This is a genomic window from Bradyrhizobium sp. AZCC 2230 (assembly GCF_036924495.1).
Lineage (GTDB): Bacteria > Pseudomonadota > Alphaproteobacteria > Rhizobiales > Xanthobacteraceae > Bradyrhizobium > Bradyrhizobium rifense.
In genome coordinates this window covers 6,255,401-6,367,431 of the sequence record NZ_JAZHRS010000001.1, presented here as the reverse complement: position 1 = coordinate 6,367,431, position 112,031 = coordinate 6,255,401, and the positions used below count along the sequence as shown (strand labels likewise).

Here is a 112,031-nt window from a genome sequence, read left to right as displayed (position 1 = left end):
CCGAGGTCGCGCCCTCGCGCTGCGCAATCAATCCACGCCACCGAATAGGTCGCGGAATCGCCGGTGTCTAGCGCGCGCATCGCAGCGTCGAGATCGGATGCGGAGATCACGCGCTCGCGGATCCAGCCGGTCTCGATCGCGCGCAGCCGCATCGTGGCCTCGAGGATCACGCCGGTGAGACCCATGCCGCCGACGGTTGCGAAGAAGGCATCGGAATTTTGTTCGCGCGAGACCTCGATGGTCTCGCCCGCGCCGGTGCGCAGCAAGATGCTGTCGACATAGCGGCCAAAGCCGCCCTCGCCATGATGGTTCTTGCCATGCACATCGGCCGCGATGGCGCCACCGACCGAGACGAACCGCGTGCCGGGAACCACGAACGGCAGGAAGCCGCGCCGGCCGAAGGTGTCGATCAGGTCGGACAGCAGCACGCCGGCTTCGAGCCGGATGCGGCCAGTTGCCGGGTCGAACGACCTGACCCGGTCGAACCCGATCATCCCGATCGTCCTGACCGCGCCGATCGCGGCATCGCCATAGGCGCGGCCGTTGCCCCGGGCGACAGAGCCGGTCACGGCAGCGACAGCCGCACCCACGGCCTCGAACGACCGCGGCCGCAGCACTTCGCTATCGACGACCGGGAAGCGCCCCCAGCCGCTGACGAGGGTCATCGTTCAGCTCCGCCAGCGGGCCACCCCGCTCCGGACACTGCCTACCGGTCAAAAGCTTATTTTACGTTGAGGGGCGTTTGCGAGTGCGCGGCAGTTGGCGCCGGTGTCCACCTCTCCCCAGCGGGGAGAGGTCGGATTGCTTTGGCGCGCAATTGCGCGCCTGAGCAATCCGGGTGAGGGGCCGCGGCACCCAGTGAGACCAGAACCCCTCACCCGGATCGCATCTTCGATGCAATCCGACCTCTCCCTACGGGAGAGGTAAGTCGAGCGCATCGGCCGGCACTGATCTCAGTCAGAAATTGTCAGAAGTTAATGGCCGAGCGCCAGCGCGATCAGGCCGAGCGTGCCGACGATGACGCGCCACCAGGCGAACACCACGAAGCCGTGGCGGGTGACGTATCCGAGGAACGCCTTCACCACGATGATCGCGGTGATGAACGACACCACGAAGCCGATCGCGACGATGCCCATGTGGTCCATCGTCATCTCGGAGCGGTTCTTGTAGAAATCATAGGCGAACGCACCGATCATGGTGGGGATGGCGAGGAAGAACGAGAACTCCGCCGCCGCGCGCTTGTCGGCGCCCAAAAACATCGCGGCGACGATGCTGGCACCGGAACGCGACACACCCGGGATCATCGCGATGCACTGGGCGATGCCGATATAGAGATACATCATCAGCGGGAACTTGGTGGCGTCGTGCTCGCGCGCCTTGAGATCGAGCCGATCGACCCACAACAGGATGGCGCCGCCCACGATCAGCGAGAAGCACACGACCCAGGGATTGAACAGCATGCTCTTGATATATTTGCCGGCGACGAGACCGACGATGACAGCCGGCAGGAACGCCACCAGCACGCCGATCACGAAGCGGCGCGCATAGGCATCGCCGGTGAACATGCCGATCGCGACGTCCCACAATTTCTTGAAGTACAGCACGACGATCGCGAGGATCGCGCCGAGCTGGATCAGAACCGTAAACGAATCCCAGAAAGCGCCTTCGCCGAGACCGAAGAAACGCTCCGCTAGCAGCAGGTGGCCGGTCGAGGAGACCGGAAGGAACTCGGTCACACCCTCGATGATGCCGAGGATTACTGCCCGTATTGCATCTGACATATTTACGGTCCATTTCCGCTGGAAAAGCGGGGCTCTTCTCGCCCATTCGCCTCTTTCCCGCAATCGCAAAATGCGGCATCGCACCCTTGCTTCGCGGTTTTGAATGACTAGTGTGGCGCCGCACAAACATTGATGGATTCTTAAGCACCATCAAATAGTCAAAGGGTTCATGTTTACGCTGTTTCATCATCCGTTCTGTCCGCATTCGCGTTTCATCCGCCTGATCGCGGGCGAATACGGGCTCGAACTGAAGCTGGCCGAGGAGCGCAGCTGGGAACGGCGCGAGGCATTTCTGCTGCTCAATGCGGCCGGCACGACGCCGGTGCTGGTGGACGACGAACAGCCGCCGATCCCCGGCGCGGCCATCATTGCCGAGTATCTCGATGAGGCCTATGGCGCCGAGATGGGCCCGAAGCGCCTGATGCCGGAGACGATCGCCGAGCGGGTCGAGGTGCGCCGGCTGATGGCCTGGTTCAACGAAAAATTCTTCGAGGAAGTCTCCCACCCGCTCGTCACCGAGCGCATCTACAAGCGCTTCATGAGCGAGGAGAATGGCGGCGGGCCGCCCTCACCCGACGTGATGCGCGCCGCCAAGGCCAACGTGCGCTATCATCTCGCCTATATCGGCTGGCTGGCGCAGACCCGTAACTTCCTCGCCGGCGACCGGCCCACCTACGCGGATTTCGCCGCCGCGGCGCATCTCTCGGCGATCGACTATCTGGGCGACGTGCCATGGAGCGAGGACGACGCAGCAAAGGCGTGGTACGCGCGGGTGAAATCCCGCCCGTCGTTCCGTCCGCTGCTGAGCGAATGGCTGGCGGGCGTGCCGGCGTCGCGGACCTACGTGGACCTGGATTTCTGAACTCCGATCCGACTGAACTGAAGGCGGCGCTCGCGCGCGAGGCGCGCGCGCTCGGCTTCGATTGCATCGGGATCACCGAGCCGGGTACGATCGAAAACGCCGGACAGCATTTCCTCGAATTCATCGCCTCCGGCGGCCATGGCGACATGGACTGGCTCGCGAACCAGCCGGAGCGCCGCGTCGATCCGCGCGGGCTATGGGCTGACGTGCGCTCGGTGATCATGCTCGGCGTCAATTATGGCCCCGACCAGGATCCGCTCGCGATCCTGCGAGAGCGCACGCGCGCGGCGATCTCGGTCTATGCGCAGGGCGACGACTATCACGACCTCATCAAGAAGCGGCTGAAGGCGCTGGCGCGCTGGCTGGTCGCGACCGCGCCGTCGGAAGTGAAGGTGTTCGTCGACACCGCGGCGGTGATGGAGAAGCCGCTCGCGCAGGCGGCCCATTTGGGCTGGCAGGGCAAGCACACCAATCTGGTCTCGCGCGAATTTGGCTCGTGGCTGTTTCTCGGCGCGATCTACACCACGCTCGACTTGCCGCGCGACGGCGCCGAGATCGATCATTGCGGCTCGTGCCAGGCGTGTCTCGACATCTGCCCGACCGCGGCGTTCCCCGCGCCCTACAAGCTCGATGCGCGGCGCTGCATCTCCTATCTCACCATCGAGACCAAGGGGCCGATCCCGCAGGAATTTCGCAAAGCCATCGGCAACCGCATCTATGGCTGCGATGACTGCCTCGCGGCGTGCCCCTGGAACAAATTTGCGCAAGAGGGCCGCGAGGCCAAGCTCGCCGCGCGCGATGAATTGCGTGCGCCGGGTCTTGCTGAACTGTCACGGCTCGACGACGCCGCATTCCGCGCGCTGTTCACGAAGTCACCGGTGAAGCGGATCGGTCGCGATCGCTTCTTGCGGAACGTGCTGATTGCGATTGGTAACTCGGGTGACGCAGCTTTGGCGGACGAGGCGCGGCGATTGCTCGATGATACCAGCCCGCTTGTGCGGGGAGCCGCGGTGTGGGCGTTGGGGCAGTTGGTCGGGCGGGAAGAGTTTGAAGCGGCCAAGGCTGCAGCGCTTGGCGGCGAGTGCGACGAGAGCGTTTGCGAGGAATGGCGGGCTGTTTCCCAGACTTGATTTCCCTGAGCGTTCCCGCAAAGTCGCGCGTCATGACAAACATGCCTTTCTTCACCCGCGACGGCGACACATTCCATCCGACGGAAGTGGCCAATGGCCCGTGGGATCCGAAATCGCTGCACGGACGCGTCATCATCGGCCTGCTCGGCTTCGCCATCGAGGAGCGCCATTCCGGGCCTGAATTCGTGCCGGCGCGGTTGACTGTCGACATGTTTCGGCTGCCGACCATCGACAAGCCGATCGAGGTGACGACGCGTCTGGTGCGCGACGGCCTGCGCATCCGCGTGATCGAGGCGGAGTTTGTCTCCGGCGGCGTCAGCATGGCGCGCGCCTCGTGCCAGCTGTTGCGGCGGACACAAAATCCTGATGGCAATGTCTGGTCGCCGCCGAACTGGGACGTGCCGAAGCCGGACGACATCCCGAAGCCGACCGATCCGCGGCTCGGCATGAACGGCAAATGGACGACACGGCCGATCATCGGCCACATGGGTTCGCTGGGTGCGCGCCGACTCTGGATGAGCGAAGTCCGTGAGCTCGTTGCGGGCGTGCCGATGACGCCGTTCGTCCACGTCGCCACTGGCGCCGATTTCGCAAGCCCGTTTGCCAATGCTGGCGACAAAGGGCTCGGCTACATCAACAGCGACGTGACGATCTATCTGCACCGCCTGCCGGTGACGAACTGGATCGGTTTTGATGTTGTCAATCACCAGGCCACCGACGGCGTCGCGATCGGCGAATGCTGGCTCTACGACGAGCAGGGCCCGATCGGCACCGCGACGGTGGCAGCACTTGCGCAACGCAAGCCGATGGCGAAGCCGTCGCCGCCGCCGTAGTCCTCCGTCGTCACGCCAGATGCCGCTTCATCTCCGCCCGCGCCTTCAGCTCCGCGCCCTGCTTGCCGACGATCTTCGCGATCCGCTCCGGCGCGAACTTCAGATCGACGAACGCCGGCGCGGTGTTGGCGACTTCGTGGTAGCTGACGATCTTGCCGTCGCGCAGCGTCATGATCGCAACGCCCTCGAACATCGCCCGCGCGCCGTTCGCTTCCGGCAGGGTCGACTTGTAGCTGAAGGTGTAGCGCGCATAGAGCGTGGTGCCGTTGCTGACGGGATCATGCATGTCCCAGCGGAAATCCGTCGCCGTGCGATAAAAGAAGTCGTCGACCATCGCGGCGATCTTGTCGCGGCCCGTAAACGCGCCATAGAACACGTCGTGATAGACGCCGTCCTCGGTGAAGAGATCGGCGAAGGCACGGCCGTTGCGCTGTTCGACGGCGTCGCAGAACGCGCGCAGCATGGCGGTGGTGGTTGTCATTGGCGTTTCTCCTTCCTCTCCTCCGTCATGCCCCGCGAAGGCGGGGCATCCAATACGCCGAGACTTCTCGGCTGAAGCACGACCGTCTCTGGAATACTGGATCGCCCGATCAAGTCGGGCGATGACACCGAGTGCTTAGCGACACTTCACCCGATCTCCGCCACCGCGGCAAGAATGCGCGCGATGTCTTGCGGGCGCGACAGGCGGTGATCGCCGTCCTGGATCATGGTCAGCACGACATCGTCGGCCGGCAGGCGATGCGTCAGCGCAAACGCGTGCTGCCACGGCACGTCGGGATCCTGGGCGCCTTGCAGAATTCGGACGGGGCAGCCGAGATCGATGGCGCTGCCGAGCACGAGATGGTTGCGTCCCTCCTCGATCAGCTTGCGCGTGATCGGATAGGGCGTGCCGTCACCATATTCGGACGGCCGCAGCCAAAACCCCTTGGTCTCGATCTCTTGCTTCACCTCGGGCGAAAAGTTCTTCCACATCAGCTCTTCAGTGAAATCGGGCGCGGGCGCGATCAGCACCAGGCCTGCGAGCGACGCCGTTCCCGAACGCTTCCTGATCTCGCGTGCGAGCAGCAGCGCCATCCAGCCGCCCATGGAGGAACCGATCAGGATCTGCGGACCGGTGCAGAACCGCTCGAACACCGCGACGCTGTCCTCGAGCCAGCTTCCGATGGTTCCGTCGGCGAAATCGCCGCTGGATTCGCCATGGCCGGAATAGTCGAACCGGACCGCGGCGCGGCCATGCTCGCCGGCCCAGCCGTCGAGCGCCGCCGCCTTGCCGCCCTGCATGTCCGACTTGAAGCCGCCGAGCCAGACCAGACCGGGCCCTTGTCCGGCGCGGCTGCGCACCGCGATCCGGCGCATTGACGGACCCTCGCCCAATTCGACAAAGTTGAGCACGGCATCGGGAATTGCTGGGGTCATGGAACGTTTACTCTGGCTGTGGGGTTTGAGCTGTCCGGGCGCATTCCCGCGAAGCAACCCTATATTGGTATCGACCCTTTGGGACGCTTGCGGAACAGGTGCAAGGTGTCTATGTCGAGCACCGTGCCGATGGGCGTGACCAAAATGCCTCGCATTTGAGGGTTTTTCGCTCCCCGCAGGAGCGAGTTGCTTGCCGGCAAACGCATCTTCCTGCAAAGTAGCCGCTTCCTTCCACAACTTTGGAGAACCACCCATTCGCCGTCCCAATAGAGCCCCGCCCGTTGCCAGCAAAGACGGGCCGCGCATCAATGATGATATTCGCAATGCGCAGATCCAGCTGATCGATCAGACGGGTGACAACAAAGGCACCGTCGAGACGATGCTTGCCATCAAGATGGCCCAGGAAGCCGGCATGGATCTGGTCGAGATTTCGCCAAATGTCAGCCCTCCCGTCTGCAAGATCATGGACTACGGGAAGTATAAGTATTCCGCCCAGAAGAAAGCCGCCGAGGCCCGCAAGCGTCAGAAGACCGTCGAGATCAAGGAGATCAAGCTCCGTCCGATGATCGACGATCACGACTATGACGTGAAGATGCGCGCGATGCTGCGGTTCTTCGAAGAGGGCGACAAGGTCAAGATCACCCTGCGCTATCGCGGCCGCGAAATGGCGCACCAGGAGATCGGCACCAAGCTGCTGGACAAGATCAAAACCGATGTCGCCGAGCTCGCCAAGGTCGAGCAGGACGCCCGGTTCGAGGGCCGTCAGGTCGTCATGGTCCTGGCGCCGCGCTGAGCGCAGCTCTTCGGGACTGAAAGTTCAACGGCCCGTCCGGATCTCCGGCGGGCCGTTTTGTTTATTCTAGGTGTAGCCCCGAGCTCCACTGCACCTCTCCCGCTTGCGGGAGAGGTCGTGTCGCGCAGCGACGCGGGTGAGGGCTTTCTCCTCTTGGGGGTTCTCGCCCGCGGAGAAACCCTCTCCCCGACCCTCCCCCGCAGGCGGGGGAGGGAGCGCACCTAGCGCTTGGCGCCTAGACTAAGTCCGCGATGCCTGCCAGGTGCCGCTGCACTGGTCTCCGGAAATGATGCCCCGCCAGGAGCCTGCACCGGCCGCGCCGCCGAGCCGGCCGCCGCCGCTGGCATGCGAAGCACCGACCGAGACCTGGACCGCGACGGCACCGCCACGATTGACCGTGCCGGACACCCGGCCGCCGCCGGCGGACGACACCCGGCTGCCGGTGACGGTGAAGGGGACGCTGTAGCCCGAGCTGCAATTGCCGCGGGTGGTGGCGAAGATGACATTCCAGACCCCGTCATAGCCGCCGATGCGGGCATCGGCCATCGACGGAACGGCGGTGGCAGCAAGCACGGCGAACAGCGCCAGAGTGCGCGGACGGGCGACGACAGACAAAATCGATTGGGAAAAATGGGCCATTTTGGTCCTGCTCCGGACGGGACAGCGTGAACGATGGGGCGGCAACCCCCAATAGTCGGCGGGCAGGTTCTGGCGGTTCATCGTTGCCAATTGGCTCGTCCTCTGTCATAAGGCCGACCTTCATCGCCCGGCTGATTAAGGGCTGCCGTGGCGGTGTTTCGTGCGGGTTTTCGCGCTTGTTCGCAAAAACCTGAGCACAATCAACGCTCTAACGAGCATTTTAGACGGCCAGCCGCCTTCGCAGGCGGCATTCTGTTGTGGCCATAGGAGAGCAAAATGCCCAAGCTGAAGACCAAATCGGGCGCTAAAAAGCGCTTCAAGGTGACTGCCACCGGCAAAGTGATGTTCGCTCATCGCAGCAAGCGTCACGGCATGATCAAGCGGACGAAGAAGCAGATCCGTCAGCTTCGCGGCACCGCTGTGCTGTTCAAGACCGACGGCGACAACGTCAAGAAGTACTTCTTGCCGAACGCCTGATCGCGTCCACGATCATTGCCACCTCTGCCGCGCCTTGCGCGGCAAACCGAAAACCAAGTCATCTCTGAAGGATATTTGTCATGGCTCGCGTCAAACGCGGTGTGACCGCCCACGCCAAGCACAAGAAAGTCTACAAGGCCGCCAAGGGCTTCTACGGCCGCCGCAAGAACACCATCCGCGCCGCCAAGCCGGCCGTGGAGAAGGCCCAGCAGTACGCATTCCGCGACCGCAAGCGCAAGAAGCGCACCTTCCGCGCGCTCTGGATCCAGCGTCTCAACGCTGCCGTTCGTCCGTTCGGCCTGACCTACAGCCGATTTATCGACGGTCTCGCCAAGTCGGGCATCACCGTGGACCGCAAGGTGCTGTCGGATCTCGCGATCCACGAGCCCGCGTCGTTCCAGGCGATCGCCGAGAAGGCCAAAGCCGCGCTCGCCGCCTGAGGCTTGCGCTAGCGGGCTGTCTTGCCCGCAGCCTTCAGCGCGCGTTGCGAGTAACGCTGGGCGACCTCCGCGCAGCAGAATGCCGTGAACGAGAGATACATGGTGCCGGACTTGTTCCGGTACTTGCGGTCGCATACGCGCATCTCGCGTTTGTAGGCCTGTGTCTGCGCGGCACTAAGGCCGGGCTTGAAGTCCGCCTCGCATTTCTTCTCCACGGCGGCACCGAGCGCGACGTCGCCGCTCGCGGTCAGTTCGCAATCCCTGAAGACCTTCATCGCGCTTTCGCAGCTCTTCTGGGCGCTGATGGTGTCGGCGACCTCGTCCAGCGTCATGGATTTGTCCATGCAGACCATGGCGCGCGCCGGGTGGCCTGCGAGCGACAGAACAATGGCCACTGCGGCCAGGCAGCATTTCGAAAGCATCGCAAAGGTCTCCTCGTATCCCCCTTGGTGCCCGGCCCCCGCGCGAGGTTCAACCCAGCTGGTCCTATGCCCGAAATGACCGGCTTTTTGCTTGACGTTACGGCCTTCGGGCGGCGACAACCCAGCCGAATTTGGCAGCAAGGATTTGACTGTGTCCGACCTCGCAACGCTCGAAACTTCCATCCTCGACCAGATCGCCGCCGCCGGCGATGAAGCCGCGCTCGAAGCGGTGCGCGTCGCAGCCCTCGGCAAGAAGGGCTCGATCTCGGCGCTGCTTGCCACGCTCGGCAAGATGTCGCCCGACGAGCGCAAGTCGCGAGGCGCGGCAATCAACCAGGCCAAGGACAAGGTCACCGAAGCGCTCGCCGCACGCCGCGATTTGCTGAAATCCGCGGCGCTCGATGCGCGGCTCGCATCCGAGACCGTCGACGTGACCTTGCCGCTGCGCGATGCGCCCGCTGAAGCCGGCCGCATCCATCCGCTGAGCCAGGTCTGGGACGAGCTGACCACGATCTTCGCCGACATGGGTTTCTCGGTCGCCGAAGGCCCTGACATCGAGACCGACGACTACAACTTCACCAAGCTGAATTTTCCGGAAGGCCATCCGGCGCGCGAGATGCACGACACGTTCTTCTTCCATCCGAAGGAAGACGGCTCGCGCATGCTGTTGCGCACCCACACCTCGCCGGTGCAGGTGCGCACCATGCTCACGCAGAAGCCGCCGATCCGCGTGATCTGCCCGGGCCGCACCTACCGCATCGATTCGGATGCGACCCACACGCCGCAATTCCACCAGGTCGAAGGGCTCGTCATCGACAAGCACTCGCATCTCGGCCACCTCAAATGGATCCTGCACGAGTTCTGCAAGGCGTTCTTCGAGGTCGACCACATCAACATGCGCTTCCGTCCCTCGTTCTTCCCGTTCACCGAGCCGTCGCTGGAAGTCGATATCCAGTGCCGCCGCGACAAGGGCGAGATCCGCTTCGGCGAGGGCGAGGACTGGCTCGAGATTCTCGGCTGCGGCATGGTGCACCCGAACGTGCTGCGCGCCTGCGGCATCGATCCCGACGAGTACCAGGGCTTCGCCTGGGGCATGGGCATCGACCGCATCGCCATGCTGAAATACGGCATCGCCGATCTGCGCCAGCTGTTCGACAGCGACGTCCGCTGGCTCAACCATTACGGCTTCAAGCCGCTCGAAGTCCCGACACTCGCCGGAGGGCTGAGCTCGTGAGGCTCGCTCTCAATGAAGGGCTTGCGAATGCTCTCTCCGTTCCCTCCGCGGAGACAGCCCTCTCCCTCTCCCTACCCCGCAAGCGGGGGAGGGAATGGATAGAGCGAGCGCGCGGCGTTTGTCTCATGGATACTTGTGCTCAGTCCGCCCGACAGGTCGGACTCCCTCCCCCGCTTGCGGGGGAGGGTTGGGGTGAGGGTGTCTCCACAATGGGGTTACCAATGGTCGATCCTGAACATCCGAGCTGGAAAGTACCGGCGAAGCTGCGAGCCAACGCGCGCGCGCTTAGACGCAATTCGACTGATGCCGAGCGTATCCTCTGGTCGGAGCCGCGCGGCAACCGGCTGAATGGCGCGAGCTTCCGCCGCCAAGTGCCGATCGAGCGCTACGTCGCCGATTTCATCTGCCACGCGGCAAAGCTCGTCATCGAACTCGATGGCGGCCAACACTTCTCGGACGATGGCGAGCGCGCCGACGCGCGTCGCTCTGCCGCAATCGAAGCGAAGGGCTTCAAGGTGCTCCGCTTCAGCAATCTTGATGTCATGACCAATCGTGCGGGCGTTCTCGAAACAATCGCGACTACCATCGCGGAGAGAGCCCCCACCCCAGCCCTCCCGCGCAAGCGGGAGAGGGGGCAGACCGTCTCCGTGGAGAAAAAGCAGCCATGAAATTCACCCTCTCCTGGCTGAAGGATCATCTCGACACTGACGAGTCCCTGGAAAAGCTTGCCGACAAGCTCACCATGATCGGGCTCGAGGTCGAGAACATCGAGGACAAGGCGAAGGCGCTGAAGCCTTTCACCATTGCGAAGGTGATTTCGGCCGAGCAGCATCCCAATGCGGATCGCTTACGCGTCTGCATGGTCGACACCGGCGACGGTGGCGCGCCGGTGCAGGTCGTGTGCGGTGCGCCGAATGCGCGCGCCGGGCTCGTCAGCGTGTTCTCGCCGCCCGGTACCTATATTCCCGGCAAGGACATCACGCTCGGTATCGGCACCATCCGCGGCGTCGAGAGCCGCGGCATGCTGTGCTCGGCGGCCGAATTACAGATCTCCAACGACCATGACGGCATCATGGAATTGCCGGCGGATGCGCCGATCGGCGCCGGCTACGCCGAATGGGCAGCCCTCGGCGATCCCGTGATCGAGATCAACCTGACGCCGAACCGGCAGGACTGCACCGGCGTGCACGGCATCGCGCGCGATCTCGCCGCCGCCGACATGGGCAAGTTCAAGGATCCCTCGATCAAGCCGATCAAGGGTGAATTCCCCTGTCCGGTGAAGGTCACGGTCGAGGACGCCGCGCTGTGCCCGGGCTTTGCGTTGCGCCTCGTGCGCGGCGTGAAGAATGGTCCGTCGCCGGAATGGCTGCAGAAGCGGCTGACCGCGATCGGCCTGCGTCCGATCAATGCACTGGTCGACATCACCAACTTCATGACCTACGACCGCGCGCGTCCGCTGCACGTGTTCGACGCCAAGAAGGTGGTGGGCAACCTCGTGGTCCGCCGCGCCCGCAACGGCGAAGCGCTGCTCGCGCTCGACGGCCGCGCCTACAATCTCGATCCTTCGATCTGCGTGATCTCGGACCAGCACGGCGTCGAATCGCTCGCCGGCATCATGGGCGGCGAGGCCTCGGGCTGCGATGAGAACACCAACGACGTGCTGATCGAATCGGCGCTGTGGAACGAGATCAACGTCGCCCAGACCGGCCGCAAGCTCGGCATCAATTCCGATGCGCGCTACCGCTTCGAGCGCGGCGTCGACCCGGCCTTCATGGTACCGGGGCTGGAGCTCGCCACCAAGATGGTGCTGGAGCTGTGCGGCGGCACGCCGTCGGAGAACGTCGTGGTCGGCAAGACCTTCGGCGACGATCGCGTGATCGATTTCCCGCTCACCGAGGTCAAGCGTCTCTCCGGCATCGAGGTGCCGCAGGTCGAGATGAAGCGCATCCTGTCCCATCTCGGCTTCATGATGGCGGGCCCGGGTCCGGTCGTGAAGGTCGCAGTGCCGTCATGGCGCTCCGATGTGCATGGCAAGGCCGACATCGTCGAGGAGGTCGTCCGCATCTACGGCGTCGACAAGGTGCCGATGACGCCGTTCGGGCGCGGCGAGGACGCGCGCAAATCCGTGCTAACGCCGCTGCAGCTTCGCACCCGCCGTGCGCGGCGCGCGCTCGCGAGCCGCGGCATGACCGAAGCCGTGACGTGGTCGTTCATCACCAAGCCTGCGGCACAACTGTTCGGAGGCGGCCAGCGCGAGCTCGAGGTCGCCAACCCGATCGCCGCCGATCTTTCCGACATGCGGCCGAGCCTGCTGCCGGGCCTGGTCGCAGCCGCACAGGCCAATGCCGATCGCGGTTTTGGCGACGTCGTGCTGTTCGAGGTCGGTCAGGTGTTTAGGGGCGATCGCCCGCAGGATCAGTTCATGGCCGCGAGCGGCGTGCGCCGCGGCCTTGCGTCGTCGGACGGATTGGGACGGCACTGGTCGGGCTCGGCGCAGGCCGATGTGTTCGACGCCAAGGCCGACGCGCTCGCGGTGCTGGCAGCCGCCGGTGCGCCGATGCAGGCGCTGCAGATTGTCGCCGGCGGCCCCGCCTGGCTGCATCCGGGCCGCTCCGGCACGATCCAGATTGGCCCGCAGAACGTGCTCGGCACTTTCGGCGAGATGCATCCGCGCGCGCTGGAAGCCCTCGGCGCCGACGGCCCGCTTGTCGTGTTCGAGGTGATCCTCGACCGCATTCCCGAGGCCAAGAGGAAGCCGACCCGCGCCAAGCCGCTGATCGAGCTCTCGGCATTCCAGCCGGTGTCGCGCGACTTCGCCTTCATCGTCGACCGCACCGTCAAGGCCGGCGACATCGTGCGCGCCGCGCAAGGGGTCGACAAGAAGCTGATCACCGGTGTCAACGTGTTCGACGTCTATGAAGGCAAGGGCATCGACGAAGGCAAGAAGTCGATCGGCATCGCGGTGACGATCCAGCCGCGCGAGAAGACGCTGACCGACCAGGAGATCGAGGCGGTTGCCGCGAAGATCGTGGCGGAGGTCACGAAGAAGACCGGCGGCACGTTGAGAGCATGACGCCGAAAAGTGTGAAGCGGTTTTCGGACAACGTCATGCTCAAGAGTCATAGAGCATGACCCTCGCCGACTTCCTTCCCAAGGACGTCAGTCTCACCATCGCGATGGCGCTCTGCGCCATCGCTTTCGTTTCGGGCACCGCGCGCGGCTTCTCCGGCTTCGGCTCCGCGCTGATCTTCATGCCCTTGGCGAGCAGTGTGGCAGCGCCGCGGCTGGTCGCGGCATTACTCCTCGTCATCGATTTTGTTGCTGCCGCGCCGCTGCTGCCCGACGCGTGGCGAAAGGCCGACCGCAAGGCGACCGCCGTGATCGTGCTCGGTGCGCTGGTCGGCGTGCCCGTCGGCACCTATTTCCTCAGCGTGCTCGAGCCCGTCACCACGCGCTGGATCATCTCCTGCTTCGTCGCCGCGCTGCTTCTGCTGTTGCTGTCAGGCTGGCGCTATCGCGGCAAGGACCACGCCTGGCTCTCGGTCGGAATCGGCGGGCTCTCCGGCTTCTGCAGCGGACTGGCGCAGACCGGCGGGCCGCCGATCGTCGGCTACTGGCTCGGCCGCCCCATTGCCCCGATCGTCGCGCGCGCCAACATCGTGCTGTTCTTCGGCGCCTCGGATCTCTTCTCGATGATCAGCTATGCCACCACGGGACTGATCAGCCGCGAGTCGCTCGTGCTGTCGCTGATCGTCGGCCCGGTCTACGCGATCGGCGTCGCCTTCGGCGCATCGTTGTTCGGCCGCGCCAGCGAAACGATCTTCCGCAGGATTTGCTACGGGCTGATCGCGATCGCGGTGATCACCGGGTTGCCGGTGCTGGACGGGGTATTGCGGTAGCTTTCACTGCTGTCGTCCTGGCGAAAGCCAGGACCCATTACCCCGGTCAGCTATTTTGGCGCGAGCCGGTCACCACGAATCTTCGCCAAACCGCTCCCTGGGGTAATGGGTCCTGGATCTGCGCTGCGCTTGTCCAGGACGACAGCGGACCCTACTGCCGCGGCGCGCGACGCTTTCTCGTCGATTGCGTGGGCACCTCGGCGGGCCCGTCCTTCAGCGCGCCGATCTTGCGGAGGGCGGCGTCCGCGGCGCGCTCGCCGCTGTCCCAGGCGCCGTCGACGGTGCCCCAGAGCGTCTCGTGCGTGGCCTCGCCGGCGAGGAACATGTTGCCGATCGGCTCGGTCAAAACTTTTCGCGAGAACTGGCCGCCGGGCGAGGCCGCCGACATCGCGCCCATGACATAGGGCGAGGCGTTCCAGCGCGTCACGGCGGTCTTCTGTATGTTGGCGGCCACTTCGCTGCCGAACAGCTTTGTGATCCACTCCTTCGCGAAGGCCGCCATCGCCTTCTCGCCCTGCTCGGAGAGATCGCGGCCGAATGAACCGCCGACGTCGATCGAACACAGCGAGGAGCCGCCGATATTGGCGAACATCAGCGCGGTGCGCGTCGAGTTGCTCTGCTCGATCAGGATATCGTCACGCGAGAGCCCGAGCGGATTTCCCGGCAACTGCAGCACGATATGATCGTAGCTGCCGAGCGTGAGCTTTGACGCCGCATCGAGCGTGCGCTTCGGGATATCAGGCGCGAACTTGATCGCGCCGCTCGTGAGCACGTTGGTCGAGACCGTGAGGATGGCCGCGCGCGCGGCGATCTTGCCTCCTTGCGTCTCCACGCTGACGTCACGATTGCTCCAGACGATCCGGCTTGCCGGTGTCGCAAGCGCAACCGGCGCCTGCTCGCCGAGCTTGGCGATCAGCGTGCCCAGACCCTGCCGGCAGGCGATCGGGGCGTTGCGATCCTGCGCACGCGCCTTGTCGATCGCCGACAGCTCTTTCAGGTCCTTGCCGGCAAAGCTTGCGCCGAGCACGAACTCGGCGGCGCCCGCCCAATCGCCGAGATCTTTTGGCAGGACCGATGCGCAGGACGTATCGAGCTTGCCGCGCGAGGCCTCATCGATGGAGCGGTTGGCGCGCACCAGCGCCGCCAAAAACTCCTCGGTCTCGCCCGCGCGCGCATTGCGGCGGCCGATGCGCATCTTCTGGCCCGACGGTGCCGGGGAGACATCGAGCCCGGCACTGCGCGCCAGCCGGATCATCGGGTTGGTGTCGGGATTGTGCATCCAGCGCGCGCCACGATCGAACGGCACATCGAAGGTGGTGCTGTCGGTTATGCAGCGCCCGCCGATTTGCGACGCCGCCTCCACCACGACGACCTTGCGATTGGCCGCCATGATGCGCCGCGCTGCAGCGATTCCGGCCGCACCCGCGCCGATCACGACAATGTCAGCTTCGCGCGACAAGGGCGCAGCGGTCGCGCGCAGGACCGGCGCTGCGGCCAAGGCTGCCGACGCCGATAGGAAGCTGCGGCGCGTGATTGTCATGTCATGGTTTCCGGGGACTTGCGGCGAACGGGAACAGCCAGCGAACCTTGCCGTATCTGATGTTGCGCAGCAACCATCATGGTGAATCAATCGTACTTGAAGTCACAGAGCCATGAACTGAATTGCAACAGGTTTGGACCATGGTACAGATTGAAAAAAGATGGCCAGAAAGGCCCGGGGGAGTTCATGGGGACGGTTCTGGATTCAGTCGGCAAGTTGATAGCCGCGTACCTCTCGAAGGAGGTGCCGGGCTACGAGCCGTTCACGCCGAGCGACCCGGAGCACCTGCGCGGCGTCATCGAGCCCGGCGACGTGCTGCTGGTCGAGGGCAACAACCGCATCTCCGGCATCATCAAATATCTGACGCAGTCGACCTGGTCGCACGCCGCGCTCTATGTCGGCCCCGTCGAGGGCGCCGTTGAACCCAACGGCGAGCCGCATGTGCTGATCGAGGCGAATATCGGCGAGGGTGTCACCTCCGCGCCGCTGTCGAAATATTTCCCCTACCACACCCGTGTCTGCCGTCCGGTCGGGCTGTCCTACGAGGACCGCACCACGGTGTGCCGCTATGCGATCAACCGCATCGGCTTCGGTTACGACACCAAGAACATCATCGATCTGATGCGCTTCCTGTTTCCGCTGCCGATCCCGCAGCGCTGGCGGCGGCGCATGATCGCGATCGGGTCGGGCGATCCGACCAAGATCATCTGCTCGGCGCTGATCGCGCAGGCGTTCGACGCGGTGCGCTATCCGATCCTGCCGAAGATCACCAAGGCCGGCAGCCGCGCCGCCCGCCGCGAGATCCTGCACATCCGCGATTCCTCGCTCTACATGCCCCGCGACTTCGACATCTCGCCCTATTTCGAAGTGGTCAAACCCACCATCGTGCACGGCTTCGACTACACAGCCTTGCACTGGGCCGACAAGCAAAAGCCGCTCGAGGAGGTAGCGGGCTCATTCGGTGTGTTTCCAGAAACGCTCCGTGCGCCGCCGCTCGTTCCTGAAGCGGCTGACGAAGAAGCGCCGGCTGAGGCTGAGCAAGTGAGCGCACAGCCTGCGGAGATGGGTGTCGCCTTCTCCGAGCACTTTGTGATGCTGAAAGAGCTCGCGACGTATCGCGCGCGGGGGCCGAGGCAGGAGATGGCGGCTTAATCCGCTGTCGTCCCTGCGAACGCAGGGACCCATACCGCGGAATCTATCGCGTGTCGGCGATAGAAGTACCCAGTCTTCGCCAAACCTCACTCTGGGGTTATGGGTCCCTGCTTTCGCGCTAGTGGATGCACATATCTTTTCGAGCCGAAAAATCGACTCGTAATCAATGACTTGGTCGCTACTCAATGACGAAAATTCGCGAAGGCAGCTTCGCAAGAATTCGCCATTTTGCTGCGTTGATGAGCCAAGTCGTTGATAAGACTCTGGAAGATATGTGCATCCACTAGTGCTTTCGCAGGGACGACACCTGAGGGTGAGGTGCGATCTCGCCCAACAGTCGTCATTGCGAGAAGCGAAGCGACGAAGCGATGACGACGACAGCGAGCCCTACCGCTCCGCCCGCCCGATCACCGCCATCAACTCCGCGATCTTCTCGCGCTGATCCGCCTTATCCCCGCTCGAGATCGCGTGCTCGACGCAATGGGCGACGTGGTCCTTCAAGACCTCTTCCTCGACCCGGCGCAGCGCGGCGCGCACCGCCGAGATCTGCGTGACGATGTCGATGCAGTAGCGGTCCTCCTCGACCATTTTCGAGAGGCCGCGAACCTGGCCCTCGATCCGGCCGAGGCGTTTTCCGACGGATGCCTTGATGTCCTTGCGCATGGCGTCTATATACCCCTACCGGGTATAGGTTACAAGGCCGGAGTGCAGGAATGAACAACGCGGACCACAAGCATCATCACGACGGGGACACGCATTCCGGATGCGGCTGCCCCGCGAAGATCGCGGCGCCCGCTCCCAAGCCCGAGGCCTCGTCCTGCTGCGGCGGCCATGCCGGCCGTGCGCATCACCACGCCCATGACCACAGCGCAGCCGTGACAAAGGTGCTCGATCCCGTTTGCGGCATGACGGTCGATCCTGCGACCTCAAAGCACCGCTTTGATCATCACGGCGAGACCTTCCATTTCTGCTCGGCCGGCTGCCGCACCAAATTCGCGGCCGATCCCGAAAAATATCTTGCAAAGGAGAAGGCGCCCGAGCCGGAAATGCCGGCGGGCGCGATCTACACCTGCCCGATGCATCCGGAGATCCGCCAGGTCGGACCCGGCAGCTGCCCGATCTGCGGCATGGCGCTGGAGCCGGAGGTCGCGAGCCTGGAGACCGGGCCAAATCCGGAGCTCGCCGACATGACGCGGCGGTTCTGGATTGGCGGCGCGCTGGCCCTGCCGCCTGTGGTGCTGGAGATGGGCGGACACCTTGCGGGTCCGCACAACTGGATCGAGCCGACGCTCTCGAACTGGATCCAGCTCGTCTTTGCGACGCCTGTGGTGGTCTGGGCCGGCTGGCCGTTCTTCGTCCGCGGCTGGCAGTCGCTGCTGACGCGCAACCTCAACATGTTCACGCTGATCGCGATGGGCACCGGCGTTGCCTATGTCTACAGCCTGATCGGCACCGTCGCGCCGCAGATCTTCCCCGCCACCTTCCGCGGCCATGAAGGCGCGGTCGCCGTCTATTTCGAAGCCGCCGCGGTCATCACCGTCCTGGTTTTGCTCGGCCAGGTTCTGGAGCTGCGCGCCCGCGATGCCACGTCGGGCGCGATCAAGGCGCTGTTGCAGCTCGCGCCGAAGACCGCACGACGCGTCGATGCGGACGGCGGCGAGCATGAGGTCGAAATCGACTCGCTGCACGCCGGCGATTCCTTGCGCGTACGTCCCGGCGAAAAAGTGCCGGTCGACGGCGTCATTCTCGAAGGCCGGTCCTCGCTCGATGAATCGCTCGTCACCGGCGAATCCATGCCGGTCACCAAGGAGGTCGGCGCAAAAGTCATCGCCGGCACGCTCAACCAGTCCGGCAGCTTCATCATGCGCGCCGACAAGGTCGGGCGCGAGACGCTGCTGTCGCAGATCGTGCAGATGGTCGCGGATGCGCAGCGCTCGCGCGCGCCGATCCAGCGGCTGGCCGACCGGGTCGCGGGCTGGTTCGTGCCGACCGTCATCGCTGTCGCTATCATCGCCTTCGCCGCCTGGACCTGGTTCGGGCCGGAGCCGAGGCTCGCCTTCGGCCTCGTCGCCGCCGTCAGCGTGTTGATCATCGCCTGCCCCTGCGCGTTGGGCCTGGCGACCCCGATGTCCATCATGGTCGGCGTCGGCCGCGGCGCGCAAGCCGGCGTTCTGATCAAGAACGCCGAGGCGCTGGAGCGGATGGAGAAAATCGACACGCTGATGGTCGACAAGACCGGCACGCTGACCGAAGGCACGCCGAAAGTGGTCGCGATCCTGCCCGCGTCCGGCTTTGCCGAGGATGATATTCTTCGGCTTGCAGCCAGCGTCGAGCGCGCCAGCGAGCATCCGTTGGCTGACGCGGTTGTACGTGCAGCCAATGAGAAGCAGCTTGCGTTGAGCCAGGTCGAACAGTTCGATTCACCGACGGGCAAGGGCGCGACCGGCAAGGTCGATGGCAAGACCGTCGTCCTCGGCAACGCAAAGTACCTGACATCGATCGGAATCGACACCAACGCACTTGACGCGGAGGCTGAGCGCCTGCGGGGCGACGGCGCCACCGTGATCAACATGGCGATCGACGGCAGGCTCGCCGGACTGTTCGCCATCGCCGATCCGGTCAAGGCTTCAACCCCGGAGGCGCTGAAGGCACTCGCCGCCGAAGGCATCAAGGTGATCATGCTGACGGGCGACAACCGCACCACGGCCGAAGCCGTCGCGCGCAGGCTCGGCATCGCCGATGTCGAGGCCGAGGTGCTGCCGGACCAGAAGAGCGCGGTGGTGACAAAGCTGCAAAAAGCCGGCCGCAGCGTCGCGATGGCCGGCGACGGTGTCAACGACGCACCGGCGCTGGCGGCGGCCGATGTCGGCATCGCCATGGGCACCGGCACGGATGTTGCGATGGAAAGCGCGGGCATCACCCTGCTCAAGGGCGACCTCACCGGCATCGTGCGTGCGCGAAAACTGTCGCAGGCGACGATGAGCAACATCCGGCAAAACCTGTTCTTCGCCTTCATCTACAACGCCGCCGGGATTCCGATTGCCGCCGGCATCCTCTATCCCGCCTTCGGCGTGCTGCTGTCGCCGATCATCGCAGCCGCCGCGATGGCGCTGTCCTCGGTGAGCGTGGTCGGCAATGCGCTGCGGCTGCGCGCGACGCGGTTATAAGGGTCTTCGTAGCCCGGATGGAGCGGAGCGAAATCCCGGGGTCTGCTAACGGATCCGGCACTGCCCCGGATTGCGCTTCGCTCCATCCGGGCTACGGTTCAACGGACACAGGCGAGGCGCACAGAGAGGACCTGATGCAGCGAATAACGATCACGATCGAGGACGATTTGCTGGCGGAGATCGATGCCGCGGCCGAGGCACGCGGCTACCAGAACCGCTCGGAGATCATCCGCGACCTCGCGCGCGCCGGGCTGCAGCAATCGAGCGAGGACACGGCCCAGAGCGGCCCCTGCGTCGCCGGCCTCGTCTATGTCTACGACCACGCCGCGCGCGATCTCTCAAAGCGGCTGGTGCAGGAATTCCACGGCCATCACGACCTCGCGCTCGCGACGCTGCACGTCCATCTCGACGACAACAATTGCATGGAGATGACGGCGCTGAAGGGCGATGCTGCCGAGGTTAAGCATTTTGCGGATCACATCATCGCAGAGCGTGGCGTCCGTTATGGGCGTGTGGTGATGATCCCGATGGGAGAAGGCAAGCCTGCCAAGGCGCGGAAGCACGGGCATCGGCATGAGTAGGCTTTGAGCGACGCGGACGGCGAGACGGATGAGGGTATCTCTCCGCGAGTCGGGAATCGTAGGGTGGGCAAAGGCGCACTTGCGCCGTGCCCACGATTAAGTCGTGGGCATCTTCGCTTTGCCCACCCTACGATACTGTGGTCGCCGAGAGAGAAACTTCACGCTGCCTTCCCCGCACTCCCACCCGGCAACCCTGCCCGCGCGAGGCCGCCGTAGAGCTGCTCGTTCGGCATTTCCTCGCGCAGGATCTTGCGGACCGCGATCAGCCGGTCAAGATCGATCCCCGTGACAAAACCCTTGCTCTCGCAGAGGAACACGAGGTCTTCGAACACGACATTGCCGGTCGCGCCGGGCGCAAAGGGGCAGCCGCCGAGGCCGCCGAGCGAGCCGTCGAGGATACGCGCGCCTTCATCCAACGCAGCGGACGCATTGGCGATGCCCATGCCGCGGGTGTCGTGGAGATGGATGCAGATCGGCTTTGCGCCGGCGAGCTTGACCGCGGCGCGCGATAATTCACCCACCTGCTTCGGTCCGGCATAGCCGACAGTGTCGGCGATCGCGACGAAATCGACGCCGGCCTCGAGGCATTTGTCGACCAGCCGCAGCACCTCCTTGGGATCGACCGCACCGGTGATCGAGCAGCCCAGTGCCATCGAGATCGCGGCATTCACCAGCGGCTTGTGCGCGCTGGCGTCGCGCATCTCGCAGAGACGCTTCACATTGGCGATTGCGGACTCGCGCGAACGATGCGCGTTGGCCTGGCTATGCTCTTCGGTGGCCGAGACCACCGAGGCGATCTCGCCGACGCCGGATTCCAGAGCTTCATTGACCCCGCGCTCATTGAGCGCAAGCGCGACGCCGTGGGCACCGGGCAGGCTCGCCACCGTCGCGATGACATCGCCGACATCGACGAATTGCGGGAAGGTCTTTGCCGGCAGGAATGAGCCGACCTCGAAATGCCGGACGCCAGCGGCGTATTCCTCGCGCACCCAGCGTTGCTTGGCCTCGGTTGATGGAATCTTCTTCACGAGCTGCAGCCCGTCGCGCAAGCCGACCTCGCGCAGGCTGACGCGGTCAGCGGGGTAGATGGTCTCGATCCGGCTCATGCGCGCCTCCCAGCGGCTTTTGACGTAACGTCGTTGTTGTCGATCTCGGCGCGAACGGCGGATGTGTCGGCGCCCAGCGGCGCGACCTTCAGGCCTTCGCCAAAATGACTGCCGTTCCATTCGAGCGGCAGCGTCGGCACGTGGAACGGCTTGCCGTCGGCGGTGATGTTGGTGACGAGGCCACCCGGCCGCAGCACATGCGGGTCGCTGAGGAGGTCCTCGGGCCGGTTGATCGGCGAGAAGCAGATGTTGAGCGCGTCGAGCCTTTGCGACAGCTCCGCCACGTCCCGCTGCCGGATGATCTCGGCCACGCGCGGAAGGATCCGCGGCCGCGCCAGGATGCGATCGGTCGTGGTGCGCAAGGTGGGATCGTCGAGAAACTCGGTCAGGCCGAACTCCCGGCAGAACGCCTGCCAGTGGCCCTCGGTCACGACGCCGATGAAAATGCGGCCGTCGCCGGCGGCATCGAAAATATCGTAGATCGGCCAGGCATGCTCGCGCTCCGGCATCGAGCGCGGCTTGTTGCCGGTCATCTCGTATTCGACCATGTGCTGGGCGACCAGGAACAGGCAGTTCTCGAACAGGCCGATGCGAATGTCGGCGCCGTCGCGCTCGCCGCCGCGCTTCTGATAGAGTGCGGCGAGAATCGCGATCACCCCGAACATGCCGCCCATGATGTCGTTGGCGGAGGAGCCGACGCGCTGCGGCTTCTCTTTCGTGCCGGTCATGGCGGCAAGGCCAGACATCATCTGCACCACCTCGTCGAGCGCGGGACGGTGCTCATAGGGGCCGGACAGAAACCCCTTGTGGCCCGCGATGATCAGATGCGGATGGCGGCGGCGCAGTTCCTCGGCACCTAAGCCCTGCTTCTCGAGCTGGCCGTCGCGAAAATTTTCGAGGAACACGTCGGCCGTTTCCAGCAGGCGATGCATGGTCTCGCGATCCTCGGCCTTTTCGAAGTCCAGCACCACACTGCGCTTGCCGCGGTTGAACAGCGGGAAAAACGCAGTGCCCATGCCGCCGAGACTCCGCGTCTTGTCGCCGGCGGGCGGCTCGACCTTGATCACCTCCGCGCCGAGTTGGGCGAGGATCATGCCGCAGGTCGGGCCCATGACCATGTGGGTCATCTCGACGACCCGCACGCCTTCAAGCGGCAATCCGGTCTCAGCCATACCTCACTCCCTGTCCGTTCGCTTGCAAGACTAGGCCTTCACAAGCCTTCTTAAAAATATAATCTGTCGAAGATTGCCTTCGCAGTTTTAGAACGCTTGATCGCCCATGGATTCACGCCAGCTCCGCTATTTCATCGCCGTCTACGAGCAGCGGAACCTGTCGCGCGCGGCCGACCAGGTGAATGTCGCCCAATCCGCGCTCAGCCATCATATCTCGAATCTGGAAGCTGAGTTCGCAACGCCGCTGTTCGAGCGCAAGTCGCGCGGCATGGACCCGACCGCGGCCGGCGAGCGACTCTACGAGCACGCCCGCATCATCCTGCGCGCGATGGCGGAAGCCGAGACCGAGGTGCGCGAGGGCGCCCGCGTCATTGCCGGCGAGATCTCGATCGGCATGGCCAATTCCGGCGTCAAGGCGATCGGCGTCGAGCTGATGCGTACGGTGCTGACCAAATATCCCAAGCTCAAGCTGTCGCTGACCGAGAGCCTGTCGGGCGCGACGCTGATGCATCTGATGATCTCCAATGTCGATCTCGCGCTGGTCTACAATCCGCCGTCGGAGAAGGAGCTGATCACGGAAGCCGTGCTCGAAGAGGAGATGTTCCTCGTCGGCATTCCAAAACTGGTCGGCAAGAGCAAAACCCCGATCCGCTTCGAGGAACTGAGCCGGCTGCCGCTGATCCTGCTGCGTTACGGCCTCGGCCTGTCCTCGCGCGCGCTGCTCGACGATCCCGTGCTGCTCAAGCGGCTGGAGGGCAGCGCGATCCTGCACGCCAACTCGATCACGGGCATGACCGGCGCACTGGTGGAGGGGCTCGGCTGCACCATCGCGACAAAGCTGTTCGCACGCGAGGAACTCGCCGCCGGCCGCCTCGTCGCGCGCGAAGTGATCGCCCCGAAGCTTACCCGCACGCTCTATCTCTGCCGCCTGCGCAATCGCCCGATGACTTACGCGATGGAAGAGATGCGCCGGCTGATGCTGTCGCTGATCGCCGAGCAGGTGCGCGAAGGGGCCTGGCAGGCGGAGCTGATGGGGTAAAGCCCGCTCTTACGGGGCGAAAAAACCCGAGTTCGAAAATCTCGAACGTTCCCATCGATATGTTCGTCTGGATTTCCGCCCTTGACCCGCCAACATGGCGCGGTCCGGCAGAGCTTGCGAAAACCACAGAGATGAGCCGCCGGGAAACGCGCGCGATCCGCGCGCCACGGGGAGGACATCATGAGCGTTGTCGGCATCGACACAGGCTTTGAGCTCGGCGCTGCACCATCCGGACCGGACGAGATCTCGCGACGGCTCGAGGCGATGCCGGCGACGGGCTATGTCTGGAGGCTCGTCATCCTGCTCTCGCTCGGCGGCTGTTTCGAGATCTACGATCTGTTCCTGACCGGCTACATCGCGCCGGGGCTAAGCCGCAGCGGATTGCTCTCCACGACGACAACGGCTTTTTTCGGCTTCTCCGGCATCGGCGCCTTTGTCGCGGCGACCTTTGCCGGCCTGTTCGTCGGCACCTTCTTCCTCGGCTTCCTCGCCGACCGTTTTGGTCGGCGCGCGATCTTCACCTATGCGCTGCTGGGCTATACCGCGGCATCCGTGATCATGGCCTGCCAAACCTCCTCGGAAGGTCTGTTGCTCTGGCGCTTCCTCGCCGGGATCGGCATTGGCGTCGAGGTCATCACCATCGATGCCTACATCACCGAGCTGGTGCCGAGCCGGATGCGCGGACGCGCCTTTGCGGTGAACCAGTCGATCATGTTCATCGCCGTGCCCGTGGTCGCCTTTCTCGCCTGGTGGCTGGTGCCGCTCGCGCCTTATGGCGTCGAGGGCTGGCGCTGGGTGGTGCTGATCGGCGCCGCCGCCAGCATGATCATCTGGGTGCTCAGGCTGTTCCTGCCCGAGAGCCCGCTCTGGCTGGCACGTCATCGTCGCACCGAGGAGGCCTTTCGCATCCTTGCGACGCTGGAAGCCCGAGGCGGAGCGGCCGCGCCAAGCCCTTCATCTTCGCTCGCGCGACCAGCGGCGCAAACAGCCGCCCGCATCAACTTCGCCGATCTGTTCCGGCCGCCTTATCTGCCGCTCGTGGTTCTCTTCATGGTGTTCAACCTCTGCCAGGCCTTCGGCTTCTATGGCTTCGCCAATTGGGTGCCGACGCTGCTGGTCGAGAAGGGCGTCAATGTCACCAAGAGCCTGCAATATTCCTTCATCGTCGCCTTCGCCTATCCGATCGCGCCGCTGCTGGCCGCAAGCTTCGCCGACAAATTCGAGCGCCGCTGGATCATCGCCGGCGCCTGCATCGCCATCATCGCCTTCGGCATGGCGTTCGCGCAATTGACCGAGCCCGGACTGCTGATCGTCTGCGGCGTGCTGCTGACGGCCTGCAACACGACGATGTCCTACGCCTATCACGCCTACCAGACAGAGATGTTTCCGACCCAGATCCGCGCACAGGCGTCCGGCCTCGTCTATTCGATGAGCCGGCTCTCCGCGACGTTCTCCGGATTCATCGTCGCCTACATGCTGAAGGAGGCCGGCGTCACCGGCGTGTTCGGCCTGATCACCGTGGCCATGCTGATCGTGGTGATCGCGATGGCGCTGTTCGGCCCCAACGTGCGCGGCAAGGCGCTGGATACGATGTAGCCCCGTCGTCATTGCGAGCGCAGCGAAGCAATCCAGAATCTTTCCGCGGAGACAGTCTGGATTGCTTCGCTACGCTCGCAATGACGGAAGAGAGAGCCTCTCCCCGCAACGACGGGGAGAGGGAGAGGAGAGAGCGTCTACACGCTCACGCTGCGAGCAGATTCTGCAACGCCGCTCCGTTGGGGACGCCAAGACCTGAGCAGGCGTCCCAGCCGGGACCGGCCTTGTACATGCCGTGGAGATCGCCGGTGATGTCGTTATTGCCGACCGTGATGTCGCGGAACACACCTTGCGCATGCGAGGCGTAGATCAGCGGGTTGATGAAGCCGACCGTCTTGCCGAATTTCTTGGTCGTGGCCTCGTTGATGCGGGCGATCAGTCCGGCCATCAGCGGCGCCACCGCACTGGTGCCGCCGATCGTCGTCATGACGCCATTGAGGAAGATCTGGTAGCCGGTCGCAGGATCCGCATCGCCGGAAACGTCGGGCACGCCGCGCCCGACCGAATGCGACGGCGATTTCGGCACATGCGCATGGGCCTGGTATTGCGGCCTGGGGAATACGATGCTGACGCCGCCGCCACCCGCGCCGTCCTGCGGGCCACCGTTCCAGACCGTTTCGGTGATCGTGCCGTTCGAGGCCCGCAAATTGGTCCCGCCGCAGGCCAGCGCAAACGGGCTCGAGGCCGGGAAATCGGCGTGCGGCTTGCCGTCCCACCCCTGCGCCATGTCGGCGGAGCCGTTATCGCCGGATGCGACACAGACGGTGACGCCCATCGCGGCGGCATCGCGGATCGCCTCGTTGAGGCCGTCGACGAATTGCTGTGAGCCGGCCGGATCTTCCGGTCCGCCCCAGCTGATCGAGATCACCGAGGGTCTTCGCGCGGTGTCGTGGACTGCGGCTTTCACCGCATCGATGAAGCCGTTGGTGGTATTCGGCGCGAAATAGACCACGATCCTGGCGCCGGGCGCGATCGCGCCGGCCACCTCGATGTCGAGCACGACCTCGCCGTCGGCCTCGGAATGGCCGGGCTTGTTGGCGCCGCCGTCGACGCTTGCGGGCACGATCTGCGGCATCGGAATGCCCGCCTTCTTGAAGAAGGTTTTCAGATCCGAGGTCTTGTAGCCGGCGCCCGTGGGGTGACCCTTCTGGTCAATGTCGTTGAGCTCGATGATGGCGATGCACTGGCCCGCGCCGGTCTCGCCGCCCGGGAAGTTGTAGAGCTGCGCGATCTGCTCGACCGAGAAGCTGCCGCCCTGCCCCGCACGCGCGGTCGCGCCCTTTTTCGCGGTCTTACTGGCAGTCTTGCGCCGGAAATGCGGCTGCGCCACCGGCCGGTTGTCCAGGCCGTGCACGCCGACCACGATGCCTTCGAGCTCGGCCGGGATCTGCACATTGCCCTTGCGCATGCGATAGGTCGCGCCGTCGTGCTTGACCTTGTTGAGCTTGACGCCGAAGGCGGCGCTCATCGCCTTCACCGTACCGGTCAGCTTCACCGTGCGGGAGGCCAGGTGCACGCTCTTGACGTTGAGCTCGTGGTGATGGGCGAAATCGTCGATCTTGGCGACGTCGGCGGGATCGGCGCCCATCTGCTCGGCGAACTCGGCGCGGGAAAGATACTCCCGCTCGCGCGGCGGTTGCGCGCCGAGCGCCATCACCTGTTCATCGTCGGCGCGCTTGGCACGCAGGCGAACGCTGATCTCGATTTCCTGCTTGGGATCGGCCGCGCCGACGAGCTTGGCGCCCTTCGGCAATTTCCGGGCGCTGTTCACGAGCGCAACACGCTTGGTCGAGCTTGCCATGACTTCCTCCGTTTGTGATTGGAAGGCGGATTGTCGCACCTCAACTATAGGTGTAATCTCAGCGGCGAATTGGTTCAGATGATTGAGCGATTTTTTTCAAAACTAGTCTTGTTTTACAGAGTCAATTCTCTGCTGCTTCAAATCGGCACGAAATCGGTCAATAGTGCGGACCATTCGCGCCTACTTTTTCGACCTCAGATTGCAACCGTTGACTGCCCCGGCCGACCAATGAAAGACGCTTGTCAAAAACAATTGGCGGAGACCGCGTGATGCCTGCTGACCGCAAATGGGTTGAGAAAAATCTCGGGTTTGATCCGATCACCACACCGCCTCCGCGCGAGACCTTCGTGGTCAAGCGCATCGCGGATGCCGCCGTGAAGAAGACCGCGAAGGTCGCGCCGGAAGACTTTCAGCGCGAGATCATCGATTTCGATTCCGAATCGACCGAAGGCCGCGCGTTCATGGCCTTCTCGACCGCGACCGGGCTGTCGCGCTTCACCGATATTCCCTGGCCCAAGGGCCTTGCGCCGCAGACCGGGCCGAAGCCGGCGGGCAACGGCAAGGGCCCCTTGCCGCGCGCCGACGTGCTGGTCGTGACCTGGACCGTCGACGAGGGCCACGCGCTCAGCCGCGTGCTGACGCCGGGCAAGGACTCGCACAACGACTATTTGCCCTACACGCATAATTACGCGACCATTTCGAAGAAGATGCGCAACGGCTGCCCGGCCAAGGAGCTGAAACGGCTCGGCGCCTTCTGGACCACGACGATCGGCAAGAAGAAGGTCGTGGTGTTCAAATCCGACTCGCACATGTCGCAGGACGGCCCGCAATTGCCGAACATCGACGTCTGGCGACAGATCATCACCGAGGTGCAGCCCACCCTCGTGATCACCACCGGCACGGCCGGCGGCATCGGCAAGCAGGTCGAGGTCGGCGACGTCGTGGTCAGCCCGATCGTGCGCTTCGACTGCCTCTCGAAGTTCAAGAAGCAACCGTTTGCGCAGGAGCATTTCTCCAGCAAATCGGCCAAGACGACGAAATACGCGACGGCCAAGACGCTGTTCAAGGCCAATGCCGGGCAATTGCCGAAGACGAACACCCGCGCGCCGAAGATATTCGTCGTCGCGCTGAGCGGCCTTTCATCCTCCGTCGTGACCACCGATTTCTTCGGCTTCGACACCTCGGACAATCACTTCGGTCTGCAAGGGCTCGGCGACGTCTCGGAGATGGGCGACGCCATCCTGGGTCTCGTCGCCCAGGAGATGGGCGCCAAGGCGCCGCGCTGGCTCGCGATCCGCAACGTCTCCGATCCGCAGATCAAGGCTGAAGGCACGCTGAAGCAACAGGAACAGGTCGCCGCCCAGATCTACAAGGGATTTGGCCGCTGGAGCACGGTCTGCAGCGCCATCACGTGCTGGGCGAGCATTGTGGCGGAACCATAGGCCATGATCCGGAAAAGTGTGACGCGGTTTTCCCTCGCGACAAACGCGGAACGCGTTTGCGCGGAGATCATGCCCCATACATAAAGCCGCATCGGCCCAAGGGTCCGCCTCCCTTGCCGAAGCGGCCCGGGGTGTCTACCTCTCGCGGGTGATTTCGTGAGAGGTTCCCATGTTGGATGCCGCCGTCAAGGCGTTGTCGCAAATGATATCGCCGCCGATGCGTTCGATCCTGTGGCGGTCGATCGGGCTTGCGCTGGTGCTGATCGTCGTGCTCGCGATCGGGTTGCAGCGGCTGCTGAGCTGGTTCGCCACCTATGGCGAGGTCTGGCTGGAGGGCCTGCTCGGGCCGAGCTGGCACTCGTCGCTGGAGGTGCTGTCCTGGATCATCTCGATTGCGGCCGGTTTCGGCGTCGTGTTCGGCAGCGTGTTCCTGATGCCGGCGATCACCTCGCTGGTGGCGAGCTTCTTCGTCGATGACGTCGCCGACATCGTCGAACGTGAATATTATCCCGCCGAGCGGCCGGGCACGGCGCTGCCGTTCAACCAGGCCATCTCCGAGGGCATCAAGACCGCGCTGCTGACGATCCTGGTCTATCTGATCGCGCTGCCGTTCGTGTTCCTGGCCGGCGCCGGCTTCCTGATCTTCTTCCTCGCCGCTGCATGGCTGTTGGGTCGCGAATATTTCGAGCTCGCCGCGATGCGCTTCCGCTCGCCGGAGGACGCCAAGGCGATGCGGCGCGACAATGCCGCGACCATCTTCACCGCGGGCCTCTTCATCGCGGCCTTCGTCTCGATCCCGATCGTCAATTTGGCGACGCCGATCTTCGGCATGGCCTTCATGGTCCACATGCATAAGCGGCTGTCCGGACCGCGGCCCGAGCTGATCGAGCCGGCCCGGCAGATGCGGTGACGCTTTGCTCCCTCTCCCGCTTGCGGGAGAGGGTTGGGGTGAGGGTGTCTCCGCAATGGGACAATCCCTCCCCTAGGGGAAAGAGCCCTCACCCGGCACTACGTGCCGACCTCTCCCGCAAGCGGGAGAGGTTACTCCGCCGGAGCGGGCACCGCGCTCTACGCGACCTTCACGCCGCATTTTCTCAGCAGCATCTTGGCGAAGCCGAACGGCGACGGTGTGAACGGGCCCGGCGGTGCGCGGGTGATCAGTGCGATGAAGCCGAGCGCTGATATCGCCAGCCAGAAGCACAGCCAGAAGCCGTCGATATAGGCGAGCACATTGGCCTCGCGCTGCACGAAGCTTGCGAGCGTGCCCACGGCGCGCGCCTGCGCGGAGCCCGCGCCATGGGCCGCGAAGTGATCTGCAAGCTGCTTGAGCGCGCGCACCACGTTGACGTCGCCAACCTCCAGGTTCTGGCCGAGATAGAAGGAATGGACCTGCTCGCGGACGCGCAGCCACGTCCCCATCAGCGCCACCCCGATCTCGGCGCCACCGAGCCGCATGATCTGGATATAGGCGGCAAAGGCGGTGGCCCGGCTGGGGTCGGAGTTCGACACCGCCAGGATGATGATCGGCAACAGCGTCGTCGCTTGACCGACCGACTGCAGCAGCACGATGCCGATAAAATCCTCGCGCGCCCAGTCATGGGTGAGCTGGGTGCCCCAGAGATTGGCGGCGGCAAAGCAGGCAAATCCCAGCACCGTCACCACGCGCGCATCGAAATGCCGGAGCAGCCAGATCGAGATCGGCACCAGCACGAACATCGGCATCGCGCCATAGGTGAGCAATAACAGGCCGCTCTGCTCCGGCCTGAGCAGGACGACGTTACCGAGGAAGTTCGGCACCAGCGTCGAGTTGGAGAGCGACGTCAGCGTGTAGAGCAGGATCACGACCAGCGACAGCCCGACATTGCGGGAGAACAGGACGTTCACATGCGCCCAGGGCTGGCGGGCCAGAACCTCGTTGATGATGAAGGCCACGAACAAGACACCACCGCCGACCAGCAGCGCCATCACCGTGCCGGAGCCGAGCCAGTCCAGCCGATTGCCCTGGTCGAGGCCCGCATAGATCATCCCGACCGATGCGCCGAGCAGCAGCATACCGCCCCAATCGGCCTCGCGCAGCAACGCGCGGTTGACTGGGTCGTTCGGCGTGCCCAAATAGACCATCAGGCCCATCAAGGGCGCGATCACGACGCTCTGCCAATACAGCCATTGCCAGCCGAGATGATCGACATAGAAGCCGACCAGCGAGCTCGATGTATCGAGCGCGAAGCCGACGCGGATCGAATAGAGCGCGATCGCCGGCAGCCACCAGCGCATCGGCAAATTGCGGAACACGATCATCAGGGTCGCCGGCACGAAGGTACCGAGCAACAACCCGTGCACGACGCTGAGGGCGATCAGCGTCGGATAATCGCGCAGGAACGGAAGCACCAGCGAGACCGCGGCATAGACGAGGCTGGGGATACCAAGCACGCGCCGCAGGCCGAACACTGTCGCAAGCCACGCCACCGCCGGCGCGATGAAGATCTGCGAGCCGATGCCGGCGGTAGAGAGCCAGGCACCCTCGTCGAAGCTGAGCGAGAATGCGCCGCGCAAATCGGGCAGGCCGACAGTGGTCAGGCGGCTGTCGAAATTGGCGAGGAACGAGCCGAGCAGCACCGCCGCCACGGCGAACAGCGGCTGTGGCGCGACGCCGCCGCGCGAGACCGGTCCGCGGCTGGCGTCGTCATTTTCCGCCATTCATGCCCGCAGTGTTGATGTTGGTGACGACCGACATGCCGGGCACGAGGCGATCTAACAGCGGCTGGTTGTCGTCGAACTGAATGCGGACGGGAATGCGCTGCACGACCTTGGTGAAATTGCCGGTCGCATTATCAGGCGGCAGCAGCGCGACCTGTGCGCCGGTCGCCGGTGCGATGCGCTCGACCCTGCCGCGCAGTCTTTCGCGGGGGAAACTGTCGACGGTGATCTCGACCGGCTGGCCTGGCACCACGTGCGTGAGCTGGGTCTCCTTGTAGTTCGCGATCACATAGACCTTCGGCAGCGGCACGACGTTGATGAGGCTGGTCCCAATGTTGACGTAATCGCCGGGCTGCACCTGGCGCTCGCCGACGACGCCATCGAATGGCGCCGTGACTTTGGTGTAGCCGAGCTTGAGCTTGACGCTCGCCAGCGTCGCCTTGGTGGCATCGAGATCGGCGGCGCGCTGCTTCTTGGTGCCTTGCAGCACCTCGAGCTGATGCTGCTGGGCTGCGATCACGGCGCGGCTGGCGCGCACGTCGGCCTGCGCCTTGGCAAGACCCGCGACCGCCTGCTCGAGCCGCTGCCGCGTGCCGGCTTCGGTTTGCGTCAGCGATTGCTGGCGCTCCTGTTCCTGCTTGGCCTCGACCTCAAGAGCTTCCGCCGACAGGCGCGCGGCCTCGGCCTGCGCGATGGTCGCGTATTGCAGCTCGATCTGGTTGGCGAGATTGTCGAGCACGGCTTGCGCGGCGGCAACGGCGGCCTCGGACTGCGCGACCTGGGCCTCGTAATCGGCGGGATCGATCTGGATCAGGAGATCGCCGGCTTTGACGCGCTGGAAGTCGGTCACCGCGACGGTCAGCACCTCGCCGGAGACGCGGCTCGCCAGCCGCGTCAGCTCGGCGCGCACATAGGCGTCATTGGTGGTCTGGACCACGGCATTGCCGACCCACTCGTCGAACCGCAGCGTCGCCAGCGCGACGAAGGCGAGCGCGACGATGACGGCAAACAGCGGGATTGCGAACCGGCTCCAGAGCGAACTCGCCGGCGGCTGCGTCGGCTTGGATTGCATCGCCGGCGCGGCCGGCTGAGGCGACGGGGCTTGTTCCTGCTGGCTCACGACATGACCTCAAAACCGACTTGCTTCACATCGTTCCGGAACGACGACGAATACTGCCATCACACCGTCTTCTCCGGCCACCGGCAGAGATCATTGATCAGACATACCTCGCAGCGTGGCTTGCGCGCGAGGCAAGTATAGCGGCCGTGCAGGATCAGCCAATGATGGGCATGCAGCATGAATTCGGCCGGGATCACCTTTTCGAGACCAAGCTCGACCTCGAGCGGCGTCTTGCCAGGCGCGAGCCCCGTGCGGTTGCCGACGCGGAAAACATGCGTATCCACCGCCATGGTGTGTTCGCCGAAGGCCATGTTGAGCACGACGTTGGCGGTCTTGCGTCCCGCGCCCGGCAGCGATTCGATCTCGGCACGTGTGCGCGGCACCTCGCCGCCGAAATCGCTGAGCACCTTGGCCGACAGCGCGATCACGTTCCTGGCCTTGGTGCGATAGAGGCCGATGGTCTTGATGTACTCGCGCAGGCGTTCTTCGCCGAGATCGAGCATCTTCTGCGGCGTGTCTGCGATTTCGAACAATGCGCGTGTCGCCTTGTTGACCCCCGCATCGGTCGCCTGCGCCGACAGCACCACGGCAACCAGCAGCGTGAACGGGTTGACGTGCTCGAGCTCGCCTTTCGGCTCGGGATTGGCCGCACGGAATCGGCTGAAGACCTCGCGAACTTCGGCCGGCGTCCAGGGTTTGATAGAATTGGGTTTTGGCGCTTTAAGCGATTTCTTCGCGGGCGCCGATTTCTTGGCGGAAGGCTTTTTCTTAGCGGAAGGCTTGGGCTTCGCGCTGGCTGCCTTTGCCTTTTTCTTCGGCACCGTCTCTTTGCGCGGGGCCGGCTTGCGGGTGATTTTCGCCATGATCGGGATATACTGAGGGACGATGAGCACAGGCAACGAAATTGAGCGCCAAGACCTTGAAGATCAGGATCTTGAAGATCATGCCGAGCAGCAGATCTTCTCCGCGCTGCTGACGCCGCATCGCTCGCTGAACCGCACCGGCTTCCTCGCCGTGATGCTGTTCCTGAGCGTCGTCAGCTTCGTCACCGGCCTCGTCTTCCTGATGATGGGGGCGTGGCCGGTGTTCGGCTTCTTCGGCCTCGACGTCCTGGTGATCTGGTGGGCCTTCAAGGCCAATTTCCGCAGCGCGCGGGCGCGCGAGGAGATCACGGTCACGACGACAGAACTGCGCGTGCGGCGGATCAGCCACCGCGGCCAGGTCGCCGAATGGTCCTTCAATCCGCTCTGGGTCCGCCTCGACATGGAAGTCGACGAGGATTTCGGCATCGAGCATCTCTATCTGATTTCGCGGGGTCACCAGATCCAGATCGCCCGTTTTTTGGGGCCGGATGAAAAAGCAAGCTTTTACAAAGGCTTGATCGAGGCACTCAACGCCGCCAAGCGTGGCCCGACCTACAACCCGGTGACCTGACGCGCAGTCGGAAATCGGGTGGTTTCCCACCCCTGCCGCGCCTACATTTCCGGTCATGATGACACTTGCCATACACGACCAGCGCCTGACCAAGCCGGGCCCCCAGAACGCCGCGTTGCGCGACTATGATTCCGTGCGCCGGGCGATCGCCTTCATCTCGGAGAACTGGCGCGCGCAGCCGACCATCGAGGCGATGGCCGATGCGGCCGGCGTCACGCCGGATGAGCTGCACCATCTGTTCCGCCGCTGGGCCTCGATCACGCCGAAGGCTTTCATGCAGGCGCTCACCCTCGATCACGCCAAGGGGTTGCTGCGGGACTCCGCGAGCATCCTCGACGCGGCGCTCGATTCAGGTCTCTCGGGGCCGGGCCGGCTGCACGATCTCTTCGTCACCCATGAAGCGATGTCGCCCGGCGAATGGAAGAACGGCGGCGCGGGCCTGACCTTGCGCTACGGCTTCCACCCCTCGCCATTCGGCACGGCGATCGTGATCGCGACCGATCGCGGTCTATCGGGACTTGCCTTCGCCGATCCCGGTGAAGAGAAGGCAGCGCTTGCCGACATGACGCGGCGCTGGCGGAACGCAACTTACATCGAGGATCATGAAGGCACCGCGCCGCTCGCCCAGCGCATCTTCGATACAAAACTGTGGCGGCCGGATCAGCCGCTGCGCGTGGTGATGATCGGCACCGATTTCGAGGTGCGGGTGTGGGAGACGCTGTTGAAGATCCCGATGGGGCGCGCGGTGTCCTATTCCGACATCGCCTGCAACATTGACAATCCGAAGGCCTCGCGCGCCGTCGGCGCGGCGATCGGCAGGAATCCGGTCTCCTTCGTCGTGCCTTGCCACCGCGCGCTCGGCAAGAGCGGCACGCTCACCGGCTATCACTGGGGCATCACCCGCAAGCAGGCGATGCTGGGCTGGGAGGCCGGGCAAGTCGCGCAGTAACCGCCGCGCACGTCGATGCCTCCCGCTTGCGGCGTCGACCGCCGGCGGATCACGATCGCTCGGGGATGACCGGCAAGACCACGTGCGATGGGCGATCGCGGTCCAGATAGATGCTGTTGCGCGCCACCCGGCGCGAGAGGCCCTTGCCCTCGGGTGCGCCGGTGTTCGGGTTGACGTCGAAGTGAGGAAAGTTGCTCGACGAGACATCGAGCCGGATGCGGTGCCCGCGCTTGAAGAGATTGGCCGTGGGGAAAGCCTCGACTGTCACTGCAACGGGTTCGCCCGGGGGAAGCAGCTCGGGCTTCTCCCAGGAATTGCGATAGCGCAGCCGCAGGATGCCGTCGGTCAGGTTCATGGCGAAGCCCTGCGGATAATCGTCAGACGACGGATAGACGTCGATCAGCTTGATGGTGATGTCGGTATCGGGCTGGTCGGACGAAACCCAGAGATGAGCCACGATCGACCCGGTGATTTCGATGTCTCGATCGAGCACCGGCGTCTCGAAGACCAGCACGTCGGGGCGTGCGGCAAGCGGAAGATAGGGCTCGCGCGAGCCGAAGAAGCGCGGCCCCTCGGTCTGGTCGAACGCCCCGCCAGCCATCACGGGAGCGCCTGAAGTCACCGTGCCACCGATCGTGGGCACCGGATGCGCCGGATCGAAATCGAAGGTCAGCGGCTCGGCTGCGGCCGCAGGCGGCTCCTGCGCCAGCCGGCCATTCTCATGCAGATGGTAGGGCGTATTGCGCGCATCCGGGATGGGCCAGTCCTTTTCGGCGCGCCAGTGCCCGCCGTGGTCGAGCCGGCCTGCAGCGTTGCGGCGGCCGGAGCCGCCTCCCATCACGAAAACCCGCACCGCCGGCTCTTCGGCCACACCGTTGGGCTCGCCTTTCAGCCAGGCGTCGAACCAGCGCAATCTCAGGCTGAGATAGTCCTGCGCCAGATTGCGGTCGAGCGTGGCGGCGGGCCCGAAATCGACGTCGCCTGCATAGGTCAGCGAGCGGTCGCCGTGTGTCCAGGGACCAAGGATCAACCTGACCGGGCCCTTCTTGCGGGCCTTGAGACCCATGTAATTTTCGGTCGCCGTGCGCGGATAGGGATCGAACCAGGCCGACATGTGCACCATCGGCGCGTCGCTGAACTGGTCGTAATAGCCCGCCGCGTGAATGCCGATCTGTTTCCAGTAATCGTCGAAATTGCCGTGTTCCCACTGATCGTAGACGTAGTTTTCGTATTCGGGAGCGGGCGTCAGCGGAGAATGGCCGCGCTTCCAGGGCATGCGTGCGAACCAGGCCTTCAGGTCGATCGCTTTCATTTCGGCGAGCCGGACCGGATCGTTCTGAACCGCCGGGCTGACGATTCCGTTGTTGAAGCCCCAAGTCACCTGCTTCAGCTCGAAGGCTCCGCCCTGGCGAATCCCGCCCTGGTAGGAATTGGAGAAGCCGCCGCAGTCGAGAAACATAGCGGCAATGCCCGGCGGGTTGGTGCAGCCGAGCGCGCCCTGGGTATGAGCCGCGTAGGATAACCCCATGGTGCCAATCTTGCCGTTGCACCATTGCTGAGCCACGATCCATTTGCAGCAATCGTAGCCATCGTTTCCATCGCTCAAATATTTGACGAACTCGCCTTCGGAATCATAGCGCCCACGGCAGTCCTGATAGATCACGACATAGCCGGTCCTTGCAAAGAACGCCGCGACCTCGGCACGCGACTTCGGCTTCGGCTCCGCGACGGATAATTCGGATCGACTGACGATATTGCGGCCGTAGGGGGTCCGCTCGAGAATGACCGGAAACGGGCCGGGCAGCGCCTTCCCGTTCAGCGCGGGGCGGTAGACATCGGTGGCAAGCCTGATGCCATCGCGCATCGGCACCATGATTTTGGCTTCGAGAATCACCTCGTAGGACTGGGCCGCCTTTCCGGCACCGGCGACCGACATCAAACCAAGGCCAATGCCGAGCTTGGCGGCTTCACGTCGGGAGATTCCACTCCGTGCCGAACCGTCCATGGAAGCCCGCCCTTTCTGCGCCGCTCCGCACCAGCTCCCGAACGACTACGACGCCAGATCCAGCTTCGACGCCACCGTCGAATCCGCATTGAGGCGGTAGATGATCGGCACGCCGGTGGCGAGCTCGCGCTTCAAGATGCCTTCGGGCGAGAGCTTTTCCAGCACCATGATCAGCGCGCGCAGCGAGTTGCCGTGGGCGGCAACGAGCGTGCGTTTGCCATTGAGCACGCTGGGCAGAATCTCCTGAACGTAGTACGGCAGCGCCCGCGCGAGCGTGTCCTTCAGGCTCTCGCCACCGGGCGGCGGCACGTCGTAGGAGCGGCGCCAGATCAGCACCTGGTCCTCGCCCCACTTCTTGCGCGCATCGTCCTTGTTGAGGCCGGAGAGATCACCATAGTCGCGCTCGTTCAGCGCGAGGTCCTTCGAGGTCGGCAGGCCCTTCTGGTCGAGCTCGCCGAGGATGAGATCGAGCGTGTGCTGCGCGCGCGTCAGCACCGAGGTGTAGGCGACGTCGAACACGAGGCCTTGTGCCTTCAACTTGCGGCCGGCCTCGCTGGCTTCCTTCACGCCGAGCTCGGTGAGGTCAGGATCCTTCCAGCCGGTGAACAGGTTCTTCAGATTCCATTCGCTTTGGCCGTGCCGCACCAGCACGAGAAGACGTTCGCTCATTGACTATTTCCGTTGCTTGTTTCGTTCAGATGTCAGCGAGGCCGAGCACGTCGGCCATGGAGTAGTGTCCCGGCTTCTTGCCATGCGCCCACAGCGCCGCCTTCAGCGCGCCGTGCGCGAACAGCATGCGGTCCTCGGCGAGATGCGACAGCGTGAGGCGTTCGAACGGGCCGAGGAAGGTCACGCTATGCTCGCCGGCGACGGTGCCGCCACGCAACGAGGCAAAACCGATCGCGCCCGGCTTGCGCGCGCCGGTGATGCCGTCGCGGCCGCGTTCCGCATTGTCTTCAAGCGAGATGCCGCGGCCGGCCGCCGCAGCCTGGCCCAGCATCAGCGCGGTGCCGGACGGCGCATCGATCTTCATGCGGTGATGGGCTTCGACGATCTCGATGTCAAAATTCTCGTCGAGCGCCTTGGCGACGCGCTTGACCACCGCGGCGAGCAGATTGACGCCCAGGCTCATATTGCCCGACTGCACGACGATGGCGCGATTGGTGACGCTCTTGATCACGGCGTTATCGGAGGCCGACAGGCCAGTGGTGCCGACGACGTGCACGATGCCGCGCTCGGCCGCGATCGCGACATTGGCGATGGTCGCGGCCGGCACCGTGAAATCCAAAATGCCGTCGGCCTCTTTCGACATCGCCCAGAGGTCCGCGGACACCTCGATGCCATTGGCCGGCAGGCCTGCGAGCACGCCGGCATCCTTGCCGAGCAGCTCGGAGCCCGGCGCCTCCAGGGCGCCAGCCAGCACCGCGCCTTTGCTGTCGGCAATCGCCCGCGTCAGGGCGCGGCCCATCCGGCCGCCGGCTCCAGCAACAATCAAGCGCATGTCTGACATGGTGTGATCCTCTCAGCGCCGTTGTAGCGGCGGGATGCAGTTCCGGCAACCGAGGGGGATCAGGAGGCGCGCGCTGCCACCCTCCCCTGGAGGGGCCTGGAGGGGGAGGGTCGATCGCGCGCAGCGCGAGCGGGGTGGGGTGACGGTGTTTCCGCCACCAACGGTGCCCGAGTGGAGAGATCACCCCACCCCGTCACGCTATCTCGCTTCGCTCGATCGCGTGCCGACCCTCCCCCTCCAGGGGAGGGTAAGCGAGAGAACGCGCCTCAACCGTCCGACGGCTGCGGGCCGTCGTAGCCCTCGATGATGATGAGGTCGGCGATCGAGTGCGGCTGGCGCACCTTGATGTTGGCCTGGTATTCCGGCGAGTTGTAGCAGGCGATCGCGGTCTCATAGTCCGGGAATTCGATCACGACGTTGCGGGTGCGGCTGGCGCCTTCGACGGTGGTGAACTTGCCGGCGCGGACGGCGAAGCGGGCGCCCCATTTCTTGAAGATCGGACCGTTGGCGACGGCGTAGGGCTTGTAGCCCTCGTCATTGCTCACATCGACGCGTCCGATCCAGTAGCCTTTTGCCATTGTTCTTCTCCTTGGTTGCTCGTTAGCCGAGCGCTTGCGCGATCTCGGCGTGGATGGCCTCTGCGGTCGCCTTGGGGTCGGCGGCTTCCAGCACAGGTCGCGCGACGACGAGGTAGTCGGCACCCGCGGCGATTGCGCGCCCAGGAGTCATGATGCGTTTCTGATCGCCAACGGCCGATCCGGCTGGCCGAATGCCTGGAGTCACAAGGCTCGTCTGGTGCCCCACGATCTTGCGCAGATTGCCGACTTCTTCCGGCGCGCAGACGATGCCGGCGACGCCAAGCGCCTGCGCCTGCGCCGCACGCGCTTCGACCAGTTCGGAAACATGGAGCCGATAACCGGCTGCATGCAGATCGTCGTCGTTGTAGGAGGTCAGCACCGTGACGGCGAGAATTTTCAGGCCGGAGCCTGCGCAACCTTCGACCGCCGCCTTCATGGTCTGCGGATAGGCATGCACGGTCAGAAAGGTAGCGCCGAGCTTGGTGATACTCTGAACACCCTGCATCACGGTGTTGCCGATGTCGTGCAGTTTCAGATCTAGAAAGACCTTCTTGCCTTTGTCTGCGAGCTTGCCGACCAGCGGCAACCCGCCGGCATAGGCCAGCCGGTAGCCGATCTTGTAGAACGTGACGCTGTCGCCAAGCCGATCGACCATCGCTTCCGCTGCGTCCAGGTTTGGCAGATCGAGGCCTACGATCAGGCGGTCTTTCGGGGCGATTTCGGCTGGCGTCATGTCACCTCACATCATGCGTTGGGAAATGTCGATCAACTGCCGCACCATCTCTTTGAGGCCATCGCTATCGGCCTGGATCTTGAGCCTGTCCATATCGTCATAGGCCTGGTCGGCAAAGGCGAGCGTGAACTGGCTGGCGATCACATTGGCGTGGCAGGAGGTCAGGATCAGCCGCAGCGCCTGCAGCGCGCGAGCGGCACCGAGCCGGCTCTGCGAGGCACCGGCAAGCGCGAAGGCGCGGTTGCGGAAGACGTCGCCGCGCGCCTCGTGCGGATCCTGCACGCGGCTGACCCAGTCGATCGCGTTCTTCAGCAGCGGCGGCACTGAGGCATTGTATTCGGGCGAGACGATCAGCACGCCATGATGCGCGCCGATCATGCGCTTGAGATTGATCGCGTGCTTGGGCACGCCGGATTTGGCCTGGAGATCGCCATCGTAGATCGGCAGCGGAAAATCGGCGAGCGAGATGCGGGTGACATCAACGCCGGCCTGGGCGAATTCATAGGCAGCGACCGCCGCCAGCTTCGCGTTGTGCGAGCCGGTGCGCAGCGAGCCGGGAATGACCAGGATTTTCGGGGCTGACATCCAATCCAATACGTTCGGCGAAACGAGCCCGCCGCGCATGAGAGGAAGCCGGCGGAATTAGTCCCTGCGATACACCCAGACGCGGGCCGGCGGAAGGTTCATCCAGATCCGTTCCGAGGCCTCTGTGGACACGCCGGGCAGCGATTTCGGGATCGGCGGCACCACCGCATAGGTGAATTGGACGAAGGGCGCGCCGGGCGCGAGCGCCGTGAAGGCGTCGCGAATGAGCCGCAGCCGCGTCAGCATCGGTTTTGTGACCAGAGGCAGGCCGGAGACCACCGCGCTAGCCGGCGCGCTCAGCACGTTCCAGAGCGTGTCGCGCAGGCGATACGCATCGCCCTGCACCACCTTGGCCTGCGGATAGCGGTCGCGCAAAAGCGCGCAGAAGCCGGGATTGTATTCGACGAGGACGAGGCGTTTCTGATCGACGCCGCGTTCGACCAGCGCCGAGGTGATGGCGCCGGTACCGGGTCCGAGCTCGACCACCGGAGCGTCCGAATTGATGTCGACGTAGTGAGCCATGGTCCGGGCCAGCAGCTTGCCCGACGGCATCACCGCGCCCATGTGGAGGGGCTTTTCGATCCACGATCTTAGAAAGCGCACCTCGTCATCAAGACGGGGCTTCTTCAACGCACGCGCGGACGACGGCAATGGCATGTCTGGACCGGACGGGACGAGACCGCGTGACCGCGGCTGTCAGAAAATGGTCACAAACAGGTATAGGCCGAAGGCGGTACGGTCAAGACGGCTCAATTCGCCCGATTACCGAAGAAATCCTTGACCTTGGTGAAGAAGCCCTCGGATTCCGGCTGGGTGTTGCCGGAGGAAAGCTTTTCGAACTCGGCCAGCAATTCCTGCTGCTTCTTGGTGAGGTTCTGCGGGGTCTCGACCACGACCTGGACGTACATGTCGCCCATCTGGCGCGAGCGCAGCACCGGCATGCCCTTTGATGCAATGCGGAAACGGCGGGCGGACTGGGTTCCGGCCGGCACTTTCACCTTGGCCTTGTTCTTGTCGATGGTCGGCACCTCGAATTCGCCGCCGAGCGCGGCGGTCACCATCGAGATCGGCACGCGACAATGCAGATCGGCGCCATCGCGCTGGAAGAACTGGTGCTGGGCCAGCGACAGGAAGATGTAGAGGTCGCCGGGCGGGCCGCCGCGGACGCCGGCCTCGCCTTCGCCGGCGAGCCTGATCCGGGTGCCGTCCTCGACGCCCTGGGGGATGTTGACCGACAGCGAGCGCTCGCGGGTGACGCGGCCCTGGCCCGCGCAGGACGGGCAGGCGTCCTCGATCATCTGGCCGCGGCCCTGGCAGCCGTGGCAGGTGCGCTCGAGGGTGAAGAAGCCCTGCGACTGCCGCACGCGGCCGGCGCCGCCGCAGGTCGAGCAGGTCTTGGGCTTGGTGCCGGCCTTGGCGCCGATGCCCGAGCAGGCCTCGCAGGTCACCGAGACCGGGATCTCGATCTGCGCGGTCTTGCCGCCAAAGGCTTCCTCGAGCGTGATTTCCATGTTGTAGCGCAGATCGGCGCCACGCTCGCGGCCGCCGCGGCCACGCTGTCCGGCCATGCCGAACAGGTCTTCGAAAATGTCGGAGAAGGAGGAGGCGAAGCCCGCGCCGAAGCCGGCGCCGCCGCCAGGACCGCCCTGCTCGAAGGCGGCATGACCGAAGCGGTCATAGGCCGCGCGCTTGTCCTTGTCCTTCAGGACCTCATAGGCCTCGTTGATTTCCTTGAACTTGATCTCGCTGGTGTCATCACCCGGATTGCGGTCGGGATGGAACTTCATCGCAAGCTTGCGGAAGGACGATTTCAGGACGGAATCGTCGGCAGAGCGTTCGACTTCGAGGGTTTCGTAGTAGCAGCGCTTGGCGGACGTGGACATGTTCAACTCGGTCTATCCAATCGCGATTCAAGTCGGAGCGAAACGACGTCGCCACGCAACGATATAGGCAGCCTTCCGCCCAGTGGCAGAGGGCTGCATGGCAACGTTGAGCATAGCGGCTGGGAATTGATCGATCGTAACGGGACCGACTTCAAAAGAGTCTTGCTCAAAGGAGTCCTGGCCCGTCGAGCCCGACACGACGGCCTCCCCCTTGAGAGGGGAGGCCAGTGCAGCGTGTGGGGTCCAAGCCGTCCGCATCATACCCTCTCGGGGCTTATGCAGACTTCTTGTTGTTCTTGTCGTCGTCGACCTCGGTGAATTCCGCGTCGACGACGTCGTCCTTGGCCGCATCCCTCTTGGCGTCGGCCTCGGCCTGCTGCGTGTACATGGCCTCACCGAGCTTCATCGAAGCCTGGGCCAGCGTGTTGGTCTTGGTCTTGATCGCCTCGGCATCGTCGCCCTTCAGCGCTTCCTTGAGGTCGCTGACGGCATCCTCGATGGCGCGGCGCTCGGTCTCGCCGACCTTCGAGCCGTGCTCGGCCAGTGCCTTCTCGGTGGAGTGCACCAGCGCGTCGGCGTGGTTCTTGGCGTCGACCGCTTCGCGGCGCTGCTTGTCGGCCGCGGCATTGGCCTCGGCATCCTTGACCATCTTGTCGATGTCGGCTTCCGACAGGCCGCCGGAGGCCTGAATGCGGATCTGCTGTTCCTTCGCAGTCGCCTTGTCCTTGGCCGAGACGTTGACGATACCGTTGGCGTCGATGTCGAAGGTCACCTCGATCTGCGGCATGCCGCGCGGAGCCGGCGGAATACCCATCAGGTCGAACTGGCCGAGCATCTTGTTGTCGGCCGCCATTTCACGCTCGCCCTGGAAGACGCGGATGGTGACCGCGTTCTGGTTGTCCTCGGCGGTCGAGAACACCTGGCTCTTCTTGGTCGGGATCGTGGTGTTGCGGTCGATGATGCGGGTGAACACGCCGCCCAGCGTCTCGATGCCCAGCGACAGCGGGGTCACGTCGAGCAGCAGCACGTCCTTGACGTCGCCCTGGAGCACGCCGGCCTGGATCGCGGCACCGATCGCCACGACCTCGTCCGGGTTGACGCCCTTGTGCGGCTCCTTGCCGAACAGCTGCTTCACGACTTCCTGGACCTTCGGCATGCGCGACATGCCGCCGACCAGAACGACTTCACCGATCTCACCGGCAGTGAGGCCGGCATCCTTGATCGCCTTGCGGCAGGGCTCGACGGTCTTCTGGACGAGGTCGTCGACCAGCGCTTCGAACTTGGCGCGGGTGAGCTTCATCGTCAGATGCTTCGGGCCGGTCTGGTCCGCGGTGATGAAGGGCAGGTTGATCTCGGTCTGCGTCGTCGACGACAGCTCGATCTTGGCCTTTTCAGCGGCTTCCTTCAGGCGCTGCAACGCGAGCTTGTCGTTGCGCAGGTTGATGCCCTGCTCCTTCTGGAACTCGTCGGCCAGATAGCCCACGAGGCGCATGTCAAAGTCTTCGCCGCCGAGGAAGGTGTCGCCGTTGGTCGACTTCACCTCGAACACGCCGTCGCCGATTTCGAGAATGGAAATATCGAACGTGCCGCCGCCGAGATCGTACACGGCGATCGTGCCGGCCTTGGTCTTGTCCAGACCATAGGCCAGCGCAGCCGCGGTCGGCTCGTTGATGATGCGCAGCACTTCAAGGCCCGCGATCTTGCCGGCATCCTTGGTGGCCTGGCGCTGGGCGTCGTTGAAGTAGGCGGGAACAGTGATGACCGCCTGATCGACCTTCTGGCCGAGATGGGCTTCCGCGGTCTCCTTCATCTTCTGCAAGATGAACGCCGAGACCTGCGAGGGCGAGTAGGTCTGGCCGTCGGCCTCGACCCAGGCGTCGCCGTTGGAAGCCTTCACGATCTTGTACGGAACGAGCTTCTTGTCCTTCTCGACCATCGGGTCGTCGTAGCGGCGGCCGATGAGGCGCTTCACTGCGAAGAACGTACGCTCTGGATTGGTCACGGCCTGGCGCTTGGCAGGCTGGCCGACGAGGCGCTCACCGTCGTCCGTGACGGCGACGATCGAAGGCGTCGTGCGCATGCCCTCGGAATTCTCGATAACTTTGGCGTTCTTGCCATCCATTACGGCGACGCACGAATTCGTGGTGCCGAGGTCGATCCCAATGACCTTTCCCATGGTCCTGATATCCTTGTTTTTGCGGCAGGTTGGCTGGGCCCAGAAGGCACCCGAACCGAAACCCCCTAAGATCAAACATTCGCGATATTGCGATGGTTGACGCTCATATAGGAGGGGGGGAGGGGCCCGCAAGGACCGAACGCAAGTTTCGGCCGTGAAAACATTGGGTTTTGGAAGATCATATCCGGGCATCACCGCCCTTGCGGGTGAGGAAATATTAACAGGTTCGGCGATCTGCCAGCCCCGCCGCCGTGATCGGCCCGGCCCTGTTGCCGGCCCGCTAAACCCGCTAAAAGGCCGACCTGCCGGACAGCCTCGTCATGGGGCTGCTTCGCGCGACAAAGCGGCCCAATCGCCGACCATCGAACGGCCTCAATGTGAACCAATCAGAGTGCCCATGAAGCTGACCCGCCCCCTCGCCGCGCTCGCCCTCCTCGTTGCCACGGCATTTCCGGCGCTCGCTGCCGATGCCGTCTACCCGCCCGGCTTGCGCCTCGGCATGGTGCCGCTGGTCGGGCTGAGCACGGCAAAAACCTTTCCGGGCTTCGAGAGCGAGGACGGCAGCGTCAAGGTGCTGATCACCGAGCTGCCGCCGGCGGCCTATGGCGAGGTCGTGGGCGCCTTCAACGCCAATCCGGCCGGCAACAACGGCGTCAAGCCGGACAAGATCGAGACGCCAGCGGGCCTTGCCTATTTCACCACCGAGAGCGGCAAGGCCGGCACGACCCCGGTGAAGCGCTATTCGATGATCGTGCCGGGCGCCGGCTTCTCCGGCTATGTCGCGGTGCAGGTCCCCGAGAACGCGTCGAAGATCTACACCGACGAGGCGGTGCGGCAGATGTTTGCGACCGCCACCACCCGCAAGGAGGTGTCGGCCGACGAGCAGCTCGGGCTGATGCCGTTCAAGATCACCGATCTCGCCGGCTTCAAGGACATCCGCACGCTGGTGCCGGGCTCGAGCCTCATCCTGGCCGACGGCAACGAGAGCTCGGGCTATGAATCGAAGCCGTTCATGATCCTCGGCCTGATCGGCTCGACCCCGCAGCAGGCCGACGACCGCGCCCGCTTCGCCCAGGAGGCCGCGCTCCAGATCCCCGGCGTGCGCGAGTCCCGCGTCACCATGTCCGAGCCGATCCGCATCAACGGCCAGCCGGGCTTTGAGACCCGGATCGACGGCGTCAGCGGCAAGGACAAGACGCCGGTAACCGTGGTGCAGTGGATCCGCTTCGGCGGCGGCACCTCGCTGCGCATCATCGCCAGCGCTCCGCGCGATCAGTGGCCGGATGCCTTCACCCGCTTCCGCGCCGTGCGCGACGGCATCCAGCCCAAGGGTTAGGCGAAGGCGATCCAACACACTCGGTGTCGTCCCGGCCTAGTGCGCAATTGCGCACGGGGGGCCGGGACCCATACCGCGTGATCTCGCGATCGTGGAAGGTCGAAGTACCCACTCCTAGTTTTCGTCAAACTTCTCCCTTGGGGGTATGGGTCCCGGATCTGCGCTCCGCTTCGCTGCGCTTGTCCGGGACGACGGAGGCATTGCAAGCTCAACCGCTCCCCAGCGCCGGCTGCATTTTCGGGCTTTTGTTCGTACACGAACGGAATTAGGCTTCCCTCCATTGGATCAACCTTTGAGGGGAGGCGGACGATGCTGGATCGACGACAAATCTTGGCGGCGCTGGGGACCACGGCGCTCGCGAGCCTTGCTCCCACCGCACTTTTCGCAGCAGCCACGATCAAGCCGGACGATACCTCCGCGCTGCTCGTGATCGACGTGCAAAACTGCTTCCTGCCGGGCGGCAGCCTCGCGGTGAAGGAAGGCGAGCAGGTCGTGCCCGTGATCAACAAGATGGCGAAAGCGTTCTCGAACGTGGTGATGACGCAGGACTGGCACACGCCCGGCCACGTCTCGTTCGCATCGGTGCATTCCGGCAAGAAGCCGTTCGAGACCATCGACCTTCCCTATGGCAAGCAGGTGCTGTGGCCCGACCATTGCGTGCAGGGCACCGACGGCGCCTCGCTGTCGAAGGATCTTTCGATCCCGCAGGCCGAGCTCATCATCCGCAAGGGCTTTCACAAGGACGTCGACAGCTATTCGGCGTTCCTCGAAGCCGACGGCAAGACCTCGACCGGACTTGCCGGTTATCTGAAGGGCCGCAAGATCAAGCGCGTCTTCGTTGCGGGACTCGCAACGGATTTCTGCGTCGCCTGGACCGCGCTCGATGCGCGCAAGGCGGGCTTTGAGGTCTATGTCGTGGAAGACGCCTGCCGCGGCATCGACAATCAGGGCTCGCTGGCGAAGGCCTGGGCTGACATGGCCAAGGCCGGCGTGAAGCGGATTCAGTCTGCGGATATCGCGGTCAGCGCGTAAGGCGCGCTGCCAGACCCTCAAGGCGAGGAGACGCGCGCGAGCGCGCTCCTCGGGCCTGAGGATCGCTCAGTTCGCTTCGTTGCTGTTCGCGGCCGGAGCGGGCTTCGCGCCACCCTTGGCGACGCCGACCAGCGCCGGGCGCAGCACGCGGTCGCCGATGGTGTAGCCGGCCTGCATGACCTGCACGACGGTGCCTGCGGGCACCGACGCGTCCGGCACCTCATACATCGCCTGCTGGAAGTTCGGATCGAACTTCTGGCCCTGCGGGTCGAACTTCTTCACGCCGTGCTTTTCCAGCGCGTTGAGCAGCGAGCGCTCGGTGAGCTCGACGCCCTCGATCAAAGCGGTCATGCCGGGATCGGCCGCAGCGCGGGTCTCGGCCGGAATGGCATCGAGCGCACGCTGGAGATTGTCGGCGATGTCGAGCACGTCGCGGGCAAAGCCGGTCACGCCGTAGAGCTTGGCGTCGGCGACCTCCTTGGCGGTGCGCTTGCGCAGATTTTCCATCTCGGCCAGCGTCCGCAGCATGCGGTCGCGCGCCTCGGCGACTTCCTTCTGCAGCAATTCCACCGAACCCGGCTCGGGATCGTCGGGCATGATGTAGGGCTTTGACACCACCGGCTCGCCGGTCGCGGCAGTCGTGTCTTCGGGTTGCCGGTCTCGATCGGTCATCGGCTCTCTTTTCGAACTGGTCTTACGGGATTTTGCTGGCCCGGATATCGTGCTTCGGGCGCCGAAAATCAAGCGCCCGTGATCGGCTCAAATGCCGGTCAGCCCCCCAGCAGCCGACTGACGATGCGGGCGGCGTAGTCCACGGTCGGGATCACACGGGCATAATTCAGCCGCGTCGGCCCGATTACGCCCAAAACGCCGACGATGCGGCCGGCGGCGTCCTGATAGGGCGAGATGATGGTGGAGGAGCCCGATAGCGAAAACAGCTTGTTCTCGCTGCCGATGAAGATCCGCACGCCTTCGGCGGTTTCGGCGCGCCCGAGCAGGTCGATCACGCCGCGCTTGGTCTCGAGATCGTCGAACAGCAGCCGAACGCGCTCGAGATCCTCCAGCGCGTGCAGATCTTCCAGCAGATTGGCGTGGCCGCGGACGATGAGCTGGCGGTCTTCGTTGTCGCCGCCCGACCAGCTCGCAATCCCGGCCGAGATCACCTTTTGCGTCAATTGATCGAGTTCGGCGCGGGCCTCTGCGAGCGCGGTTTCCAGCTCGAGTCGCGCCTCGGCGAGCGTCCGGCCACGAATCCGCGAATTGAGGAAATTGCCGGCCTCGGTGATGGCGGATGAGGGAACTCCAGGCGGCAGCGCCAGCACGCGGTTTTCAACCTGGCCGTCCTCGCCGACCAGGATGACCAGCGCCTTCTCGGGTTCCAACCGGACAAATTCGATGTGCTTCAGCCGCGCATTGGACTTTGGCGTCAGCACCACGGCAGCGGCGCGGGTGAGGCCGGAGAGCCGGGTCAACGCCTGATCCAGCGCCGCCTCGACCGACTGCGCCTGACCGACGGAGGTCAGCTGGCTCTGGATCGACTGCCGTTCGGCGTCATTGAGGTCGCCGACCTGCATAAGAGCGTCGACGAAGAAGCGCAGGCCGAGTTCCGTCGGCAGCCGGCCGGCGGACGTGTGCGGAGCATAGATCAGGCCGAGCTGTTCCAGATCGGCCATGACGTTGCGGACCGAGGCCGGCGACAGCGGCATCGCGATCAGCCGCGAGATGTTGCGCGAGCCGACCGGCTCGCCGGTCGCGAGATAGCTTTCGACAATTTGACGAAAGATGTCGCGGGAACGCTCGTTGAGCTGGGCGAGGCCTGCGCGCGGCGCGATCAGATGGATCGGATCGTGATGGGCCACAGACGGTAACTCCTCTCGGCTGCACATAACTTGTCCATCCGGACGGCCCATGACAAGCGGGGTTTTGCGGTTCTCTGGGGACTGAAAAGCCTTGCTGCTCACCCTCAGCCCCCCTACAAGCACCGCGAATAGCCCTTACCCTGCGAGTTTTGGAGGATTTCCCATGCGGCCCAGCCGCCGTGCGCCCGACGAATTGCGCCCCGTGACGCTTGAGCGTGGCGTGGTCAAATATGCGGAGGGCTCCTGCCTCGTGAAATTCGGCGACACCCATGTGCTGGTCACCGCCACGCTGGAAGACCGCCTGCCGCCGTGGCTGAAGGGCCAGGGCCGCGGCTGGGTCACCGCCGAATACGGCATGCTGCCGCGCGCGACCTCCGAACGCACCCGCCGCGAAGCCGCCGCAGGCAAGCAGAGCGGCCGCACCGTCGAGATCCAGCGCCTGATCGGGCGTTCGTTGCGCACCATCGTCGACCTCGAGGCGCTCGGCGAGCGCCAGATCACGGTCGATTGCGACGTGCTCCAGGCCGACGGCGGCACCCGCACCGCCTCGATCACCGGCGCCTGGGTCGCGCTCGCCGACTGCATCAACTGGATGAAGACGCGCAACATGATCAAGGCCAACGTGATGCGCGACAACGTCGCCGCGATCTCCTGCGGCATCTATCAGGGCAAGCCGGTGCTGGATCTCGACTATGCCGAGGATTCCGAAGCCGAGACCGACGCCAATTTCGTCATGACCGGCGATGGCCGCATCATCGAGGTGCAGGGCACCGCGGAACGCGAGCCGTTTACACAGGACGAGTTCCTCGCGTTGATCGCCCTGGCGCAAAAAGGTATCGCGCGTCTGGTGGACTTGCAGAAACTGGCTGTCGCGTAGTCAATAGGCCCATGCACCGCCGAATCACCGGAAAGCTCGTCATCGCGACCCACAATCCCGGCAAGCTCGCCGAGATGAAGGAGCTGCTCGCGCCTCACGGCATCGAGGTGGTATCGGCCGGTGAGCTCGGCCTGCCCGAGCCGGACGAGACCGGCGACGACTTCCGCAGCAATGCCGCGATCAAGGCAATCGCGGCGGCGCAGGCGACCAAGCTTCCCGCGTTCGCCGACGATTCCGGCATCGTGGTCGACGCGCTCGACGGCGCGCCCGGCATTTTTTCCGCACGCTGGGCTGGTCCGAGCAAAGACTTCGCTGCCGCAATGGCGCAGATCGAGCGCCTGTTGCAGGAGCGTGGCGCCACAACGCCTGACAAACGCAAATCGCATTTCGTCTCCGCGCTCTGCGTCGCCTGGCCCGACGATCATCTCGAAGAGGTCGAGGCGCGCGTCGACGGCACGATGGTCTGGCCGCCGCGCGGCACTGCCGGTTTTGGTTACGATCCGATGTTTTTGCCCGACGGTCATACGCGCACCTTCGGCGAGATGGAAAGCATCGAGAAGCACGGCCTGCCGCCGCTCGGCCTCGGCCTGTCGCATCGCGCCCGCGCCTTCGTGAAACTGGCGGAGATCTGCCTTGAGCCGCGCTAAGGAAGCCTTTGGCGTCTACGTGCACTGGCCGTTCTGCCTGTCGAAGTGCCCCTATTGCGACTTCAACAGCCATGTCCGCCACGCCGCGATCGACGAGACGCGCTTTGCATCCGCCTTCGCCCGCGAGATCGAAACCACCGCACAGCGCTCGCCCGGCCGCGAGGTCACCTCGATCTTCCTCGGCGGCGGCACGCCGTCGCTGATGCAGCCGGCAACCGTCGGCGCCGTGCTCGACGCCATCGGCAAGCACTGGAAAGTTGCCAGCGACGTCGAAGTGACGCTGGAAGCAAATCCCACCAGTGTCGAAGCCACGCGCTTTGCCGGCTATCGCTCAGCCGGCGTCAATCGGGTTTCGCTTGGTGTGCAGGCGCTCGACGATGCCTCGCTGAAGGCGCTGGGCCGCATGCACAGCGCGCGCGAGGCGCTCGATGCCGTTGCGATCGCGCGCCGCTCGTTCGATCGCTACTCGTTCGACCTGATCTACGCCCGCCCGGACCAGACGCCGGCGATGTGGGCCGATGAGCTTCGCCTCGCGATCGATGAAGCCGCCGAGCATCTGTCGCTCTATCAATTGACGATCGAAGAAGGCACGCCGTTCTTCGGTCTGCACCAGGCCGGCAAGCTGAAGACGCCGGACGAAGCCGTCGCGCGCGCGCTCTATGACGTGACGCAGGAGACCTGCGACAAGCTCGGGCTGCCCGCCTACGAGATTTCAAACCACGCGCGGCGCGGCGCCGAGTGCCGGCACAATCTGGTGTACTGGCGCGGCGAGGAATATGCCGGCATCGGTCCCGGCGCGCATGGCCGCCTCGACATCGACGGTATCAGGCACGCCACCGCCACCGAGAAGCGTCCCGAAGCCTGGCTGATGCGCGTCGAAAGCGGCGGCCACGGCGTCGTCACCGACGATCTCCTCAACAGCGAAGAACGCGCCGACGAATTTTTGCTGATGGGATTGCGCCTGGCCGAAGGTATCGACCCCGAGCGCTATACCGCGCTCTCCGGCCGCCCGCTCGACCCCAAACGCATCGCGCTGCTAAGCGAAGAAGGCGCGATCACGGTGGATGCGACGGGCCGTCTGCGCGTCACGAGCAGCGGATTCCCGGTGCTGGACGCGGTGGTCGCAGATCTCGCGGCGTAGCGAGATCTCGTAGGGTGGGCAAAGCGAAGCGTGCCCACCGATTCCATCCGAATGTGTTGAAAGATGGTGGGCACGGCGCGCAAGTGCGCGCCTTTGCCCACCCTACGGCACCGGCGTTCCGAACTACGCCCCAAAACTCTTCGGCGAACCCGCGACCGCGACACCGCCGCCCGTCGTCACCTTCATCACCGCGAGCCCCCGCTCATTCGTGCCGTCGGCGCGGAAGCGGAACAGGCCGTCGATGCCGGCGAAACCAGATGGATTAGTGAGCACGTCCGACGAGAAGCGCGTGGTGCCCTGCGTGCGCGCGAGCGCTGCCACAAGCGCGACGGCGTCATAGGCGAGCGTCGCGGTGCGGATCGGCTCGGCGCCGTATTTGGTGCGATAGCGGCCGGAGAACGCGCGGAAGCCGGCCGGATCAGGTGCGGCGTAGAGGCCGCCTTGCAAGTTTTGGCTGGCATAGACACGCGGGCTGTCCCACAGGCCGGTACCGAGCAGCTGGATGTTGCGCAAATTCGCGCCCGCTGCGGTCATCGCATCGGCGACCGCGACGACGGCATCGCCGTCATCGGCAATGAACAGCGCATCCGCGCTGCCGAGCTGCTGCGCCACGTTGCGCGCCGGCGTCGCACGATCGGCGCCGTATTTCTCGAACGCGACGATGCGTCCGCCGCGCCTGGGCACCGCAGCCTTCACTGCGGCTTCAACGACGTTGCCATAGGCATTGTCGGGCACGAGCACGGCGACGGAGCGTTTTCCGATGCTGGCGGAATATTCGACGATGCGATTGACGTCGGACTCCGGCAGGAAGCTCAAGAGATACACGCCGCGGCCGGCGATGCTCGAATCGGTCGAGAACGCCATCACCGAGATGCCGCGCGTGCGCGCGACCTGCGCCACGGCCGGGACCGACTGTGCGAACAGCGGCCCCAAAATGATCTCGGCGCCTTCGTCGACCGCCTGCTGCGCGCCGGCTTGCGCGCCCTGCGGGCTGCCATTGTCGTCCTTGATCAGGAGCTGGATGTTCGGATTCTGGAACTCGGCCAGCGCCATCTCGGCGGCATTGCGCATGGATTGCGCGGCAAGCCCGGCATTGCCGGCGGCCGAGAGCGGCAGGATCACGGCAACCTTCACGCCGCCATTGCCCGCGGTGGTCGCCTGCTGTGGCGGACCGGCCGGCTGGGCCGGCGGCGGAGAGGAGCTGGAGAACGGATTGGAAAACTGGCTGAGGCTCTGCTGCACGCCGGCGCAGGCCGACAGCAGGGGCGTGCCAAGCAGCAGGCCAAGCGCACTCCGCCGGGTCGCGCCCGAGAAACGGGGCCCCTGAACGGGAGACTTCAGATCACGCGGGCCCACCATGGCAGCTTCTCTTCTGACCGGCCGCAGCCTGCCGATCACAACAAATCTTGCCGCGACAGAAGCCGCGGATTCAGGCATATTGTCGGCAAATAGTTAACCAAAACAAAAGGATAATGGCCGCTTAACGCGGCTGCCCTCGTTTCCTGGCTGGCTGTCCGCCGTCCGTCACCCAGCATCAAGGCGGCGTTTCCGCCGTGAATATGACGCTGGTGCTTCACTCCCTCCGAAATGTGATGCCTGATGGATCACATTCCAGTCCTACCTCGCCCCCCACCCGGCACGATCTTTTTCGGGAGACCGGTTCCCAGCCCCGGGGATCATGCCTAAGTTCGATTCATTATGCGCGCAAAGCCGGCCCCGATAAATACGCCTGAAGGCACAGACGCCGCCCCGCGCGGTTTCTCGATAGACGCCCATCGGCTCGCGGCGCCGAAGCCGGCCGCCGGCCTCTATCTGGTCGCGACCCCGATCGGCAATCTCGGCGACATCACCCTGCGCGCGCTGCAGATTCTGGCCGGGGTCGACGTCATCGCCTGCGAGGACACCCGCATCACGCGGCGCCTGACCGAGCGTTACGATATCTCGGCGCAGCTCAAGCAATATCACGAGCACAATGCCGAGGCCGCCCGCCCAAAGATCCTGGAGGCGCTGGCCGCAGGCGGCTCGGTCGCGCTGGTGTCGGATGCCGGCACGCCATTGATCTCCGATCCCGGTTACAAGCTGGTGCGTGAGGTCTGCGCCGCCGGCCATGCGGTCTATGCACTGCCCGGCCCGTCCTCGGTGCTGGCGGCGCTGTCGGTCGCGGCGCTGCCGACCGACCGCTTCTTCTTCGAGGGTTTTTTGCCGGCGAAATCCGCCGCGCGGCGGTCGCGCCTCACTGAACTTGCCCGCATCGACGCGACGCTGGTGATGTTCGAATCCGGCAACCGGGTGCAGGACACACTTGCCGAGCTCGCCGAGATCATGGGCACGCGCGAGGCCGCGATCTGCCGTGAGCTGACAAAACTGCACGAGGAGATCTCGCGCGCGAAGCTCGACGAGCTGGCGCGCGAGGCAGACACGCTGGAGACACGCGGCGAATTCGTGCTGGTGATCGCTCCGCCTGCGGCGGATGCCGACGTGCTGACATCGGATGCGCTGGACGATCTCCTGCGCGCGCAGCTCGCCACCCATAGCGTCAAGGACGCCGTCGCGCACGCGGTCGCGCTCTCGGGACGGCCGCGCCGCGAGGTCTATGCCCGCGCGCTCGAGCTCGCAAAAGATTTGCGGGGCGGCGATGGCGAAGACTAAGGACGACGCCGAACCAAAAGTGGCCTCGCCCGAGCGCGTCGCCGCGTTCCGCACCGGCATCTCGGCCGAGAGCCGCGCCGCAGCTTTCCTGATGGCGAAGGGTTATCGCATCCTCGCCAAGCGCTACCGCACCCCACATGGCGAGATCGACCTCGTGGCGCGCCGCCGCAATCTGATCGCCTTCGTCGAGGTCAAGGCGCGCGCCAGCCTCGATGAGGCCGCTTACGCGGTAACGCCGCGCCAGCAGCAGCGCATCATCGACGCCGCGCAGGGCTGGCTTGCCACGCATCCCGAGCATGCGGAATTCGAACTGCGATTCGACGCCATGCTGATTGCGCCGCGCTCGCTTCCGCGCCATGTGTTGGCGGCATTCGACGCCTCGACCTGAAAGGCAGACCATGAAACTGAACGTCGCCGTCCAGATGGACCCCATCGCCCGCATCAACATCAAGGGCGATTCCACCTTTGCGCTGCTTCTGGAGGCGCAGAAGCGCGGCCACGGCCTGTCCTATTACACGCCCGACAAGCTCTCGATGGTCGGCGAGGAGATCGTTGCGCCAGTGCAGCTCCTGACCGTGCGCGACGAGCCCGGCGATCACTTCACCCTCGGCGAGCCCAGGCGCGAGGCGCTCAACGGCTTCGACGTGGTGTTGCTGCGCCAGGATCCGCCGTTCGACCTCGCCTACATCACCTCGACGCATTTGCTCGAGCGCATTCACCCGAAGACGCTTGTGGTCAATGACCCTGCCTCGGTGCGCAACGCGCCCGAAAAGCTGTTCGTGATGAACTTTCCGCAGCTGATGCCGCCGACCCTGATCTCGCGCGACCTCGACGAGATCAACGCGTTTCGCGACAAGTACGGCGCCGTCGTGATGAAGCCGCTGCACGGCCATGGCGGCGCCGCGGTATTCCGCGTGATGCCGCAGGACATGAATTTCGGCTCGCTGTTCGACATGTTCTCGGTCACCTTCAAGGAAGCCTGGGTGATCCAGCAGTTCATCCCCGAGGTGAAGCTCGGCGACAAGCGCATCATCCTGGTCAATGGCGAGTTCGCAGGCGCGGTGAACCGCGTGCCGGCCGCCGACGACCTCCGCTCCAACATGGTGCGCGGCGGCGCGGCAAAGGAGACCGAGCTGACCCCGCGCGAGCGCGAGATCTGCGCCACCGTCGGCCCGGCGCTGCGCGAGCGCGGCCTGCTGTTCGTCGGCATCGACGTCATCAACGGCAACCTCACCGAGATCAACGTGACCTCGCCCACCGGCATCCGCGCCATCGCACGGCTCGGCGGCCCGGACGTCGCGGCCAAGATCTGGGACGCGATCGAGCAGAAGCGAGCGAAGTAGGCGGCGGCGCTACGGACATCGATAGCAACACTGCGAGCCCATCACTAACCACCTATTCACCATGACGTCCCCGCGCCTCATGCAAGCGCATGAGCGCGCTTGCGTGAATCTACGGGGCCACCGGCCGAGCGGCTAACGCGGCATTCACCATCTGCCCAAAACCAGCAGCATCACTGACCATCACACTCGGTCTCGCAACACCCCTTATACTTTTACTCCCTACTCATCGATGCCGGGGAACCCGCCACGTGCGGTTCGAGTGCCCCGCGTAAGAGTAGAAGCGTATGAACACCGCACGCATTGTCGTTCTCGTCATCGCACTGGGCGCCGGCGGCGTCGCTGCATATCTGGCGAGCGGCTACGACAACAAGCCCGCAGCCCCGCTCCCGGTGGCCGAGAAGCTGCCGACGGTCGAGGTGCTCGTCGCCAAATCCGACATTCAGCTCGGCCAGGCCGTGAAGGCCGAAGATCTGCAATGGCAGACCTGGCCGCAATCGACCGCAAGCAGCGCCTTCATCCGCCGCGACAGCAGGCCCGACGCGCAGACCCAGATCGCCGGCTCGATCGCACGCGTGCCCTTGATGCAGGGCGAGCCGATCCGCGAGCAGAAGCTGGTGAGGGCCGACGGCTCCGGCTTCATGGCCGCGATCCTGCCGTCCGGCATGCGGGCCGTCTCCACCGAGATTTCCGCCGAGACCGCGGCCGGCGGCTTCATCCTGCCGAACGACCGCGTCGACATCGTCCTGACGCGACGCCTGAAGAATCCCGACGGCCCCAACAATAACGGCTCGACCGGCGGCAATGACCTGATCCTGTCAGAGGTCATCCTGACGAATATCCGCGTGCTCGCCATCGACCAGGCGCCGAAGGAGAAGGAGGGCCAGAACGCCGTGGTCGGCAAGACCGTCACGCTCGAGCTCCGGCCCGACCAGATCACGACGCTCTCGGTCTCGCGCCAGGGCGGCACGCTGACACTCGCACTGCGCAGCATCGCCGATGCCAGCGCCGCCGACGGGCCCGAGGACGAGGCATTCAAGCAGCGTTCGAGCGGCGTGAACGTGATCCGCTACGGCGTGCAGGCGCGACAACTGACGTCACAGAAGTGATGGGGACATGATGAACTACGGGGACAATCGGATGGGCCTGCGCATTCGGGGGAAGCGCGCTGGCTCGTTCTGGGCAGGGGCAATGCTGATACTGGGGCTGGTCGCAGCCCCCGATCTCGTCCGTGCTACGGATGCGCCGGTCGGAGACCAGGCGCCGATGCAGGCGCCGGATCTCGGCGTGTCGCCGGTTGCGACCATCGCGCCGGCGCGGACGCGTTCACTGTCGCTCGGCATCGGCAAGTCGGTCGTCATCGACCTGCCGCGCGAGGTCAAGGACGTGCTGGTGGCCGATCCCAAGATCGCCAATGCAGTGATCCGCTCGGCGCAGCGCGCTTATATCATTGGCGGTCAGGTCGGCCAGACCAACGTGGTGTTCTTCTCCGCCGACGGCCAGCAGGTTGCTTCCTACGACATCGCGGTCAAGCGCGATCTCAATGGCATGCGCACGGCGCTGCGCACATCGCTGCCGGGCGTGCAAATCGAGGGCGTCGGCGACAGCGTGATGCTGACCGGCTCGGTGTCGAGCCCGGTCGAGGCCCAGCAGGCCGGCGACGTCGCCGCCAAGCTCGTCGGCGGCGCCGAGAAGGTCGTCAACAACATCGTCGTGCGCGGCCGCGACCAGGTGATGCTGAAGGTCGTCGTCGGCGAAGTCCGCCGCGACATCGTCAAGCAGCTGGGTGTCGATCTCAGCGCCAGCCTGAATGCCGGCACTGCGGTGGTGAATTTCAACAATTCCAACCCGTTCTCGGTTTCGGGCGCTCCGCTGGTCTCCAGCAACGGGCTCGGCGTCGCCGGCCTCACCAAGGGCGTCGCCACCGTCAGCGCCACCATGCGTGCGATGGAAAGCGCAGGCGTGATGCGGACGCTGGCCGAGCCGAGCCTGACCGCGATCTCCGGCGAGTCCGCGACCTTCATCGCGGGTGGCGAATTCCCGATTCCCGCAGGCTATTCCTGCGATCCGACCACGCATGTCTGTACCACCCAGATCTCCTACAAGAAGTTCGGCATCTCCCTGAACTTCACCCCGGTCGTGCTCAGCGAGGGCCGCATCAGCCTGCGCGTGATGACCGAGGTCTCGGAGCTGTCGAACCAGCAGGCGATCACGGTGACGCAGGCGGTGTCGTCGACCGCCAACAACTCCATCACCATTCCCTCGATCCAGACCCGCCGCGCCGAGACCACGCTCGAAATTCCCTCGGGCGGCTCGATGGCGATGGCCGGCCTGATCCAGCAGCAGACCAAGCAGGCGATCAACGGCCTGCCCGGCGTCGACCAGGTGCCGATCCTCGGCGCGCTGTTCCGCAGCCAGGACTTCGTCAACAACGAGACCGAGCTGATGGTGATCGTGACCCCCTATGTGGTGCGCGCGGTCGCCCAGAAGGAATTGTCGCGGCCCGATGACGGCTTCGCGCCGTCCTCGGATGCGCAGTCGGCGCTGCTCGGCCGCATGAACCGCCTCTACGGCATCGCGCGCCGCGTCGATCCGATCGACGGCAACCGGGGCGATTTCGGCTTCATCATCGACTGACACCAACGGTTTGGGGACCGGGGCAAGAGACTTGGGACAAGATTTGGGGCAAGAGGGGATGAAGCGATGACGAAGACGAATGATCGACGTCGCAATTTGCGCATCGCGCTCGCGCTGACGGGGCTCTCCGTCATGCTGGGAGCCTGCAACACCACGGGCGAGGTCGTCACCACCCAGACGGTGCCGACCGACTACCGCATGCGTCACCCGATCGCGGTTCAGGAAGGCAAGCGCTCGATCGTGATCTTCGTCGGCAAGGCGCGCGGCGGCCTTACGGCCGCGCAGCACGCCGACGTGATGGGCATCGCCCAGGACTGGGTGCGCGAAGGCACCGGCTCCGTCACCGTCGACGTGCCCATCGACACCACGAATTCGCGCGCGGCTGCTGCAACCTATCACGAGATCCGCGCCGTGCTCGGCAGCGGCGGCGTGCCGTCGCGCGCCATCGTCCAGCATCCCTATCGGCCGGAAGATCCCGGACTGCTGCCAACCATCCGGCTGAGCTATTCCAAGATCGCGGCGGTCGCCGGCCCCTGCGGGCTGTGGCCCGAAGACATGGGACCCTCGATCCTCGATCCCGGCTACAACGAGAACCGGCCCTACTTCAATCTCGGCTGCGCCACGCAGCGCAATCTTGCCGCGATGATCGACAACCCCGCGGACCTCGAGCAACCGCGCGCGGAGACGCCGGCCTATACGGCACGGCGCGACATCGCCTTCGACCGCTACCGCAAGGGCACTTCAACCGCGACCGGTTATCCCGAGGCTGACAAGGCCAAACTCAGCGATACAGGCAAATGACGGACTTCCACGACGACGAGGCGGACGATCCGCAGCACCCCGAGGAACACATTGCACCGGTTCCCCGGATCTCGGTGCAGGCGTTTTGCGAGACCGAGCAGACGCTCGCCGCGATAACCGCGGCCGGCCAGGATCGCCGTCTCGCCAAGGCGCATCTGACCGCCAAGAGCGGCGGCCTCGCCGCGGCGATCGAAGTCTATGACACGATGCCGACGCCGAACGTGATCGTGATCGAATCCGACGGCACGCGCGACATCCTCGAGGGCCTCGACGACCTCGCCGGCGTCTGCGACCCCGGCACCCGCGTGGTCGTGATCGGCAATCCCAACGACACCGCGCCCTATCGCGAGCTGGTGCGCCGCGGCGTCAACGACTACGTGGTCGGGCCGGTCGAAACCCTCGACGTCGTGCGCTCGATCTGCAGCCTGTTCTCGGCCTCGGAAGCCATCATCACCGGCCGCGTCATCGCGGTGGTCGGCGCCAAGGGCGGCGTCGGCGCCTCCACCGTCGCGCATAACGTCGCCTGGACCATCGCGCGCGACCTCGCGCTCGACTCCGTCGTGATCGATCTCGACCTCGCCTTCGGCACCGCCGGCCTCGACTACAACCAGGATCCGGCGCAGGGCATTGCTAACGCGGTGCTGTCGCAGGACCGGCCGGACACCGCGCTGATGGAGCGTCTGCTTTCCAAATGCACCGATCGGCTCAGCCTCCTTGCAGCACCCGCCACGCTCGATCGCGTCTATGATTTCGGCGCCGAAGCGTTCGACGCGATCTTCGACACGCTGCGCATGACGACGCCCTGCATCGTGCTCGACGTGCCGCATCAATGGTCGGCCTGGACCAAGCGCGCGCTGGTCAATGCCGACGACATCGTCATCGTGGCCGAGCCGGATCTCGCCAACTTACGCAACACCAAGAACATGCTGACCGTGCTCAAGACCGCGCGGCCGAACGACCGGCCGCCGCTCTACTGCATCAATCAGGTCGGCATGCACAAGCGCGCCGAGATCGACGTCAAATCGTTTGCCAAGACGATGGAGAGCCAGCCGCTGGCGGTGATCCCGTTCGATTCGAAGCTGTTTTCGACCGCCGCCAATAACGGCCAGATGATCGCGGAGGTCTCCAAGAGCCACCGCACCACCGAGCTGTTCCAGAACATGGCCAACCGTCTGGCGGGACGCGGCGAGGTGAAGAAGCCGAAGCGCTCGCTGCTCGGACCGCTCTTGAAGAAGCTGAAGGGCAGGACCGGACGCGCATCCGCCCCGCATCGCAAGGCGTCGTAAACGCTATAGCGTTTTCGAGCGAGCAGGACTCCCAGCGGCGGCGGATTACTTCTCCGCCCGCTGCTGCTGCTTCTTCGACAGCAACTCGCGCAGCGCCGTGACCTTTGCCGCCGCCTGATCCGGCGGCAGATCGGCCTTCACGAGGATTTCAGCCTCGGTTTGACGGCCCTGCAATCCCAGCACGAGTGCGAGATTGGCACGGATCCGCGCATTGTTCTGATTGCGCTGATAGGCGCGGCCGAGCACCTGTTCGGCCTTCGGCAGATTGTTTTGCAGCACATAGGACAGGCCGAGATTGGACAGCACGGCCGGTTCGTCGGGCACGATCTTCAGCGCCGCGGCGTAATATTGCTGCGCTTCCTCGTTGCGGCCGAGCTGATCGAGCGCGGCGCCCTGCGCCGACAGGATGCGCCAGTCCGGATCCTCGGGCGTATGCGCACGGCCGAGCACGTCGAAAGCCTGCTGGAAATTGCCATTGTCGGCGAGCGCGCGGCCATAGCCGGCGAGCAGCGCCTTGTTGCTGGGATGGGCGAGCACGGCCTGCTCCATCACCGCGACCGCCTGGGCGCGCTGGCCGGTCTCGCGCAGCGCCATGCCGTAGTCGAGCGCGATGGCGGGATCGCCGGGCTTGGCGCGATAGCGCTCGCGCAAGCCGTCCATGTCGGGCTTGGCGTCTGCGGTCGCGGCAGGCTCCGACTTGCCACCGACGCCGAGCGCGCCGGTCACATCCTCCAGGCTCGTGGTCTGGCAGCCACCGAGGGCGAGCACCAGAAGCGCGGGAAGCAGGAATCTCGCCGGGGGAGAGGCAAGGGACGAACGCTTGGACATACTCTGATCACCGCCGGCGGACTGATCAGAGATGCTTTGCCGATTAACGCTAAATTCCCGTTAAGGAAACGCGCCCCTTAGGCTCAGTCGGTGAATTCCGCACCGAATTCGCAGCCGATGCGCCAGCGCAGGCGGCATTGGCGGGAATAGTCCGGTGCGAAGATGATGGTGAATTGCGGCGGCACTTCCAGAAACTCCGCCACGACCTTCACGCCGCCATCCGAGATATCCGTGATCGTGCAGTCCCGCGGCAGCGATCCGGCGCCAAAATGAATCTTGGCAAGCCGGGTGCACATCCGACGTTCGCTCTTCCGGCGATTTGCAAGCATTTGAATTGTTCACCCGTTACGTCACGGCCCATCCCGCACCCCTAGGAGTAGCGGACATTCGTTGGAATGTGCTGAGCGTAGCCGGTCGCATTCGAGGCGTAGTCGAAGCTTAGTGTCCTCGTCCCGTTTACCGGTCGTTAGGTTTCGCGGCGCCCTCGCTTTCGTTCCCGTATTGTTCTTGTCAGGTCGATCCCGCTCTGCTACCCTCGATTGTGCGAGGGGAGCAGCATGGTTCAGCGGGTTTCGACAGTCGCCTTTGAGGGGATCGAGGCCCGCGCGGTCGACGTGCAGGTGCAGGTCGCGCCGGGCCTGCCGGCCTTCGCCATCGTCGGCCTTCCCGACAAGGCGGTGTCGGAGGCGCGCGAGCGGGTCCGCTCCGCGCTGATCGCCTCGGGGCTGGCGCTGCCGGCGCGGCGAATCATCGTCAATCTCGCCCCTGCCGACCTGCCCAAGGAAGGCAGCCATTACGATCTGCCGATCGCGCTCGGGCTGATGGCGGCGATCGGCGCGATCCCGCCGGATGCGCTGACCGGCTTTACCGTGCTCGGCGAGCTCGGCCTCGACGGCTCGATCGCACCGGTGGCCGGCGTTCTGCCCGCCGCGATCGGCGCCAATGTGCGCGAGGAAGGCCTGATCTGTCCGGCGGCCTGCGGCTCGGAAGCGGCGTGGGCGAGCCCGGATATCCAGATCGTCGCCGCGCACTCGCTGATTCAGATCGCCAACCATTTCAAGGGCACGCAAGTGCTGTCGCGGCCCGTGCCGAAAGTGCATGAGGCAGCCACCTCGCCGCTCGATCTGCGCGACATCAAGGGCCAGGAGAGCGCCAAGCGGGCGCTGGAGATCGCAGCCGCGGGTGGGCATCACCTCCTGATGATCGGCGCGCCCGGCGCCGGCAAATCGATGCTGGCCGCGCGCCTGCCCTCGATCCTGCCGCCGCTGTCGCCGGGCGAATTGCTCGAGGTCTCGATGATCGCCTCCGTCGCCGGCGAGATCGAGGGTGGCGCGCTGACATCGCAGCGGCCATTTCGTTCGCCGCATCATTCCGCCAGCATGGCCGCCCTCACCGGCGGCGGCGCGCGCGCAAAGCCCGGCGAGATCTCGCTGGCGCATCAGGGCGTGCTGTTCCTCGACGAGCTGCCCGAGTTCGATCCGCGCGTGCTGGATTCGCTGCGCCAGCCGCTGGAGAACGGCGAGGTCTCGGTCTCCCGCGCCAACCACCGCGTGACATATCCGGCGCGCTTCATGCTGATCGCAGCGATGAATCCCTGCCGCTGCGGCAATGCGTTCGAGCCCGGCTATGCCTGCAAGCGCGGACGCATCGACCGCTGCACCGGCGACTACCAGGCGCGCATCTCCGGCCCGCTGATGGACCGCATCGATCTGCGCATCGAGGTGCCGGCCGTCACCGCAGCCGATCTGATCCTGCCGCCGCCGGCCGAAGGCTCCGCCGAGGTTGCCGCGCGCGTGGCGGCGGCGCGCGACATCCAGCTCGCGCGCTATGCCGATGCCGGCCTGCCGCGAATCCGCACCAATGCCGAGGCGCCGGCGTCAGTGCTGGAGGACATCGCCAAGCCGGACGCGCAGGGGCAAAAGCTGCTGCGCGAGGCCGCCGAAACCATGCGGCTGTCGGCGCGCGGCTATCACCGCGTGCTGCGGGTGGCGCGCACGCTCGCCGACCTCGACGGCACTGAGAAGATCGGTCGGCTGCATCTCGCCGAGGCGCTGTCCTACCGCGCACTCGCAGAGGATGTGCGCCAGATGGCCTGATCATCCAGCGCATCAACCCGGCGGTAACGAGTTTCCTTTACGCTCTGCAAACCATAGGCCCACAAGTTCCAGTCCGGGCCTGGCGAGTAGAGTGTCATGTTGCGTTTCAAGATCCTGGCCTCGGTGGTTCCCCTGTTGGCGGCTGCGGTGTTCGCCCGCAATGAGATCGGGTCGGTCTCGCAGCCCTGCATCGCCCTCGGCGAGACCTCGGTCGAACTGACATCCCTGTTCTGGACGGCCGGCGTGCATGTCGCCTTCACCGACGATCTGTCGCGGGCCACGGTGCGGGTTCAAATCACCGACGATGCCGACGCTGCCGACTTCGCGGTCGTCGACGATGGCACGAGCGACGAGCCGGGCGCCTGCCAGGGCAATCCGTCGACCCGCCTCATTACGATTGCCTCGCAGCCCGTCGACGGCGGTCCGGTGATCTATCTCTCCACCGAAGGCCCGGCTGATTACCGCGTCTATGTCCGCTCGAAGACGTTCTCGCAGAAGGAAGCGGCAGCCCTGATCGTCGGCGCCCGCGGCAACCGCCCGCTCCCCCTCCAGGCCGCCTCGCTCTGAAGCATTAACACCTCGTCAACCCTGTTTGGAGGCCGCCGCAAAGCCTCAAGCTGTTTGCAAGGTCGGCGAGACATCGTCGCGCACGGCGGTGGCAGGTTTCGGTCAAGGGTCGGTGGCAATGGGTCGGACGTTCCGGATCAAGGTGCGCATGCGCCACTTCAGGCGGCAGCACCCCCGAATAGCCTTCGCGATCCGCTCTTTCATGATTTTCTCGGCGACGTTCGGCGGCGCCTATGGCTTCGTCACCGGCAGCCGGGCGCCAAATTCCGGCTACGATCCCAACACCTTTGCGATCGGCGCGAGCTTCCTGTTTGCGCTGGCCTGCCTTGGGCTGGCGACCCTCAGCATGCGGCTGCGCTTCGTCAACAAGCGGATGAAGAAGCTCGCCGCCCATAACGAGGCGCTGATCGATCGCAATTGGGAGCTGAAGGAAGCCGAAGAGCGCGCCCGCAGCCTGTTCGAATCGCAGAGCGATCTGATCGTGCTGCGCGACCATCAGGGCCGCATCACCTTCGCCAACGACGCCTATTGCGCGCTCGCCGCGCAGGCCCGCAGCGCGCTGGTCGGCACACGCTTTGATTTCGATGTGCTGGAGCAGGGCGATAGCGCCCGCGAAAGCAACGGCACCCGCATCCACGACCAGAAGATCGCAACGCCTGTCGGCGCGCGCTGGATTGCCTGGCGCGAGGGTTTTGTGCGGCACGATGCCGGCCAGCCTGCCGAATTGCAGAGCGTCGGCCGCGACGTCACCGACCGCACCGAGACCGAACGCGCGCTGTCGGACGCGCGAGACCAGGCCGACGCCGCCAACCGCGCCAAATCGCGCTTCCTCGCGATGGCCTCGCACGAGATTCGCACTCCCCTCAACGGCATCATCGGCATGGGCGGCCTGTTGCTCGACACCGCGCTGACGCCGGAGCAGACGACTTACGCCAGAGCCGTGAAAACCTCGGGCGAAGCGCTGATGACGCTGATCGAGGAGTTGCTCGACTATTCCAAGATCGAAGCCGGCAAGCTCGATCTCGACCAGCGTCCTTTTGCGCTCTCGACCTTGATCGAGGAGGTCACTGAGCTGCTGGCTCCGCGCGCGCAAGCGAAAAACCTCGAGATCGCGGCTTACGTCGACGAGCGCCTTCCGCTGGAAGTCGTTGGCGATGCCGCACGGCTGCGCCAGGTGCTGCTCAACCTCGCCGGCAACGCGATCAAATTCACTGCCAGCGGCGGCGTCGCGCTGATCGTCGAGCCCGGCATCTGGCCGAACGAGATCAGCTTTCTGGTGCGCGACACGGGCATCGGCATCGCGCCCGAAGCACAGTCGCGCATCTTCCGCGAATTCGAGCAGGCCGACGACCGCGTCGCCCGCACCTATGGCGGCACCGGGCTTGGCCTCGCCATCAGCGAGCGCATCGTCAAGCGCATGGGCGGCCGCATCACCCTGGAGAGCGAGCCCGGCAAAGGCTCGACCTTCGAGGTCGCGATTCCGCTCGCGCTCTCGCACGGCGACGCCGGACATACCGCATTTCCAAGTCCGGATCTCGCCGGCAAATCGATCCTGCTGGTGGCCGACGGCATCGAAGCGTCGCTGATCGCGCGGCGGCTGGAACGCTGGGGCGGCCAGACCTGCCTGGTCGCGGACGCGGCTGTGGCCGAAGCGCTGCTGCCGGAGCGCTCGTGGCATGCGGTGCTGATCGACCGCGCACTCGGTCTGTTGGTCACCGACCGCCTGGGCGAAGTTGCCCGCGCTCACGCGACGCAGCGGCTCGTGCTGCTGACGCCCAGCTCGCGTCATGACAAGCTTTCGCCGGCCTTCACCGGCTTCCTGGTCAAGCCGCTGCGCGCAGCCTCCCTCGCCGCGCGCCTCTCGCTGGCGCCGGAAGTCGCCTCGCCCGATCTCGCGCCGGAGCCTGTCGAGCCTGCTGCGATCAGAACGCCTGCGAAAGGTCTTTCGATCCTCGTTGCCGAGGACAACGAGATCAACGCGCTCTTGATGCGGTCGCTTCTGACAAAACTCGGTCACCGCGTCGTCATCGCGGTCCATGGCGAGGCCGCGCTGGAATCCTGGCTCGCGGCGAACTCTGCCGGCACGCCCTATGATCTCGTTTTGATGGACATCCAGATGCCGCAGCTCGACGGCATCGAAGCAACCAAACGCATCCGCGCCCATGAGGCCGCCACCGGTCGCCACCACACCCCAGTCCTCGCACTCACCGCGAACACGCTGGTGGAAGACCGCTACGCCTGCTTCGAGGCGGGCATGAATGGGTTTTTGATCAAGCCGCTCGATCGCGAAAAACTGGACGAGGCCCTGGCCGGGCTGGCCGCGGCGCGGCAGCTGGTGGTGTAGCCGCGATTGACGCTGCCGTAGGGTGGGCAAAGCGCAGCGTGCCCACGAACATTTGAGATTGCGGATGAATCGTGGGCACGGCGCTTTGCGCCTTTGCCCACCCTACGGCACCGTCACAGCCGCCTCAGCGCCACGCTCTCCACCACGTGATCCGCGCCCTTCTTCAGGATCAGCGTCGCACGCGGGCGGGTCGGCAAAATGTTGTCCTCGAGATTGGCGAGGTTGGTGCGCTCCCAGATCGCGGTGGCGGTGGCGGTGGCCTCCTCGTCGGACAACAGCGCATAGCGGTTGAAATAGGACTTTGGATTGGTGAACGCGGTGTCGCGCAGCGCCAGGAAGCGCTTGATGTACCAGCGCCGCAGCGCCGCTTCGTCGGCGTCGATATAGACCGAGAAGTCGAAGAAGTCGGAGACCACGGGCACCGCCTTGCCGTCGCGCGGCAGCTTGCCGGTCTGCAGCACGTTGACGCCCTCGACGATCAGGATGTCGGGCTGGTCGACCTCGGCCCACTGGTTCGGCACGATGTCGTAGGTCAGATGCGAATAGACCGGCGCACGCACGTGTCGGCGTCCGGACTTGATGTCGGACAGGAAGTTGAGCAGCAGCGGCAGGTCGTAGCTCTCCGGAAAGCCCTTCTTCTGCATGATGCCCTGCCGGTCGAGCACGGCATTCGGATAGAGAAAACCGTCAGTGGTGATCAGCTCGACCTTCGGCCGCGGCGACCAGCGCGCCAGCAGCGCCTGGAGCACACGAGCGGTAGTCGACTTTCCGACCGCGACCGAACCGGCGACGCCGATGATGTAGGGCACCTTGCGGTCGCGGATGTCGAGGAACTGGCGCTCCGCGTAATACAGGCGTTGCATCGCATCGACATAGATCGAGAGCAGTCGCGACAGCGGAAGATAGATGTCCTCGACCTCCTGGAGATCGAGGCGATCGTGCAGCGAACGCAGCCGGTCGAACTCGCCTGGCTCCAGCGTCATCGGCGTATCGTCACGCAAATGCGCCCATTCCTGACGCGTATAGATGCGGTACGGATTATACTGCTGCTCGGGTGCGCGGATATCCATGACGCCGCCTTCTCCGTTGCGACCTACTTATTTACGCGAAGCTTTCTCTTCCAACCCCGACATCGACGTCCGCTTGTCCAGCGCGGCCTCGACTTCTTCCAGCTTTACGCCGCGCACCTTGAGCAGCACAAGGAAGTGATAGAGTAGGTCCGCGCCCTCGGCGATCAGATGCGCGCGATCGTTTTCGACTGCTGCGATTACGGTTTCGACTGCCTCCTCACCGAACTTCTTGGCGCAATGTTCGGCGCCCTTGTCCAGGAGCTTGCGGGTATAAGAGGCCTCGCCAGCGGACGCCGCGCGGACGTCGATGGTTGCGGCCAGATCGTGGATCGTGAAACGCGACATCGGAATTACTCAGAAACGCACCCGGCCAGGGGCCAATCCCCGCCAGCGTGTGTAGCATTTTTATGAACGGGAGTCGTCAGGCATCCATGCGCATGGGCAACCCGCGCCGGGCCATGTGCTCCTTGGCTTCACGGATGGTGAATTCCCCGAAATGGAAGATCGAGGCGGCCAGCACGGCGGTGGCGTGGCCGTCACGGATACCATCGACGAGGTGGTCGAGGTTGCCGACGCCGCCCGAGGCGATCACGGGAACGGGAACGCTGTCGGCGATCGCCCGGGTCAGCGGAATATCAAAGCCCTGTCTGGTGCCGTCGCGATCCATCGAGGTGAGCAGAATTTCACCAGCGCCGAGCGAGACCACTTCCTGGGCATATTCGATGGCGTCGATGCCGGTCGAGTTGCGGCCGCCATGGGTGAAGATCTCCCAGCGCTCGCCGCCGCCGGCGCGCTTGACCCGCTTGGCGTCGATCGCGACCACGACACACTGCTCGCCGAACTTCTCGGCGGCTTCCTTGACGAATTCGCGCCGCGACACCGCGGCGCTGTTGATCGAGACCTTGTCGGCGCCAGCGCGCAGCAGCGTCTTGATGTCGTTGACTTCACGAACACCGCCGCCGACGGTGACAGGCATGAAGCAGGCCTCGGCCGTGCGCCGGACCACGTCCAGCATGATGCCGCGGTTCTCATGGGTCGCGGTGATGTCGAGGAATGTGAGCTCGTCGGCGCCGGCGGCGTCATAGGCGATCGCGGCTTCGACGGGGTCGCCGGCGTCGCGCAGATCGACGAAGTTGACGCCCTTGACGACACGGCCGTCCTTGACGTCGAGGCAGGGGATCACACGCACCTTGAACATGTGTCAGCTCCTCGGCGGCGCGTTGCGGATCAAGGTGAGGGCGGTGGCGGGATCGAGCCGGCCATCATAGAGCGCACGGCCGGCGATCGCGCCTGCGAGCTTCTTCGCGCGCGGCGTCAGCATCGCCTTGACGTCCTCGATCGAGGCGAGGCCGCCGGAGGCGATCACGGGGATCGAGATGGCGTCCGCCAGTGCAATGGTCGCATCGAGGTTGAGGCCTTTGAGCAGGCCGTCGCGCGCGATGTCGGTGAAGATGATGGCGGCAACGCCGGCATCCTCGAAACGCTGCGCAATCTCCAGCACCGTCACTTGCGAGGTCTCGGCCCAGCCTTCGACCGCGACCTTGCCGTCGCGGGCATCGAGACCAACAGCGACGCGGCCGGGAAACTTCTTTGCGGCCGCTTTCACCAGCTCGGGATCGCGCACCGCAGCGGTGCCGATGATGACGCGGGTGATGCCTTTTTCGAGCCAGGCCTCGACGGTCGCGAGATCGCGAATGCCGCCGCCGAGCTGCACCGGGATCTTGATGGTCTTCAGCATGGCCTCGACGGCCTGCGCGTTCACCGGCTTGCCGGCGAAGGCACCGTCGAGATCCACGACGTGGAGATACTCAAAGCCCTGCGTGACAAAGCTCTCGGCCTGCGCGGCAGGATCGAGATTGAACACGGTCGCGCGCGCCATGTCGCCTTGCTCGAGGCGCACGCACTGGCCGTTCTTGAGGTCGATGGCAGGAAAGAGAATCATGTCGCACCTTCTCCCTCCCCCCTTGTGGGGGAGGGTCGGGGAGGGGGGTAGCCACGGACACCGCCGTTGGGGCTTACCCCCCTCCCGAACGCTGCGCGTTTGACCTCCCCTACAAGGGGAGAGGTAACAAGAGAGAGCGAAGCAACCATCACGGTTTCCATCGCAAAAAGTTCGAGATCAGGGCCAGGCCAAAACGCTGGCTCTTCTCGGGGTGAAACTGCGTACCGATGGCGGTGTCCTTCGCGACGATCGCGGTGACAGGCCCGCCGTAATCGGCGCGCGCGAGCACGTCCGCCTCGTTGGCGGCGTTGAGGTGGTAGGAGTGCACGAAATAAGCGTGCTGGCCCTTGGGGCCGAGCGGCAGCTTGTTCAGCACCGGATGCTCCCCGAGCACGTCGAGCGTGTTCCAGCCCATGTGCGGGATCTTCAGGCTCTCGTCGCGCGGCGTGATTTTTTCGACATCGCCGCCGATCCAGTTCAGGCCTTCGGTGATAACATGCTCCTTGCCGCGGCTCGCCATCAGCTGCATGCCGACGCAGATGCCGAAGAACGGCCGCGCCTTGACGCGCACGGCTTCGGTGATCGCCTCGACCATGCCGTTGACGGCATCGAGACCGCGCCGGCAATCGGCAAAGGCACCGACGCCCGGCAGCACCAGACGGTCGGCGCCATAGGCCTGGTCCGGATCGCTGGTGACGAAGACCTTCTGCGGGTTCTCCATGCTGCGCGCAGCGCGCTCAAAGGCCTTGGCGGCGGAATGCAGATTTCCGGAACCGTAATCGATGATGGCGACGCTCATCTTGACCCTCCCGGTTCTGGAAACAAACCAATGATGCCGCCGGCCGGAATCGGCGGCGGGTTGGAGAATTGCTGACCCGGCAAATTGCGGGTCGGCGGCGGGCCGCCGCGATCGACAGCCCATTGATCGTTGACGACGCCGCGCTGTGTCTTGCTCCAGCGCTCGAAGAAGCGCCGCTCGGCGGTGTCCTCGTCGTCGGCGACGACGACGTCGAGCTGACGCCACTTGCCGCGCGACAGCGTCCAGCGGCGCAGGCTCGAGGCCTCGAACCCCATCAGCAGCGCAATGATGGTGTTGGCGAAGAAGATCGAGCTGCGGCCGACGCCGAGGCTGTGCAGCCCGGCATCGAACGCGGCGAGAAAGACGATCCAGCCGATCAGGGCGAGCCAGAGCCTGTTCCAGAGCAGCCAGAACGGGCCGAACACCATCGCCCAGAAATGGAAGCCGTCGCGCACGAACACGAATCTGTCGGTCGCGCGCAGATCGGCCCCGCCTGGGGTGGGAGCATGAACTGTGTAGACAGGCATTTTCGATGCCCCGTTCTCGAGAATTCTATGATGCCGCCGATGGCGCCTGGCCACCGAGACGGAGATGTCAGCCGCCAAGCGAGCCCTTGGTGGACGGGATCTCGCCCGCCGTCTTGGGATCGATCGCAACCGCGGTGCGCAGCGCCCGCGCCAGGCCCTTGAAGCAGGACTCGGCGATATGGTGGCTGTTATCGCCATATAGGGTCTCGACGTGGAGAGTCACGCCAGCGTTGATGGCGAAGGCCTGGAACCACTCGCGCACCAGCTCGGTGTCGAACTCACCGATCTTGTCGCGAGGGAAGTCGGCCTTGAACACCAGGAACGGGCGGCCCGAAATGTCGATGACCACGCGTGACAGCGTCTCGTCCATGGGCATGTGCACGCCGGCATAGCGGGTGATGCCCGCCATGGTGCCGAGCGCCAGCCTGACCGCCTGGCCGAGCGCGATGCCGGTGTCTTCGGTGGTATGGTGATGATCAATGTGCAGGTCGCCAACCGCCTTGACCGTGAGGTCGATGCGGGAATGGCGGGCGAGGAGATCGAGCATATGGTCGAAAAAGCCGATGCCGGTCGCGATATCAGCCACGCCGGTGCCATCGAGGTTCACGGTGACCTCGATGTCGGTTTCCTTGGTCTTGCGCTTGATCGTCGCGGTGCGCATTGAAAGCTGGTTTCCATCCTGGCTTGAGGGCCGAAAACGCCAGTCTATTAACAGCCAAATGACGCCTTCGCTACTGCGGGAACGGCTGGCCGGGCTCTACTTCTGCCTATGGTGAGCGAATTTGAGGCCGGAACGGCCCGTTGTGCCCATGGCTCTGACCGCCTAAATCAGGCCGGACAACGAGGGTCATTATGCAGGATTCCCAGAACAGCTCGCCGGTTTGGCACGGCACCACGATTTTGACGGTCCGTAAGGGCGGCAAGGTGGTGGTCGGCGGCGACGGCCAGGTCTCGATCGGCCAGACCGTGATCAAGTCCAATGCCAAAAAGGTCCGGAAACTCGGCAAGGGCGACGTCATCGGCGGCTTTGCCGGCGCCACGGCCGACGCCTTCACCCTGTTTGAGCGGCTGGAGAGCAAGCTCGAGCAATATCCGGGGCAATTGACCCGGGCCGCCGTGGAGCTCGCCAAGGATTGGCGCACCGACCGTTATTTGCGGCGGCTGGAGGCCATGATGATCGTGGCCGACAAGGACGTCTCCCTGGTCCTGACCGGGACCGGCGACGTGCTCGAGCCCGAGGCCGGGGTGATGGCGATCGGCTCCGGTGGAAATTATGCGCTGGCCGCCGCCCGCGCCCTGATCGACACCGACAAGGACGCCGAGACCATCGTCCGCCGCTCGCTCGACATCGCCGCCGACATCTGCGTCTACACCAACCGCAACGTCACCATCGAAGCGCTGACGGCCGGCTGAGCGGATGGCATTGGCCCGCAGCGCCAGCCCGACCCAACCCGCGTTGCCGCAGCTCGCCTGGGTCGGCATCGCGCTGCTGTTACTGGCGCTGCAGGCTTCGATCCTGTTCGCGATGGGCCGGGTGCCGATCTGCACCTGCGGCTACGTCAAGCTCTGGCATGGCACGGTGAACAGCTCGGAGAATTCCCAGCACATCGCCGACTGGTACAGTTTTTCCCACGTCCTGCACGGCTTCCTGTTCTACGGACTGACGTGGCTGCTGTTATCGCGACGTCTGACCAGGCCGGCGCGGTTGATCATCGCGATGCTGATCGAGGGCGCCTGGGAGATCGTCGAGAACTCGCCGTTCATCATCGAGCGCTACCGCGCCGGCACGATCTCGCTGGATTATTACGGCGACAGCATCGTCAACTCGGTCTCGGACAATCTGTTCATGATGCTCGGGTTCCTCACCGCGCGCGTGCTGCCGATCCCGGCAACAATCGTGCTCGGGCTCGCCTTCGAGATCATGCTGGCGCTGCACATTCGCGACAATCTGACGCTCAACGTCCTGATGCTCATCCATCCGATCGAGGCCGTGAAGCAATGGCAATCCGGTCCGCCGATCATTTGACGGTCAAAAAAGCGGCTTGTCCCCGCCGGCTTCTAATCCTAGCTAAGGTCCCATGACAGACTTCTCTCCCCGCGAAATCGTTTCCGAACTCGACCGTTTCATCGTCGGCCAGGCCGATGCCAAGCGCGCCGTCTCGATCGCGCTGCGCAACCGCTGGCGCCGGCAGCAGCTCGAAGGCTCCTTGCGCGAGGAAGTGCTGCCGAAAAACATCCTGATGATCGGCCCGACCGGCGTCGGCAAAACGGAGATCGCGCGGCGATTGGCAAAACTCGCGAACGCGCCGTTCCTGAAGGTCGAGGCGACAAAATTCACCGAGGTCGGCTACGTCGGCCGCGACGTCGAGCAGATCGTGCGCGATCTCGTCGAGGTTGCGATTTCTCAGGTGCGCGAGCGCAAGCGCAAGGACGTGCAGGCGCGCGCCCAGCTCGCCGCCGAAGAGCGCGTGCTCGATGCGCTCGTCGGCGCCAATGCCAGCGCTGCAACCCGCGAATCCTTCCGCAAGAAGCTGCGCGCCGGCGAGCTCAACGACAAGGAAATCGAGGTCGAGACGCAGTTGTCCGGCAGCGGCATGCCGATGTTCGAAATCCCGGGCATGCCGGGCGCGCAGATGGGCGCAATCTCGATCGGCGATATCTTTGGCAAGATGGGCGGCCGCAGCAAGACAAGGCGGCTGACGGTCGAGAACTCGCACGAGATCCTCGTCAACGAAGAGTCCGACAAGCTGCTGGATACCGATCAGCTGACGCTGGAGGCGATCAACGCGGTCGAGAACAACGGCATCGTGTTCCTCGACGAGATCGACAAGATCTGCGCCCGCGACGGCCGCGTCGGCGGCGATGTCTCGCGCGAGGGCGTGCAGCGCGACCTGCTGCCGCTGATCGAGGGCACCACCGTCTCGACCAAGCACGGCGCGGTCAAGACCGACCACATCCTGTTCATTGCCTCCGGCGCCTTCCACGTCGCAAAGCCGTCCGACCTGCTGCCGGAATTGCAGGGCCGGCTGCCGATCCGCGTCGAGCTGCAGGCGCTGACTCGCGACGACATGCGTCGCATCCTGACCGAGCCCGAGGCCTCGCTGATCAAGCAATATATTGCCTTGATGCAGACCGAGGGCGTCACGCTCGACATCACCGACGACGCCATCGATGCGCTGGCTGACGTCGCGGTCGCTGTCAATTCCACCGTCGAGAACATCGGCGCGCGCAGGCTCCAGACCGTGATGGAGCGGGTGCTGGACGAGATCTCCTTCACCGCCCCCGACCGCAACGGCGAGACCGTCCGCGTCGATGCCGATTTCGTGCAGAAGCACGTCGGCGACCTCGCCAAGAATGCGGATCTGAGCCGGTTTATTTTGTGATTTCGCGCGGTCGCGCTATTGATGCCGCGTGACCGCACGCATCCTGCAAAACCCCTGGCGCCTTCTGCTCGCGATCAACGCCGCAATGATCGCCGGCGTGTTCGTTCACAAGATCCAGCTGCCACCTTACGTCCCCTACGTCCATCTCCTCGTCGACTACCATTTCGGCTTCATCAAGCGCGCGCTGATCGGGGCGATGGTCGCGCTGTTCACCGCCAAGGTGCCGGCCTGGCTGGTGTTCGCGCTCGGCGGGGCGACATGGCTGGTGACATCAGCCCTGTATTCAAAACTGTTTCAGAAGACGTTCGGCTTCACCGCGAAGACGCTGCCGCTGTTCGTCTTCATCGCGGGATCGCCGTTCTTCCTCAAAAATTTCATGCACACGCTCGGCCATTTCGACATCTATGGCTGTGCGCTGGCGATCATCCTGCTGCTGATGCCGGCGGGCTCGTTGCTGTTCGTGGCGACGGCGGCGCTGTTCTCGATCATTCTCGTCCTGATCCACCACATTCATCTCTTGATGTATGTGCCGACGATCATCACCATCGTCGTGACCCGGCACTATCTCGCTTACGGCTGCAATCGCGGCAATCTCGCATTCGGCATCGTCGCCCTCGCCGCCGTCTCCGTGCTGTTCTTCGCCGCCCAATTCCTCGGGACGATGCCGATCCCCGAGGCGGATTTCGTCGCGTATCTGAAGACCCGGATGGTCGATCCCTCGCGCACCGACCTGCTGCAATTCAGCTACATCTGGTACCAGCCGCTCGCGAAGGAGATTTCCGACACCTGGGGCCGCCTGCCGCACAACAGCCTCGGCATTCCCGTCTTCGCGCTGCTGATCTGGCTGCACACGCCGCTGTGGCGCTACTTTGCGAACCTGATCGGCGGGCTCGCCAACGAGGCGCACCGTCGTCTCGTCATCGCGGCATTGATCGGGGTCAGCCTCGCCTATCTCGTGATGTTCGCGATGGTGTTCGACTATTCGCGCTGGATCTCGAACTGGGCCGTCTGCATGTTCCTGATCCTGCATGCGGTGAAGATGCTACCGGCCGGGAAGGAGACGCCGTTGATCCCGGCCGAGGACCAGAAGACCAATATCTTCGGCCTGATCATTACCCTGATCCCGCGCGTCGGGATCGTCCGGCCGTTCTAGGAGGTGCGCTCCCTCTCCCGCTTGCGGGGGAGGGCTGGGGTGGGGGTGTCTCCGCGGAGGGACTCCCCAAGAGGATAGAGCCCTCACCCGCCGCGCTCTTCGAGCGCGTCGACCTCTCCCGCAAGCGAGAGAGGTATAGAGCCGCTAAAACCTGGCCCGCCTGATCCGCACATAAAGCGCGCCCTCGCCGCCGTGCCCGATTCCCGCTTCCTCAAACCCGACGACGAAGCCGCGAAACTCCGGCAGGCTCAGCCATTCCGGCACCTGGCGGCGCAGCACGCCGCTTTCGCCACCGCTCCTTCCCTTGCCGGTGATGACCAGCACGAAGGTCAGGCCGTCGTGATGGGCGCGGTGCAGGAAGCCAGTCAGGGCGCGATGGGCGCGCATCTGGGTCATGCCGTGCAGATCAAGCCGCGCCTCGATCTCGCTGCGGCCACGCGACAGTTTGGTGCGCTCGCGCTTGCCGAGCGGGGCGAGCGGCGGCATCGCCGGCTTTGACGGACGCGGGGCGGCCGTCGCAGCCAACGGCCGTGGCGACAGCGCGGGCTTGGCAACATGCGCTGCAGGCGAAGGCTCGGCGCGCGGGGCGGCGTGCAGCTTCGTCGCGCGATGCTTCCGCAGCGGCTTGACCTGTTTTGCGACGAGCTCCCACAGCTCGCGATCTTCCTCGCTGAGCACACGACGGCGCGGCGAGGGACGCGGAGGATCCAGCACGGGCGGACGGGACGATCGCTTCATTGCTGGTGGGGACGACTCTTGTGCCTGCGCGGTTCGCGGACCGGTTCTATCACAGGACGCGGCGCCGGCAGCGGCACCGGACCGGCAATTGCGACGGTCTCGCTCTTCGCCGGCTCCTTGGGCTTGGTCTGCGGAAACAGCTTTGCGATCTTCTCCGACGGCCGTGGATCCGGCACCGGCAGCCGCGCGGCGCGCAACCCCGGATCGAGGCTCTTCGGCACCAGCATCACGAAATGCATGGGGTGACGCAGCCGGCCCGAGACGCGGCCGGCGTCAGCGCCTGCGCCAAAATAGAGATCGGCGCGGGCGGGGCCGATAATGGCCGAGCCGGTGTCCTGCGCGATCATCAGGCGATGGAACGACGTCTTGGCGCGGTCGGATTCGATCGGCAGCTCGCCTTCGATGAAGAACGGCGTGCCGTAGACATGGAGCGATTTGTCGACCGCGATCGAACGGCCGGCGGTCAACGGGATGCCCTGGGCACCGACCGCCTCGTCCTTGTCGGACAGATTGACCTCGCGGAAGAAGATGTAGGAGCGGTTCTGGCGCCGCAGCTCCTTGGCGCCGTCGGGGTTCTGCGCCATCCACTCCCTGATCTTCTGCATCGACATCTCTTCCCTCGGAATGATGCCACGCTCGATCAGGACGCGCCCGACGGCGGTGTAGGGATAGCCGTTATAGGAATCGTAATTGAGCCGGAGGGTGCCGCCGTCGTCGAACTTGATCCGCGCCGAGCCCTGGATCTGGGCGAACAGCAAATCGGTCGGGTCCTTCAGCCAGGCGATCTCCAGCCCGCGGCCGGCGATCTTGCCGTCCTCGATCTCGCCGCGGTCGTAATAGGGCACGAGCTTGCGGCGGCCGATCTTGCGGTAGACCGATCCCTTGTTGGGCAGGCTGACGGAGGCCTGATTGTAGCCGCGCACGAACAGGTTGGAGGGCCGCCGATAGACCGGGACGTTGTAGACATCGGTCTGCGTGCGTGAACCGTCCAGCACCGGTTCGTAATAGCCGGTCACGAAACCGTCGGGCTCGCCGAGGCGCGAGATGCGCAGCGGCGAAAAATTGTCCTCGAAGAAGGTCTTTGCTGTCGCGTCGTCGTTCAGCTCGAGCGATTTGGCGGCCCGGCAGGGTTCGTTCAACGAGCCGGCCAGCGCTTTCGGCTCGGGTGCGCCGGTCTGCGCGTTGATCGAGCGGCAGCTGGCGCGAAAGGTCTTGTAGGCCGCGAGATGATCGTCGTCGCTCCAGCCCTTCACGTCCGCCCAGGCCAGCGGCAGATATTGTGCGCCGGGAATCTCGAACGAGAGAGGGAGCTGCGGATAGGGCAAGGCGCGCGGCGGGATCGCGGCCACTTCGGGAAGGTGATGGTAGTGGCTGCGGTAGTGGCGCCGCGCAGCCTCAGCGCCGAGCGAAAACGAAGCCAGCACGACGACACCTGCGCAAAGCGCCGTCGCGCTGTTCTTCAGGAAACTCTTAATTCGCGCTTCCGGTGCCAACCAGCTTCCAGTTCGGATCGCGAGAGGTGGTGTCGCGGGCGAAGGTCCAGATGTCGGTGATGTCGGCGACCGTGTCGGCGCTGCCGTCGACGATGGTGCCGGCCTTGTCGCGGGTGGCCGAGATCATCTGCGAGACGAAGCGGATGGTCAGCTGGGCCGTGCGGTCGCGCAGCTCGGCGCCGACCAGCTCGGCCTTGTCGATCGAGACGAAGCGCGTCTCGGTCTTCTGCTCGTTCTTCTCGCGATCCTTGATCGCGGCGTCGAAGCTTTCATAGACCTCGGACGACAACAGGTCGCGCAGCGCGCGGCGATCGCCATTGGCGAAGGCCAGCACGATCATCTCATAGGCGCCGCGGGCGCCCGAAATGAAGTGGCGCGGGTCGAAGGTGGAATCCTTGTCGACGATGGCATCGAGGCCCTGGGCGAGCGGAGTGCCCGGCTCGGTCAGGCCCTTCCAGCGATCGGAGGGCGGGGTCGGCTCGGCCGTCGGCGCCTGCGGCGCCTGGTCGATCACCTTGCCCGGCATGGTCACGACGTTCTTATCCGGGGCACCACCCAGCGCATTGCGAGCCGTGCGGTCGAACGGCGGCCGCTCGTTGCCGGTCCGCTGCCCCAGCACGCTGCGCAGACGCAGGAAAATAAAGACCGCCAGCGCCAGGAAAATGATGGTGTAGATGTCCACGTGGTATTCGCTTTCTGGTCTTCTCGAGAAGGGGCCGTCGCCGGGGAAAATCGATCCGGCCAGTAGACCGTTCCATACGGGAACGGCAAGTCTACATCACCATTTTGGGTCCGCGCGTCACGTCCGCCGGATGTAGGCACGAAATTGGGCCCGGCCAATGGCGCCTTTTGGCACAGCGGAGAGTGTAGCGCGTTTTATGCTTAAGGGGAAACCCGATCCTGGGCGGAAATCGCGCATCTTCAAGCGTTTAACGTCCGATTTCGGGTTCAGGGCGGGTCAAACGTCACAGTTGTGGGCGCGACCCGGATCGACCCTCCGGAGCCGTTCGTCCTTGTGGAATGAGGCGGCCCTATGTTAGCCAACCGCCGCGAAATTCAGCCCAATCGGGTAAGGAGACACTTCGATGACCAACGGTAACGGCACCCCTCCCGAGGCGGCCCAGGCTCCCCAGCTCAACGTGCTGGCGCAATATACCAAGGACCTCTCGTTCGAAAATCCGAACGCACCGACCTCGCTGCAGCCGCAGAGCCAGGCGCCCCAGATCAACATCCAGATCAATGTCAGCGCCAATAACCTCAGCGATACCGAGTTCGAAGTGACCCTCTCGGTCGAGGGCAAGGCCGAGAACGCGGGCAAGGTGATGTTCTCGTTCGAGCTCGCTTATGCCGGCGTGTTCCGCATCGCCAACGTGCCGAAGGAGAACCTGCACCCGCTGGTCATGATCGAGTGCCCGCGCCTGCTGTTCCCGTTCGCCCGCGAGATCATCGCGACCGCTGTGCGCGACGGCGGGTTCCCGCCGCTGATGCTGGATCCGGTCGATTTCGTCGGTCTCTATCGCCAGAACATGGAGCGGCAAATGGCCGCTCAGCCGACGAGCGGCCAAGCCTAACTGACGGGCCTAACCGGCAGCAGGCACGGCTGGAGCGGGCAAAAACTCGTTCCAGATCGCCTTGTCGCCGAGCGTCGCGATGAAAGCCCGATGGGCCTCGCGCTCGGCGTCCGACACCCGCGGCGCGAGCGGCACAGACCGCTGCCGCCGCGGCGCATCGCCGGCGGCTTTGACGCGAATGTCCTGGGCGTCCGACGCCAGCAGCAGCTGCGACTGCCGCGCCCCGACCAGATCGACATAGACTTCTGCAAGCAGTTCCGAATCGAGCAGCGCGCCGTGCTTGGTGCGGCGTGAATTGTCGATCGAATAGCGCGAGCAGAGATCGTCGAGCCGGTTCGACACGCCGGGATGCTTGCGCCGCGCCAGCAGCAGCGTATCGACCAGCCGCTCGCGCGGGATCGCGGCGCGCTTGATCCGGTCGAGCTCGGCATTGATGAAGCTGATGTCGAACGAAGCGTTGTGGATCACCAGCGGCGCATCGCCGATGAATTCCAGAAACGCGTCGACCACCTCATGGAATAGCGGTTTGGTCGACAGAAACTCGGCCGACAGCCCGTGCACGGCGAAGGCTTCCGCCGGCATATCTCGTTCGGGATTGATATAGACGTGGTATGTCTGTCCCGTCGGCATGCGGTTGAAGATCTCGACGCAGCCGATTTCGACCAGGCGATCGCCGCGGAGCGGATCAAGGCCGGTGGTTTCGGTATCGAGAACGATTTCACGCATGATTTTGAGGTGCCGTGCAAGAAGCCGCGGAAGCCGGCGAATCAGGCTCGCCGCTGCGGCATCTTAACGACCTCGGCCAGGATGTGCGTGATTTGCGCGCGCACCGGCTCGAGTCCCTGTGAGGTATCCACGACGAAATCGGCCCGCTTGCGCTTTTCGGCGTCAGGCGTCTGCTTGGCGATGATGGCGTCGAGTTTTGCTTCGTCCATCGTGCCGCGCGCCAGCACCCGCTCACGCTGAAGTTCCGCCGAGGTCGAGACCACGACCACGGCGTCGACCCGTTTCTCACCACCGGTTTCAAACAACAAGGGAATATCCAGGACCACGACCGGTGCCTTGATGGCTTCGGCATCGGCAAAGAATTTTTGTCGGGAGGCGCCGAGCATGGGGTGAACGATCTGCTCGAGCTGCTTGATCGCGGCGGGATCATGCACCACGCGCGCAGACAGTTTGGAGCGATCAACCTTGCCGTTCGCGGTAGTGCCGGGGAAAGCGGCCTCGATCGCGGGCGCGGCCTCACCTTCATAGAGCTGATGGACGGCGGCATCGGCGTCGTAGACGGGCACACCGGCCTCCGCGAACAATTTCGCGGTGGTGGATTTGCCCATTCCGATCGAGCCGGTCAGTCCGAGAATCCGCATCAGTGCAAAATCATCCCTGTCAGTCACACCGCAATGAGCCGCTCGCGCCGCAGGAACGCAAGCAGCGGCAGCAACGGCAGGCCGAGAATGGTGAAATGGTCGCCCTCGATGCGCTCGAACAGATGGATTCCGAGACCCTCGAGCTGATAGGCGCCGACGCTGGTGGTGACGGCATCGCCGGCGGCGTCGAGATAGGCTGACAGCTCGGCCTCGGACATCTGCCGCATCGTCATGCGGGCGACCGACACATCCTCGAAGACAATCTCGCCGCCATGCGCCACGGCGACGGCCGAATTCAGCTCGTGGCTATGGCCGGCGAGATCGCGCAATTGCGCCAGCGCCTGTGTACGGCCGGCGGGCTTGTTGAAGAGGCGATCGCCGAGCGCCAGCGTCTGGTCAGCGCCGATCACATGGCTTCCGGGACGATGGACCGAAACCGCCTTCGCCTTCTCGCGCGCCAGCAGCAGGCCGATCTCGCGCGGGTTTGAAAGTTTGGACGCGGCCTGAATGCCGCGCTCGTCGATGTCAGCAGTAACAGTCTCGAATTCGAGCCCAGCGTTCGTCAGCAGCATCTTTCGCGCGCTGCTCTGCGACGCGAGGATCAGAGGAGAGGTGCCGCGCCAAAAACCCATTTTTCGAAAACTATTCCCAAGACTATTCAGAAGGCCGGTTGCGCTGACGATCGCTGTAGAGCTTCATGATCGCGGCCGCTGTTTCCTCGATCGAGCGCCGCGTGACGTCCAGCAGCGGCCAGTCGTGCTTGGCGCTCAGCTTGCGCGCAAACGCGACCTCCTCCGTCACCGACTGCCTGTCGATATAGGTTTCGTTGCCGGATTCGGCGCCCATGGAGAGCAGGCGATTCTGACGGATCTGGATCAGGCGTTCCGGTGTCGCATGCAGGCTCACCACCAGCGGCCGGGTCAGCGTCTCCAGTTGCGCCGGCACCGGAATGCCCGGCACCAGCGGCACGTTGGCAGTGCGGATGCCGCGATTGGCGAGATAGATTGACGTCGGCGTCTTTGAGGTACGGGACACGCCGACCAGCACGACGTCGGCGTCCTCCAGCCCATCGACATGCTGACCGTCGTCATGGATCATCGTGTAGTTCAGTGCGTCGATGCGCTTGAAATATTCGGCGTTAAGCACGTGCTGTGCGCCGACGCGACCCGTCGTCGCAGCTCCGAGATAGGCTTCGAACATCTGCATGACCGGGCCGATGATCGAGAGGCTCGGAACGTTGATGTTTTTGCATTTGTCCTCGAGCCGGGAGACCAGATCCTTCTCCAGCAGCGTGAACAGCACGATGCCCGGCGCTTCCTCGATCTCGTCGAGCACGCGGTCGAGCTGCTTCTGGCTGCGCACCAGCGGATAGACATGCTCGACCGGCGTGACGTTCGCGTACTGTGCGGCAACGGCGCGCGCGACCGTGATCAGGGTCTCACCGGTTGAGTCGGAGACGAGGTGCAGATGGAAATAATTGTTCGAGGTCGGCACAAAAACTCTTTGTATGAGGACGGTGTGGTTTGTGGATTTCTGTGGACCTTAACCCCTCGGAAAGGGTTGCGCGACACCAGGGGCGGGACAAGTGCCAATTTTCTTCACACCACTGCCCGTCGGAACAACTCTGGAAGCCTTCCGAGAGGGAAACGGGATTGCGCGGACAAGTCTCTTGATAGACTGCGGATCAAAACCCGCAAGCCTTTGAGCCCGGGCCACTTATCCGGTCAGGCCGGAACCGCATAGGACATGTTGATGGATGTGAACAAGCGCGCGCCAATTGGCGGACGGTATTGTGTGAGTCCAATCCACTGTCACTTAGACTCAGACTCTAAGAATCTAAGATTCTTTATTGGAGAAGGGAGCTCCAGACGGATATGTGTGTGAAGGTGAGACCTTAACGAGTTCTTACTATCCCCAGACCGCCGGAAGGCTGGGCGCAAAGGGGCGGACGCCGGACATGTTTGAAGACGTCTACCTCTGGATCAAGGCGCTGCACGTGATCGCGGTCATCTCCTGGATGGCCGGCATGCTCTATCTGCCGCGGCTGTTCGTCTATCACTGCGAAGCCGAGATCGGCTCGAAGCAGTCCGAAACGTTCAAAGTCATGGAACGCCGCCTGCTCAAGGCGATCATCAACCCCGCCATGATCGTCACCTGGCTCGCCGGGCTCTATCTCGCCTGGGCCGGCCATTGGTTCACCTTCGGCTGGCTGCACGTAAAACTGGCACTGGTGCTGGCACTGTCCGCGGTCCACGGCTTTTTTTCGCGCTGGGTCAAGGACTTCGCTGCCGACCGGCGCTCGCACAGCCAGAAATTCTTCCGGATTATCAACGAGGTGCCGACCGTCCTGATGATCATCATCGTCATCATGGTGATCGTGAAGCCGTTCTAGGCAGGAATCGTGAACGATCGCTCAGCGCTTCGGCTTGCGGAGTTGGAAGCGATTTTCTATATTAGCGATATCCCACCCAACGCAGGCGGATGTGGTTGTGTCTGAGCTTTTCAGAGGCCGGACACCGCATCAGGTTTGAAGCCCCCACCGGCGCTCTCCTTGCCAGACCTGCGGACCTTACCTTCTCGCGTCCGCATTTCAGAGCCTCCTCGCACCCCCTCCCCAGGTTACCCCACAGGACCACCCCAATGCGGGAAATTAAGCTCCAGGACCTCAAGTCGAAGACGCCGGCCGAGCTCGTCTCGTTCGCGGAAGAGAACGGGGTCGAGAATGCCAGCACCATGCGCAAGCAGGAGCTGCTGTTCGCCATCCTCAAGCAGCTTGCGCTGGCCGAAACCGACATCGTCGGCGAGGGCGTCGTCGAGGTGCTCTCCGACGGCTTCGGCTTCCTCCGCTCGCCCGATGCGAATTATCTTCCGGGCCCGGACGACATCTACGTTTCGCCCTCGCAGATCCGCCGTTTTGGCCTGCGCACCGGTGACACCATCGAAGGCCACATCCGCAGCCCGAAAGAGGGCGAGCGCTATTTCGCGCTGCTGAAGGTCAACACGCTCAATTTCGAGGACCCGGAAAAGGCCAAGCACAAGGTCAATTTCGACAACCTCACGCCGCTGTTTCCGAATCAGCGTTTCCGCATGGAAATCGACGATCCGACGCGAAAAGACCTTTCCGCAAGGGTGATAGATATCGTCGCGCCAATCGGCAAGGGCCAGCGCGCGCTGATCGTCGCGCCGCCGCGCACAGGTAAAACCGTGCTGATGCAGAACATCGCGCATTCGATCGCGCACAATCATCCCGAATGCTATCTGATCGTTCTCTTGATCGACGAGCGTCCGGAAGAAGTCACGGACATGCAGCGCTCGGTGAAGGGCGAGGTCGTATCCTCGACCTTCGACGAGCCGGCCGTGCGTCACGTCCAGGTCGCCGAGATGGTGATCGAGAAGGCCAAGCGCCTGGTGGAACATGGTCGCGACGTCGTCATCCTGCTCGATTCGATCACGCGTCTGGGCCGCGCCTACAACACCGTGGTGCCGTCATCCGGCAAGGTGCTGACCGGCGGTGTCGATGCCAACGCGCTGCAGCGCCCGAAGCGCTTCTTTGGTGCCGCTCGCAACATCGAGGAGGGCGGCTCGCTGACCATCATCGCGACCGCGCTGGTCGATACCGGCAGCCGCATGGACGAAGTCATTTTCGAAGAGTTCAAGGGCACCGGTAACTCGGAACTGATCCTGGACCGCAAGGTCTCGGACAAGCGGACCTTCCCGGCGATCGACATCTCGCGCTCCGGCACCCGCAAGGAGGAGCTCATCACCGATCCGCTGGTCCTGAAAAAGATGTACGTGCTCCGCCGCATCTTGAACCCGATGGGCACCATGGACGGAATCGACTTCCTGCTCGACAAGCTGCGCTCGACCAAGAGCAATTCGGAGTTCTTCGACTCCATGAACACCTAAGTGCATTGCAGCAAAAGATCAGAGGGCGCCTTCGGGCGCCCTCTTTGTTGTGCGGCTTTGCTGCGGCGAAGTGCAGCATGACGGGCTTCCGGAGCGCGACGCAGTTTCTTCCGGAAGATGTTGATATATCTATATTACACTTGACTATTGTTTCGTGGGATAGGGGTCCGAGCGGCGGGATTTCGCAGCAAATGCGGGATTTTATGCTGCATTGCAATATAGATATTGCTGCGGGCTAGAGCGCAGCAAAAAGAGGTTGTAGCCGGCCAGAACAGGCCGTTTGCCTTTTCCCCGCCAGCCGGACAAATAGGCCATGCACCCGCGAGACCAGACCATCTTTGCGCTATCGTCCGGCCGTCCGCCGAGCGCGATCGCATTGGTACGCGTCTCGGGTCCGCAAGCCGGCCTGGTGCTGACGACGCTCGCAGGCAAGCAGCCGGCGCCGCGGCAGGCCAGCCGCCGGCTGCTTCGGGACGGCGCCGGGCAGCCGATCGACGATGCGGTCGTGCTCTGGTTTCCGGGGCCGGGGACTGCCACGGGCGAGGACGTCGCCGAATTTCACGTCCATGGCGGACGCGCCGTGCTGGCCGCGCTTCTCACTGCAATTTCGATAATTCCGAATACGCGCGCGGCGGAGCCTGGCGAGTTCACGCGGCGCGCATTCGAGAACGGCAAGCTCGATCTCACCGAAGCCGAGGGCCTCGACGATCTCATTCACGCCGACACGGATCGCCAGCGCCGCCAGGCGTTGCGACAGCTGCAAGGCCTGCTCGGCAATCGCGCGCGCGACTGGCGCGCGCGCATCATCGAGGCGTCCGCGCTGATCGAGGCCGGCATCGATTTTTCCGACGAAGGCGATGTGCCCGCGGAATTGAGGGCGCCGGCCGTCAAAGCGATCAAAGCGCTGCACGACGAAATTACAAAGGTCCTTGCGGCACAGGGACATTCTGAACGCTTGCGCGACGGCCTGGTGGTTGCGATCGCAGGCGAGCCGAATGTCGGCAAGTCGACGCTGATGAATCAGCTCGCCCGTCGCGAGGTCGCGATCGTCTCGCCGCACGCCGGCACCACGCGTGATGTGATCGAGGTGCAGCTGGATCTCGATGGCTATCCCGTCACGATCATCGACACCGCCGGCATCCGCGAGACCGATGATCCCGTCGAGCAGGAAGGCGTGCGCCGGGCGCGAGCGCGGGCCGAAGATGCCGACCTCGTGCTGTGGCTGGTGGAGGGCGAGCGTGCCGCCGGTCCGCCCAGTGGCCAGGTCTGGATCGTCCGCAACAAGATCGATCTCGGGGGAGCGGGGTCACCCGACGAGTTCGGGATCTCGGCGAGCCGCGGCGATGGCATTCCCGAGCTGGTCGGGGCCCTCGTCACATTCGCCTCCGACATTTTCGGAACCACCGAGGGCGCTCTGGTGACCCGGGCCCGTCAGCGAGAATTGTTGGGTCGCGCGTCAGACAGCTTACGCCGGAGTCTCGACCTTGTAGAAGAGGGCGAGGAACTCGCCGCCGAAGAGTTGCGCGCCGCCGCTTACGCCCTGGGCCGGTTGCTCGGCCGGGTGGACGTCGAGGACGTCCTTGGGGCCATTTTCCAAAGATTCTGCATCGGAAAGTAGCGCTAGTTCTTCAATGTAGAACTAGCACTTGTTCCATTGCTTGTGTTTCACGTGAAACGCGGGCGGGGTGGATGCGTCCTGTTGCACGTGAAACATGCCCGAATCGAAGCCCCGTCATTGCGAGGAGCCCTTGCGACGAAGCAATCCAGGCTGTCGCCACGGAGGGAATCTGGATTGCTTCGCTTCGCTCGCAATGACGGATCGCGTGGCGGCCATCCCGGTCGACGGCCCCGCGTCTATCCTTGCCGCGCGGTCCGTCTTGTTTCACGTGAAACAGCAACTATCCCAACGCACTTCCTACTGTGCATGGGGTTGTTTTCGCGAAACCACGCCCGGCTCTCCCGTGACCCCGTTTCACGTGAAACACGGGCATCACCCAGTTTCCACTTCCGGCTTTCCTGCCGCTGAGCTAGAAGTCCGCCCATGCGACCAGAGCGAGAGAGTTTCGACGTCATCGTCATTGGCGGCGGCCATGCCGGTTGTGAAGCTGCGGCTGCCGCGGCCCGGATGGGTGCGGCGACGGCTCTGGTCACACATCGTTTCTCCACCGTCGGCGCGATGTCCTGCAATCCGGCCATCGGCGGTCTCGGCAAGGGCCATCTGGTCCGTGAGGTCGATGCTCTCGATGGTCTGATGGGACGAGTCGGCGACGCCGGCGGCATCCAGTTTCGCGTTCTCAACCGTCGGAAGGGTCCCGCTGTCCGTGGTCCGCGGGCCCAGGCCGACCGGAAGCTCTACGCGGCCGCCATGCAGGACGCGATCCGCGAGACCGAGGGTCTTTCCGTTATTGAAGGTGAGGCCGACGAGCTGATCGTGGTCGATGGCCGGGTCACCGGACTGCGGCTGGCGGACGGTCGCGAGCTTCCGGCAGGGGCTGTCGTCGTCACCACCGGCACCTTCCTCCGCGGTCTGATCCATCTCGGCGAGAAGAACTGGCCCGCTGGCCGCGTCGGCGAAGCGCCGGCAATGGGTCTCTCAGCCTCCTTCGAGCGCGCCGGCTTCACCCTCGGGCGGCTCAAGACCGGCACGCCGCCGCGTCTGGATGGCTCGACCATCGACTGGTCCGCGGTCGAGATGCAGCCCGGAGACAAGCCGCCAGAGCCTTTCTCGGTGATGACCAAGGGGATCACGACCCCGCAGATCCAGTGCGGGATCACCCGGACCACGGCCGCGACCCACGAAGTCATCCGGGCCAATGTCCATCGGTCCCCCATGTACTCCGGCCAGATCAAGAGTTCCGGTCCGCGCTATTGCCCGTCGATCGAGGACAAGATCGTTCGCTTCGGCGATCGCGACGGCCATCAGATCTTCCTCGAGCCGGAAGGGCTCGACGACACCACGGTCTATCCCAACGGCATCTCGACCTCGCTTCCCGAGGAGGTCCAGCTCGCGATCCTCGCGACCATTCCCGGCCTGGAGTGGGTGAAGATGGTCCGACCGGGCTACGCCATCGAATACGACCACATTGATCCCCGGGAGCTTGACCCGACCCTCCAGACCAAGCGCCTGCGTGGTCTCTTCCTGGCCGGGCAGATCAACGGCACGACCGGATACGAAGAGGCTGCGGGACAGGGCATTGTAGCCGGTCTCAACGCGGCTCTCTCCGCCAGTGGGGCCGCGCTGACGGTGTTCGATCGCGCCGACGGCTATCTCGGGGTCATGATCGACGATCTCGTCACCCGCGGGATCAGCGAGCCCTATCGGATGTTCACATCGCGGGCCGAATACCGGCTGACCTTGCGTGCGGACAATGCCGATCAGCGCCTGACCGAGAAGGGGATCGCGCTGGGATGCGTCGGGAGTGCCCGAACCCAGCATCATCGGACCAAGATGGGCGCCCTGAATGCGGCGCGGACGCTGTCGAAGTCGCTGACCATCACCCCGAACGAGGCGATCAAGCACGGGCTGTCCCTGAACCGGGATGGCCAGCGCCGCTCGGCTTTCGAGCTGATGGCCTATCCGGACATCGGCTGGAGCCAGGTCCGCGCGATCTGGCCGGAGCTGTCCGCCATCGATCCCGTTATCGCCACCCATCTCGAGATCGACGCCAAGTACGATGTCTATCTCGAACGCCAGAGCGCTGACGTCGAAGCCTTCAGGCGCGACGAGGGGATGGTGCTGTCGGAGGTCGACTACAGCCTCGTCCCCGGTCTCTCCAATGAAGTCCGCGCCAAGCTGGAGAAGGCCCGGCCGTTCACGGTCGGTCAGGCTGGCCGGATCGACGGCATGACGCCGGCGGCGCTCGGCATCCTCGCGGCCTATCTCCGTCGCGAGGCGCGCAAGACTTCCAAGGCAATCGCATAGGCGTTTCACGTGAAACAGCGCGGACCGGGCGGAGACAAACCGCTATCCCGACGACCCGGAACAGGTGAGGGCGCTGGTCGTCGATCCGAACCGGTACCGACCAAGCCGAAGATCGACAAGGCCAGCGCCAACGATCAGGCGCTCGACTCCATCATCGCCGCCGACAAGCGCGCGGCGCTGAAGCTCGCGCCCGTTTCACATGAAACAGCGGCGCGGCTCGATCGCTACATTGCGCTGCTGCGGGAGTGGCAGGCCAAGACCAATCTGGTTGCACCTTCGACGTTGCCGCAGCTCTGGACCCGGCACATCGCCGACTCGCTCCAGCTCGTCGATCTCGCGCCGACCGCAAAACGCTGGGCCGACCTCGGCAGCGGCGGCGGTTTTCCCGGCGTCGTGCTGGCCTGCGCCATGGCGGGGACACCGGGCGCCAGCGTTCACCTCGTCGAGCGAATCGCCAAGAAGGCGGCCTTTTTGCGCGAAGCCATTCGCGTCACCACATCTCCGGGAGTCGTACATCTCGCTGAGATCGGGGATAATGTGGATAGAATCACCGGCCCCGTCGATTGCGTCACCGCCCGTGCGCTGGCTCCGCTACATCAACTCATCGGCTTTGCAGAGCCGCTGATGCGCCAGGGTGCAAAGGCGTTGTTTCTCAAGGGTCAAGATGTAGAGGCTGAATTGACCGAAGCCGCTAAATATTGGAATATTCAGCCGCAGCTCCACCGAAGCCGGACGGGCGATGGTTGGATCGTCGAGCTGGCTTCAGTTGAACGGCGCGGGTGAACGTTCAGGGGTTGAGTTGGGGAATTTCGATGACCGTGATTGACGAGCCGCAGCAAGAACAGACCGCTGAAGTCCCGCATGGTCACCCGCGCATCCTGGCGCTGGCGAATCAGAAGGGCGGCGTGGGAAAGACAACCACGGCGATCAATCTCGGCACGGCGCTCGCAGCGATTGGCGAGCGCGTTTTGATCGTCGATCTCGATCCGCAGGGCAATGCCTCGACTGGCCTCGGCATCGATCGCCGCAACCGCTCCTGCTCGACCTATGACGTGCTAATCGGCGAATCGAGCTTGCGCGAGGCGGTGGTCTCGACCGCGGTGCCGCGGCTGCACATCGCGCCCTCGACCATGGATCTCTCCGGCCTTGAGCTCGAGCTCGGCACCACGCCCGGCCGCGCCTTCAAGCTGCGCGATGCGATCGGCGCGCTCAACAACAACGTCTCGCCCGAGGCCGATTACACCTATGTGCTGATCGACTGCCCGCCGTCGCTCAACCTGCTCACGGTCAACGCGATGGCTGCGTCGGATGCGATCCTGGTGCCGCTGCAGTGCGAGTTCTTCGCGCTCGAAGGTCTGTCGCAATTGCTGCAGACGGTGGAGCAGGTGCGCTCGACGCTCAACCCGAACCTGTCGATCCACGGCATCGTGCTGACCATGTTCGACTCGCGCAACAACCTCTCGAACCAGGTCGTCGCCGACGTTCGCCAGTTCATGGGCGAGAAGGTCTACAAGACCATGATCCCGCGCAACGTGCGCATTTCGGAAGCGCCGTCCTACGGCAAGCCGGTGCTGGTCTATGATCTCAAATGCGTCGGCAGCGAAGCTTATCTGCGGCTCGCCACCGAAGTGATCCAGCGCGAGCGCGAGCTGCGCGTCACGCATTAGCGGTGCCGTAGGGTGGGTTAGCCGAAGGCGTAACCCACCACGGTCTATCTCCGCGGAAACAGAAGAGGTGGGTTACGCCGAGCAGATGCGCAAGGCGCATCTGCGGGGCTAACCCACCCTACGATTTGAAATTCAGTTCTGGAGTGCTACAGCGTGAATCCAAGGGAGCTGGCGATGGCCGACGAAGCGCGTTCGCGATTGGGCCGGGGTCTTGCAAGTCTGATCGGCGACGTCGGCGGCGAGGCTCAGCACGTCGACCGTCCGCGTGCGCAGCGCAAGGTGCCGATCGAATTCATCAAGGCCAATCCGCGCAACCCGCGCCGCACCTTTTCGGAGACCGAGCTCAAGGAGCTCTCCGAGTCCATCAAGCAGCACGGCGTGATCCAGCCGATCGTGGTGCGCCCGGTGAAGGGCGCGCAGGATCGCTTTGAGATCATCGCCGGCGAACGACGCTGGCGCGCCTCGCAGATGGCCGGCCTGCATGAAGTGCCGATCGTGCCGGTCGATATCAGCGACAGCGATGCGCTGGAATTTGCGATCGTCGAGAACGTGCAGCGCGAAGATCTCAACCCGATGGAAGAGGCGCAGGGCTATCACGCGCTCGCCAACGAGTTCAAACGCAGCCAGGATGACATCGCAAAAGTCGTCGGCAAGAGCCGCAGCCACGTCGCCAACATGATGCGGCTGACCAAGCTGCCGGCCGAGGTGCAGGCCTTCATCGCGACCGGTGAGCTGACAGCCGGTCACGCCCGTGCGCTGATCGGCGTGCCCGATCCGCTCGCCGCCGCCAAGCGCATTGTCGCGGAGGGCCTCAACGTCCGCCAGGCTGAGGCGCTCGCGCATGAAGAGGGCGTGCCGGAGCGCAAGCCGCAAAAGGCGCGCGCCACCGCGGGCAAGGAAAAGGATCCTGACACGGTCGATCTGGAGAAGCGCGTCAGCGACGCGCTCGGCCTCAAGGTCACCGTCAATCATCGTGATCCCGGCGGCTCCGTCCAGATCGCCTACCGCAACCTCGATCAGCTCGACGAGGTGATGAAGCGGCTCGCGAAGGGCGCGCTGTAGCCGAATCTCTATCACCGTCACCCTGAGGTGGCCGCTTCTTCAGCGGCCCTCGAAGGGCGACGGCCCGGCCGCATCGGGGCCGTTCATCCTTCGAGGCTCCCTGCGCGCCGCGTTGCGCCGCGCGGCTCGCACCTCAGGATGACGGATTTGGCTGTCCTTGATTGCTTCGCTGCGCTCACAATGACGGCGGATGGAGCGGTGACCTCAGCCCCGACGCTTCGCATTCGCGGCGATCGCCATCAGCGTACGCTGGGCGATGGCGGCGGCCAGCGTCGATTGCTTGCGGGTGTCGAGCGCGGCGGTCGCGAGCTGCTCGATGATGCCGGCGAGCCTTGCCACGCTGAAATTGCGCAGCGCGGTTTCGACCATGGGCTTTCGCGAAAAATGCAGCCGCGGATATCCGCCGTCGAGCACGGCGGAGGCAGGCTGGCCGTCGGCGATCGCGAGCGCGGATTTGTGCAGCCACGCGGCCTGGCGTTGGGCGGCCGAGATGATCACGCCGGGGTAGGTGCCGGCGATCATGGCTTTTGCGAATTCGGTCTCGACGATATCGGGCCGGCCGGCGAAGGCGCCGTCGACGATGGGATCGAGCTTCAGTTCGGATGCATCGGCAACGACGGCCATCACGTCGTCCAGCGTGATCTCGCCTTTGCCGTGGGCGTAGAGCGTGAGCTTGCGCAGCTCGTTGCGCGAGGCCTGGCGGTCGCCGCCGAGGAACGACATCAGCGCGGCGCGGGCATCCTGGGCGATGCGCAAATTGGCGATGCGGAGTTCGTCCTCCATCAGCTTCGCGAGGTCGCGCTCGGTGTCGGGATAGCAGCCGATCGCCACGGCGGTCTTGGCCTTCTCGCAGGCCTTGCGGAGCGGCGATTCCGGGCGCAACTCGCCGGCCTCGATCACGATGCGGCAATCCTTCACCGGCATCTCGGCCAGCGTATCGACGCCACTGGCAAAGCTGCGCGAGCCCGCGCGGATACGAATGGCGCGGCGGCCACCGAACAGCGGCACGGTCATGGCTTCGTCGACCAGGCGCGACGGCTCGGCCGAAAGCTCGTCGCCGTCGAGTTTGACAAGCGAGAAGGGATCGTGGGGATCGTCGACGGCCGACGCAATCAGCGCGTCGGCGCGTTCGCGCACGAGGCCGGCATCGGGACCATAGAGCAGGATGATCGGACGGCCCGCGTCGGGACGGGCAAGGAAGGAATCGATCTCTTTTCCGCGCAGTGCGACCATGTTGCCCAAGGTTCGTCATTCCAGGGCTCGCCCTGCGGGCGCCCCGGAATGACGGGAAATGAACTAGGTGCCTGCGGTGAAGAACGCAGCGAGCCTTGTGTTGATGTTCTCGGCGATCTCGTTGGCGGCACGATCCTCGGCGTCACGCACCGCGCGGTTGCGGGAGAAGCGCTGGTAGGAGCCGGGCATGTCGTAGGACACGCGCGAGAACGTCGTGCCGGTCATCACCGACTTGCCGGTCACGACCTCGACCAGGTTGTACTGGCAATCGATGCCGTAGTTCTCGCTGTTCGGCAGGCCTGTGGCGGGATCGACGATCAGGGACGTCTTGCTGGAGTTGAAGCGAATCTCCAGGCGGTGGGTCGGCGGCATGCCTGTCGCCGAGCCGTAGAGCTTGAAGGCCAGCGCGTTGCGGACCTCGACGCCGACCCGGGCCTCGCGCGAGGCGTTGGCCTTGTTGATCGGCGGAAGATCGACCCCCATCAGCTTCTCGCGCAGGCCGGGAGTGCCGTCGGTATGCTCGGCATACATCGGCTGGAAGCAGCCAGCCGTCAGCGCCGCCAATGCGGCAACCGCCAGCAAGCGGGCTGCGATACGGATCCTAGCCGACAACATTCACGATCCTCTTGGGAACGATGATCACCTTGCGGACGGGCTTGCCATCCAACGCCAGCTTTACCGCATCGAGGGCCAGAACGGCAGCCTCGATTTCCGGATTCTGGGCCGCTGTTGCAACTGTGACATCACCCCGCTTCTTGCCGTTGACCTGAACCACAAGGGTCACGCTGTCTTCAACCAGCAAATCGCGTTCGATTTGCGGCCAATCGGCCTCGGAAACCAGCCCTGGCAGGCCAAGTCCATTCTTAAAGAGCACCTGCCAGCACTCCTCGGCCAGATGCGGCATCATCGGGGAGAACAGCTGGACCAGGATCTGGCTGGCCTCCCGGATCGCCCAGGCGAGATCAGGGGCCGGCTGGCCGGGGCACTGCAGCATCTCCGAAAAAATATTCGTGAATTCTCGGATATGGGCGAGGCAGACGTTGAAATGCAGCCGCTCGACGCCGGTCGTGACCTTGTCGAGCGCGCCGTGGGCGGCCTTGCGCAGGAGGAGCGCATCGGCGCCGAACGAGGCCGGCCGGGCCGCCGGGGCCGCCTTGCCGAGTTCAACCGCATCGTTCACCAGCCGCCACAGCCGCTGGACGAAGCGCGAGGCGCCCTGGACGCGCTCGTCGCTCCAGATCACGTCGCGGTCGGGCGGGGAGTCCGACAGCATGAACCAGCGGGCGACGTCGGCGCCGTAGGTCGCGATGATGTCGTCGGGGTCGACCGTATTCTTCTTCGACTTCGACATCTTCTCGATCGCGCCGATCTGGACGTCCTCGCCGGTCGAAAGCAGCGTCGCGCGGCGACCGTTACCGCCAACCTCGACCTTGACCTCGGCCGGCTGCACCCAGGTGCCGTCGGCCTTCTGGTAGGTCTCGTGCACCACCATGCCCTGCGTGAACATTCCGGCGAACGGCTCGTCCAGCGCGATGTGCCCGGTCGCCTTCATGGCGCGGGTGAAGAAGCGGCTGTAGAGCAGATGCAGGATCGCGTGCTCGACGCCGCCGATATACTGGTCGACCGGCAGCATCCGATTGGCGACCGCGGGCGTCGTCGGCGCGTTCTCGTTCCAGGGATCGGTGAAGCGCGCAAAATACCAGGACGAGTCCACGAAAGTGTCCATAGTGTCGGTTTCGCGTTGAGCCTTGGCCCCACATTTCGGGCAGTTGACGTGCTTCCAGGTCGGGTGATGGTCGAGCGCGTTGCCCGGCTTGTCGAAGCTCACATCCTCCGGCAGCACCACCGGCAGGTCGGCATCCGGGACCGGCACGACGTCGCACGTCGGACAGTGGATCACTGGAATCGGGCAGCCCCAATAGCGCTGGCGCGAAATGCCCCAGTCGCGCAGGCGGAAATTGACCTGGCGCTCGCCGACCGGCGCGTTACCGCGCAGTTCGCCTTCGAGGCGTTTTGCAACTTCCTCCTTCGCCTGATCGATCGTCATGCCGTCGAGGAAGCGCGAATTGATCATGCGGCCGTCACCGTCATAGGCGGTGTCTGATATGACGAACGTCTTGGGGTCCTGGCCCTCGGGGCACACGACCGGAATGTTGCCGAGGTTGTACTTGTTGACGAAGTCGAGGTCGCGCTGGTCATGCGCGGGGCAGCCGAAGATCGCGCCTGTGCCGTATTCCATCAGCACGAAGTTGGCGACATAGACCGGCAGCTTCCAGCTCGGGTCGAACGGATGGACCGCGCGGATGCCGGTATCAAAACCCTGCTTCTCCGCGGTGTCGATGATCGACTGCGCCGTGCCGATCTTCTTGATATCGGCAACGAATTCCGCAAGCTTCGGGTTCTTCGCGGCGGCTGCTTGCGCCAGCGGATGATCCGCCGAAATCGCCATGAACTTCGCGCCGAACAGCGTGTCGGGGCGCGTCGTGAAGATCTTCAGCTCGCTCTCGCCGGCAGGCGTGGTCGCCTGATCCAGCGCGAAGCGGATCAGCAGGCCTTCGGATCGGCCGATCCAGTTGCGCTGCATCAGCCGCACCTTGTCGGGCCAGCGGTCGAGCCCATCCAGCGCGGACAGCAATTCCTGCGAGTACTTCGTGATCTTGAAGACCCACTGGCTCATCTCGCGCTGTTCGACAACAGCACCCGAACGCCAGCCGCGGCCGTCGATCACCTGCTCGTTGGCGAGCACGGTCATGTCGACCGGGTCCCAGTTCAGCTTGCGCTTCTCGCGCTCGGCGAGACCAGCGCCGAGCATGTCCAGAAACATCTTCTGCTGATGCTTGTAGTAGCTGGGGTCGCAGGTCGCGAACTCGCGCGACCAGTCCAGCGACAGCCCGATCGAGCGGAGCTGCTTCTTCATCGCGGCGATGTTGTCGTAGGTCCAGGCTTTCGGCGCGACCTTGCGCTCGATGGCGGCGTTCTCGGCCGGCAGGCCGAAGGCGTCCCAGCCCATCGGGTGCAGTACGTTAAAACCCTTGGCGCGCATGAAGCGGGCCAGTACGTCGCCGAGCGTGTAATTGCGGACATGGCCGATATGGATGCGCCCGGACGGGTAGGGGAACATCTCCAGCACATAGTATTTCGGCCGGGAATCGTCGTTCTTGGAGACGAAGATCGCCTGTTCGTCCCACTGGCGTTGCCAGCGCGGTTCGGCGTCGCGGGCGTTGTAGCGTTCGGAGGTCATGGAATCGTTGGGTTTTCGTGGTTTCGGCCGCCTGAAGAGGCCGGACTAGGCCATAGAAGTCCTCGGGGGGTCAATGGGTTGCCGCGGCCGGCGGCACCTCGCAATACTGCTCCGCAAAAGTACGGACAAGGGTATTGGGATCGGATTGAGGGGTCGCTGCGAGGTTGGCCGCCAACAGCACCCCGCGTCAGGCGATGGCCTCAGATTTCGACGATCCCGATTACGGCTATGCCGCGTCCATCGCTGGACGGGCTATGCGGAGCATGGCCAAGCAGCGGATCCCGCCGACGCCGACCAATTTTGCCATCTGGATCGCGCGCTCTATCTCGCCAAGGGCGGCGGCCGCAATCGTGTGGTGACGGAAAAGAGCTCGGTCGGGCCGAGGTTGCGGGCTAAAGGCCAGGTGGGCTGGCGGTCAGCCCGCCATCGCGATTTCGGTGGGGCTGCCCTCGATCCGCAAAATGCCGTGCTCGACGACATTATTGCGGCCGCGGTGTTTTGCGGCGTAGAGCGCGGCGTCGGCGGCTTCGATCAGATCGCCCGGACGCAAGGTCTCGTTCGGACGTGTCGCCGCAACGCCGATCGACACCGTGACCACCATGTGGGCGGAGGTGATGTGCGGCAGGCAAAGCTTCAGCACGGCGCCGCGGACGAGCTCACCGATCTCGACGGCGCGATGCACGTCGGTGTTCGGCAGCAGCAGGCAGAATTCTTCGCCGCCGTAGCGGGCGGCAAAGCCCATCGTGTCGGCGGCGATGCCGGACAGCGACTCGCCGAGCCGGGTCAGGCAGGAATCGCCTTCGAGATGGCCGTAGGTGTCGTTGAACAGCTTGAAATGGTCGACGTCGATCATCAACAGCGCGAGCTCGCTGCCATATTGCTGCGCGCGCATCCATTCGAAGTCGAGACGGCTCTGGAAGCCGCGGCGGTTGGCAAGTCCCGACAGCATGTCGATCGACGCCATCACCGTCAGCCGGTCATTGGTCGCGATCAGCTCGCGCTCGCGCTGGCTGAGTTGCGCCGCCATCGCGTTGAACGCGCGCGCCAGCGGCACGAATTCGGACGGCAGCCGGTTGCGCGCCGCGCGGGCCGACAGGTCGCCTTCGCCGAGACGCTTGGCCATGTCCGCGAGCATCTCGATTGGTTTGATCACGAGCTTCTCGGCAGCGATCAGCGCGCCGAGCAGCACGAACACGACGACGAAGGCGAGCTGGAGATAGGCGGTGCGGATGTCGCGGTTGACCGCCGCGGACACCTTGTCCTCGTCGATGCTGGCGATCAGGCGGGAATTGGTGCCGGCGATGCGGATGAAGCTGACCGCGCGCTGCGATCCGTCTGCGGCGAGAAACGACAGCGAGCCTTCGTCCTGGTCGGAGCGCAAGGCCATGTCGGCGATCGCCGACATCAGCGGCATGTTGTCGAGCGGACGACCGACCGCGCTGTGCTGGTCGGCGGGCGCAGCCAGCACGGTGCCGGCGCTGTCGACCAGTACCGCCGTGATGCCGGCGCGGCCGCCCAGATTGTTCATCACCTTCGACATCCAGTCGAGGTTGACGGTCGCGAGCACGACGGCGTCAGTAACGCCGCTGAACGCGGAGACCGGATAGACCGCCATGACGGTCGGCGACTGCACCGGCCGCGACAGGATGAAGTCGGACAGCACGAAGCGGCCGGTCTCCTGCGCCTGCTGGAAATAGGGCCGGTCGGAAAGATCGAGGCCGACATACATGTTGTTGGTCGCGCACTGGATGCGGCCGTCCTGGCCGGCGATCAGAAGCGTGCGGATCCAGGGAAGGCTCGTCGGCAGGCTCGCGCGCAGCACGTCGCAGCTCTTGCTGACGCCGCCGGCGGAGGCGCGGATGAAGGCTTCCGATTTCAGGATGGTCTCGACCGACGAGATCACTTCGCGCTGCGCATCGGCGCTGTGCCTTGCCACCGTGGTGAACTCGGCCGTGGCCTGCGCGATTTGTTTGGTGCGGGTGTCTTCGAGCGAGCGAATGCGCTCGAGCATCAAGGGCGCGACCAGAATCACCGCGAGCAACGCAAGCCGGGCCCTGATGCCGAGGACCTGCTTGAGTTTTGCTCGTTTGCGGTTGAAACTAACGTTTGCCATCTTCGCTACCCACCCCACGGGCAAGGTAAAGCGAAGGGTTCAAAAACTCTTTCTTGAACTCGGTAAAAATGGAACTACCTCCGTTACTCCTGTAAATCGATCGACGTCATGACAGAAGAAAACGCCGCGCCGGTAACCGGCGATTCACCAAACGCGCTCGCCGCGGTCGAAGCGGAGATTGCACGCGCCTGCAAGGATGCGCGGCGTGATCGCGCCTCCGTGACGCTGATCGCGGTGTCCAAGACTTTCGCGGCGGATGCAATTATCCCGGTTATCGGCGCCGGACAGCGCGTGTTTGGCGAGAATCGCGTGCAGGAGGCCAAAGGCAAGTGGCCGGCGTTAATTTCTGTATACCCGGACATCGCGCTGCATCTGATCGGGCCGCTGCAATCCAACAAGGCGAAAGAGGCGGTGGCGCTGTTCGATGCCATCCATTCGGTCGACCGTCCGAGCATTTGCCAGGCGTTAGCCAAAGAAATCGAATCCCAGAACAAGCACCCGCAACTCTTCGTCCAGATCAACACCGGCGAAGAGCCGCAGAAGGCCGGCATCGCGCCCGGCGAGGCCGACGCCTTCCTCGCGAGCTGCCGTGACACCTACGGGCTGACGATCTCCGGCCTGATGTGCATCCCGCCGGTGGACGAGCCGCCGGCGGCGCATTTCGCGCTGACCGCCAAGATCGCCGCGCGCAACGGATTGCAGAATCTGTCGATGGGCATGAGCGCGGATTACGCGACCGCCATCATGCTCGGCGCCACCCATGTACGCGTGGGCAGCGCGATCTTCGGGCATCGGTAGGAGCCGTTGGAAGGCCGAGAGCCAGACCAGCTCTGTAATTCGTCATTGCGAGCGAAGCGAACCAATCCAGAGTCCCTCCGCGGAACGATTCTGGATTGCTTCGCTGCGCTCGCAATGACGGCGGAGTGTGAGGCCGCCTACGCAAACCTCACCGACACCTTCCCCAACACCCCGAAATCCACCGCAAAATGATCGCCGGCCTGGATCGGCAGTGGTGGATGGCACGTACCTGTCGTCACCACCTCCCCTCCCCGCAAGGTGATGCCGAGTCCGCGCAGCTCGTTGGCGAGCCAGGCCAGCGCCACGCGGGGATCGCCGAGCACGTTCTTGCCGTGACCGGCATAGCGCTCGCCGCGCAGCGTGATCTGCGGCCGCTCCTCGACAAGATCCATCGCGCGCCAATTGGCGGATGTCGCGGCACCCAGCACGAACAGATGCGCGCAGGCATTGTCGGCGATGAGCTGCGCCTCGCCGGCGCCGGCAAAATCAGTGAAGCGCGAATCCGGAATCTCGATCGCGGGATGCAGCGTGTCGGCGGCGGCAAGCACCTCGTCGACACTGTACGGCGCCGCACGCGGTGCCAGATCGCGCCCCATGCGGAAGCAGAATTCCGGCTCGCCAACACGCATCGCGTTGCCCTTCATCGACGCGGTGCCGCCGTCGGCGATGACGGTATCGCGCATGATGCGACCAGCCAGCGGGCCTGTGACGTTGATGTGCTTCTGTCCGGCCTCGCTCGTCGCGGCGATCTTCCAGCCGAACACTTCACCGCCAAGCGCGGCCTGCACCGCGTAACCGTCAGCGCGGTTCTGCGGCCGCAGCCGCGTCTCGAGCGCGTCAAGCTTGCTGCCGTCGCGCCAAAGTTGAATGAGGACGCGCGAGGCGGCGGCGATCTGATCCTTGTCGAGCATGTGTCCTCACCCGATGATGATTTTTGTTCTTGGTCCTATCAGCCGAAGCAATTGTAGCATTGCCGCCTTGGTCATGGAGACGCAGCCCGCGGTCGGGCCGAAATTGTCGCGCGCCAGATGCAGAAACACCGCGCTGCCGCGGCCGGCGATGCGCGGCCTGGTGTTGTGGTCGATTTCGATGATGAAGTCATAGAGCTGGTCGGCGCGCTTGAGCCGGTCGCCGCCCTCGCCCTCCCCGCGCCGGATCCACCGGTTGTAATGGCGATCGCCCGGATCTTCGCACCAGGCGTCCACGCCGGTGATGATCCGGGCCGGCAGCAACGTCTGGGGACGGCTGTGCCGGTCGCCCCGCCACCACAATCGCCGGGGCCGAAAATGGCCCCTGGGGGTGCCGCCGTCGCCCTCGCGCTTGTTGGCCAGAATGCCGCCGCGCCCCAGTGCCACCGGGATCGTCAGCTGTCCGGCGGTTAGCCAGCCCCGGCGCGGATTGCCGGCGGCAGGCTTAACGCGGATCGCCGAGAGCTGCTGGACGCGTCGATTCATGGTATAAGCGTCTGAATTGGCGTTGTTTTTCATGTGAACGGGCAATGTCGAATTCATTACAGGACATTCATCGAATGGCCCTGCTATTCTGGGTTAGAGTAATTCCGGCTTGTGAATCGGTAACAGCCCACTACTTCAACACGAACAACAATAAAAACAGCGACCCTTTAAACTTCCCATCACGGCTGGGTGCGGCATGCATGCGCGCCCGGTCGACCCCAAAAGGATGATCCCCTATGGCCAATGCCCGCAAGATCCTGATCGTGGATGACGATACCGATCTGCGCGACACGTTGGTGGAGCAATTATCGCTGCACGAAGAATTTGAAGCCTCCGCCGTCGATACTGGCGCCAAAGGCGCCAGCGCCGCAAAGGCCAACGCCCCCGATCTCGTGCTGATGGATGTCGGCCTTCCCGACACCGACGGTCGCGAAGTGGTCCGCTCCCTGCGCAAGGGCGGCTTCAAGGCGCCGATCATCATGCTGACGGGGCATGACACCGATTCCGACACGATTTTGGGCCTGGAATCCGGTGCCAACGACTATGTGGCAAAGCCCTTCCGTTTCGCCGTGTTGCTGGCCCGCATCCGCGCCCAGCTGCGCCAGCACGAGGCCAGCGAGGACGCGGTGTTCTCGGTCGGCCCCTATTCCTTCCGTCCGGGCTCCAAGATGCTGACCGCCGCCAATGCGCGAAAAGTCCGCCTCACCGAGAAGGAAACCGCGATCTTGCGCTTCCTCTACCGGGCCGGCCAGATGCCGGTGTCACGCGAGACCCTGCTCCAGGAGGTCTGGGGCTACAATTCCGGCGTCACGACCCACACGCTGGAAACCCACATCTACCGTCTTCGCCAGAAGATCGAGAAGGACGCCGCCAACCCGGAAATCCTGGTGACGGAAGCCGGTGGCTACAAGCTGGTGCCGTGATACGTTCCAGGAACGCGCGATTCGTCGTAAATTAGCGCGTTCCACGAGCCTCGGACCGGAATGTCAATCGACGATGACGTAGCGCTGCTCGAGCGTGTCCCGACACTGCGCCTGTTGGGAGAGGCCTCGTTGCGCATGCTGGCGATCGGCTCCGAGCAGCGTGACTTCGTCCGCGGCGACATCCTGTTCAATCTCGGCGACGATGCCGACGCCGGCTTCGTGGTCCAGCGCGGCGCCTTTCGCGTCGATGACGGCGCCGGCGCCGAGATGATCGCAGGTCCCGGCACGCTGATCGGCGAGATCGCGCTGGTCGTGCCCATGAAGCGGCCCTCGGGCGCGGTTGCGATCGAGCATTCCTCCGTCATCCGCGTCGCGCGCAGCCTGTTTCAGCGCGTGCTCGAAAGCGACCCTGCCGCCGCACTCCGCCTCCGCGACGAATTCGCGGTTCGCTCCAGCCAGATCGCGAGCGACATTCTGATGGCCGGTGCGAAGCTGAGCACCTGAGCGCGGCGGACTTAGCCGCGCCCTGCTCCGCAGATTTCATTCTCTGTCGAACCCATAAAGCGCGCTGCGGTCGTCCTGATAAAGCCGCCGCAGTCCGGGCATGACCGCCAGTTGCGACGCATCGACGTCGAGCAACCAGACATAGTCGAAGCGATCGCGCGGAATTTGCGCGATCCTTTGCGCAAGCGTGGCGCTCAGATCGCCGTCGCAGTCGCCAGGGGCAACCTCGATGTACTGAGACGGATCTGCGTTGAATGCGGTGCCGCGCGCACGGAGTGGTGTCAGCAGCTGTTGACCGCCCGATGCGTCCCATTGCGAGTTGACGAAGGCGTCCCGCCGGACGATCGCAAGCGACCCTAGATGCGCGACACGCGGTGCACGCCATTGCTCGCAGGTCGGCGGCCGGGTCAGGACCGCAATGCTTGCGCCGTGCGGGACGTCCTTCAGGGCCTGCAGATGTTGCGAATAGCCGGCATCGTAGGCGGCAAACCCGGCAGCCATGGCGACGATCCGAATCGCAAAAACAGCCAGCGCCATGCCGGCAATGATCGCGGAGCCGCGCCTCATGCCGTCGGTCGGCGCGATGGCGGTGAGGCCGACAATGAAGAAGATGGGCCACAGTCGGACATCGGCATAGACCGAACCGAACATCTGCCCTGGCATCAGCAGGATCAGAATGAGGAAGCTCGCTGCTCCGACCAGCAGTGGTGGATTGCGCCTGACGTCACGGCTGCGGATTCCAAAGTACAGCAGGCCGATGGCGAGCAGCAGGCTCAGCGTGTCGAGCCAGATATTCTGGTCACGCAGCGTCCATACCAGTCCAAGAACCTTTGTGCCGATGTCGAAGAAATGACCCGTAGCGGCGGCGCCATTGCCTTGCCGCCAGACGATCATGAGCACAGCCGGAATCATGACCGGCCAGATGCGTCGCAGAATGACGATCACCATGGCGGGCCACGCTGCCGGCGCGCGATTCCAGCTGCGGCAGAGCTCGAAGGCGCCCACGAGGACGACCAGAACCACCCAGCCATAGGCGTGCGCGAGCCAGACCAGGCAGGCGGCCACCGCGAACAGCGCGGCGCGCATCACCGAGCCATTCTTGCCTGTCGTCTCGACCCAGGATGCGAAACCGTGAAACGCGAGCGCACAGCCGAGCCAATAATTCACGAAGCCAAGCTGGAACGGATAGGCCATCGCGAACCATGCGGCCGCGATGGCGAAGGGCGTGAGTTCCCCATGCAACGCCCTGCTGATGCGCCCGATGGCAGAGATCATGAGGAGCGGAAGCGCCAGCGCAATCAGCCAGGCGGCGCGTTCGAGACCGAGCATCGGTGCCAGCGGAGCGATGAGCAATTCAACGCCGAGATTGCCGACGAGCTGCCAGTGAAAATCCCAGTTCTGCTGGAGCGCTGGCGAGTCCGCCAGCTGCAGCTGCACCTGGTAGCGGCCGATATGGGCGAGGTAATCGATCAGCGTCGGCGTGTGCACGAACCAGAAGGGTATCGTGCTCAGCAACATCAATCCCGGGACGACGAAACGGGAATTCCACCATGCTCGAGTTGATGGTTCTGCGAGGTCTGACGGTGCGGGCGTGCCCATCGTCGTCTCCGAAGGCCTAGACGTCCAGCGTCACCGTCACCGGCACGTGATCCGACGGCCGCTCCCAGCTTCGCGCATCGCGCGAGATCTTGAAATCCTGGACCGCGTCTTTCAGCGCGCGCGAGACCCAGATGTGGTCGAGCCTGCGGCCGCGGTCGCCGACGGTCCAGTCGGCGGAACGGTAGCTCCACCAGGTATAGACCTTTTCCGACATCGGGATGCGGTCGCGCGCGACGTCGATCCATTCGCCCGCTTCAAGCGCCGCCTGCAGCTTCTCGGTTTCGATCGGCGTGTGCGAGACGACCTTGAGCAGCTGCTTGTGCGACCACACGTCGTTCTCGTGCGGCGCGACGTTGAGATCGCCGACCAGGATATGGCGATCTTCTTCGCGCGGATGCAGCGGCTCGCACGCCTTCATCTCGTCGAGAAAGCGGAGCTTGTGGTCGAATTTCTCGTTCAGTGCGGGATCGGGAATGTCGCCGCCGGCGGGCACGTAGAAATTATGCAACACCAGCGGCTTTGCGATGTTGGCCTTCTCGCCGAACGACACCGAGATGTGACGCGAATCCACCTTGTCGCAGAAAGTACGGATGTCCGAGGACTCGAACGGAATCTTCGAGACGATGGCGACGCCGTGATAACCCTTCTGCCCGTTCAGCGCGACGTGCTCGTAGCCGAGCCGCTTGAAGCGCTTCAGCGGAAAGGCGTCGTCGATGCACTTGGTCTCCTGGAGACACAGCACGTCCGGCCGTGCGCTCTTGAGAAACTTCGCGACCAGATCGATGCGCAGCCGCACCGAATTGATGTTCCAGGTTGTCAGGGAAAGACGCATGAGAATTGCGTCTTAGCAAGCTCTCGTAGGGTGGGCAAAGGCGCAAAGCGCCGTGCCCACCGTCTTTTCTGAGTTTGGATCGAGAATGGTGGGCACGCTTCGCTTTGCCCACCCTACGGCACTGCGGCACTTACCCCGGTGACGGCACGCTGTAATTGGTGAAGTCGATCTTGAACATGCTGGGATCGAGCTTCTTGCCCGCATCCAGATTATAGACCGCGATCGTGGTGTCGTAGCCCTGCGGATCGGTCACGGTCCATTGCTTCAGCTGGCCGTCTTTGGCGCCGATCATCAGCAGCAGCCGGCTGGTGCCGACCAGCGCCTGCTTCTCCTCGATGGTGACGCTGATGAAGAGATCGTCGGCGGTGACGTTGACGACGTTGGTGTCCTTCATCAGGTCGATGCGGTCGGACAGCAGGAAGCGGAGCGGCGTCTGCGACAGCGGATAGACATCCTGCGTCGCGAGCTTGCGGTCGCGCACCACCACCGACGATCCGTCGGCGACGATGTCGATCGGGCTCGGCGGATCATATTCGAAGCGCAACTTGCCGGGCTTCTGGATGTAGAAATCGCCCTGCGTCTTGCTGCCGTCGGGGCCGACCTGGACGAAATTTCCGACCAGCGTCGACAGCGAGGACAGATAGGCGCTGACCTTGGCCGCCTGCGCCTTCTGCTTGTCGTCGAACGTCTGGAAGATACTGCTCGGCACGTTGCGGCGCGGATCTGGAATGACCGGATTCGGCGGCGCCTGCGTCGCGCCGGTAATCGACGGTCCGCCCGACGGCGGAGCAGCGTCGCGGGCCTTCGGTGCCGGTTTCGGCACGGGCACGGTCTGCGCCATCGACGCAGCGGTCACCATCGCGGCGGTGACGAGCAGCACGCCCGCCACGCGCGCGCTGCGCGCAGCGATTGAGGCCGCGAATCGGATGTCCGGATGTTGGGTCAACGCGTCGTCCTGTGTGGCTGGGCGTCGTTTTAGCGTGATTTCGGGCAAAAGCAGATAACGTTTTTGCGTGAAATAGGACTTTGAGGCGGCTCGCCTCACATATGGCTGTCTTCTTCTTCGACCAGAATCTCGCGTTTGCCGGCGTGGTTGGCGGGTCCGACGATGCCTTCCAGTTCCATCCGCTCCATCAGCGATGCGGCGCGGTTATAGCCGATTTGCAGGCGGCGCTGGATGTAGCTGGTCGAGGCCTTGCGATCGCGTTTGACGATGGCAACGGCCTGCTGGAACAGGTCGCCGCCGCCATCCGCGCCCATGCCGCTGGCGTCGAACACGGCGCCGCCGTCCTCGTCCTCGGTCGGCTCTTCGGCGGTGACGGCCTCGAGATATTCGGGCTGGCCCTGCGTCTTGAGGTGGCGCACCACCTTCTCGACTTCATCGTCCGAGGCAAAGGGGCCGTGCACGCGGCTGATGCGGCCGCCGCCGGCCATGTAGAGCATGTCGCCCTGGCCGAGCAGCTGCTCGGCGCCCATCTCGCCGAGAATCGTGCGGCTGTCGATCTTCGAGGTGACCTGGAAGGCGATGCGGGTCGGGAAGTTCGCCTTGATGGTGCCGGTGATGACGTCGACCGAGGGACGCTGTGTCGCGAGGATGACATGCAGGCCGGCGGCGCGCGCCATCTGCGCGAGACGCTGCACGGCGCCTTCGATGTCCTTGCCGGCGACCATCATCAGGTCGGCCATTTCGTCGACGATGATGACGATGTAGGGCAGCGGGTCGAGCGAGAGCTTTTCTTCCTCGTAGATCGCCTTGCCGGTTTCCTTGTCGAAGCCGGTATGCACGGTGCGCGTCGGCTCTTCGCCCTTGGCCTTCAATTCGCCCAGGCGCGTGTTGTAGCCGTCGATGTTGCGCACGCCGAGCTTGGCCATGTTCTTGTAGCGCTCTTCCATCTCGCGCACCGCCCATTTCAGCGCGACCACCGCCTTCTTCGGATCGGTCACGACGGGGGTGAGCAGATGGGGAATGCCGTCATAGACGGAGAGTTCGAGCATCTTCGGATCGACCATGATCAGCCGGCACTGGTCCGGGCGCAGCCGGTAGACCAGGCTGAGAATCATGGTGTTGATGGCGACCGACTTGCCGGAGCCGGTGGTACCGGCGATCAGCATGTGCGGCGTGCGCGCGAGGTCGATGATGACAGGATCGCCGCCGATGGTCTTGCCGAGGCAGAGCGGCAGTTTTGCAACCGTGTCGATGGTCTCCTTGGCGACCAGCAGCTCGCGCAGATAGACCTTTTCACGATGCGCGTTCGGCAGCTCGATGCCGATGGCGTTGCGGCCGGGGACGACGGCGACGCGCGCCGACAGCGCGCTCATCGAACGGGCGATGTCGTCGGCAAGGCCGATCACGCGCGACGACTTGATGCCGGGGGCCGGCTCCAGCTCGTACAGCGTGACGACCGGACCTGGATTGGCTTTCACGATCTCGCCGCGCACGCCGAAATCCTGCAGCACGCCTTCGAGCGCGCGCGAATTGGCTTCCAGCTCGGCCTTGCTGAGCGGCTGGCGATCGCCGGCCTTGGGCGCAGCCAGCACGGACACGGACGGAAGCTCGAACTTGTCGGAGGATTTCTTGGAAGCGGCTTTCGGTGCGGCCTTCTTGCGCGGAGCACGCGCGGCCGGCTCCTCTTCTTCCTCCTCGTCTTCCTCTTCTTCGTGCTGGTCCTCGGAATCCTCGTCCGCGGACTGCGGCGAGATCGAGGGCGCGGCACGGCCGCCGAGATTGGGTTCCTGCCGGCTGAACGAAACTGCCTTGGTCTTCGATCCGCTCGAGACCAGCGAGCGATAGGCCGCGCCGAACAGCCAGATCAGCCGTGCCTTGGTGCTCATCACCGCGTGGAACAGCCAGCCCAGCGACACCGAGCCGCGATCGCTCTCCTCGTCTTCGTCGAGCGGCTTGTCGTCGTCCTCGATCTCCGCGAGCTCTTCGTCATGCTCGCGTGCGCCGAGACCGCAGGCGATCAGGAAGGTCGCAGCCAGTGCGACGAACAGGATGGCGGCGAGCACCATGCGATAGATCGCGCCGGGCGGCCCGAAAATCACCGCGGGCGCGCGCACCAGCGCATCGCCGACCACGCCGCCAAGCCCGGTCGGCAGCGGCCAGGCGCCACCATGCGGCCAGCAGCTGACAAAGCCCGCCGCGATCACGGTGCAGAGAATCCAGGAGCCGAGCCGCAGCGCCTCGCGGTCGAACGGGCGATGGGTCATCATGCGCCAGCCCCACACCGCGACCGTCAGGATCAGCATGATCGCGCCGAGCCCGAGGATCTGCATCGCGAGGTCGGCACCGATGGCGCCGGCATAGCCGAGAATGTTGCGAATCGGCCGCGAGGTCGCGTGGCTGAGGCTCGGGTCCTGCACCGACCAGGTCATCAGCGCGGCGGACGCGACGCCCGAGAGCGTGATCAGGCCGAAGCCGGCGAGCTCGCGCGCGCGCCGGCTCAGTGCCTCGCGGATCGAGGGTGGCAGATGGCCGACCAGGGGAATCACACGTTCGATTGCCGACATGCTCATGGGCCCGCCTAACCCAGAGTTTCGACCAGCCGGTGCAGCGCCTGCGCCGTGGTCTCACTATCCTGCACCAGCGCCAGGCGAATATAGCCGGCACCGGGATTGAAGCCGTCTGGCTGACGCCGCGCCAGGTAGGAACCGGGCACCACGCGCACGCCGGCTTCCTTGAAAAGCCTGAGGGTCACGGAGACATCGTCGCCGATCTCGGACGTATTGAGCCAGACGCAGAAGCCGGCGTCGGGCCGGCGATAGCCGTAACGATTGCCGATGATCTGGTCGGCGAGATCGAACTTGATCCGGTAGAGCCTGCGGTTCTCCTCGACATGCGCCTCGTCGCCATAGGCAACGATCGCGACATGCTGGAGCGGCACCGGCACCTGCGGCGCCGCGATGTTGCGCAGCTCCAGGAACATGCCGATCAGCTTCTTGTCGCCGGCGGCGAAGCCAACCCGCAGGCCCGGCAGGTTGGAGCGCTTCGACAGCGACTGGAACGCAACCACGCGGGTGAAATCGGGGCCGGCACATTCGAGCGCGCTGCCCGGTGCTTCGCGGGTGTAGATCTCGGAATAGCACTCGTCGCTGAGGATCACGAAGTTATGGCGATCGGCGAGACTCTTCAGGCGCGTGAAATAATCGCGCGAGGCGACCGAGCCCTGCGGATTGGCGGGTGACGCCAGATAGAACGCGACCGTGCGCGCCAGCGTCGCTTCGTCGATGGCGTCGAGATCGGGCAGGAAGCCGTTTTCGACGATGGTCGGCAAATAGACCGGCTCGCAGGCCGCGGCACCGGCACCGGCGCCATAGACCGGATAGAACGGGTTCGGCATCAGGATGGCGGGCTTGCCGGGACGTGGGCCGACATAACGCGCTGCTGCGATCGCGGCGAGGAACAGCCCTTCGCGGCTGCCATTGAGGACAAGAATCTCGGCCTTGGGGTCGAGCGGCCGCGGCAGCCTGAAGCGCGACGACAACCAGGCGCTCGCGGCCTGGCGGAATGGCTCGGTGCCTTGGTTCATCGGGTAACGGCCGAAATCGGCTATGTGCTTGGCCAGCACCGGACCGACGAAATCGGGCACCGGATGCTGCGGTTCGCCGACCGCAAGCGAAATCAAGGGCTTGCCGGGCTGATGCGGCGCCAACAGCTCGTTCAGCCGGACGAACGGCGAGCGTTCATTGTCGGAGCTTCCACCGGCTAGCGGCGCACGGGATGAAGCGGTCATAGCCATTCTGGGCGCCAGCACTCATGGAACGGCCGGCGCATGGATACGCCAGCGGGAAAGCGGTTCAGTTCACCATAGATAGGGCGAGGTTAAGACGCGATTAACCATCGGTCGGCCGGCCCGTCCAGAGCCGGAAAAATGAGGCCGGATAACAACGGGATGCGGTGGTGGTCCTAACCTCTCCCGCAAGCAAAGCGGGAGAGGGAGCGCACCGGATTTCCTGGCTCGACTCGATCTTCAGTGCGCCGGCAGCTTCTCGAAGGTCGCCATGCCCGCGGGGATCGCGTGGAACTCCTGCTTGTCGCAGGTGTAGATCGCCATCTGCGGGTGGAACTGCTTTGGCTCGTCCAGCGTGCCGACCTTCACGATCGTGGCCGGCAGTCCCGGAACCTTGGTTACCAGATGGGTGCCGCATTCGGCGCAAAATTCCCGCGTCACGGCGTGCTCGAGGTCCTTGCGGGTGAACTGCTTGGGTTGCCCGGTGATGTAGGTGAAGCCCGCCGCCGGCATCGCGATGAAGGTGTTGGGCGCGCCGCCCGAGATGTACTGGCACTCGCGGCAGTGACATTGGGCCTGCATCATCGGATCGCCCTCGGCCACATAGCGCACTTCGCCGCAATAGCATCCGCCTTCCAAACGCATGACGACCTCCCGTTTTGTTGTTCGTTGTGGTCGTTATTTCTGCGCCGGCAATCTGGAATGGCAATCTCTTTCTTCGAGGCGTGGGGCAAAAAGAAAGGGGCTCCAACTTGCGCTGGAGCCCCTCAACGGTCGGGGCATTGCCGGGTATGTGCCCAAACCGTAGTTGTGGACGCGATCCCCGAGGAGAGATCGCGCCCCGGGAGGAGGGGTTACATGTTGTAGGCGCGCTCGGTGTGGTCGGTGATGTCGAGACCTTCACGCTCGCTCTCGACGTTGGCGCGGAGGCCAACGATCACATCGACGACCTTGTAGAGGATCGCCGAACCGACACCCGACCACACCAGCGTGGTGCAGACGGCTTCGGCCTGGGAGATCATCTGCGCCGCGAAGTCGTAATCGGCAACCTTGGGCGGGATCGCGGTGTAGTCGATGATGCCCGCACCACCGAGAGCCGGATTGACCAGGATGCCGGTGCCGAGGGCACCGACGATGCCGCCGATGCAGTGCACGCCGAAGACATCGAGCGAGTCATCGTAGCCGAGCGCGTTCTTCACGACGGTGCAGAAGAACAGGCAGACCACGCCGACCACGAGGCCGAGGACGATCGCACCCATCACGCCGGAGAAGCCGGCGGCAGGCGTGACGGCCACGAGGCCCGCGACAGCGCCGGAGATGACGCCGAGCACCGACGGATGACCCTTCACGATCCACTCCGCGAACATCCACGACAGCGCGGCGGCTGCGGTGGCGACGAAGGAGTTGGTCATGGCGAGCGCAGCGCCGCCGTTGGCTTCGAGGTTGGAGCCGGCGTTGAAGCCGAACCAGCCGACCCAGAGCAGCGAGGCGCCGATCATCGACATGGTCAGCGAGTGCGGAGCCATCAGGTCCTTGCCGTAGCCGGTGCGCTTGCCGATCAGCAGAGCGCCGACGAGACCTGCGATGCCGGCGTTGATGTGCACCACGGTGCCGCCAGCGAAGTCGATCGCGCCTTTCTTGAAGATCCAGCCGGCGTCGGCGTTGATCTCGTCGAGCTTGGCCTGAGCCGCCGTCTTCGCAGCCGCATCACCCGCAGCAGCCAGAGCCTTGGCAGCGTCCTGGATCGCGTCCGGGCCGGGCCAGTACCAGACCATGTGCGCGATCGGGAAGTAGATCAGCGTGACCCAGAGCGGGATGAACAGGGCGATCGCCGAGAACTTCATGCGCTCGGCGAAGGCGCCGACGATGAGGGCGGGCGTGATCGCCGCGAACGTCATCTGGAAGCACACATAGACGAGCTCCGAGATGTTGGCGTCGACCGAGAAGGTCGCGGCCTTCGAGTCGGTGGTGACGCCCATCATGAAGGCCTTCGAGAAGCCGCCGATGAAGTCGGAGCCGCCGGTGAAGGCGAGGCTGTAGCCGTACACGGCCCAGATCACGGTGACGACGCAGACGGTGTAGAACACCTGCATCAGGACCGAGAGCATGTTCTTGGAACGAACGAGGCCGCCGTAGAACAGCGCGAGACCCGGGATCGTCATCAACAGCACGAGCACTGTCGATGTCAGCATCCAGGCGTTATCTCCCTTGTTGACCGTTGGCTCGGCATAGGCTGCGGTCGCAGCGAACAGGCCGACTGCGAGAGCCGCCAATCCCGCGCCATAGGGACGCTTAAACGTCATTTCATTTACTCCTGATTGGATTTTGGTTGAGCGCGAAATCAAAGGGCCGCGGCGTCGGCCTCACCGGTGCGGATGCGGACCGCATGGTCGAGGTTGATGACGAAGATCTTGCCGTCGCCGATCTGTCCGGTTTTCGCAGCCGACGTGATGGCGTCGATGGTCTTGTCGACCTGCTCGGAGGCGACAGCGACTTCGATCTTGATCTTGGGCAGAAAGCTCACGGCATATTCGGCGCCGCGGTAGATTTCCGTATGGCCTTTCTGACGGCCATATCCCTTGACTTCCGTCACCGTGAGACCGTGAACGCCAATGGCGGTCAGGGCGTCACGGACTTCTTCCAGCTTGAATGGCTTGATAATCGCCATAACAATTTTCATGGGTCCTATCCCCGCTTGGGCCCGGTCCGGACGTGGCCGGGCGTTTCTCGACTGGTTCGCCACGAGGGAGAAAGTTCACTACGCGGGCACAGCCAGGACCCTTAGAATCAAATGCCGTGCCAGATCGGGCGGCTTGCCTAACGGACTATGAAAGCGGGGGTTTTCGCGTTTGACGGGTATCGCGGTGCAGTGCGCTATTACGTCGCGCTCAATCCATGGTCATACCTGATCAAAAAGAAGGCACGACAGGCTGCCGACACAATCGCTGCCCACGCGTCGGGCAGCGGAGAGGTATTTAATTACAGGAAAAGCTCCAGAAGGGCCTCGCCGCGCTGCGAAATATCGAAGCGGCTCCCGCCGTGCCCACGGGATATGCGCAACCGACTTCGACCGTCAGGCTGGCTCGCGCTCCGCGAAGACCCGGTCGATCAATCCCCACTCGACCCCTTGCGGCGCGGTCATGAAGTGGTCGCGGTCCAGGGTCCGTTCCACCTCCGCCTCGGTGCGCCCGCAATGCTGCGCGTAGAGCCGGGTGATGCGCCGCTTGGTCTCCTGCATTTCGTTGGCGTGGATCAGGATGTCGGACGCCTGGCCCTGGAAGCCGCCCAGCGGCTGATGCACGTGAAGGCTTGCATTGGGCAGGGCTGCGCGGTGACCGGGCTCGCCGGCCATCAGCAGGAACGAGCCCATCGAGCGCGCGGTGCCCATGCACAGCGTATGAACCGGCGCCTTGATGAACTGCATGGTGTCGTACATGGCCAGCCCGGAGGTGACCACGCCGCCATAGGAGTTGATGTAGAGATTGATCGGTCTGTTCGGGTTCTCCGCCTCCAGGAACAGCAGCTGTGCGCAGACCAGTCCGGACATCGCATCATTGACCTCGCCGTTGAGGAAGATGATGCGCTCGCGCAGGAGCCGCGAATAGATGTCGAAGGATCGTTCGCCGCGGGCGGATTGTTCGACAACCATAGGGACGAGCTGAAGCATGTCGCGCATCGGCGACCTCCATGTCTGCAGGTGATGAAGTCTGTTTGTCGTTAGGCCGCCGCGCGCATCATGCAGCAATTGCTGTTGGCCGCTTGCGGTAGTGCTACCTCGCAGGCCTGCTGGATGATGCGAAAGCGCGTGCCGCCGTCCTCGTTCGGCTCGATCCGGAAGATGACGTGGCTCTCGCGAAACGGCGGCTCTGAATCGCGAAGCCGGTAGCGCACCTCTTCGCCTGCGATCGTTGATTCCGGCTCGGCGCCCGCAAGGTCGCAATCCGGCAGCCAGCGCTCGCGCAGGGCCGGAATGGTCACGGCGCGCCAGACCTTTGCCGGCGGCGCATCGAAATCATATTCGAGCACCAGGGCTTCTTCGCGCATTAAGGCTTCGTCGGAGGGATCAGGCTTCGCTGCGTCGCTCATTGATCCATATCCTTCAAGAGATCGGCGAGAGCTTCCATGCGCGTCGGCCAGTAGGCGCGGTAGCGCGCAAGCCATGCCCCGATGGCCACGATTCCGTCCGGGTCGACTTCGTAATTCACAAAGCGGCCCTGGCGCTGTTCGCGCACGAGGCCCGCCGCGCGCAGCACCGAAAGATGCTGCGACATCGCCGGCTGGCTGATCTCCAAGCCGTCGCGCAAGGCGCTGGCATTCAGGCTTCCGCCAGCGAGCTTCTCAAAGACTTTTCGGCGCGTCGGGTCGGCCAGCG

At 64.5% G+C, this 112,031-nt stretch carries 108 protein-coding genes (2 of these 108 running past the window's edge); 49 read left to right on the top strand and 59 right to left on the bottom strand.

Annotated features, from left to right (window positions below; genetic code table 11):
- Together V1280_RS30545 and V1280_RS30540 are read right to left on the bottom strand one after the other, a co-directional pair.
- Positions 1-665 carry the 5' end (the start) of an FAD-binding oxidoreductase gene (locus V1280_RS30545; protein ID WP_334533066.1) on the bottom strand. 667 nt of this gene lie to the left of the window's left edge, so only the first 665 of its 1,332 coding nucleotides appear in the window; the start codon lies at positions 663-665; the stop codon falls past the left edge of the window.
- Positions 666-974: 309 nt separating this feature from the next.
- A complete protein-coding gene (locus V1280_RS30540; RefSeq protein ID WP_334533063.1) occupies positions 975-1,781 on the bottom strand; it encodes an undecaprenyl-diphosphate phosphatase in 807 nt (268 codons plus the stop codon).
- Between the two features lie 169 nt (positions 1,782-1,950).
- Here V1280_RS30540 and V1280_RS30535 point away from each other — a divergent pair, with 169 nt between their 5' ends.
- From V1280_RS30535 to V1280_RS30525, 3 genes are read left to right on the top strand one after another with little or no spacing between them, the layout of a single operon-like run.
- A complete protein-coding gene (locus V1280_RS30535; protein ID WP_148749048.1) occupies positions 1,951-2,643 on the top strand; it encodes a glutathione S-transferase family protein in 693 nt (230 codons plus the stop codon).
- Entirely contained in the window at positions 2,592-3,773 is a 1,182-nt protein-coding gene (gene queG / locus V1280_RS30530) for a tRNA epoxyqueuosine(34) reductase QueG (RefSeq protein ID WP_334533057.1), read from the top strand. The genes V1280_RS30535 and queG overlap by 52 nt, the downstream gene beginning before the upstream one ends.
- A 32-nt stretch (positions 3,774-3,805) precedes the next feature.
- The gene (locus V1280_RS30525; RefSeq protein ID WP_334533054.1) at positions 3,806-4,606 is read left to right on the top strand and encodes an acyl-CoA thioesterase domain-containing protein; all 801 of its coding nucleotides are present in this window, start codon (positions 3,806-3,808) and stop codon (positions 4,604-4,606) included.
- A 10-nt stretch (positions 4,607-4,616) separates the two neighbouring features.
- Here the strand turns inward: V1280_RS30525 and V1280_RS30520 are convergent, their stop codons facing one another.
- Together V1280_RS30520 and V1280_RS30515 are read right to left on the bottom strand one after the other, a co-directional pair.
- Entirely contained in the window at positions 4,617-5,087 is a 471-nt protein-coding gene (locus tag V1280_RS30520; protein ID WP_334533051.1) for a nuclear transport factor 2 family protein, read from the bottom strand.
- Positions 5,088-5,233: 146 nt separating this feature from the next.
- Positions 5,234-6,022 (bottom strand): alpha/beta hydrolase, encoded by a 789-nt coding sequence (locus V1280_RS30515; protein WP_334533048.1) that lies wholly within the window; start codon positions 6,020-6,022, stop codon positions 5,234-5,236.
- A gap of 253 nt (positions 6,023-6,275) precedes the next feature.
- Here V1280_RS30515 and infC point away from each other — a divergent pair, with 253 nt between their 5' ends.
- The gene (infC, locus tag V1280_RS30510; protein WP_084293167.1) at positions 6,276-6,815 is read left to right on the top strand and encodes a translation initiation factor IF-3; all 540 of its coding nucleotides are present in this window, start codon (positions 6,276-6,278) and stop codon (positions 6,813-6,815) included.
- Between the two features lie 240 nt (positions 6,816-7,055).
- Here infC and V1280_RS30505 read toward each other — a convergent pair whose 3' ends face one another.
- The gene (locus V1280_RS30505; RefSeq protein WP_334533045.1) at positions 7,056-7,454 is read right to left on the bottom strand and encodes a hypothetical protein; all 399 of its coding nucleotides are present in this window, start codon (positions 7,452-7,454) and stop codon (positions 7,056-7,058) included.
- Positions 7,455-7,730: 276 nt separating this feature from the next.
- Between V1280_RS30505 and rpmI the strand changes: the two genes are divergently transcribed.
- Both rpmI and rplT read left to right on the top strand, forming a co-directional pair.
- Positions 7,731-7,931 carry a 50S ribosomal protein L35 gene (gene rpmI, locus V1280_RS30500; protein ID WP_007598540.1) on the top strand — a complete coding sequence of 67 codons (201 nt, stop codon included), beginning with the start codon at positions 7,731-7,733 and terminating at the stop codon, positions 7,929-7,931.
- A gap of 80 nt (positions 7,932-8,011) precedes the next feature.
- Positions 8,012-8,371, top strand: coding sequence for a 50S ribosomal protein L20 (gene rplT / locus V1280_RS30495; RefSeq protein ID WP_212301949.1), 360 nt, complete (start codon positions 8,012-8,014; stop codon positions 8,369-8,371).
- Positions 8,372-8,379: 8 nt separating this feature from the next.
- On the opposite strand, the gene V1280_RS30490 is transcribed toward rplT, so the two are convergent.
- Positions 8,380-8,793, bottom strand: a complete 414-nt coding sequence (locus V1280_RS30490; RefSeq protein WP_334533038.1) for a hypothetical protein — start codon at positions 8,791-8,793, stop codon at positions 8,380-8,382.
- A 151-nt stretch (positions 8,794-8,944) separates the two neighbouring features.
- Between V1280_RS30490 and pheS the strand changes: the two genes are divergently transcribed.
- The 4 genes from pheS (at position 8,945) to V1280_RS30470 (ending at position 13,926) form a co-directional block, all read left to right on the top strand.
- Positions 8,945-10,027, top strand: coding sequence for a phenylalanine--tRNA ligase subunit alpha (gene pheS, locus V1280_RS30485; protein ID WP_334533035.1), 1,083 nt, complete (start codon positions 8,945-8,947; stop codon positions 10,025-10,027).
- Positions 10,028-10,248: 221 nt separating this feature from the next.
- Entirely contained in the window at positions 10,249-10,695 is a 447-nt protein-coding gene (locus tag V1280_RS30480; RefSeq protein WP_442895255.1) for an endonuclease domain-containing protein, read from the top strand.
- Positions 10,692-13,100, top strand: coding sequence for a phenylalanine--tRNA ligase subunit beta (pheT, locus tag V1280_RS30475; RefSeq protein WP_334533029.1), 2,409 nt, complete (start codon positions 10,692-10,694; stop codon positions 13,098-13,100). The genes V1280_RS30480 and pheT overlap by 4 nt, the downstream gene beginning before the upstream one ends.
- A gap of 55 nt (positions 13,101-13,155) precedes the next feature.
- Positions 13,156-13,926, top strand: coding sequence for a sulfite exporter TauE/SafE family protein (locus tag V1280_RS30470; protein WP_334533026.1), 771 nt, complete (start codon positions 13,156-13,158; stop codon positions 13,924-13,926).
- A 151-nt stretch (positions 13,927-14,077) separates the two neighbouring features.
- Here the strand turns inward: V1280_RS30470 and V1280_RS30465 are convergent, their stop codons facing one another.
- Entirely contained in the window at positions 14,078-15,466 is a 1,389-nt protein-coding gene (locus V1280_RS30465) for a flavin monoamine oxidase family protein (protein ID WP_334533024.1), read from the bottom strand.
- Positions 15,467-15,652: 186 nt separating this feature from the next.
- Here V1280_RS30465 and V1280_RS30460 point away from each other — a divergent pair, with 186 nt between their 5' ends.
- A complete protein-coding gene (locus V1280_RS30460; RefSeq protein WP_334533021.1) occupies positions 15,653-16,618 on the top strand; it encodes a YiiX/YebB-like N1pC/P60 family cysteine hydrolase in 966 nt (321 codons plus the stop codon).
- Between the two features lie 387 nt (positions 16,619-17,005).
- Here the strand turns inward: V1280_RS30460 and V1280_RS30455 are convergent, their stop codons facing one another.
- The gene (locus V1280_RS30455) at positions 17,006-17,281 is read right to left on the bottom strand and encodes a metal-sensitive transcriptional regulator (RefSeq protein ID WP_063685637.1); all 276 of its coding nucleotides are present in this window, start codon (positions 17,279-17,281) and stop codon (positions 17,006-17,008) included.
- Positions 17,282-17,331: 50 nt separating this feature from the next.
- On the opposite strand from V1280_RS30455, the gene V1280_RS30450 reads away from it, so the two are divergent.
- Complete coding sequence (locus tag V1280_RS30450) at positions 17,332-19,785, top strand: heavy metal translocating P-type ATPase (protein WP_334533015.1); 2,454 nt, start codon at positions 17,332-17,334, stop codon at positions 19,783-19,785.
- Between the two features lie 134 nt (positions 19,786-19,919).
- Positions 19,920-20,366: a nickel-responsive transcriptional regulator NikR gene (nikR, locus tag V1280_RS30445; protein WP_334533012.1), complete on the top strand. Its 447-nt coding sequence runs from the start codon at positions 19,920-19,922 to the stop codon at positions 20,364-20,366.
- 158 nt (positions 20,367-20,524) lie between these two features.
- Here the strand turns inward: nikR and V1280_RS30440 are convergent, their stop codons facing one another.
- Together V1280_RS30440 and V1280_RS30435 are read right to left on the bottom strand one after the other, a co-directional pair.
- Complete coding sequence (locus V1280_RS30440) at positions 20,525-21,472, bottom strand: hydroxymethylglutaryl-CoA lyase (RefSeq protein WP_334533009.1); 948 nt, start codon at positions 21,470-21,472, stop codon at positions 20,525-20,527.
- A complete protein-coding gene (locus V1280_RS30435) occupies positions 21,469-22,644 on the bottom strand; it encodes a CoA transferase (protein WP_334533006.1) in 1,176 nt (391 codons plus the stop codon). Before V1280_RS30435 ends, V1280_RS30440 begins: the two co-directional genes overlap by 4 nt.
- Before the next feature lie 106 nt (positions 22,645-22,750).
- Between V1280_RS30435 and V1280_RS30430 the strand changes: the two genes are divergently transcribed.
- Together V1280_RS30430 and V1280_RS30425 are read left to right on the top strand one after the other, a co-directional pair.
- The gene (locus V1280_RS30430; protein ID WP_334533003.1) at positions 22,751-23,683 is read left to right on the top strand and encodes a LysR family transcriptional regulator; all 933 of its coding nucleotides are present in this window, start codon (positions 22,751-22,753) and stop codon (positions 23,681-23,683) included.
- A 180-nt stretch (positions 23,684-23,863) separates the two neighbouring features.
- Positions 23,864-25,279, top strand: coding sequence for an MFS transporter (locus V1280_RS30425; protein ID WP_334533000.1), 1,416 nt, complete (start codon positions 23,864-23,866; stop codon positions 25,277-25,279).
- 145 nt (positions 25,280-25,424) lie between these two features.
- Here the strand turns inward: V1280_RS30425 and V1280_RS30420 are convergent, their stop codons facing one another.
- Positions 25,425-27,080 (bottom strand): S53 family peptidase, encoded by a 1,656-nt coding sequence (locus tag V1280_RS30420; protein ID WP_334532997.1) that lies wholly within the window; start codon positions 27,078-27,080, stop codon positions 25,425-25,427.
- 269 nt (positions 27,081-27,349) lie between these two features.
- Here V1280_RS30420 and V1280_RS30415 point away from each other — a divergent pair, with 269 nt between their 5' ends.
- Positions 27,350-28,522, top strand: coding sequence for a phosphorylase family protein (locus V1280_RS30415; RefSeq protein WP_334532995.1), 1,173 nt, complete (start codon positions 27,350-27,352; stop codon positions 28,520-28,522).
- Between the two features lie 169 nt (positions 28,523-28,691).
- On the top strand, positions 28,692-29,432 hold the full coding sequence (locus V1280_RS30410) for a sulfate transporter family protein (protein ID WP_334532993.1): 741 nt from the start codon (positions 28,692-28,694) through the stop codon (positions 29,430-29,432).
- Positions 29,433-29,590: 158 nt separating this feature from the next.
- Here the strand turns inward: V1280_RS30410 and V1280_RS30405 are convergent, their stop codons facing one another.
- From V1280_RS30405 to nth, 3 genes are read right to left on the bottom strand one after another with little or no spacing between them, the layout of a single operon-like run.
- On the bottom strand, positions 29,591-31,219 hold the full coding sequence (locus V1280_RS30405) for an MFS transporter (protein ID WP_334532990.1): 1,629 nt from the start codon (positions 31,217-31,219) through the stop codon (positions 29,591-29,593).
- Positions 31,206-32,339, bottom strand: coding sequence for an HlyD family secretion protein (locus tag V1280_RS30400; RefSeq protein WP_334532988.1), 1,134 nt, complete (start codon positions 32,337-32,339; stop codon positions 31,206-31,208). Before V1280_RS30400 ends, V1280_RS30405 begins: the two co-directional genes overlap by 14 nt.
- Before the next feature lie 59 nt (positions 32,340-32,398).
- Complete coding sequence (gene nth, locus V1280_RS30395; protein WP_334532985.1) at positions 32,399-33,202, bottom strand: endonuclease III; 804 nt, start codon at positions 33,200-33,202, stop codon at positions 32,399-32,401.
- A gap of 22 nt (positions 33,203-33,224) precedes the next feature.
- Here nth and V1280_RS30390 point away from each other — a divergent pair, with 22 nt between their 5' ends.
- Together V1280_RS30390 and V1280_RS30385 are read left to right on the top strand one after the other, a co-directional pair.
- Positions 33,225-33,773 carry a DUF2244 domain-containing protein gene (locus V1280_RS30390; protein WP_334532982.1) on the top strand — a complete coding sequence of 183 codons (549 nt, stop codon included), beginning with the start codon at positions 33,225-33,227 and terminating at the stop codon, positions 33,771-33,773.
- Between the two features lie 55 nt (positions 33,774-33,828).
- Positions 33,829-34,722 carry a bifunctional helix-turn-helix domain-containing protein/methylated-DNA--[protein]-cysteine S-methyltransferase gene (locus tag V1280_RS30385; RefSeq protein ID WP_334532979.1) on the top strand — a complete coding sequence of 298 codons (894 nt, stop codon included), beginning with the start codon at positions 33,829-33,831 and terminating at the stop codon, positions 34,720-34,722.
- 49 nt (positions 34,723-34,771) lie between these two features.
- Here the strand turns inward: V1280_RS30385 and V1280_RS30380 are convergent, their stop codons facing one another.
- The 9 genes from V1280_RS30380 to dnaK form a co-directional block, all read right to left on the bottom strand.
- On the bottom strand, positions 34,772-36,727 hold the full coding sequence (locus tag V1280_RS30380; protein WP_334532976.1) for a CocE/NonD family hydrolase: 1,956 nt from the start codon (positions 36,725-36,727) through the stop codon (positions 34,772-34,774).
- 45 nt (positions 36,728-36,772) lie between these two features.
- The gene (locus V1280_RS30375) at positions 36,773-37,396 is read right to left on the bottom strand and encodes a 2,3-bisphosphoglycerate-dependent phosphoglycerate mutase (protein ID WP_334532973.1); all 624 of its coding nucleotides are present in this window, start codon (positions 37,394-37,396) and stop codon (positions 36,773-36,775) included.
- Between the two features lie 25 nt (positions 37,397-37,421).
- Positions 37,422-38,237 (bottom strand): 4-hydroxy-tetrahydrodipicolinate reductase, encoded by an 816-nt coding sequence (gene dapB, locus V1280_RS30370; protein WP_334532970.1) that lies wholly within the window; start codon positions 38,235-38,237, stop codon positions 37,422-37,424.
- A gap of 266 nt (positions 38,238-38,503) precedes the next feature.
- A complete protein-coding gene (locus V1280_RS30365) occupies positions 38,504-38,815 on the bottom strand; it encodes a DUF1330 domain-containing protein (protein WP_334532967.1) in 312 nt (103 codons plus the stop codon).
- Positions 38,816-38,837: 22 nt separating this feature from the next.
- Positions 38,838-39,548 carry an orotidine-5'-phosphate decarboxylase gene (pyrF, locus tag V1280_RS30360; protein WP_334532964.1) on the bottom strand — a complete coding sequence of 237 codons (711 nt, stop codon included), beginning with the start codon at positions 39,546-39,548 and terminating at the stop codon, positions 38,838-38,840.
- Between the two features lie 6 nt (positions 39,549-39,554).
- Positions 39,555-40,133: an NADPH-dependent FMN reductase gene (locus V1280_RS30355; protein ID WP_334532961.1), complete on the bottom strand. Its 579-nt coding sequence runs from the start codon at positions 40,131-40,133 to the stop codon at positions 39,555-39,557.
- Between the two features lie 57 nt (positions 40,134-40,190).
- Entirely contained in the window at positions 40,191-40,790 is a 600-nt protein-coding gene (locus V1280_RS30350; RefSeq protein ID WP_148777223.1) for a class I SAM-dependent methyltransferase, read from the bottom strand.
- 92 nt (positions 40,791-40,882) lie between these two features.
- A complete protein-coding gene (gene dnaJ, locus V1280_RS30345; protein WP_148777224.1) occupies positions 40,883-42,016 on the bottom strand; it encodes a molecular chaperone DnaJ in 1,134 nt (377 codons plus the stop codon).
- A 274-nt stretch (positions 42,017-42,290) separates the two neighbouring features.
- Entirely contained in the window at positions 42,291-44,192 is a 1,902-nt protein-coding gene (gene dnaK, locus V1280_RS30340) for a molecular chaperone DnaK (RefSeq protein ID WP_334532955.1), read from the bottom strand.
- 397 nt (positions 44,193-44,589) lie between these two features.
- Here dnaK and V1280_RS30335 point away from each other — a divergent pair, with 397 nt between their 5' ends.
- Both V1280_RS30335 and pncA read left to right on the top strand, forming a co-directional pair.
- The gene (locus V1280_RS30335; RefSeq protein WP_334532952.1) at positions 44,590-45,528 is read left to right on the top strand and encodes a hypothetical protein; all 939 of its coding nucleotides are present in this window, start codon (positions 44,590-44,592) and stop codon (positions 45,526-45,528) included.
- A 309-nt stretch (positions 45,529-45,837) separates the two neighbouring features.
- Complete coding sequence (gene pncA, locus V1280_RS30330) at positions 45,838-46,560, top strand: bifunctional nicotinamidase/pyrazinamidase (protein ID WP_148777228.1); 723 nt, start codon at positions 45,838-45,840, stop codon at positions 46,558-46,560.
- Between the two features lie 66 nt (positions 46,561-46,626).
- Here pncA and grpE read toward each other — a convergent pair whose 3' ends face one another.
- The gene (gene grpE, locus V1280_RS30325; protein ID WP_148777229.1) at positions 46,627-47,232 is read right to left on the bottom strand and encodes a nucleotide exchange factor GrpE; all 606 of its coding nucleotides are present in this window, start codon (positions 47,230-47,232) and stop codon (positions 46,627-46,629) included.
- Between the two features lie 98 nt (positions 47,233-47,330).
- The gene (gene hrcA / locus V1280_RS30320; RefSeq protein WP_334532948.1) at positions 47,331-48,419 is read right to left on the bottom strand and encodes a heat-inducible transcriptional repressor HrcA; all 1,089 of its coding nucleotides are present in this window, start codon (positions 48,417-48,419) and stop codon (positions 47,331-47,333) included.
- 163 nt (positions 48,420-48,582) lie between these two features.
- Here hrcA and rph point away from each other — a divergent pair, with 163 nt between their 5' ends.
- The 3 genes from rph to hemW are packed head-to-tail and all read left to right on the top strand — an operon-like array spanning position 48,583 to position 51,084.
- Positions 48,583-49,296: a ribonuclease PH gene (rph, locus tag V1280_RS30315; protein ID WP_148777231.1), complete on the top strand. Its 714-nt coding sequence runs from the start codon at positions 48,583-48,585 to the stop codon at positions 49,294-49,296.
- 11 nt (positions 49,297-49,307) lie between these two features.
- Positions 49,308-49,943: an RdgB/HAM1 family non-canonical purine NTP pyrophosphatase gene (rdgB, locus tag V1280_RS30310; RefSeq protein WP_334532945.1), complete on the top strand. Its 636-nt coding sequence runs from the start codon at positions 49,308-49,310 to the stop codon at positions 49,941-49,943.
- Positions 49,930-51,084: a radical SAM family heme chaperone HemW gene (gene hemW / locus V1280_RS30305; protein ID WP_334532943.1), complete on the top strand. Its 1,155-nt coding sequence runs from the start codon at positions 49,930-49,932 to the stop codon at positions 51,082-51,084. The genes rdgB and hemW overlap by 14 nt, the downstream gene beginning before the upstream one ends.
- A gap of 123 nt (positions 51,085-51,207) precedes the next feature.
- On the opposite strand, the gene V1280_RS30300 is transcribed toward hemW, so the two are convergent.
- Positions 51,208-52,443 (bottom strand): penicillin-binding protein activator, encoded by a 1,236-nt coding sequence (locus tag V1280_RS30300; RefSeq protein WP_334532941.1) that lies wholly within the window; start codon positions 52,441-52,443, stop codon positions 51,208-51,210.
- 339 nt (positions 52,444-52,782) lie between these two features.
- Between V1280_RS30300 and rsmI the strand changes: the two genes are divergently transcribed.
- The 7 genes from rsmI (at position 52,783) to V1280_RS30265 (ending at position 59,797) form a co-directional block, all read left to right on the top strand.
- A complete protein-coding gene (gene rsmI, locus V1280_RS30295; RefSeq protein WP_334532938.1) occupies positions 52,783-53,733 on the top strand; it encodes a 16S rRNA (cytidine(1402)-2'-O)-methyltransferase in 951 nt (316 codons plus the stop codon).
- Entirely contained in the window at positions 53,720-54,121 is a 402-nt protein-coding gene (locus V1280_RS30290) for a YraN family protein (RefSeq protein WP_334532935.1), read from the top strand. Before rsmI ends, V1280_RS30290 begins: the two co-directional genes overlap by 14 nt.
- Positions 54,122-54,131: 10 nt before the next feature.
- Complete coding sequence (gene gshB, locus V1280_RS30285) at positions 54,132-55,076, top strand: glutathione synthase (RefSeq protein WP_334532932.1); 945 nt, start codon at positions 54,132-54,134, stop codon at positions 55,074-55,076.
- A gap of 284 nt (positions 55,077-55,360) precedes the next feature.
- A complete protein-coding gene (gene cpaB, locus V1280_RS30280; RefSeq protein ID WP_334532929.1) occupies positions 55,361-56,182 on the top strand; it encodes a Flp pilus assembly protein CpaB in 822 nt (273 codons plus the stop codon).
- Positions 56,183-56,192: 10 nt separating this feature from the next.
- Positions 56,193-57,710, top strand: coding sequence for a type II and III secretion system protein family protein (locus V1280_RS30275; RefSeq protein WP_334538459.1), 1,518 nt, complete (start codon positions 56,193-56,195; stop codon positions 57,708-57,710).
- A 66-nt stretch (positions 57,711-57,776) separates the two neighbouring features.
- Complete coding sequence (locus tag V1280_RS30270; protein ID WP_334532926.1) at positions 57,777-58,511, top strand: CpaD family pilus assembly protein; 735 nt, start codon at positions 57,777-57,779, stop codon at positions 58,509-58,511.
- Positions 58,508-59,797, top strand: a complete 1,290-nt coding sequence (locus V1280_RS30265; RefSeq protein WP_334532923.1) for an AAA family ATPase — start codon at positions 58,508-58,510, stop codon at positions 59,795-59,797. Before V1280_RS30270 ends, V1280_RS30265 begins: the two co-directional genes overlap by 4 nt.
- Before the next feature lie 45 nt (positions 59,798-59,842).
- Here V1280_RS30265 and V1280_RS30260 read toward each other — a convergent pair whose 3' ends face one another.
- A complete protein-coding gene (locus V1280_RS30260; protein ID WP_334532920.1) occupies positions 59,843-60,625 on the bottom strand; it encodes a tetratricopeptide repeat protein in 783 nt (260 codons plus the stop codon).
- A gap of 83 nt (positions 60,626-60,708) precedes the next feature.
- Positions 60,709-60,954 carry a PilZ domain-containing protein gene (locus tag V1280_RS30255; protein WP_129270212.1) on the bottom strand — a complete coding sequence of 82 codons (246 nt, stop codon included), beginning with the start codon at positions 60,952-60,954 and terminating at the stop codon, positions 60,709-60,711.
- A gap of 228 nt (positions 60,955-61,182) precedes the next feature.
- Between V1280_RS30255 and V1280_RS30250 the strand changes: the two genes are divergently transcribed.
- The 3 genes from V1280_RS30250 (at position 61,183) to V1280_RS30240 (ending at position 65,632) form a co-directional block, all read left to right on the top strand.
- Positions 61,183-62,721 carry a YifB family Mg chelatase-like AAA ATPase gene (locus V1280_RS30250; RefSeq protein ID WP_334532913.1) on the top strand — a complete coding sequence of 513 codons (1,539 nt, stop codon included), beginning with the start codon at positions 61,183-61,185 and terminating at the stop codon, positions 62,719-62,721.
- 96 nt (positions 62,722-62,817) lie between these two features.
- Positions 62,818-63,288: a hypothetical protein gene (locus V1280_RS30245; RefSeq protein WP_334532910.1), complete on the top strand. Its 471-nt coding sequence runs from the start codon at positions 62,818-62,820 to the stop codon at positions 63,286-63,288.
- Between the two features lie 118 nt (positions 63,289-63,406).
- Positions 63,407-65,632: an ATP-binding protein gene (locus tag V1280_RS30240; protein ID WP_334532907.1), complete on the top strand. Its 2,226-nt coding sequence runs from the start codon at positions 63,407-63,409 to the stop codon at positions 65,630-65,632.
- Between the two features lie 113 nt (positions 65,633-65,745).
- On the opposite strand, the gene coaA is transcribed toward V1280_RS30240, so the two are convergent.
- From coaA to hisB, 7 genes are all read right to left on the bottom strand, one after another.
- On the bottom strand, positions 65,746-66,702 hold the full coding sequence (coaA, locus tag V1280_RS30235) for a type I pantothenate kinase (protein WP_334532904.1): 957 nt from the start codon (positions 66,700-66,702) through the stop codon (positions 65,746-65,748).
- Positions 66,703-66,729: 27 nt separating this feature from the next.
- On the bottom strand, positions 66,730-67,047 hold the full coding sequence (locus V1280_RS30230; RefSeq protein ID WP_334532900.1) for a phosphoribosyl-ATP diphosphatase: 318 nt from the start codon (positions 67,045-67,047) through the stop codon (positions 66,730-66,732).
- Positions 67,048-67,123: 76 nt separating this feature from the next.
- On the bottom strand, positions 67,124-67,900 hold the full coding sequence (gene hisF / locus V1280_RS30225) for an imidazole glycerol phosphate synthase subunit HisF (RefSeq protein WP_334532897.1): 777 nt from the start codon (positions 67,898-67,900) through the stop codon (positions 67,124-67,126).
- Positions 67,901-67,903: 3 nt separating this feature from the next.
- Positions 67,904-68,644, bottom strand: a complete 741-nt coding sequence (gene hisA, locus V1280_RS30220; protein ID WP_334532894.1) for a 1-(5-phosphoribosyl)-5-[(5-phosphoribosylamino)methylideneamino]imidazole-4-carboxamide isomerase — start codon at positions 68,642-68,644, stop codon at positions 67,904-67,906.
- A 148-nt stretch (positions 68,645-68,792) separates the two neighbouring features.
- Complete coding sequence (hisH, locus tag V1280_RS30215; RefSeq protein ID WP_334532891.1) at positions 68,793-69,443, bottom strand: imidazole glycerol phosphate synthase subunit HisH; 651 nt, start codon at positions 69,441-69,443, stop codon at positions 68,793-68,795.
- The gene (locus V1280_RS30210) at positions 69,440-69,970 is read right to left on the bottom strand and encodes a DUF2628 domain-containing protein (RefSeq protein ID WP_334532888.1); all 531 of its coding nucleotides are present in this window, start codon (positions 69,968-69,970) and stop codon (positions 69,440-69,442) included. Before V1280_RS30210 ends, hisH begins: the two co-directional genes overlap by 4 nt.
- Before the next feature lie 67 nt (positions 69,971-70,037).
- Positions 70,038-70,631 carry an imidazoleglycerol-phosphate dehydratase HisB gene (hisB, locus tag V1280_RS30205; protein ID WP_334532885.1) on the bottom strand — a complete coding sequence of 198 codons (594 nt, stop codon included), beginning with the start codon at positions 70,629-70,631 and terminating at the stop codon, positions 70,038-70,040.
- Positions 70,632-70,822: 191 nt separating this feature from the next.
- Here hisB and hslV point away from each other — a divergent pair, with 191 nt between their 5' ends.
- From hslV to V1280_RS30185, 4 genes are read left to right on the top strand one after another with little or no spacing between them, the layout of a single operon-like run.
- Positions 70,823-71,383, top strand: coding sequence for an ATP-dependent protease subunit HslV (gene hslV, locus V1280_RS30200; RefSeq protein WP_027534993.1), 561 nt, complete (start codon positions 70,823-70,825; stop codon positions 71,381-71,383).
- Positions 71,384-71,387: 4 nt separating this feature from the next.
- Positions 71,388-71,996: a DUF2585 domain-containing protein gene (locus V1280_RS30195; RefSeq protein ID WP_334532880.1), complete on the top strand. Its 609-nt coding sequence runs from the start codon at positions 71,388-71,390 to the stop codon at positions 71,994-71,996.
- A gap of 52 nt (positions 71,997-72,048) precedes the next feature.
- Positions 72,049-73,353: an ATP-dependent protease ATPase subunit HslU gene (hslU, locus tag V1280_RS30190; RefSeq protein ID WP_334532877.1), complete on the top strand. Its 1,305-nt coding sequence runs from the start codon at positions 72,049-72,051 to the stop codon at positions 73,351-73,353.
- A gap of 28 nt (positions 73,354-73,381) precedes the next feature.
- Positions 73,382-74,506, top strand: a complete 1,125-nt coding sequence (locus tag V1280_RS30185) for a hypothetical protein (RefSeq protein ID WP_334532874.1) — start codon at positions 73,382-73,384, stop codon at positions 74,504-74,506.
- A gap of 144 nt (positions 74,507-74,650) precedes the next feature.
- Here the strand turns inward: V1280_RS30185 and V1280_RS30180 are convergent, their stop codons facing one another.
- From V1280_RS30180 to V1280_RS30170, 3 genes are read right to left on the bottom strand one after another with little or no spacing between them, the layout of a single operon-like run.
- The gene (locus V1280_RS30180; protein WP_334532871.1) at positions 74,651-75,244 is read right to left on the bottom strand and encodes a Smr/MutS family protein; all 594 of its coding nucleotides are present in this window, start codon (positions 75,242-75,244) and stop codon (positions 74,651-74,653) included.
- Positions 75,241-76,737 carry an MltA domain-containing protein gene (locus V1280_RS30175; RefSeq protein WP_334532869.1) on the bottom strand — a complete coding sequence of 499 codons (1,497 nt, stop codon included), beginning with the start codon at positions 76,735-76,737 and terminating at the stop codon, positions 75,241-75,243. Before V1280_RS30175 ends, V1280_RS30180 begins: the two co-directional genes overlap by 4 nt.
- On the bottom strand, positions 76,715-77,419 hold the full coding sequence (locus V1280_RS30170; RefSeq protein ID WP_334532866.1) for a Tim44/TimA family putative adaptor protein: 705 nt from the start codon (positions 77,417-77,419) through the stop codon (positions 76,715-76,717). The genes V1280_RS30175 and V1280_RS30170 overlap by 23 nt, the downstream gene beginning before the upstream one ends.
- A 403-nt stretch (positions 77,420-77,822) precedes the next feature.
- Here V1280_RS30170 and secB point away from each other — a divergent pair, with 403 nt between their 5' ends.
- Entirely contained in the window at positions 77,823-78,308 is a 486-nt protein-coding gene (secB, locus tag V1280_RS30165; RefSeq protein WP_148777257.1) for a protein-export chaperone SecB, read from the top strand.
- Positions 78,309-78,317: 9 nt separating this feature from the next.
- Here the strand turns inward: secB and dnaQ are convergent, their stop codons facing one another.
- Genes dnaQ through V1280_RS30145 form a run of 4 tightly spaced genes read right to left on the bottom strand, consistent with a single transcriptional unit; the run spans position 78,318 to position 81,169 of the window.
- On the bottom strand, positions 78,318-79,034 hold the full coding sequence (gene dnaQ, locus V1280_RS30160; protein ID WP_334532863.1) for a DNA polymerase III subunit epsilon: 717 nt from the start codon (positions 79,032-79,034) through the stop codon (positions 78,318-78,320).
- Between the two features lie 41 nt (positions 79,035-79,075).
- On the bottom strand, positions 79,076-79,675 hold the full coding sequence (coaE, locus tag V1280_RS30155; RefSeq protein ID WP_334532860.1) for a dephospho-CoA kinase: 600 nt from the start codon (positions 79,673-79,675) through the stop codon (positions 79,076-79,078).
- 23 nt (positions 79,676-79,698) lie between these two features.
- Complete coding sequence (locus V1280_RS30150; RefSeq protein ID WP_334532857.1) at positions 79,699-80,307, bottom strand: Maf family nucleotide pyrophosphatase; 609 nt, start codon at positions 80,305-80,307, stop codon at positions 79,699-79,701.
- Positions 80,308-80,329: 22 nt separating this feature from the next.
- On the bottom strand, positions 80,330-81,169 hold the full coding sequence (locus tag V1280_RS30145; RefSeq protein WP_148777261.1) for a pyruvate, water dikinase regulatory protein: 840 nt from the start codon (positions 81,167-81,169) through the stop codon (positions 80,330-80,332).
- Positions 81,170-81,632: 463 nt separating this feature from the next.
- Here V1280_RS30145 and hemJ point away from each other — a divergent pair, with 463 nt between their 5' ends.
- From hemJ to V1280_RS30110, 7 genes are all read left to right on the top strand, one after another.
- Positions 81,633-82,067 (top strand): protoporphyrinogen oxidase HemJ, encoded by a 435-nt coding sequence (gene hemJ / locus V1280_RS30140; protein WP_334532853.1) that lies wholly within the window; start codon positions 81,633-81,635, stop codon positions 82,065-82,067.
- Positions 82,068-82,315: 248 nt separating this feature from the next.
- Entirely contained in the window at positions 82,316-83,581 is a 1,266-nt protein-coding gene (gene rho, locus V1280_RS30135) for a transcription termination factor Rho (RefSeq protein WP_279660187.1), read from the top strand.
- 313 nt (positions 83,582-83,894) lie between these two features.
- Complete coding sequence (gene mnmE, locus V1280_RS30130) at positions 83,895-85,199, top strand: tRNA uridine-5-carboxymethylaminomethyl(34) synthesis GTPase MnmE (protein WP_334532846.1); 1,305 nt, start codon at positions 83,895-83,897, stop codon at positions 85,197-85,199.
- Between the two features lie 423 nt (positions 85,200-85,622).
- Positions 85,623-87,503: a tRNA uridine-5-carboxymethylaminomethyl(34) synthesis enzyme MnmG gene (gene mnmG, locus V1280_RS30125; protein ID WP_334532843.1), complete on the top strand. Its 1,881-nt coding sequence runs from the start codon at positions 85,623-85,625 to the stop codon at positions 87,501-87,503.
- 9 nt (positions 87,504-87,512) lie between these two features.
- Entirely contained in the window at positions 87,513-88,286 is a 774-nt protein-coding gene (gene rsmG, locus V1280_RS30120) for a 16S rRNA (guanine(527)-N(7))-methyltransferase RsmG (protein WP_442895178.1), read from the top strand.
- A 29-nt stretch (positions 88,287-88,315) separates the two neighbouring features.
- Complete coding sequence (locus V1280_RS30115; RefSeq protein ID WP_334532840.1) at positions 88,316-89,170, top strand: ParA family protein; 855 nt, start codon at positions 88,316-88,318, stop codon at positions 89,168-89,170.
- A 174-nt stretch (positions 89,171-89,344) separates the two neighbouring features.
- Positions 89,345-90,232: a ParB/RepB/Spo0J family partition protein gene (locus V1280_RS30110; RefSeq protein WP_334532838.1), complete on the top strand. Its 888-nt coding sequence runs from the start codon at positions 89,345-89,347 to the stop codon at positions 90,230-90,232.
- A 204-nt stretch (positions 90,233-90,436) separates the two neighbouring features.
- Here the strand turns inward: V1280_RS30110 and holA are convergent, their stop codons facing one another.
- The 4 genes from holA to V1280_RS30090 all read right to left on the bottom strand — a co-directional run bounded on the left by holA (position 90,437) and on the right by V1280_RS30090 (position 96,819).
- Positions 90,437-91,465, bottom strand: coding sequence for a DNA polymerase III subunit delta (gene holA, locus V1280_RS30105; protein ID WP_334538457.1), 1,029 nt, complete (start codon positions 91,463-91,465; stop codon positions 90,437-90,439).
- A 63-nt stretch (positions 91,466-91,528) separates the two neighbouring features.
- Positions 91,529-92,080, bottom strand: coding sequence for an LPS assembly lipoprotein LptE (locus V1280_RS30100; protein ID WP_334532835.1), 552 nt, complete (start codon positions 92,078-92,080; stop codon positions 91,529-91,531).
- Entirely contained in the window at positions 92,067-94,706 is a 2,640-nt protein-coding gene (gene leuS / locus V1280_RS30095; RefSeq protein WP_334532832.1) for a leucine--tRNA ligase, read from the bottom strand. Before leuS ends, V1280_RS30100 begins: the two co-directional genes overlap by 14 nt.
- A gap of 415 nt (positions 94,707-95,121) precedes the next feature.
- A complete protein-coding gene (locus V1280_RS30090) occupies positions 95,122-96,819 on the bottom strand; it encodes a diguanylate cyclase domain-containing protein (protein WP_334532829.1) in 1,698 nt (565 codons plus the stop codon).
- 108 nt (positions 96,820-96,927) lie between these two features.
- Here V1280_RS30090 and V1280_RS30085 point away from each other — a divergent pair, with 108 nt between their 5' ends.
- A complete protein-coding gene (locus tag V1280_RS30085; RefSeq protein WP_334532826.1) occupies positions 96,928-97,617 on the top strand; it encodes a YggS family pyridoxal phosphate-dependent enzyme in 690 nt (229 codons plus the stop codon).
- 137 nt (positions 97,618-97,754) lie between these two features.
- Here the strand turns inward: V1280_RS30085 and V1280_RS30080 are convergent, their stop codons facing one another.
- Both V1280_RS30080 and V1280_RS30075 read right to left on the bottom strand, forming a co-directional pair.
- Positions 97,755-98,528, bottom strand: a complete 774-nt coding sequence (locus tag V1280_RS30080) for a 2-keto-4-pentenoate hydratase (protein ID WP_334532823.1) — start codon at positions 98,526-98,528, stop codon at positions 97,755-97,757.
- 6 nt (positions 98,529-98,534) lie between these two features.
- Positions 98,535-99,071, bottom strand: a complete 537-nt coding sequence (locus tag V1280_RS30075; protein ID WP_442895177.1) for a L,D-transpeptidase family protein — start codon at positions 99,069-99,071, stop codon at positions 98,535-98,537.
- A gap of 236 nt (positions 99,072-99,307) precedes the next feature.
- On the opposite strand from V1280_RS30075, the gene V1280_RS30070 reads away from it, so the two are divergent.
- Positions 99,308-99,994: a response regulator transcription factor gene (locus V1280_RS30070; RefSeq protein WP_007598630.1), complete on the top strand. Its 687-nt coding sequence runs from the start codon at positions 99,308-99,310 to the stop codon at positions 99,992-99,994.
- 60 nt (positions 99,995-100,054) lie between these two features.
- Positions 100,055-100,498 (top strand): cyclic nucleotide-binding domain-containing protein, encoded by a 444-nt coding sequence (locus V1280_RS30065; RefSeq protein ID WP_334532820.1) that lies wholly within the window; start codon positions 100,055-100,057, stop codon positions 100,496-100,498.
- A 36-nt stretch (positions 100,499-100,534) separates the two neighbouring features.
- Here V1280_RS30065 and V1280_RS30060 read toward each other — a convergent pair whose 3' ends face one another.
- From V1280_RS30060 to V1280_RS30010, 11 genes are all read right to left on the bottom strand, one after another.
- Entirely contained in the window at positions 100,535-102,016 is a 1,482-nt protein-coding gene (locus V1280_RS30060) for a hypothetical protein (RefSeq protein WP_334532818.1), read from the bottom strand.
- 97 nt (positions 102,017-102,113) lie between these two features.
- Positions 102,114-102,929: an exodeoxyribonuclease III gene (gene xth, locus V1280_RS30055; RefSeq protein WP_334532815.1), complete on the bottom strand. Its 816-nt coding sequence runs from the start codon at positions 102,927-102,929 to the stop codon at positions 102,114-102,116.
- 130 nt (positions 102,930-103,059) lie between these two features.
- Positions 103,060-103,818, bottom strand: a complete 759-nt coding sequence (locus V1280_RS30050) for an outer membrane lipoprotein carrier protein LolA (protein WP_148777310.1) — start codon at positions 103,816-103,818, stop codon at positions 103,060-103,062.
- Between the two features lie 152 nt (positions 103,819-103,970).
- Complete coding sequence (locus V1280_RS30045) at positions 103,971-106,445, bottom strand: DNA translocase FtsK (RefSeq protein ID WP_334532812.1); 2,475 nt, start codon at positions 106,443-106,445, stop codon at positions 103,971-103,973.
- Between the two features lie 8 nt (positions 106,446-106,453).
- Positions 106,454-107,668, bottom strand: coding sequence for an aminotransferase class I/II-fold pyridoxal phosphate-dependent enzyme (locus tag V1280_RS30040; protein ID WP_334532809.1), 1,215 nt, complete (start codon positions 107,666-107,668; stop codon positions 106,454-106,456).
- Between the two features lie 231 nt (positions 107,669-107,899).
- Complete coding sequence (locus V1280_RS30035; RefSeq protein WP_334532806.1) at positions 107,900-108,304, bottom strand: GFA family protein; 405 nt, start codon at positions 108,302-108,304, stop codon at positions 107,900-107,902.
- Between the two features lie 209 nt (positions 108,305-108,513).
- Positions 108,514-109,962, bottom strand: coding sequence for an ammonium transporter (locus tag V1280_RS30030; RefSeq protein ID WP_334532803.1), 1,449 nt, complete (start codon positions 109,960-109,962; stop codon positions 108,514-108,516).
- 38 nt (positions 109,963-110,000) lie between these two features.
- A complete protein-coding gene (locus V1280_RS30025) occupies positions 110,001-110,339 on the bottom strand; it encodes a P-II family nitrogen regulator (RefSeq protein WP_027535364.1) in 339 nt (112 codons plus the stop codon).
- Positions 110,340-110,732: 393 nt separating this feature from the next.
- The gene (locus V1280_RS30020; RefSeq protein ID WP_148777279.1) at positions 110,733-111,335 is read right to left on the bottom strand and encodes an ATP-dependent Clp protease proteolytic subunit; all 603 of its coding nucleotides are present in this window, start codon (positions 111,333-111,335) and stop codon (positions 110,733-110,735) included.
- Positions 111,336-111,376: 41 nt separating this feature from the next.
- Positions 111,377-111,745 (bottom strand): SRPBCC family protein, encoded by a 369-nt coding sequence (locus tag V1280_RS30015; RefSeq protein ID WP_334532795.1) that lies wholly within the window; start codon positions 111,743-111,745, stop codon positions 111,377-111,379.
- Positions 111,742-112,031 carry the 3' portion of an ArsR/SmtB family transcription factor gene (locus V1280_RS30010; RefSeq protein WP_334532793.1) on the bottom strand. 25 nt of this gene lie beyond the right edge of the window, so the window shows 290 of its 315 coding nt (coding positions 26-315); its start codon lies beyond the right edge, outside the window — the gene reads right to left on this strand; it ends in the stop codon at positions 111,742-111,744. Before V1280_RS30010 ends, V1280_RS30015 begins: the two co-directional genes overlap by 4 nt.

What these genes read in the sequence shown, in the direction of transcription:
- V1280_RS30540 (WP_334533063.1), bottom strand. Translation starts at nt 1,781, where the DNA reads ATGTCAGATGCAATACGGGCAGTAATCCTCGGCATCATCGAGGGTGTG.
- V1280_RS30535 (WP_148749048.1), top strand. Translation starts at nt 1,951, where the DNA reads ATGTTTACGCTGTTTCATCATCCGTTCTGTCCGCATTCGCGTTTCATC.
- queG (WP_334533057.1), top strand. Translation starts at nt 2,592, where the DNA reads ATGGCTGGCGGGCGTGCCGGCGTCGCGGACCTACGTGGACCTGGATTT.
- V1280_RS30525 (WP_334533054.1), top strand. Translation starts at nt 3,806, where the DNA reads ATGACAAACATGCCTTTCTTCACCCGCGACGGCGACACATTCCATCCG.
- V1280_RS30520 (WP_334533051.1), bottom strand. Translation starts at nt 5,087, where the DNA reads ATGACAACCACCACCGCCATGCTGCGCGCGTTCTGCGACGCCGTCGAA.
- V1280_RS30515 (WP_334533048.1), bottom strand. Translation starts at nt 6,022, where the DNA reads ATGACCCCAGCAATTCCCGATGCCGTGCTCAACTTTGTCGAATTGGGC.
- V1280_RS30505 (WP_334533045.1), bottom strand. Translation starts at nt 7,454, where the DNA reads ATGGCCCATTTTTCCCAATCGATTTTGTCTGTCGTCGCCCGTCCGCGC.
- rpmI (WP_007598540.1), top strand. Translation starts at nt 7,731, where the DNA reads ATGCCCAAGCTGAAGACCAAATCGGGCGCTAAAAAGCGCTTCAAGGTG.
- rplT (WP_212301949.1), top strand. Translation starts at nt 8,012, where the DNA reads ATGGCTCGCGTCAAACGCGGTGTGACCGCCCACGCCAAGCACAAGAAA.
- V1280_RS30490 (WP_334533038.1), bottom strand. Translation starts at nt 8,793, where the DNA reads ATGCTTTCGAAATGCTGCCTGGCCGCAGTGGCCATTGTTCTGTCGCTC.
- V1280_RS30480 (WP_442895255.1), top strand. Translation starts at nt 10,249, where the DNA reads ATGGTCGATCCTGAACATCCGAGCTGGAAAGTACCGGCGAAGCTGCGA.
- pheT (WP_334533029.1), top strand. Translation starts at nt 10,692, where the DNA reads ATGAAATTCACCCTCTCCTGGCTGAAGGATCATCTCGACACTGACGAG.
- V1280_RS30470 (WP_334533026.1), top strand. Translation starts at nt 13,156, where the DNA reads ATGACCCTCGCCGACTTCCTTCCCAAGGACGTCAGTCTCACCATCGCG.
- V1280_RS30465 (WP_334533024.1), bottom strand. Translation starts at nt 15,466, where the DNA reads ATGACAATCACGCGCCGCAGCTTCCTATCGGCGTCGGCAGCCTTGGCC.
- V1280_RS30460 (WP_334533021.1), top strand. Translation starts at nt 15,653, where the DNA reads ATGGGGACGGTTCTGGATTCAGTCGGCAAGTTGATAGCCGCGTACCTC.
- V1280_RS30455 (WP_063685637.1), bottom strand. Translation starts at nt 17,281, where the DNA reads ATGCGCAAGGACATCAAGGCATCCGTCGGAAAACGCCTCGGCCGGATC.
- V1280_RS30450 (WP_334533015.1), top strand. Translation starts at nt 17,332, where the DNA reads ATGAACAACGCGGACCACAAGCATCATCACGACGGGGACACGCATTCC.
- nikR (WP_334533012.1), top strand. Translation starts at nt 19,920, where the DNA reads ATGCAGCGAATAACGATCACGATCGAGGACGATTTGCTGGCGGAGATC.
- V1280_RS30440 (WP_334533009.1), bottom strand. Translation starts at nt 21,472, where the DNA reads ATGAGCCGGATCGAGACCATCTACCCCGCTGACCGCGTCAGCCTGCGC.
- V1280_RS30435 (WP_334533006.1), bottom strand. Translation starts at nt 22,644, where the DNA reads ATGGCTGAGACCGGATTGCCGCTTGAAGGCGTGCGGGTCGTCGAGATG.
- V1280_RS30430 (WP_334533003.1), top strand. Translation starts at nt 22,751, where the DNA reads ATGGATTCACGCCAGCTCCGCTATTTCATCGCCGTCTACGAGCAGCGG.
- V1280_RS30425 (WP_334533000.1), top strand. Translation starts at nt 23,864, where the DNA reads ATGAGCGTTGTCGGCATCGACACAGGCTTTGAGCTCGGCGCTGCACCA.
- V1280_RS30420 (WP_334532997.1), bottom strand. Translation starts at nt 27,080, where the DNA reads ATGGCAAGCTCGACCAAGCGTGTTGCGCTCGTGAACAGCGCCCGGAAA.
- V1280_RS30415 (WP_334532995.1), top strand. Translation starts at nt 27,350, where the DNA reads ATGCCTGCTGACCGCAAATGGGTTGAGAAAAATCTCGGGTTTGATCCG.
- V1280_RS30410 (WP_334532993.1), top strand. Translation starts at nt 28,692, where the DNA reads ATGTTGGATGCCGCCGTCAAGGCGTTGTCGCAAATGATATCGCCGCCG.
- V1280_RS30405 (WP_334532990.1), bottom strand. Translation starts at nt 31,219, where the DNA reads ATGGCGGAAAATGACGACGCCAGCCGCGGACCGGTCTCGCGCGGCGGC.
- nth (WP_334532985.1), bottom strand. Translation starts at nt 33,202, where the DNA reads ATGGCGAAAATCACCCGCAAGCCGGCCCCGCGCAAAGAGACGGTGCCG.
- V1280_RS30390 (WP_334532982.1), top strand. Translation starts at nt 33,225, where the DNA reads ATGAGCACAGGCAACGAAATTGAGCGCCAAGACCTTGAAGATCAGGAT.
- V1280_RS30385 (WP_334532979.1), top strand. Translation starts at nt 33,829, where the DNA reads ATGATGACACTTGCCATACACGACCAGCGCCTGACCAAGCCGGGCCCC.
- V1280_RS30380 (WP_334532976.1), bottom strand. Translation starts at nt 36,727, where the DNA reads ATGGACGGTTCGGCACGGAGTGGAATCTCCCGACGTGAAGCCGCCAAG.
- V1280_RS30375 (WP_334532973.1), bottom strand. Translation starts at nt 37,396, where the DNA reads ATGAGCGAACGTCTTCTCGTGCTGGTGCGGCACGGCCAAAGCGAATGG.
- dapB (WP_334532970.1), bottom strand. Translation starts at nt 38,237, where the DNA reads ATGTCAGACATGCGCTTGATTGTTGCTGGAGCCGGCGGCCGGATGGGC.
- V1280_RS30365 (WP_334532967.1), bottom strand. Translation starts at nt 38,815, where the DNA reads ATGGCAAAAGGCTACTGGATCGGACGCGTCGATGTGAGCAATGACGAG.
- pyrF (WP_334532964.1), bottom strand. Translation starts at nt 39,548, where the DNA reads ATGACGCCAGCCGAAATCGCCCCGAAAGACCGCCTGATCGTAGGCCTC.
- V1280_RS30355 (WP_334532961.1), bottom strand. Translation starts at nt 40,133, where the DNA reads ATGTCAGCCCCGAAAATCCTGGTCATTCCCGGCTCGCTGCGCACCGGC.
- V1280_RS30350 (WP_148777223.1), bottom strand. Translation starts at nt 40,790, where the DNA reads ATGCCATTGCCGTCGTCCGCGCGTGCGTTGAAGAAGCCCCGTCTTGAT.
- dnaJ (WP_148777224.1), bottom strand. Translation starts at nt 42,016, where the DNA reads ATGTCCACGTCCGCCAAGCGCTGCTACTACGAAACCCTCGAAGTCGAA.
- dnaK (WP_334532955.1), bottom strand. Translation starts at nt 44,192, where the DNA reads ATGGGAAAGGTCATTGGGATCGACCTCGGCACCACGAATTCGTGCGTC.
- V1280_RS30335 (WP_334532952.1), top strand. Translation starts at nt 44,590, where the DNA reads ATGAAGCTGACCCGCCCCCTCGCCGCGCTCGCCCTCCTCGTTGCCACG.
- pncA (WP_148777228.1), top strand. Translation starts at nt 45,838, where the DNA reads ATGCTGGATCGACGACAAATCTTGGCGGCGCTGGGGACCACGGCGCTC.
- grpE (WP_148777229.1), bottom strand. Translation starts at nt 47,232, where the DNA reads ATGACCGATCGAGACCGGCAACCCGAAGACACGACTGCCGCGACCGGC.
- rph (WP_148777231.1), top strand. Translation starts at nt 48,583, where the DNA reads ATGCGGCCCAGCCGCCGTGCGCCCGACGAATTGCGCCCCGTGACGCTT.
- rdgB (WP_334532945.1), top strand. Translation starts at nt 49,308, where the DNA reads ATGCACCGCCGAATCACCGGAAAGCTCGTCATCGCGACCCACAATCCC.
- V1280_RS30300 (WP_334532941.1), bottom strand. Translation starts at nt 52,443, where the DNA reads ATGGTGGGCCCGCGTGATCTGAAGTCTCCCGTTCAGGGGCCCCGTTTC.
- rsmI (WP_334532938.1), top strand. Translation starts at nt 52,783, where the DNA reads ATGCGCGCAAAGCCGGCCCCGATAAATACGCCTGAAGGCACAGACGCC.
- V1280_RS30290 (WP_334532935.1), top strand. Translation starts at nt 53,720, where the DNA reads ATGGCGAAGACTAAGGACGACGCCGAACCAAAAGTGGCCTCGCCCGAG.
- gshB (WP_334532932.1), top strand. Translation starts at nt 54,132, where the DNA reads ATGAAACTGAACGTCGCCGTCCAGATGGACCCCATCGCCCGCATCAAC.
- cpaB (WP_334532929.1), top strand. Translation starts at nt 55,361, where the DNA reads ATGAACACCGCACGCATTGTCGTTCTCGTCATCGCACTGGGCGCCGGC.
- V1280_RS30275 (WP_334538459.1), top strand. Translation starts at nt 56,193, where the DNA reads ATGAACTACGGGGACAATCGGATGGGCCTGCGCATTCGGGGGAAGCGC.
- V1280_RS30270 (WP_334532926.1), top strand. Translation starts at nt 57,777, where the DNA reads ATGACGAAGACGAATGATCGACGTCGCAATTTGCGCATCGCGCTCGCG.
- V1280_RS30265 (WP_334532923.1), top strand. Translation starts at nt 58,508, where the DNA reads ATGACGGACTTCCACGACGACGAGGCGGACGATCCGCAGCACCCCGAG.
- V1280_RS30260 (WP_334532920.1), bottom strand. Translation starts at nt 60,625, where the DNA reads ATGTCCAAGCGTTCGTCCCTTGCCTCTCCCCCGGCGAGATTCCTGCTT.
- V1280_RS30255 (WP_129270212.1), bottom strand. Translation starts at nt 60,954, where the DNA reads ATGCTTGCAAATCGCCGGAAGAGCGAACGTCGGATGTGCACCCGGCTT.
- V1280_RS30250 (WP_334532913.1), top strand. Translation starts at nt 61,183, where the DNA reads ATGGTTCAGCGGGTTTCGACAGTCGCCTTTGAGGGGATCGAGGCCCGC.
- V1280_RS30245 (WP_334532910.1), top strand. Translation starts at nt 62,818, where the DNA reads ATGTTGCGTTTCAAGATCCTGGCCTCGGTGGTTCCCCTGTTGGCGGCT.
- V1280_RS30240 (WP_334532907.1), top strand. Translation starts at nt 63,407, where the DNA reads ATGGGTCGGACGTTCCGGATCAAGGTGCGCATGCGCCACTTCAGGCGG.
- coaA (WP_334532904.1), bottom strand. Translation starts at nt 66,702, where the DNA reads ATGGATATCCGCGCACCCGAGCAGCAGTATAATCCGTACCGCATCTAT.
- V1280_RS30230 (WP_334532900.1), bottom strand. Translation starts at nt 67,047, where the DNA reads ATGTCGCGTTTCACGATCCACGATCTGGCCGCAACCATCGACGTCCGC.
- hisF (WP_334532897.1), bottom strand. Translation starts at nt 67,900, where the DNA reads ATGTTCAAGGTGCGTGTGATCCCCTGCCTCGACGTCAAGGACGGCCGT.
- hisA (WP_334532894.1), bottom strand. Translation starts at nt 68,644, where the DNA reads ATGATTCTCTTTCCTGCCATCGACCTCAAGAACGGCCAGTGCGTGCGC.
- hisH (WP_334532891.1), bottom strand. Translation starts at nt 69,443, where the DNA reads ATGAGCGTCGCCATCATCGATTACGGTTCCGGAAATCTGCATTCCGCC.
- V1280_RS30210 (WP_334532888.1), bottom strand. Translation starts at nt 69,970, where the DNA reads ATGCCTGTCTACACAGTTCATGCTCCCACCCCAGGCGGGGCCGATCTG.
- hisB (WP_334532885.1), bottom strand. Translation starts at nt 70,631, where the DNA reads ATGCGCACCGCGACGATCAAGCGCAAGACCAAGGAAACCGACATCGAG.
- hslV (WP_027534993.1), top strand. Translation starts at nt 70,823, where the DNA reads ATGCAGGATTCCCAGAACAGCTCGCCGGTTTGGCACGGCACCACGATT.
- V1280_RS30195 (WP_334532880.1), top strand. Translation starts at nt 71,388, where the DNA reads ATGGCATTGGCCCGCAGCGCCAGCCCGACCCAACCCGCGTTGCCGCAG.
- hslU (WP_334532877.1), top strand. Translation starts at nt 72,049, where the DNA reads ATGACAGACTTCTCTCCCCGCGAAATCGTTTCCGAACTCGACCGTTTC.
- V1280_RS30180 (WP_334532871.1), bottom strand. Translation starts at nt 75,244, where the DNA reads ATGAAGCGATCGTCCCGTCCGCCCGTGCTGGATCCTCCGCGTCCCTCG.
- secB (WP_148777257.1), top strand. Translation starts at nt 77,823, where the DNA reads ATGACCAACGGTAACGGCACCCCTCCCGAGGCGGCCCAGGCTCCCCAG.
- dnaQ (WP_334532863.1), bottom strand. Translation starts at nt 79,034, where the DNA reads ATGCGTGAAATCGTTCTCGATACCGAAACCACCGGCCTTGATCCGCTC.
- coaE (WP_334532860.1), bottom strand. Translation starts at nt 79,675, where the DNA reads ATGCGGATTCTCGGACTGACCGGCTCGATCGGAATGGGCAAATCCACC.
- V1280_RS30150 (WP_334532857.1), bottom strand. Translation starts at nt 80,307, where the DNA reads ATGGGTTTTTGGCGCGGCACCTCTCCTCTGATCCTCGCGTCGCAGAGC.
- hemJ (WP_334532853.1), top strand. Translation starts at nt 81,633, where the DNA reads ATGTTTGAAGACGTCTACCTCTGGATCAAGGCGCTGCACGTGATCGCG.
- rho (WP_279660187.1), top strand. Translation starts at nt 82,316, where the DNA reads ATGCGGGAAATTAAGCTCCAGGACCTCAAGTCGAAGACGCCGGCCGAG.
- mnmE (WP_334532846.1), top strand. Translation starts at nt 83,895, where the DNA reads ATGCACCCGCGAGACCAGACCATCTTTGCGCTATCGTCCGGCCGTCCG.
- mnmG (WP_334532843.1), top strand. Translation starts at nt 85,623, where the DNA reads ATGCGACCAGAGCGAGAGAGTTTCGACGTCATCGTCATTGGCGGCGGC.
- V1280_RS30115 (WP_334532840.1), top strand. Translation starts at nt 88,316, where the DNA reads ATGACCGTGATTGACGAGCCGCAGCAAGAACAGACCGCTGAAGTCCCG.
- V1280_RS30110 (WP_334532838.1), top strand. Translation starts at nt 89,345, where the DNA reads ATGGCCGACGAAGCGCGTTCGCGATTGGGCCGGGGTCTTGCAAGTCTG.
- holA (WP_334538457.1), bottom strand. Translation starts at nt 91,465, where the DNA reads ATGGTCGCACTGCGCGGAAAAGAGATCGATTCCTTCCTTGCCCGTCCC.
- V1280_RS30100 (WP_334532835.1), bottom strand. Translation starts at nt 92,080, where the DNA reads ATGTTGTCGGCTAGGATCCGTATCGCAGCCCGCTTGCTGGCGGTTGCC.
- leuS (WP_334532832.1), bottom strand. Translation starts at nt 94,706, where the DNA reads ATGACCTCCGAACGCTACAACGCCCGCGACGCCGAACCGCGCTGGCAA.
- V1280_RS30090 (WP_334532829.1), bottom strand. Translation starts at nt 96,819, where the DNA reads ATGGCAAACGTTAGTTTCAACCGCAAACGAGCAAAACTCAAGCAGGTC.
- V1280_RS30085 (WP_334532826.1), top strand. Translation starts at nt 96,928, where the DNA reads ATGACAGAAGAAAACGCCGCGCCGGTAACCGGCGATTCACCAAACGCG.
- V1280_RS30080 (WP_334532823.1), bottom strand. Translation starts at nt 98,528, where the DNA reads ATGCTCGACAAGGATCAGATCGCCGCCGCCTCGCGCGTCCTCATTCAA.
- V1280_RS30075 (WP_442895177.1), bottom strand. Translation starts at nt 99,071, where the DNA reads ATGAATCGACGCGTCCAGCAGCTCTCGGCGATCCGCGTTAAGCCTGCC.
- V1280_RS30070 (WP_007598630.1), top strand. Translation starts at nt 99,308, where the DNA reads ATGGCCAATGCCCGCAAGATCCTGATCGTGGATGACGATACCGATCTG.
- V1280_RS30065 (WP_334532820.1), top strand. Translation starts at nt 100,055, where the DNA reads ATGTCAATCGACGATGACGTAGCGCTGCTCGAGCGTGTCCCGACACTG.
- V1280_RS30060 (WP_334532818.1), bottom strand. Translation starts at nt 102,016, where the DNA reads ATGTTGCTGAGCACGATACCCTTCTGGTTCGTGCACACGCCGACGCTG.
- xth (WP_334532815.1), bottom strand. Translation starts at nt 102,929, where the DNA reads ATGCGTCTTTCCCTGACAACCTGGAACATCAATTCGGTGCGGCTGCGC.
- V1280_RS30045 (WP_334532812.1), bottom strand. Translation starts at nt 106,445, where the DNA reads ATGAGCATGTCGGCAATCGAACGTGTGATTCCCCTGGTCGGCCATCTG.
- V1280_RS30040 (WP_334532809.1), bottom strand. Translation starts at nt 107,668, where the DNA reads ATGGCTATGACCGCTTCATCCCGTGCGCCGCTAGCCGGTGGAAGCTCC.
- V1280_RS30035 (WP_334532806.1), bottom strand. Translation starts at nt 108,304, where the DNA reads ATGCGTTTGGAAGGCGGATGCTATTGCGGCGAAGTGCGCTATGTGGCC.
- V1280_RS30030 (WP_334532803.1), bottom strand. Translation starts at nt 109,962, where the DNA reads ATGACGTTTAAGCGTCCCTATGGCGCGGGATTGGCGGCTCTCGCAGTC.
- V1280_RS30025 (WP_027535364.1), bottom strand. Translation starts at nt 110,339, where the DNA reads ATGAAAATTGTTATGGCGATTATCAAGCCATTCAAGCTGGAAGAAGTC.
- V1280_RS30020 (WP_148777279.1), bottom strand. Translation starts at nt 111,335, where the DNA reads ATGCGCGACATGCTTCAGCTCGTCCCTATGGTTGTCGAACAATCCGCC.
- V1280_RS30015 (WP_334532795.1), bottom strand. Translation starts at nt 111,745, where the DNA reads ATGAGCGACGCAGCGAAGCCTGATCCCTCCGACGAAGCCTTAATGCGC.